General features: G+C 65.6%; 120 protein-coding genes, 2 tRNA genes and 5 pseudogenes (1 of these 127 only partly in view). 43 read left to right on the top strand and 84 right to left on the bottom strand.

What is annotated here, in order from left to right:
- Positions 1-730, bottom strand: partial view of a M24 family metallopeptidase gene (locus U5914_RS10485; RefSeq protein WP_336135817.1) — the 5' portion only. The gene continues 440 nt to the left of window position 1, outside the view; 730 of the gene's 1,170 nt are visible here — the first part of the coding sequence; the start codon lies at positions 728-730; its stop codon lies beyond the left edge, outside the window.
- Positions 731-811: 81 nt separating this feature from the next.
- Here U5914_RS10485 and aroA point away from each other — a divergent pair, with 81 nt between their 5' ends.
- Positions 812-2,125: a 3-phosphoshikimate 1-carboxyvinyltransferase gene (gene aroA, locus U5914_RS10480; RefSeq protein ID WP_336135713.1), complete on the top strand. Its 1,314-nt coding sequence runs from the start codon at positions 812-814 to the stop codon at positions 2,123-2,125.
- Between the two features lie 229 nt (positions 2,126-2,354).
- Here aroA and U5914_RS10475 read toward each other — a convergent pair whose 3' ends face one another.
- A complete protein-coding gene (locus U5914_RS10475) occupies positions 2,355-3,389 on the bottom strand; it encodes a guanosine monophosphate reductase (protein ID WP_336135712.1) in 1,035 nt (344 codons plus the stop codon).
- Positions 3,390-3,460: 71 nt separating this feature from the next.
- Positions 3,461-4,069: a zinc-ribbon domain-containing protein gene (locus U5914_RS10470; protein ID WP_336135711.1), complete on the bottom strand. Its 609-nt coding sequence runs from the start codon at positions 4,067-4,069 to the stop codon at positions 3,461-3,463.
- Between the two features lie 124 nt (positions 4,070-4,193).
- On the opposite strand from U5914_RS10470, the gene aroC reads away from it, so the two are divergent.
- On the top strand, positions 4,194-5,381 hold the full coding sequence (gene aroC, locus U5914_RS10465) for a chorismate synthase (RefSeq protein ID WP_336135710.1): 1,188 nt from the start codon (positions 4,194-4,196) through the stop codon (positions 5,379-5,381).
- Positions 5,382-5,400: 19 nt separating this feature from the next.
- On the opposite strand, the gene U5914_RS10460 is transcribed toward aroC, so the two are convergent.
- From U5914_RS10460 to U5914_RS10450, 3 genes are all read right to left on the bottom strand, one after another.
- Positions 5,401-6,897 carry a hypothetical protein gene (locus U5914_RS10460; protein ID WP_336135709.1) on the bottom strand — a complete coding sequence of 499 codons (1,497 nt, stop codon included), beginning with the start codon at positions 6,895-6,897 and terminating at the stop codon, positions 5,401-5,403.
- Between the two features lie 100 nt (positions 6,898-6,997).
- A tRNA-Ser gene (locus U5914_RS10455) sits at positions 6,998-7,079 on the bottom strand.
- Positions 7,080-7,119: 40 nt separating this feature from the next.
- Complete coding sequence (locus U5914_RS10450) at positions 7,120-7,860, bottom strand: hypothetical protein (RefSeq protein ID WP_336135708.1); 741 nt, start codon at positions 7,858-7,860, stop codon at positions 7,120-7,122.
- Positions 7,861-7,919: 59 nt separating this feature from the next.
- Here U5914_RS10450 and U5914_RS10445 point away from each other — a divergent pair, with 59 nt between their 5' ends.
- Positions 7,920-8,135, top strand: coding sequence for a hypothetical protein (locus U5914_RS10445; protein ID WP_336135707.1), 216 nt, complete (start codon positions 7,920-7,922; stop codon positions 8,133-8,135).
- A gap of 324 nt (positions 8,136-8,459) precedes the next feature.
- On the opposite strand, the gene U5914_RS10440 is transcribed toward U5914_RS10445, so the two are convergent.
- A complete protein-coding gene (locus U5914_RS10440; protein ID WP_336135706.1) occupies positions 8,460-9,476 on the bottom strand; it encodes an FKBP-type peptidyl-prolyl cis-trans isomerase in 1,017 nt (338 codons plus the stop codon).
- Positions 9,477-9,567: 91 nt separating this feature from the next.
- Between U5914_RS10440 and cyaB the strand changes: the two genes are divergently transcribed.
- Positions 9,568-10,104: a class IV adenylate cyclase gene (cyaB, locus tag U5914_RS10435; protein WP_336135705.1), complete on the top strand. Its 537-nt coding sequence runs from the start codon at positions 9,568-9,570 to the stop codon at positions 10,102-10,104.
- 77 nt (positions 10,105-10,181) lie between these two features.
- Complete coding sequence (locus tag U5914_RS10430; protein WP_336135704.1) at positions 10,182-11,387, top strand: methionine adenosyltransferase; 1,206 nt, start codon at positions 10,182-10,184, stop codon at positions 11,385-11,387.
- Positions 11,388-11,403: 16 nt separating this feature from the next.
- On the opposite strand, the gene U5914_RS10425 is transcribed toward U5914_RS10430, so the two are convergent.
- The 5 genes and pseudogenes from U5914_RS10425 to U5914_RS10405 form a co-directional block, all read right to left on the bottom strand.
- Positions 11,404-11,577 (bottom strand): DUF7836 family putative zinc-binding protein, encoded by a 174-nt coding sequence (locus U5914_RS10425; RefSeq protein WP_336135703.1) that lies wholly within the window; start codon positions 11,575-11,577, stop codon positions 11,404-11,406.
- 170 nt (positions 11,578-11,747) lie between these two features.
- Positions 11,748-12,737, bottom strand: coding sequence for a transcription initiation factor IIB (locus tag U5914_RS10420; protein ID WP_336135702.1), 990 nt, complete (start codon positions 12,735-12,737; stop codon positions 11,748-11,750).
- A gap of 309 nt (positions 12,738-13,046) precedes the next feature.
- Positions 13,047-13,205 (bottom strand): annotated as a pseudogene (locus U5914_RS10415) (ArsR family transcriptional regulator); the annotation flags it as partial.
- A gap of 54 nt (positions 13,206-13,259) precedes the next feature.
- Positions 13,260-13,544 carry a DUF357 domain-containing protein gene (locus U5914_RS10410; protein ID WP_336135701.1) on the bottom strand — a complete coding sequence of 95 codons (285 nt, stop codon included), beginning with the start codon at positions 13,542-13,544 and terminating at the stop codon, positions 13,260-13,262.
- 194 nt (positions 13,545-13,738) lie between these two features.
- Positions 13,739-14,143 carry a translation initiation factor IF-2 subunit beta gene (locus U5914_RS10405; RefSeq protein WP_336135700.1) on the bottom strand — a complete coding sequence of 135 codons (405 nt, stop codon included), beginning with the start codon at positions 14,141-14,143 and terminating at the stop codon, positions 13,739-13,741.
- 166 nt (positions 14,144-14,309) lie between these two features.
- Here U5914_RS10405 and U5914_RS10400 point away from each other — a divergent pair, with 166 nt between their 5' ends.
- The gene (locus U5914_RS10400) at positions 14,310-14,546 is read left to right on the top strand and encodes a UPF0058 family protein (RefSeq protein ID WP_336135699.1); all 237 of its coding nucleotides are present in this window, start codon (positions 14,310-14,312) and stop codon (positions 14,544-14,546) included.
- Between the two features lie 49 nt (positions 14,547-14,595).
- Here U5914_RS10400 and U5914_RS10395 read toward each other — a convergent pair whose 3' ends face one another.
- Positions 14,596-15,048 carry a DUF555 domain-containing protein gene (locus U5914_RS10395; protein WP_336135698.1) on the bottom strand — a complete coding sequence of 151 codons (453 nt, stop codon included), beginning with the start codon at positions 15,046-15,048 and terminating at the stop codon, positions 14,596-14,598.
- 115 nt (positions 15,049-15,163) lie between these two features.
- Here U5914_RS10395 and U5914_RS10390 point away from each other — a divergent pair, with 115 nt between their 5' ends.
- The 4 genes from U5914_RS10390 to moaC all read left to right on the top strand — a co-directional run bounded on the left by U5914_RS10390 (position 15,164) and on the right by moaC (position 18,463).
- Positions 15,164-16,081 carry a DNA-3-methyladenine glycosylase family protein gene (locus U5914_RS10390; protein ID WP_336135697.1) on the top strand — a complete coding sequence of 306 codons (918 nt, stop codon included), beginning with the start codon at positions 15,164-15,166 and terminating at the stop codon, positions 16,079-16,081.
- Positions 16,082-16,150: 69 nt separating this feature from the next.
- Positions 16,151-16,429: an acylphosphatase gene (locus U5914_RS10385; RefSeq protein ID WP_336135696.1), complete on the top strand. Its 279-nt coding sequence runs from the start codon at positions 16,151-16,153 to the stop codon at positions 16,427-16,429.
- A 42-nt stretch (positions 16,430-16,471) separates the two neighbouring features.
- Positions 16,472-17,911 carry an NAD(P)H-hydrate dehydratase gene (locus U5914_RS10380; protein WP_336135695.1) on the top strand — a complete coding sequence of 480 codons (1,440 nt, stop codon included), beginning with the start codon at positions 16,472-16,474 and terminating at the stop codon, positions 17,909-17,911.
- A gap of 60 nt (positions 17,912-17,971) precedes the next feature.
- A complete protein-coding gene (gene moaC / locus U5914_RS10375; protein ID WP_336135694.1) occupies positions 17,972-18,463 on the top strand; it encodes a cyclic pyranopterin monophosphate synthase MoaC in 492 nt (163 codons plus the stop codon).
- Between the two features lie 39 nt (positions 18,464-18,502).
- Here the strand turns inward: moaC and hflX are convergent, their stop codons facing one another.
- The 6 genes from hflX to U5914_RS10345 all read right to left on the bottom strand — a co-directional run bounded on the left by hflX (position 18,503) and on the right by U5914_RS10345 (position 23,295).
- Positions 18,503-19,810: a GTPase HflX gene (gene hflX, locus U5914_RS10370; protein WP_336135693.1), complete on the bottom strand. Its 1,308-nt coding sequence runs from the start codon at positions 19,808-19,810 to the stop codon at positions 18,503-18,505.
- Positions 19,811-19,877: 67 nt separating this feature from the next.
- The gene (locus U5914_RS10365; RefSeq protein ID WP_336135692.1) at positions 19,878-20,603 is read right to left on the bottom strand and encodes a ribosome assembly factor SBDS; all 726 of its coding nucleotides are present in this window, start codon (positions 20,601-20,603) and stop codon (positions 19,878-19,880) included.
- A 60-nt stretch (positions 20,604-20,663) separates the two neighbouring features.
- Positions 20,664-21,404 (bottom strand): archaeal proteasome endopeptidase complex subunit alpha, encoded by a 741-nt coding sequence (psmA, locus tag U5914_RS10360; protein ID WP_336135691.1) that lies wholly within the window; start codon positions 21,402-21,404, stop codon positions 20,664-20,666.
- 2 nt (positions 21,405-21,406) lie between these two features.
- Positions 21,407-21,892 carry an Rpp14/Pop5 family protein gene (locus tag U5914_RS10355; protein ID WP_336135690.1) on the bottom strand — a complete coding sequence of 162 codons (486 nt, stop codon included), beginning with the start codon at positions 21,890-21,892 and terminating at the stop codon, positions 21,407-21,409.
- A 118-nt stretch (positions 21,893-22,010) separates the two neighbouring features.
- Positions 22,011-22,616 (bottom strand): class I SAM-dependent methyltransferase, encoded by a 606-nt coding sequence (locus U5914_RS10350; RefSeq protein WP_336135689.1) that lies wholly within the window; start codon positions 22,614-22,616, stop codon positions 22,011-22,013.
- The gene (locus U5914_RS10345; RefSeq protein ID WP_336135688.1) at positions 22,600-23,295 is read right to left on the bottom strand and encodes an RNase P subunit p30 family protein; all 696 of its coding nucleotides are present in this window, start codon (positions 23,293-23,295) and stop codon (positions 22,600-22,602) included. Before U5914_RS10345 ends, U5914_RS10350 begins: the two co-directional genes overlap by 17 nt.
- Positions 23,296-23,524: 229 nt before the next feature.
- Between U5914_RS10345 and U5914_RS10340 the strand changes: the two genes are divergently transcribed.
- Positions 23,525-24,739 (top strand): FAD-dependent oxidoreductase, encoded by a 1,215-nt coding sequence (locus U5914_RS10340; RefSeq protein WP_336135687.1) that lies wholly within the window; start codon positions 23,525-23,527, stop codon positions 24,737-24,739.
- A 6-nt stretch (positions 24,740-24,745) separates the two neighbouring features.
- Here the strand turns inward: U5914_RS10340 and U5914_RS10335 are convergent, their stop codons facing one another.
- From U5914_RS10335 to U5914_RS10325, 3 genes are read right to left on the bottom strand one after another with little or no spacing between them, the layout of a single operon-like run.
- On the bottom strand, positions 24,746-25,348 hold the full coding sequence (locus U5914_RS10335) for a rhomboid family intramembrane serine protease (RefSeq protein WP_336135686.1): 603 nt from the start codon (positions 25,346-25,348) through the stop codon (positions 24,746-24,748).
- 43 nt (positions 25,349-25,391) lie between these two features.
- Positions 25,392-26,336 (bottom strand): DUF368 domain-containing protein, encoded by a 945-nt coding sequence (locus U5914_RS10330; protein ID WP_336135685.1) that lies wholly within the window; start codon positions 26,334-26,336, stop codon positions 25,392-25,394.
- A gap of 5 nt (positions 26,337-26,341) precedes the next feature.
- Positions 26,342-29,143, bottom strand: a complete 2,802-nt coding sequence (locus U5914_RS10325) for an oligosaccharyl transferase, archaeosortase A system-associated (protein WP_336135684.1) — start codon at positions 29,141-29,143, stop codon at positions 26,342-26,344.
- Between the two features lie 132 nt (positions 29,144-29,275).
- Between U5914_RS10325 and aglJ the strand changes: the two genes are divergently transcribed.
- Entirely contained in the window at positions 29,276-30,211 is a 936-nt protein-coding gene (gene aglJ / locus U5914_RS10320) for an S-layer glycoprotein N-glycosyltransferase AglJ (protein WP_336135683.1), read from the top strand.
- On the opposite strand, the gene U5914_RS10315 is transcribed toward aglJ, so the two are convergent.
- Positions 30,208-30,537, bottom strand: coding sequence for a DUF5789 family protein (locus U5914_RS10315; RefSeq protein ID WP_336135682.1), 330 nt, complete (start codon positions 30,535-30,537; stop codon positions 30,208-30,210). The genes aglJ and U5914_RS10315 overlap by 4 nt on opposite strands.
- Before the next feature lie 106 nt (positions 30,538-30,643).
- On the opposite strand from U5914_RS10315, the gene U5914_RS10310 reads away from it, so the two are divergent.
- Positions 30,644-30,853, top strand: a complete 210-nt coding sequence (locus U5914_RS10310) for a ribbon-helix-helix domain-containing protein (RefSeq protein ID WP_336135681.1) — start codon at positions 30,644-30,646, stop codon at positions 30,851-30,853.
- On the opposite strand, the gene U5914_RS10305 is transcribed toward U5914_RS10310, so the two are convergent.
- Positions 30,841-31,293, bottom strand: a complete 453-nt coding sequence (locus U5914_RS10305; RefSeq protein ID WP_336135680.1) for a JAB/MPN domain protein-containing protein — start codon at positions 31,291-31,293, stop codon at positions 30,841-30,843. The genes U5914_RS10310 and U5914_RS10305 overlap by 13 nt on opposite strands.
- A 173-nt stretch (positions 31,294-31,466) precedes the next feature.
- Between U5914_RS10305 and U5914_RS10300 the strand changes: the two genes are divergently transcribed.
- Complete coding sequence (locus U5914_RS10300) at positions 31,467-31,619, top strand: DUF7503 family protein (RefSeq protein WP_336135679.1); 153 nt, start codon at positions 31,467-31,469, stop codon at positions 31,617-31,619.
- Between the two features lie 12 nt (positions 31,620-31,631).
- Here U5914_RS10300 and U5914_RS10295 read toward each other — a convergent pair whose 3' ends face one another.
- Both U5914_RS10295 and U5914_RS10290 read right to left on the bottom strand, forming a co-directional pair.
- Complete coding sequence (locus U5914_RS10295; RefSeq protein ID WP_336135678.1) at positions 31,632-33,713, bottom strand: hypothetical protein; 2,082 nt, start codon at positions 33,711-33,713, stop codon at positions 31,632-31,634.
- Between the two features lie 47 nt (positions 33,714-33,760).
- The gene (locus U5914_RS10290) at positions 33,761-34,426 is read right to left on the bottom strand and encodes a hypothetical protein (protein ID WP_336135677.1); all 666 of its coding nucleotides are present in this window, start codon (positions 34,424-34,426) and stop codon (positions 33,761-33,763) included.
- Positions 34,427-34,534: 108 nt separating this feature from the next.
- Between U5914_RS10290 and U5914_RS10285 the strand changes: the two genes are divergently transcribed.
- Positions 34,535-35,236: a VOC family protein gene (locus tag U5914_RS10285; RefSeq protein ID WP_336135676.1), complete on the top strand. Its 702-nt coding sequence runs from the start codon at positions 34,535-34,537 to the stop codon at positions 35,234-35,236.
- 23 nt (positions 35,237-35,259) lie between these two features.
- Here U5914_RS10285 and U5914_RS10280 read toward each other — a convergent pair whose 3' ends face one another.
- On the bottom strand, positions 35,260-35,550 hold the full coding sequence (locus U5914_RS10280; protein ID WP_336135675.1) for a DUF5779 family protein: 291 nt from the start codon (positions 35,548-35,550) through the stop codon (positions 35,260-35,262).
- Positions 35,551-35,660: 110 nt separating this feature from the next.
- On the opposite strand from U5914_RS10280, the gene U5914_RS10275 reads away from it, so the two are divergent.
- From U5914_RS10275 to U5914_RS10265, 3 genes are read left to right on the top strand one after another with little or no spacing between them, the layout of a single operon-like run.
- Positions 35,661-35,906 carry an Rdx family protein gene (locus U5914_RS10275; protein ID WP_336135674.1) on the top strand — a complete coding sequence of 82 codons (246 nt, stop codon included), beginning with the start codon at positions 35,661-35,663 and terminating at the stop codon, positions 35,904-35,906.
- Between the two features lie 48 nt (positions 35,907-35,954).
- A complete protein-coding gene (locus tag U5914_RS10270; protein WP_418766759.1) occupies positions 35,955-37,937 on the top strand; it encodes a DEAD/DEAH box helicase in 1,983 nt (660 codons plus the stop codon).
- A gap of 31 nt (positions 37,938-37,968) precedes the next feature.
- Positions 37,969-38,520 carry an acyltransferase gene (locus U5914_RS10265; protein WP_336135673.1) on the top strand — a complete coding sequence of 184 codons (552 nt, stop codon included), beginning with the start codon at positions 37,969-37,971 and terminating at the stop codon, positions 38,518-38,520.
- 13 nt (positions 38,521-38,533) lie between these two features.
- On the opposite strand, the gene U5914_RS10260 is transcribed toward U5914_RS10265, so the two are convergent.
- The 3 genes from U5914_RS10260 to dacZ all read right to left on the bottom strand — a co-directional run bounded on the left by U5914_RS10260 (position 38,534) and on the right by dacZ (position 40,429).
- The gene (locus tag U5914_RS10260) at positions 38,534-38,758 is read right to left on the bottom strand and encodes a hypothetical protein (protein ID WP_336135672.1); all 225 of its coding nucleotides are present in this window, start codon (positions 38,756-38,758) and stop codon (positions 38,534-38,536) included.
- Between the two features lie 73 nt (positions 38,759-38,831).
- Positions 38,832-39,620: a mechanosensitive ion channel domain-containing protein gene (locus U5914_RS10255; RefSeq protein ID WP_336135671.1), complete on the bottom strand. Its 789-nt coding sequence runs from the start codon at positions 39,618-39,620 to the stop codon at positions 38,832-38,834.
- Entirely contained in the window at positions 39,620-40,429 is an 810-nt protein-coding gene (gene dacZ, locus U5914_RS10250) for a diadenylate cyclase DacZ (protein WP_336135670.1), read from the bottom strand. The genes U5914_RS10255 and dacZ overlap by 1 nt, the downstream gene beginning before the upstream one ends.
- Before the next feature lie 232 nt (positions 40,430-40,661).
- On the opposite strand from dacZ, the gene U5914_RS10245 reads away from it, so the two are divergent.
- The gene (locus U5914_RS10245; protein ID WP_336135669.1) at positions 40,662-42,089 is read left to right on the top strand and encodes an NAD(P)/FAD-dependent oxidoreductase; all 1,428 of its coding nucleotides are present in this window, start codon (positions 40,662-40,664) and stop codon (positions 42,087-42,089) included.
- Positions 42,090-42,193: 104 nt separating this feature from the next.
- Here the strand turns inward: U5914_RS10245 and U5914_RS10240 are convergent, their stop codons facing one another.
- From U5914_RS10240 to U5914_RS10230, 3 genes are all read right to left on the bottom strand, one after another.
- Positions 42,194-42,370 carry a hypothetical protein gene (locus tag U5914_RS10240; protein ID WP_336135668.1) on the bottom strand — a complete coding sequence of 59 codons (177 nt, stop codon included), beginning with the start codon at positions 42,368-42,370 and terminating at the stop codon, positions 42,194-42,196.
- A 437-nt stretch (positions 42,371-42,807) separates the two neighbouring features.
- Positions 42,808-42,892, bottom strand: a tRNA-Leu gene (locus U5914_RS10235).
- Positions 42,893-42,931: 39 nt separating this feature from the next.
- A complete protein-coding gene (locus U5914_RS10230) occupies positions 42,932-43,441 on the bottom strand; it encodes an MOSC domain-containing protein (RefSeq protein WP_336135667.1) in 510 nt (169 codons plus the stop codon).
- Between the two features lie 100 nt (positions 43,442-43,541).
- Between U5914_RS10230 and U5914_RS10225 the strand changes: the two genes are divergently transcribed.
- Positions 43,542-43,850, top strand: coding sequence for a transcription initiation factor IIB family protein (locus U5914_RS10225; protein WP_336135666.1), 309 nt, complete (start codon positions 43,542-43,544; stop codon positions 43,848-43,850).
- 36 nt (positions 43,851-43,886) lie between these two features.
- On the opposite strand, the gene U5914_RS10220 is transcribed toward U5914_RS10225, so the two are convergent.
- From U5914_RS10220 to U5914_RS10205, 4 genes are all read right to left on the bottom strand, one after another.
- The gene (locus tag U5914_RS10220) at positions 43,887-44,378 is read right to left on the bottom strand and encodes a phosphopantetheine adenylyltransferase (RefSeq protein WP_336135665.1); all 492 of its coding nucleotides are present in this window, start codon (positions 44,376-44,378) and stop codon (positions 43,887-43,889) included.
- 69 nt (positions 44,379-44,447) lie between these two features.
- Positions 44,448-45,041, bottom strand: a complete 594-nt coding sequence (locus tag U5914_RS10215; protein ID WP_336135664.1) for a winged helix-turn-helix domain-containing protein — start codon at positions 45,039-45,041, stop codon at positions 44,448-44,450.
- 82 nt (positions 45,042-45,123) lie between these two features.
- The gene (locus U5914_RS10210; protein ID WP_336135663.1) at positions 45,124-46,200 is read right to left on the bottom strand and encodes a glutamate--cysteine ligase; all 1,077 of its coding nucleotides are present in this window, start codon (positions 46,198-46,200) and stop codon (positions 45,124-45,126) included.
- A gap of 65 nt (positions 46,201-46,265) precedes the next feature.
- Positions 46,266-46,925, bottom strand: a complete 660-nt coding sequence (locus U5914_RS10205) for an RNA ligase partner protein (RefSeq protein WP_336135662.1) — start codon at positions 46,923-46,925, stop codon at positions 46,266-46,268.
- Positions 46,926-46,985: 60 nt separating this feature from the next.
- Here U5914_RS10205 and U5914_RS10200 point away from each other — a divergent pair, with 60 nt between their 5' ends.
- Positions 46,986-48,089, top strand: a complete 1,104-nt coding sequence (locus U5914_RS10200; RefSeq protein WP_336135661.1) for an RNA ligase — start codon at positions 46,986-46,988, stop codon at positions 48,087-48,089.
- On the opposite strand, the gene U5914_RS10195 is transcribed toward U5914_RS10200, so the two are convergent.
- From U5914_RS10195 to U5914_RS10170, 6 genes are all read right to left on the bottom strand, one after another.
- Entirely contained in the window at positions 48,083-48,724 is a 642-nt protein-coding gene (locus U5914_RS10195) for a fibrillarin-like rRNA/tRNA 2'-O-methyltransferase (RefSeq protein WP_336135660.1), read from the bottom strand. The two genes, U5914_RS10200 and U5914_RS10195, sit on opposite strands and share 7 nt — an antisense overlap.
- A complete protein-coding gene (locus U5914_RS10190; RefSeq protein ID WP_336135659.1) occupies positions 48,721-49,563 on the bottom strand; it encodes an NOP5/NOP56 family protein in 843 nt (280 codons plus the stop codon). Before U5914_RS10190 ends, U5914_RS10195 begins: the two co-directional genes overlap by 4 nt.
- A gap of 71 nt (positions 49,564-49,634) precedes the next feature.
- Entirely contained in the window at positions 49,635-50,558 is a 924-nt protein-coding gene (locus tag U5914_RS10185; RefSeq protein WP_336135658.1) for a ring-cleaving dioxygenase, read from the bottom strand.
- Between the two features lie 51 nt (positions 50,559-50,609).
- Positions 50,610-51,254 (bottom strand): alpha/beta hydrolase, encoded by a 645-nt coding sequence (locus U5914_RS10180; protein ID WP_336135657.1) that lies wholly within the window; start codon positions 51,252-51,254, stop codon positions 50,610-50,612.
- Positions 51,255-51,336: 82 nt separating this feature from the next.
- Complete coding sequence (locus tag U5914_RS10175) at positions 51,337-51,963, bottom strand: rubrerythrin family protein (RefSeq protein WP_336135656.1); 627 nt, start codon at positions 51,961-51,963, stop codon at positions 51,337-51,339.
- Positions 51,964-52,198: 235 nt separating this feature from the next.
- Entirely contained in the window at positions 52,199-53,059 is an 861-nt protein-coding gene (locus U5914_RS10170; protein WP_336135655.1) for a sulfurtransferase, read from the bottom strand.
- 278 nt (positions 53,060-53,337) lie between these two features.
- On the opposite strand from U5914_RS10170, the gene U5914_RS10165 reads away from it, so the two are divergent.
- A complete protein-coding gene (locus U5914_RS10165; protein WP_336135654.1) occupies positions 53,338-54,132 on the top strand; it encodes a sulfurtransferase in 795 nt (264 codons plus the stop codon).
- 6 nt (positions 54,133-54,138) lie between these two features.
- Here the strand turns inward: U5914_RS10165 and U5914_RS10160 are convergent, their stop codons facing one another.
- The 7 genes from U5914_RS10160 to paaA form a co-directional block, all read right to left on the bottom strand.
- Positions 54,139-54,411 (bottom strand): DUF7553 family protein, encoded by a 273-nt coding sequence (locus tag U5914_RS10160; protein WP_336135653.1) that lies wholly within the window; start codon positions 54,409-54,411, stop codon positions 54,139-54,141.
- Between the two features lie 52 nt (positions 54,412-54,463).
- Positions 54,464-54,979 (bottom strand): hypothetical protein, encoded by a 516-nt coding sequence (locus U5914_RS10155; protein ID WP_336135652.1) that lies wholly within the window; start codon positions 54,977-54,979, stop codon positions 54,464-54,466.
- 85 nt (positions 54,980-55,064) lie between these two features.
- On the bottom strand, positions 55,065-55,235 hold the full coding sequence (paaE, locus tag U5914_RS10150) for a 1,2-phenylacetyl-CoA epoxidase subunit PaaE (protein ID WP_336135651.1): 171 nt from the start codon (positions 55,233-55,235) through the stop codon (positions 55,065-55,067).
- Positions 55,232-55,663, bottom strand: coding sequence for a 1,2-phenylacetyl-CoA epoxidase subunit PaaD (gene paaD, locus U5914_RS10145; RefSeq protein ID WP_336135650.1), 432 nt, complete (start codon positions 55,661-55,663; stop codon positions 55,232-55,234). The genes paaE and paaD overlap by 4 nt, the downstream gene beginning before the upstream one ends.
- Positions 55,656-56,549, bottom strand: a complete 894-nt coding sequence (gene paaC, locus U5914_RS10140; RefSeq protein WP_336135649.1) for a 1,2-phenylacetyl-CoA epoxidase subunit PaaC — start codon at positions 56,547-56,549, stop codon at positions 55,656-55,658. The genes paaD and paaC overlap by 8 nt, the downstream gene beginning before the upstream one ends.
- Positions 56,546-56,875, bottom strand: a complete 330-nt coding sequence (locus U5914_RS10135) for a phenylacetic acid degradation protein PaaB (RefSeq protein ID WP_336135648.1) — start codon at positions 56,873-56,875, stop codon at positions 56,546-56,548. The genes paaC and U5914_RS10135 overlap by 4 nt, the downstream gene beginning before the upstream one ends.
- Before the next feature lie 2 nt (positions 56,876-56,877).
- Positions 56,878-57,819 (bottom strand): 1,2-phenylacetyl-CoA epoxidase subunit PaaA, encoded by a 942-nt coding sequence (gene paaA, locus U5914_RS10130; protein WP_336135647.1) that lies wholly within the window; start codon positions 57,817-57,819, stop codon positions 56,878-56,880.
- A gap of 86 nt (positions 57,820-57,905) precedes the next feature.
- Between paaA and U5914_RS10125 the strand changes: the two genes are divergently transcribed.
- Positions 57,906-58,541 (top strand): helix-turn-helix domain-containing protein, encoded by a 636-nt coding sequence (locus tag U5914_RS10125; RefSeq protein WP_336135646.1) that lies wholly within the window; start codon positions 57,906-57,908, stop codon positions 58,539-58,541.
- A 48-nt stretch (positions 58,542-58,589) separates the two neighbouring features.
- Positions 58,590-59,297 carry a DUF2270 domain-containing protein gene (locus U5914_RS10120; RefSeq protein WP_336135645.1) on the top strand — a complete coding sequence of 236 codons (708 nt, stop codon included), beginning with the start codon at positions 58,590-58,592 and terminating at the stop codon, positions 59,295-59,297.
- Between the two features lie 33 nt (positions 59,298-59,330).
- On the opposite strand, the gene U5914_RS10115 is transcribed toward U5914_RS10120, so the two are convergent.
- Positions 59,331-59,792: a MaoC/PaaZ C-terminal domain-containing protein gene (locus U5914_RS10115; RefSeq protein ID WP_336135644.1), complete on the bottom strand. Its 462-nt coding sequence runs from the start codon at positions 59,790-59,792 to the stop codon at positions 59,331-59,333.
- A 43-nt stretch (positions 59,793-59,835) separates the two neighbouring features.
- On the bottom strand, positions 59,836-60,168 hold the full coding sequence (locus tag U5914_RS10110) for a DUF2249 domain-containing protein (protein ID WP_336135643.1): 333 nt from the start codon (positions 60,166-60,168) through the stop codon (positions 59,836-59,838).
- Between the two features lie 111 nt (positions 60,169-60,279).
- On the opposite strand from U5914_RS10110, the gene U5914_RS10105 reads away from it, so the two are divergent.
- The gene (locus U5914_RS10105) at positions 60,280-60,810 is read left to right on the top strand and encodes a multiprotein bridging factor aMBF1 (protein ID WP_336135642.1); all 531 of its coding nucleotides are present in this window, start codon (positions 60,280-60,282) and stop codon (positions 60,808-60,810) included.
- A 15-nt stretch (positions 60,811-60,825) separates the two neighbouring features.
- On the opposite strand, the gene U5914_RS10100 is transcribed toward U5914_RS10105, so the two are convergent.
- A complete protein-coding gene (locus tag U5914_RS10100; protein WP_336135641.1) occupies positions 60,826-61,014 on the bottom strand; it encodes a hypothetical protein in 189 nt (62 codons plus the stop codon).
- Between the two features lie 122 nt (positions 61,015-61,136).
- Here U5914_RS10100 and tpiA point away from each other — a divergent pair, with 122 nt between their 5' ends.
- Complete coding sequence (gene tpiA / locus U5914_RS10095) at positions 61,137-61,781, top strand: triose-phosphate isomerase (protein WP_336135640.1); 645 nt, start codon at positions 61,137-61,139, stop codon at positions 61,779-61,781.
- A 13-nt stretch (positions 61,782-61,794) separates the two neighbouring features.
- Here the strand turns inward: tpiA and U5914_RS10090 are convergent, their stop codons facing one another.
- Positions 61,795-63,705 (bottom strand): helicase HerA domain-containing protein, encoded by a 1,911-nt coding sequence (locus tag U5914_RS10090; RefSeq protein WP_336135639.1) that lies wholly within the window; start codon positions 63,703-63,705, stop codon positions 61,795-61,797.
- Between the two features lie 118 nt (positions 63,706-63,823).
- On the opposite strand from U5914_RS10090, the gene U5914_RS10085 reads away from it, so the two are divergent.
- The gene (locus tag U5914_RS10085; RefSeq protein WP_336135638.1) at positions 63,824-64,828 is read left to right on the top strand and encodes a hypothetical protein; all 1,005 of its coding nucleotides are present in this window, start codon (positions 63,824-63,826) and stop codon (positions 64,826-64,828) included.
- Here the strand turns inward: U5914_RS10085 and U5914_RS10080 are convergent, their stop codons facing one another.
- From U5914_RS10080 to U5914_RS10065, 4 genes are all read right to left on the bottom strand, one after another.
- Positions 64,829-65,257: an acyltransferase gene (locus U5914_RS10080; RefSeq protein WP_336135637.1), complete on the bottom strand. Its 429-nt coding sequence runs from the start codon at positions 65,255-65,257 to the stop codon at positions 64,829-64,831.
- 141 nt (positions 65,258-65,398) lie between these two features.
- Complete coding sequence (locus tag U5914_RS10075) at positions 65,399-65,680, bottom strand: hypothetical protein (RefSeq protein WP_336135636.1); 282 nt, start codon at positions 65,678-65,680, stop codon at positions 65,399-65,401.
- A gap of 36 nt (positions 65,681-65,716) precedes the next feature.
- A complete protein-coding gene (dinB, locus tag U5914_RS10070) occupies positions 65,717-66,928 on the bottom strand; it encodes a DNA polymerase IV (protein WP_336135635.1) in 1,212 nt (403 codons plus the stop codon).
- A gap of 76 nt (positions 66,929-67,004) precedes the next feature.
- Positions 67,005-68,096, bottom strand: coding sequence for an SMP-30/gluconolactonase/LRE family protein (locus U5914_RS10065; protein WP_336135634.1), 1,092 nt, complete (start codon positions 68,094-68,096; stop codon positions 67,005-67,007).
- A gap of 92 nt (positions 68,097-68,188) precedes the next feature.
- Between U5914_RS10065 and lysX the strand changes: the two genes are divergently transcribed.
- Positions 68,189-69,046 carry a lysine biosynthesis protein LysX gene (lysX, locus tag U5914_RS10060; RefSeq protein WP_336135633.1) on the top strand — a complete coding sequence of 286 codons (858 nt, stop codon included), beginning with the start codon at positions 68,189-68,191 and terminating at the stop codon, positions 69,044-69,046.
- Here the strand turns inward: lysX and U5914_RS10055 are convergent, their stop codons facing one another.
- Together U5914_RS10055 and U5914_RS10050 are read right to left on the bottom strand one after the other, a co-directional pair.
- Positions 69,047-69,319: a hypothetical protein gene (locus U5914_RS10055; protein ID WP_336135632.1), complete on the bottom strand. Its 273-nt coding sequence runs from the start codon at positions 69,317-69,319 to the stop codon at positions 69,047-69,049.
- A gap of 63 nt (positions 69,320-69,382) precedes the next feature.
- Positions 69,383-70,144 (bottom strand): alpha/beta fold hydrolase, encoded by a 762-nt coding sequence (locus U5914_RS10050; protein WP_336135631.1) that lies wholly within the window; start codon positions 70,142-70,144, stop codon positions 69,383-69,385.
- A 120-nt stretch (positions 70,145-70,264) separates the two neighbouring features.
- Here U5914_RS10050 and U5914_RS10045 point away from each other — a divergent pair, with 120 nt between their 5' ends.
- The 3 genes from U5914_RS10045 to U5914_RS10035 all read left to right on the top strand — a co-directional run bounded on the left by U5914_RS10045 (position 70,265) and on the right by U5914_RS10035 (position 73,809).
- Complete coding sequence (locus U5914_RS10045) at positions 70,265-71,113, top strand: M48 family metalloprotease (RefSeq protein WP_336135630.1); 849 nt, start codon at positions 70,265-70,267, stop codon at positions 71,111-71,113.
- 180 nt (positions 71,114-71,293) lie between these two features.
- Entirely contained in the window at positions 71,294-71,530 is a 237-nt protein-coding gene (locus U5914_RS10040) for a DUF7127 family protein (protein ID WP_336135629.1), read from the top strand.
- Between the two features lie 2 nt (positions 71,531-71,532).
- Positions 71,533-73,809, top strand: coding sequence for a CDC48 family AAA ATPase (locus U5914_RS10035; protein WP_336135628.1), 2,277 nt, complete (start codon positions 71,533-71,535; stop codon positions 73,807-73,809).
- A gap of 50 nt (positions 73,810-73,859) precedes the next feature.
- On the opposite strand, the gene U5914_RS10030 is transcribed toward U5914_RS10035, so the two are convergent.
- Together U5914_RS10030 and U5914_RS10025 are read right to left on the bottom strand one after the other, a co-directional pair.
- Positions 73,860-74,111: a hypothetical protein gene (locus tag U5914_RS10030; protein ID WP_336135627.1), complete on the bottom strand. Its 252-nt coding sequence runs from the start codon at positions 74,109-74,111 to the stop codon at positions 73,860-73,862.
- A 23-nt stretch (positions 74,112-74,134) separates the two neighbouring features.
- Entirely contained in the window at positions 74,135-74,989 is an 855-nt protein-coding gene (locus U5914_RS10025; protein ID WP_336135626.1) for an eIF2B alpha/beta/delta subunit family protein, read from the bottom strand.
- 80 nt (positions 74,990-75,069) lie between these two features.
- On the opposite strand from U5914_RS10025, the gene U5914_RS10020 reads away from it, so the two are divergent.
- The gene (locus U5914_RS10020) at positions 75,070-75,363 is read left to right on the top strand and encodes a DUF7969 family protein (RefSeq protein WP_336135625.1); all 294 of its coding nucleotides are present in this window, start codon (positions 75,070-75,072) and stop codon (positions 75,361-75,363) included.
- Between the two features lie 55 nt (positions 75,364-75,418).
- Positions 75,419-75,499, top strand: a pseudogene (locus U5914_RS10015) (IS6 family transposase); the annotation flags it as partial.
- Positions 75,500-75,742: 243 nt separating this feature from the next.
- On the opposite strand, the gene U5914_RS10010 reads toward U5914_RS10015, so the two are convergent.
- Complete coding sequence (locus U5914_RS10010; RefSeq protein ID WP_336135624.1) at positions 75,743-77,443, bottom strand: acyl-CoA carboxylase subunit beta; 1,701 nt, start codon at positions 77,441-77,443, stop codon at positions 75,743-75,745.
- A 178-nt stretch (positions 77,444-77,621) separates the two neighbouring features.
- Between U5914_RS10010 and U5914_RS10005 the strand changes: the two genes are divergently transcribed.
- Together U5914_RS10005 and U5914_RS10000 are read left to right on the top strand one after the other, a co-directional pair.
- A complete protein-coding gene (locus tag U5914_RS10005; RefSeq protein WP_336135623.1) occupies positions 77,622-78,302 on the top strand; it encodes a type 1 glutamine amidotransferase domain-containing protein in 681 nt (226 codons plus the stop codon).
- Positions 78,303-78,390: 88 nt separating this feature from the next.
- Positions 78,391-79,560 (top strand): acyl-CoA dehydrogenase family protein, encoded by a 1,170-nt coding sequence (locus U5914_RS10000; RefSeq protein ID WP_336135622.1) that lies wholly within the window; start codon positions 78,391-78,393, stop codon positions 79,558-79,560.
- Between the two features lie 464 nt (positions 79,561-80,024).
- Here U5914_RS10000 and U5914_RS09995 read toward each other — a convergent pair whose 3' ends face one another.
- From U5914_RS09995 to U5914_RS09965, 7 genes are all read right to left on the bottom strand, one after another.
- Positions 80,025-80,678, bottom strand: a complete 654-nt coding sequence (locus tag U5914_RS09995; protein ID WP_336135621.1) for a helix-turn-helix domain-containing protein — start codon at positions 80,676-80,678, stop codon at positions 80,025-80,027.
- A 97-nt stretch (positions 80,679-80,775) separates the two neighbouring features.
- Positions 80,776-81,162 carry a secondary thiamine-phosphate synthase enzyme YjbQ gene (locus tag U5914_RS09990; RefSeq protein WP_336135620.1) on the bottom strand — a complete coding sequence of 129 codons (387 nt, stop codon included), beginning with the start codon at positions 81,160-81,162 and terminating at the stop codon, positions 80,776-80,778.
- A complete protein-coding gene (locus U5914_RS09985) occupies positions 81,159-81,710 on the bottom strand; it encodes a DUF7344 domain-containing protein (protein ID WP_336135619.1) in 552 nt (183 codons plus the stop codon). The genes U5914_RS09990 and U5914_RS09985 overlap by 4 nt, the downstream gene beginning before the upstream one ends.
- 47 nt (positions 81,711-81,757) lie before the next feature.
- Positions 81,758-83,743: a SpoVR family protein gene (locus tag U5914_RS09980; protein WP_336135618.1), complete on the bottom strand. Its 1,986-nt coding sequence runs from the start codon at positions 83,741-83,743 to the stop codon at positions 81,758-81,760.
- Positions 83,740-85,068 (bottom strand): YeaH/YhbH family protein, encoded by a 1,329-nt coding sequence (locus U5914_RS09975; protein WP_336135617.1) that lies wholly within the window; start codon positions 85,066-85,068, stop codon positions 83,740-83,742. The genes U5914_RS09980 and U5914_RS09975 overlap by 4 nt, the downstream gene beginning before the upstream one ends.
- The gene (locus tag U5914_RS09970; RefSeq protein WP_336135616.1) at positions 85,059-87,335 is read right to left on the bottom strand and encodes a PrkA family serine protein kinase; all 2,277 of its coding nucleotides are present in this window, start codon (positions 87,333-87,335) and stop codon (positions 85,059-85,061) included. The genes U5914_RS09975 and U5914_RS09970 overlap by 10 nt, the downstream gene beginning before the upstream one ends.
- 1 nt (position 87,336) lies before the next feature.
- Positions 87,337-89,409 (bottom strand): PrkA family serine protein kinase, encoded by a 2,073-nt coding sequence (locus U5914_RS09965; RefSeq protein WP_336135615.1) that lies wholly within the window; start codon positions 89,407-89,409, stop codon positions 87,337-87,339.
- A gap of 351 nt (positions 89,410-89,760) precedes the next feature.
- Between U5914_RS09965 and U5914_RS09960 the strand changes: the two genes are divergently transcribed.
- The 3 genes from U5914_RS09960 (at position 89,761) to U5914_RS09950 (ending at position 91,084) form a co-directional block, all read left to right on the top strand.
- Entirely contained in the window at positions 89,761-90,150 is a 390-nt protein-coding gene (locus U5914_RS09960; RefSeq protein WP_336135614.1) for a DUF5820 family protein, read from the top strand.
- 252 nt (positions 90,151-90,402) lie between these two features.
- A complete protein-coding gene (locus U5914_RS09955; protein WP_336135613.1) occupies positions 90,403-90,579 on the top strand; it encodes a hypothetical protein in 177 nt (58 codons plus the stop codon).
- Positions 90,580-90,631: 52 nt separating this feature from the next.
- Positions 90,632-91,084 carry a UPF0179 family protein gene (locus U5914_RS09950; protein WP_336135612.1) on the top strand — a complete coding sequence of 151 codons (453 nt, stop codon included), beginning with the start codon at positions 90,632-90,634 and terminating at the stop codon, positions 91,082-91,084.
- 41 nt (positions 91,085-91,125) lie between these two features.
- Here the strand turns inward: U5914_RS09950 and U5914_RS09945 are convergent, their stop codons facing one another.
- On the bottom strand, positions 91,126-92,397 hold the full coding sequence (locus U5914_RS09945) for an MFS transporter (protein WP_336135611.1): 1,272 nt from the start codon (positions 92,395-92,397) through the stop codon (positions 91,126-91,128).
- Positions 92,398-92,400: 3 nt separating this feature from the next.
- Entirely contained in the window at positions 92,401-93,510 is a 1,110-nt protein-coding gene (locus U5914_RS09940; RefSeq protein ID WP_336135610.1) for an MBL fold metallo-hydrolase, read from the bottom strand.
- Between the two features lie 89 nt (positions 93,511-93,599).
- On the opposite strand from U5914_RS09940, the gene U5914_RS09935 reads away from it, so the two are divergent.
- On the top strand, positions 93,600-94,334 hold the full coding sequence (locus U5914_RS09935) for a helix-turn-helix domain-containing protein (RefSeq protein ID WP_336135609.1): 735 nt from the start codon (positions 93,600-93,602) through the stop codon (positions 94,332-94,334).
- Between the two features lie 15 nt (positions 94,335-94,349).
- Here the strand turns inward: U5914_RS09935 and U5914_RS09930 are convergent, their stop codons facing one another.
- The 3 genes from U5914_RS09930 to U5914_RS09920 form a co-directional block, all read right to left on the bottom strand.
- Entirely contained in the window at positions 94,350-95,201 is an 852-nt protein-coding gene (locus U5914_RS09930) for a M14 family metallopeptidase (protein ID WP_336135608.1), read from the bottom strand.
- Positions 95,202-95,289: 88 nt separating this feature from the next.
- Complete coding sequence (locus tag U5914_RS09925; RefSeq protein WP_336135607.1) at positions 95,290-95,856, bottom strand: peroxidase-related enzyme; 567 nt, start codon at positions 95,854-95,856, stop codon at positions 95,290-95,292.
- A 44-nt stretch (positions 95,857-95,900) separates the two neighbouring features.
- The gene (locus U5914_RS09920; RefSeq protein WP_336135606.1) at positions 95,901-96,059 is read right to left on the bottom strand and encodes a hypothetical protein; all 159 of its coding nucleotides are present in this window, start codon (positions 96,057-96,059) and stop codon (positions 95,901-95,903) included.
- Between the two features lie 57 nt (positions 96,060-96,116).
- On the opposite strand from U5914_RS09920, the gene U5914_RS09915 reads away from it, so the two are divergent.
- Positions 96,117-96,599: a metal-dependent hydrolase gene (locus U5914_RS09915; protein WP_336135605.1), complete on the top strand. Its 483-nt coding sequence runs from the start codon at positions 96,117-96,119 to the stop codon at positions 96,597-96,599.
- A 103-nt stretch (positions 96,600-96,702) separates the two neighbouring features.
- Entirely contained in the window at positions 96,703-98,379 is a 1,677-nt protein-coding gene (locus U5914_RS09910) for a class I adenylate-forming enzyme family protein (protein WP_336135604.1), read from the top strand.
- A 76-nt stretch (positions 98,380-98,455) separates the two neighbouring features.
- Here U5914_RS09910 and U5914_RS09905 read toward each other — a convergent pair whose 3' ends face one another.
- The 5 genes from U5914_RS09905 to U5914_RS09885 all read right to left on the bottom strand — a co-directional run bounded on the left by U5914_RS09905 (position 98,456) and on the right by U5914_RS09885 (position 104,977).
- Positions 98,456-99,139 carry an MBL fold metallo-hydrolase gene (locus tag U5914_RS09905; protein ID WP_336135603.1) on the bottom strand — a complete coding sequence of 228 codons (684 nt, stop codon included), beginning with the start codon at positions 99,137-99,139 and terminating at the stop codon, positions 98,456-98,458.
- 276 nt (positions 99,140-99,415) lie between these two features.
- Complete coding sequence (locus U5914_RS09900) at positions 99,416-101,122, bottom strand: tRNA uridine(34) 5-carboxymethylaminomethyl modification radical SAM/GNAT enzyme Elp3 (protein ID WP_336135602.1); 1,707 nt, start codon at positions 101,120-101,122, stop codon at positions 99,416-99,418.
- A 42-nt stretch (positions 101,123-101,164) separates the two neighbouring features.
- Positions 101,165-102,064, bottom strand: coding sequence for a hypothetical protein (locus U5914_RS09895; RefSeq protein ID WP_336135601.1), 900 nt, complete (start codon positions 102,062-102,064; stop codon positions 101,165-101,167).
- Between the two features lie 57 nt (positions 102,065-102,121).
- Positions 102,122-104,299 carry an OB-fold nucleic acid binding domain-containing protein gene (locus U5914_RS09890; protein WP_336135600.1) on the bottom strand — a complete coding sequence of 726 codons (2,178 nt, stop codon included), beginning with the start codon at positions 104,297-104,299 and terminating at the stop codon, positions 102,122-102,124.
- Positions 104,300-104,341: 42 nt separating this feature from the next.
- Positions 104,342-104,977, bottom strand: coding sequence for a YIP1 family protein (locus tag U5914_RS09885; RefSeq protein ID WP_336135599.1), 636 nt, complete (start codon positions 104,975-104,977; stop codon positions 104,342-104,344).
- Positions 104,978-105,058: 81 nt separating this feature from the next.
- Here U5914_RS09885 and U5914_RS09880 point away from each other — a divergent pair, with 81 nt between their 5' ends.
- The gene (locus U5914_RS09880) at positions 105,059-105,961 is read left to right on the top strand and encodes a hypothetical protein (RefSeq protein ID WP_336135598.1); all 903 of its coding nucleotides are present in this window, start codon (positions 105,059-105,061) and stop codon (positions 105,959-105,961) included.
- Here U5914_RS09880 and U5914_RS09875 read toward each other — a convergent pair.
- The 4 genes and pseudogenes from U5914_RS09875 to U5914_RS09860 all read right to left on the bottom strand — a co-directional run bounded on the left by U5914_RS09875 (position 105,958) and on the right by U5914_RS09860 (position 107,502).
- Positions 105,958-106,536: an NADPH-dependent FMN reductase gene (locus U5914_RS09875; RefSeq protein ID WP_336135597.1), complete on the bottom strand. Its 579-nt coding sequence runs from the start codon at positions 106,534-106,536 to the stop codon at positions 105,958-105,960. The two genes, U5914_RS09880 and U5914_RS09875, sit on opposite strands and share 4 nt — an antisense overlap.
- Before the next feature lie 40 nt (positions 106,537-106,576).
- Positions 106,577-106,849 (bottom strand): annotated as a pseudogene (locus tag U5914_RS09870) (HhH-GPD family protein); the annotation flags it as partial.
- 19 nt (positions 106,850-106,868) lie between these two features.
- Positions 106,869-107,046 (bottom strand): annotated as a pseudogene (locus U5914_RS09865) (IS5/IS1182 family transposase); the annotation flags it as partial.
- Positions 107,047-107,121: 75 nt separating this feature from the next.
- Complete coding sequence (locus tag U5914_RS09860) at positions 107,122-107,502, bottom strand: DUF3267 domain-containing protein (RefSeq protein ID WP_336135596.1); 381 nt, start codon at positions 107,500-107,502, stop codon at positions 107,122-107,124.
- 148 nt (positions 107,503-107,650) lie between these two features.
- Here U5914_RS09860 and U5914_RS09855 point away from each other — a divergent pair.
- Positions 107,651-107,724, top strand: a pseudogene (locus tag U5914_RS09855) (IS6 family transposase); the annotation flags it as partial.

Here is a 107,724-nt window from a genome sequence, read left to right as displayed (position 1 = left end):
AGCGCGGGAAGATGTCGACGATGATGGCCTCGTCGGCCGCCAGCGGCCCCGAACCCCGGTCGTGGGGGTCGGCGGCGTCGGCGCCGCAGGCGACGATGGTCTCGTCGAGCGCACAGCCGTGCCGCAGGAGCTCGATTTCGATCTCCTGTTTGACCTTCTCGGAGGTCAGTGGTTCGCCTTCATAAACGAGCGTGCCGTCCCCGACGTCGGCGGCGTCGAGCAGTTCCTCGGCGCGGGCCATCGCGGCCTCGTTGGCCTTCTGGGCCTCGCGGATGTTCTCGACTTCCTCGTCGGTCTTGGTCGCACGAATCGACTCGATGACGTCGTCGGTGTCGGCCTCGACCTCGATACCGAGGTCGCGCAGGCCGTCGGCAGTCCCCAGCGGGAAGTCGTCGGGTGCGGCCACAGACGACGCGTCGTGAGCATCGAGGAACGATTCGAGGGTGTGGTAGAAGCCCTCCGGGATGCCGTACTCGTCGATGTTGGCGCGGTTGTCGTACTCGGAGTGGCGTTCGACGCTCTCGGCGCGGGCGTTGCGCTTCGCGCGGCCGTACTCCAGTGCCGAGACCAGCAGGTGCGTCTCGCCGGTATAGAGCGTGACGAACGGGTCCGGGGCGGTAAAGCCCGAGAGGTATCGCTGGTTGGAGTCTTCGCCGTCGGCTCGGATGAGGTAGCCGTCGATATCGGCGTCCTCCAGATACTCGTCGAGTTTCGAGAGGTCCGGGTCCATGTCGGTATCGCGGGGCGGCGTGCTAATAGGGGTTGTCGTCGCCATCGGTAGCCTCTTTTCGCCGCCCCCCGACCCACCGGTATGGACGTTCACATCTCCCCGTCGGCGGTTCGCGGCACGGCCCGAGCGCCGCCGTCGAAGAGTTACACGCACCGCGCCATCCTCGCGGCCGGCTACGCCGGCGGCGCCGTCGTCAGGAACCCGCTTTTCAGCGCCGACACGCGCGCGACCATGCGTGCGGTCGAGGCCTACGGCGGGTCCACGACGGAACTCGACGGCGGCGACCTCGAAGTCGTCGGCTTCGAGGGTGACCCGGAAACGCCGAGCGACGTCATCGACTGTGCCAACAGCGGAACGACGATTCGCCTGACGGCGGCGACCGGCGCCCTCGTCGACGAACTGACGGTCCTGACCGGCGATTCGTCGCTTCGCTCGCGACCGCAGGGCCCGCTGCTGGACGCGCTGAAGCAACTCGGCGCCCGCGCGGAATCGACCCGTTCGAACGGCGAAGCCCCACTCATCGTCGGCGAGGGCATCCTCGACAGCGGGGTCTCCATCCGCGGGGACGTCTCCTCGCAGTACATCACGGCCCTGCTGATGGCCGGCGCGGTCACCGACGAGGGCGTCGACATCGAACTGACGACCGACCTCAAGTCCGCCCCCTACGTCGATATCACGCTGGAGGTGCTGGAGGACTTCGACATCGACGCCGAGGTACTGGGCGGCGACGACTCCGACGTTCGGGCCGCCGGCGCCGACGGCTTCCGTGTGCCGGGCGACCAGAGTTACGAACCCGACGACGGCGAGTACCACGTCCCCGGCGACTTCTCGTCGATGTCCTATCTGTTTGCGGCGGGCGCGCTGGCGGCCGACGACGAACTCGTCGTCGAGGGTGCCTACCCGAGTGCGCAGGGGGATTCGGCCATCGTCGGCATCCTCGAAGACATGGGCGCCGATATCGACTGGGACCGCGACAACGGCGTCATCACCGTCGCACGGTCGGACCTGCGTGGCATCGAGGTCGGCGTCGCCGACACGCCGGACCTCCTGCCCACTATCGCGGCGCTGGGGGCGGCCGCCGAGGGGACGACCCGCATCACCGACTGCGAGCACGTCCGACTGAAGGAGACCGACCGGGTGGCCGCGATGGCCACCGAACTCGAAAAGATGGGCGTCGACGTCGAGGAGTACGAGGACGAACTCGTCGTCCACGGCGGCGGCCTCGACGGCGCGACCGTCGCCGGCTACGAGGACCACCGCATCATCATGGCGCTGGCGACGGCGGCGCTGGTTGCCGACGGCGAGACGACCATCGAGGGTGCCGACCACGTCGACGTCTCCTTCCCTGATTTCTTCGAGGTGCTCTACGACCTCGGCGCCGACGTGGAGCGGTAATCCCCGGATAACCGTCCCGAAACAGGCCAGTTCTCCGGAACACGTTCGGATGCAGGTTGAGGACGTGACGCTGACCTAATTTATGAGGCAAAACATTCAGAAGGGGAGGGGCGAAAGGGGGAGATGCGTTGGTTCGATACCCTCGACCGACGCGAGTACTGGTCCCTCGGGAACAACTGGTATCCCCGTTCCCACCTTTCGAAACCCCACGTAGCCGCTCGGTCGCGGTCTAAACGTCGTTCCCGAAGCCGTGGGCGCCGTTGCGACCCTTCGTCGTCGGGTTCACCTGCATGAACTCCGCGTTCTCGCGGGCAGTTGCGAGGTCGTGCGCACCGGCATAGGAGAGGCCCGACCGGATGCCGGCGGTGAACTCCTCCAGCCGTGGACCGACGGGACCGGCGTACTCGGTGAGCGACTCGACGCCCTCGTCGGCCTCGATGTCGGCGTCTTTGTCCTCGCGGTCCTCGGCGGCCGCCGCCGTGGACATCCCGCGGGAGCGTTTGTACTCCGTGCCGTCGACCTCGACAACCTCGCCGGGGGCTTCCTCACAGCCGGCGAAGAAGCCGCCCATCATGACCGCGTCGGCGCCGCCGAGTAGGGCCTTGATGGCGTCACCCGAGGTGCGGATGCCGCCGTCGGCGATGACCGTCACGTCGTGGTCCCGTGCCTCGGCGGCACAGCGCTCGACGGCCGTGAACTGCGGGACGCCGAAGCCGGTCACTTCACGCGTAGTGCAATGCGAACCGGGGCCGACACCGACCTTCACGCAGTCGGCGCCGGCGGCCGCGAGGTCCTCGACGCCCTCGCGGGTCACGACGTTGCCCGAACACAGCGGGGTCTCGGGGAACGCCTCGGCGAGTTCGGCGGTCGCCTCGATGGTTCGCTCCATGTGGCCGTGGGCGACGTCGAGGACGAGCATGTCGGCGCCGGCGTCGACGAGCGCGCTCGCTCGCTTCACATAGTCCTCGGCGACGCCGACCGCGGCCGCGACGTCGAGGCCGTCGGCGGCGACCGATTCGACCATGTCGGCTTGGCGGTCGACCGCGAGGAATCGGTGGACGACCCCGAGGCCGCCACGCTGGGCGACGGCACGGGCCATCTCCGCTTCCGTCACGCTGTCCATCGCGGCGGTCGTCACCGGGACGGCGAGTTCGAGGCCGTCCGCCAACTCCGTCGAGAGGTCGACGTCGTCGCGACTGTCGACCGGCGACCGCTGGGGCACGAGCAACACGTCGTCGTACGAGAGTCCCGTTTCGTAGGGCATACGCAAACCTTCCAAGCATAACTCATCATCACGTATAAGCGCGTCGGAACGGGAGACGTCGGGGCGACGGGTCAGTCGCCGGCGACGGCGGTCCCGCACTCCGGACAGTAGTTTTCGGTCCCCCTCAGTTCGTGCCCACAGTCCGGACAGCCCGAATCCAGATTCAGTCCACACGTCGGACAGTAGTTCTCCCCGCCGCTCAACTCGTGGTCGCAATCGGGACAGACGTGTTCGGCGGCCACTACCCCTCTCCCGTCCGTCATGCCCGCCCCCTCAGGGACCTCGTACTCGGACGGAACCGGCACGGTCTTCGGCGCCAACTCGAACTCCGCGGACGGCCCGACCCCCGCTTCGAGCAGGTCGAGTTCGAGGAGCCGGTTGCCGACGTCCTCGAGGATATCCTGCACGCTGACGGTCCCGGCACTGTCGGCGAACAACGTCCCGTCGCTGAAGACGACGATAACCGTCTCCTCGTAGTCATCGGGGTCGTAGACCACCCCGGGAAACCGTTCGCCGTGGTCGAGAACCTCCCCCAATTCGAGGCTGATAGCGACCGACGCGAGGTCGAGGTCGTGGTCGAAATCGACGTACGCCGAGGTCGTAATCCCATCGGGTAGCTCGACCCCGAGGGCCTCGATGTGGTTCAACAGCTCGTCCGCAGAAACGTCTGGTCCCCCCATAGCGTTCGGTACCACGATACGCAAGATAAATCTTGGCACGATTTCCGACGATACTTTCTCGACGGAGGTGAGCATCGTTGCAGCATTGAAAAGTCTAAACCCCCGGCGACCCGAGACTCCGTCAATGAACGGCAACCGCTTCGGTCGACTCTTTCAGGTGACCACGTTCGGCGAGAGCCACGGCGACGCGATGGGCGTCACCGTCTCCGGCTGTCCCGCCGGCGTCGAACTCGACGAGGAGGCCATCCAGTACGAACTCGACCGCCGGAAACCCGGCCAATCGAAGATAACCACGAGTCGCGGCGAACCCGACGAAGTGACCATCAACTCCGGCACGCTGGAGGGGTACACCACCGGCACCCCCATCGGCATGGTCATCCAGAACAAGGACGCCCGCTCGGGCAAGTACGAACCCTTCATCACCGCGCCGCGGCCCTCCCACGGCGACTTCACCTACTCGGCGAAGTTCGGCACGCGCAACTGGGGCGGCGGCGGCCGCTCGTCGGCCCGCGAAACCGTCAACTGGGTCGCCGCCGGCGCCATCGCAAAGCAGGTCCTCGAACAGTCCGACCACGACGTCCAGATAAAAGCCCACGTCAACCAGATCGGCGACATCGAGGCGCCCGACGTCTCCTTCGAGGAGATGCTCGAACACAGCGAGGAAAACGAGGTCCGATGTGCCCACCCCGAAACCGCCGAGGAGATGCGCGAGCGCATCGACGAGTATCAGGATGCCGGCGACTCCATCGGCGGCTCTATCGAGTTCGAGGTCCGCGGCGTCCCGCGCGGACTCGGCGCCCCGCGGTTCGACTCCTTCGAGGCACGCCTCGGGCAGGCCATGATGTCAGTTCCCGCGACGACGGCCTTCGAGTTCGGCCTCGGGAAGGAGGCTCGCACCTATACGGGCAAGAACCGCAACGACGAGTGGACCTTCTACGAGGGCGACCGCGACGACGTCGTCGCCGAGGAGGGCGACCCGGTTCCCGTGGAGAACGACCACGGCGGCCTGCAGGGCGGCATCACCACCGGCCTGCCCATCTACGGCGAGGTGACGCTGCACGCGCCGACCTCGATTCCGAAAGAACAGCAGACCGCCGACTGGGAGACGGGAGAAATCGTCGACGACGCGCAGGTCATCGGCCGACACGACCCTGTGCTGCCGCCGCGCGGCGTCCCCGTCGTCGAGGCGATGCTCTATCTCACGGTGCTGGACTTCATGCTGCTGGGCGGCCGCATCAACCCCGACCGACTCGACGGCCAGTCAGGCGAGTACGATACCGACTACCACCCGTCGAGCCCGCACAACGAGTAGACCGCGGTTCGGTCGGTTCTCACTCCCGCAGCGGGTCCTCGCCCGTTACGTGGAACGTCTCTCCTTCGTATTCGACGGTCGCTTCGAGTTCGTCGTAGCCAGTTGTCCGGCCGACGACGTGGCGGTCGGCCCGGAGCGTGATGCGCTCGGTTTCTTCCCCGAACAGCGGGAGCGCGTTTCGATAGCCGCGCATCGGCTGCCGAAAGAGCTGTTCGGGGATGAGCCGGCGGTCGACCTCGGCGTCCGCTCCCGCCCGCTCGAAGACGATTTCGGCGTTCGACGGGTGCTCGTCGTCGTTCCACTCCGACATCGTCACGACGAGTTCCTCGCCGCTTCGTTCGACCTCGACGTCGTCGTCGGCTGACGGCGCCACTTCGGGCGCATCGAGGTCGACGAGCGCGGCGTGGGTCTCTTTCTCGCGGCTGTATCCGACGCGGTAGGCGTACCGTCCGCCGCCGAGATAGCCGGCGCTGCGGCCCTCGTCGCAGGCGATGGCGTCGCCGTGATACAGCGCCAGCGACGACTCGTCGGTCTCGCCCGGTTCGACGTGCGACAACGGCGCCGGAACCGCCCACGGTTCGATGCGGAACCACTCGCCGTCGACCAGTTTGTAGAGCGCCCAGTCGTAGGGATTGCCACCCAGACGGTCGTGGCTCCGATTGCGGAGTTCGAACTCGATGCAGGCCGGCGCCTCGACGCGCTCGGCGGAGGGCTGGAGATAGACCGGCGTCGAGGCGTCGGCCTCGTGGTACCACGCCATCTCCTCGGCGTCCGGCAGGTTGGGCACGTCCGCGCCGGCGTGTGCGGATTTCCCGGTCGGCCCCGGTGATTCCGTCTCCCACACCGAGACAGTGAACCCCTCGCCCTGATAGCGGAAGTCGTAGTGGCCGACGCCGAGGGGTTCGTGGCTCGAATCGTCGCTGCCGACGAGGTGGTATTCGCCGAGAACCGCCTCGTCGGGCGCGAGCGTAACCGTCTCCGGGAGCCACTCGCGGCCCGAACTCGCCAGCCGCCAGTACCCCTCGTCGTCCTGTGTCACCTCGGGGACCGGTTCGACGAGGTCGTGGTTCGCCGTCGGGGCGAGATACACCGTACCCCCTCTGTCCCCGCGTTCGGTCTCTCGGTGCGTACTCGGCGGGTCCCAAAAGCCCGGAATCCGGCGCAGGTGGAACGTCTGCTCGAAGTTATTGTTGTTCCGCACGAGCGCGTGAACGACCGCGGGCGAATCGTCGGTCGCGGGGTCGGAGATGCCGTACGTCGTCCTGACGCGGTCGTTGATAGTCCGGGCGCCGAACACCGCGACCGTCAACGGGACGTTCTCGAAATCGACCACGCGGCGCTCACGGAGGTCCTCCGCGGAGATGTCCGGGTCTTCGGGTATGGGCGATTCCGTCGGCGTCTCGGTCGGGCCGCCGGTCGGCGTTTCGGTGTTCGACGCGTTTCCGGGACTGCTGTCGAACGTACAGCCGCTGAAGAGGGCGATTCCCGTCGTTGCGAGGAACCCACGGCGGTTCATGTCCGGATAACCGACACGGCTAGGGATAAGTCTCGTGGACGGTCAAACGGGCGTTTGATACATCTGTCGCGTCGCTAACGGGCTAACTCGCGAGAGAACACGGTGGGACTGGGATTTGAACCCAGGAGGCTTGCGCCACCTGCTTTCAAGGCAGGCGCAATGGGCCGCTCTGCCATCCCACCGCAATCGACTCTACCGTCGGCCGATTCTAAGACCTGTCGATTACCGAGCGAGCGATAGCCCCTCGTCGTCGGCCTCAACGACGAGGTCGGTCTCGGCGGCCCACTCGGCGAAATGTCGCGGCACGATACCGGTAGCCTTCCGCCGGGTTCGGACCTGTGTAAGCGCATCGGACAAATCCACGCCCGTCTCGACGTAGCTCTTCTGCTGTTCGAACTCCACGTCCAGCCCCGCGTCGAGACACCGGTCGACGACCGTCTCGAAGGCCGGCGGCGCGAAGCAGTCGGTGAAGTCGATGGACTCGCCGAAGGCCGCATAGTAGACGCGCCCGCCCGGCGACGGTGCGACGACGGCGTCCGTGCTCCGGAGTTTCATCGCTCCCTCGTCTATCTCCGTGCGGGCGAGAAAGGCGGCTTCGGGCCGGGTGATGCCGACCGAACTTACCTCCTCGGTCTCCAGCAGGTGGGTCGCCGTGTTACCGACCCGTCCCGCGAAGGTCTCGCCGACCTGCACCTCGAAGCGCGCCTCCTCTACGTCGACGACGTCCTCGATGACGGCCCGGATTTCGGCCTCGCTGTCCTCGCCCGAAACGTCGAGGTCCTCGTCGGCCCGATAGTTCACCAGCAATTCGCCGCCGCTTCTCTCGACGGCGGCGACGGTGTCCTTCAGAAGGGCCTCGTAGAGTTCGGCGGCCTCGGACTCAGAGAGCGGCGAGGTCTCGACGAGGTCGCCCAGTACTTGGCCGGGTCGCGGCGGGTCACAGAGAACGGCGACGGTGGTCATACCGACAGAACTCGCGGAAACCTCTTGAGTTTTATAATCCCGCCCGCGGACATCCGGGTATGGACTGGACGAAACCGCTCTCGTTCGTGTTGGCTCTGTTCATCGTCTCCCTCGTCATCAGGTCGGTCTTCCAACTGCTGCAAACGACGCTCACCGGCGAGTACGTTACTGCCTCCGTGGCGACGCTCGTGCTCGTCGGCATTATCGTACTGGCCGCTATCGGCCTCGGTGTCAAGAACCGGCAATGGCTGGCGAATCCGGAATCGTATTTTTAAAAGATCGTCTTTTTGCTCCGCTCACGCTCCCGGAATCCTTGTCCGGGGTCACTCCTTGGTTTCCGAAGGCTGCTCCGAAGTTGACATTTTCTACCGTTCAGTAGCTACCCGGCTTCGAGACGGGAGAAGCATCCGTCGAGTGGGGCGTTCGAAGAACGCCCCCGAGGCGGTTCCCGGCACCGAGCGAAGCGAGGTGCCGTAGCGCGCGACGACTAACGCGCCCGAAGGGCGCGGCTGGAGGAGCGCGCGCATATTTTCACCACGTTTTTGCCGAGAACCGGGGTCGCGGCTACGCCGCGACCCGCGTTCTCGTGTAAAAAGTGGCTATAGTTCGTCCGCGATTTCGTCGGCGTCGATGTCGGCTTCTTCGAGGGCTTCCTCGATGTCGACGTCGTCGGGGGCACCGCCGGCGCCGCCCATGCCGCCCATCATGCCGCCCATGCCCATCCCCATGCCGGAGCCGTCGAGGACTTCCTGGATGAGGATACGGTCGATGTCGGTGAGGTCGATGACCTGCTGTGCGATCTGCTGTTTCTGCATCATCCACTGCTGGTTCATCGCCAGCTGGGGCGTGGATTCGACGTAGAGGGTCTCCTTCTCGACCGTCTCGGTGATGGTCTCGGGTTCGGCCTCCTCGTCGTCCTCGTCGGGTTCCTCGACGCGGGTCTCCTCGACCTCGTCGGTTTCGACCCACATCTCGAGGTCGACGTCGAGGAACATGCCGAGCAGGCCCTTGGCCTTCTCGAGGTCGTCCTCGACCTGTTCGAGGATTTCGTAGTCGTACTCGATGTCCTCGCCAGCGATGGGGTGGTTGAAGTCGACGCGTGCACGGCCGCCGACGATGGTCTCGAGAACGCCCTGTTCGCCGTCGATCTGGACGCGGGCGCCGGGGTAGCGGTCGTCCTCGTCGATCTTGTCGGCGGTGACGGTGCGGACCTGCTCCTCGTCGTATTCGCCGAAGGCCGCCTCGGCGGGGACGACGACGGTGCCCTCGTCGCCGACGTCCTTGCCGCGGATGTCGTCTTCGACTTCGGGGAAGAGGTGGCCCTCGCCGAGAACGATGACGCGGGGCTCGAAGGTGCCCTGGTCGGCGACGCCTTCCTCTTCGGCGACCTCTTCGTCGGTGGTGTCGACGAGCTGGTCGCCCTCGACGGTTCGGGCGGTGTAGGCGAGGCGGATGAAGTCGCCGTCCTGCAGCCCTTCAGCCTCCTCTTCTTCGGCTTCGGCGGCTTCCGTTTCGGCCTCGGCGTCCTGCTCCTCGGTCTCGGTTTCGGTCACTTCTTCGGCGGCCTCCTCGGCCGCGTCGTCGGTCTCCTCGACCTCATCGGGTTCATCACTCATACTCGGAACGTCAGTCGTCGCACCCTTAACAATCACGTTTCCCGTTCGGCGAGTCACGGCGTTTTTACTCACCGCACGTGACGGCCCGCGTATGTACGAAGTCGAACTGAAGGTTCGGACCGACCACGAACCCGTCCGGGAGCGACTGGCGGAACTCGACGCCGACCCACAGGGACTGGTCGAACAGGTCGATACCTACTACGACCACCCGATTCGGGATTTCGCCGAAACCGACGAGGCACTCCGCATCCGTCGGGAGACCTACGAGGACGAGGAGAGCGCGCGCGTAACTTATAAAGGACCGCTCGTCGAGGAAGCCTCCAAGACCCGCGAAGAGTGGGAGACGGGCGTCGACGACGGCGAGACGATGGCCGATATCCTCGACGAACTCGGCTTTGCGCCAGCAGCGACCGTCGAGAAGATTCGCGAGCGGTTCGAGTGTGACGGCTACACGGTGACGCTGGACACCGTCGCCGGCCTCGGCGAGTACGTCGAAGTCGAGACGGAATCGGAGGCCATCGACCCCGCCCGCGAGGGCGCCATCGAGTTGCTCCACGAACTGGGACTCGACCCCGACGAACAGGTCCGAACCTCCTATCTCGGCCTGTTGCTCGACGCGGACGCATAGAATATGCTCTTTAGTAATTAGTGTTGTTCGTTTGGTTTCCGTAAGTTATAGAACCGGCCGAAAGGTATGGACACCTAATGAGCGAGCGAAACATTCGCGTCGAGCCGGTCGTCGGCCGCGCGGTCGAGGACCAGGAGGTCGAAATCGTCGAGCGGAAGGGTCTCGGACATCCCGATTCCATCTGTGACGGCATCGCCGAACACGTCTCACAGGCGCTGGCCCGCGAGTATCTGGACCGCGTCGGCAAGGTGCTTCACTACAACACCGACGAGACGCAACTGGTCGCCGGCTCCGCCGCGCCCGCCTTCGAGGGCGGCGAGGTCATCCAACCCGTCTATCTTCTCATCACCGGTCGGGCGACCAAGGAGTATCAGGGCCAGAAGATTCCGACCGAGACCATCGCGCTTCGGGCCGCCCGCGAGTACTTCGCCGAACACTTCCCGCTGATCGATTTCGGCACCGACATCATCGTCGACGTCAAGTTGGGCGAGGGCTCCGGCGACCTGCAGGAGGTTTTCAGCGAGGACGGCGCGCAGGTGCCGATGGCCAACGACACCTCCTTCGGCGTCGGCCACGCGCCGCTGACCGAAACCGAGAAGATCGTCCTCGAAGCCGAAAAACAGCTCAACGGCCACTACAGCGACGACAACCCCGCGGTCGGTCAGGACATCAAGGTCATGGGCAAGCGCGAGGGCGACGCCATCGACGTGACCATCGCCGCGGCGATGGTCGACCGGTACGTCGACGACATCGACGATTACGACGCCGCGGTCCGGAACGTCCGGGAGTTCGTCGAGGAACTCGCCGGGCGCTTCACCGACCGGTCGGTTAACGTCCACGTCAACACCGCCGACGACTACGAGGAGGGTTCCATCTACCTGACGACGACCGGCACCTCGGCCGAACAGGGCGACGACGGCTCGGTCGGCCGCGGCAACCGCGCCAACGGCCTCATCACGCCGAATCGGTCGATGTCGATGGAGGCGACGTCCGGAAAGAACCCCGTCAATCACATCGGAAAGATCTACAACCTCCTGTCGACGGACATCGCCGAGACCGTCGTGGACGAGGTCGACGGCATCCGGGAGATTCGCATCCGCTTGCTCTCCCAGATCGGCCAACCAATCGACCAACCGCACGTCGCCGACGCCAGCCTCGTCACCGAAGACGGCGTCGAGGTGAGCGACATCGAGGCCGAAGTATCCGCCATCATCGACCGTGAACTCGCCAACGTCACCTCGATTACCGAACGCATCATCAACGGCGAGCTAACGACGTTCTGAACCCCGGGCCTCGCTGCTAGAACTTCTTGAGGTTCTGGAGGTCGTGTTCGGTCCGGGCGAACTCCGAGAGCGGCCGGCTGGCGTGACAGTTCGGGCAGTTGAACGTCCGGGCTGGGTCGGGAAGGTCGCTTGGAGAATCCTGCCAGTTCTTACCACATTCGGGGCACAACAGTCGGACGTACGTTTCCATAACCGGCCCATCGTCGGGGAGGTATGAAAACCTTTGTCACGGTATCGAATGTGAGCGGGCCAGCGGCTACTGCGGAGGGGGACGGGCCGTCGAACCGCTATACCTGACGGTCGGCGTGTAAAATAACAGTAAGACCGCAAATCACATCCAGAAACTGCCGAGTCGCCGCGTCAGGCCGTGGCGACCTCGGCCGCTTCGAGGAGTTCCTTGTAGCGGTTCCGGATGGTGACCTCGGAGATGTCGGCGACCTCGCTGACCTCGCTCTGCGTTACCTTGTCGTTGCAGAGCAGCGCAGCGGCGTAGACGGCCGCGGCGGCGAGGCCGACGGGCGATTTGCCCGACAGCATACCCGACTCGCGAGCCGCCTCGATGAGTTCGCGGGCGCGGCGCTCGACCTCGTCTTCGAGTTCGAGGTCGGAGACGAACCGCGGGACGTAGCTCTCGGGGTCGGCGGGCTTGACCTCGAGGTTGAGTTCCCGGATGATGTAGCGGTACGTCCGGGTGAGTTCCATCTTGTCCACGCGGGAGACGCGGTTGACCTCGTCGAGGCTGCGGGGAACGCCGGCCTGTCGGGCCGCGGCGTACAGCGACGCGGTGGCGACGCCCTCGATGGACCGGCCCGGCAGGAGGTCGTCCTGCAGGGCACGGCGGTAGATGACGGAGGCAGTCTCTCGGACGTTGTCCGGAAGCCCGAGTGCACTGGCCATCCGGTCGATCTCGCCCAGCGCTTGCTTGAGGTTGCGCTCCTTGGAGTCGCGGGTGCGGAACCGCTCGTTCCACGTCCGGAGCCGCTGCATCTTCTGCCGCTGGCTCGAGGACAGTGAGTTGCCATAGGCGTCCTTGTCCTGCCAGCCGATGTTGGTCGACAGCCCCTTGTCGTGCATCATGTTCGTGGTCGGGGCGCCGACCCGTGACTTCTTGTCCTTCTCGGCGCTGTCGAAGGCGCGCCACTCGGGCCCGCGGTCGATGGTGTCCTCCTCTACGACGAGGCCACACTCGCTACAGACGGTCTCGCCGTGTTCGGTGTCCGTCTCGAGCCGGGCGCCACACTCGGGACACGTCAGCGTCTTCTCGCTGGTCTCCTCGGCTTCGCTTTCCGTCTGCTGGGTCGATTCGGTTCGATTCTCGTCCGTATAGGTTCGGATACTTGTATCGCTCATGATGGATGTGATGGATTACGGCCGGCACCGGAGGAGGAAAACCCAAGAATTCCGGGGCCGATCTTCCTAACATACTGTTAGTCCGAAAAGAACTTAAACCTTTCGGCGACCTTGAACTCCTAACGCCGGAATTGGGGCGTCTATCGGCAATATTCGTGTTAGCGCATCTCGTGTGAAATGGGTTCCCACACCAGCCTATGTATATAATCTTTACTAATATTTGAACGGCTGCGGGGGTGTCAGCCCGCCGAAAGAAACGCCGTCCGAAATCGACGTTTAATTTAGACGACGGGCCACGAAGGCGGCACCGAGGACCTCCAGATGGTGGCGGACGGTCTTGTAGTCGAGATCGAGGTCCTCGGCGAGTTGGTTGGCGTTTCGCGGCCGCTCGTCGAGTGCCCGGAGGATTCGGGCGCGGTTCGCCCCACCCCGCGTCCCGGAGAGCACGTACCAGAGGGCCGCCTCCATTGTCGACGAACACACGGGCAAGCGACGTAAAAGAGGGGGATTCCGGCGATTCGTCTACACGGTGAAGAGATGGCCCTCGGTCGGCACCTCGAAAATCCCCATCCGCGCGCCCGCGTCCATCCACCCGTGGCCGTACGAGAACGAGGCCAAGGCGTTCACGAGGTCGTCCTCGTCGCGGAAATGTCGGCCGTCCTCCAGATACGACTCGGCCATCTCCTCGTATTCCAGCGCCGCCTCGTACAGCGGCGTCCCTTCCTGCGGAGCGATTTCGGCGGCGTCCAGCGCTTCCGCGAGCAGTCGCTCGTAGCGGTCCGTTTTCTCTTCGAGGTCGGCAGCCATATCGGCGTATCGACCGCCTAACTAAAAGAGTGTCAGCATCGAGCAGTGGAACGGGTCCGGTGGCAGCATCCGCCAGGTGGGGTCTTCGGAGGTCTCGTGAGCGAAGCCCTCTCGACCCACGATGAAGCCGCAACGCGTGAGCCAGGTCGCGCGCCGTAGCGCGCGCGACCAGCGGAGTGTGCAAAAAGTGGGATTTAGTTACCAGCCGCCGACCGCGCGCCGCAGGCTTCACACCGAATCAGTTCGGCGCCGTTCTCCTTCTCGATGCGGGTGTCGGGCAGGCCGCATTCGGAGCAGATGACGTAGCCCTCCGCGTATTCTTCCATCGCTTCCTGCACGCGGTCGCGGCGGAACTCCCCCGTCAGTCGGAGGCGGCCCCGCTCGTCGATGTTCGCGGAGGTGCCGAGTTCGTTCTGGAGGTACTTCATGACGTGTTCGCCGCTGCGGTCTAGCGAATCGAGCGTGGCTTGGAAGTTCTCGTAGACGGTGACGTTGCCCTCCTGTCGGACGTCGGGGTCCGGAAGGTCGAACCGGCTCGCGGCCTCCTCGATATCGGGCGTCTCCTCGATGGCTCGGTCGAGTTGCTCGTCGTAATCCATGACTACTCCTACCCCCTCGTGAGGGAAAAATTTTCGCCGAAACCGACAGCCCTTGCCGGAACTCCGAAACTGTTGGTAACGATGCGCACGGAGCGTCTAACGCCGATATGTGTTAACCTGTGTCAGGATAGTTCTATATGTCCCGAGTCGCTACGCGCATATGACCATGAAGAAGCAGGAGCTCATTCATCTCCACGGCCTGCTTGCAGAAGTATGCAACCACTACGAGCAGGTAGCCGACTGTGAAGTTGAACACCAGAAGTACACCGAACTCGGCGTCCGGCCGACATCGATTCACAAATCGAAGACCGACCACAAAGCAGCTGTTTTCGCACTCGCCGACGGCATCACCGAAGAGATGAGCGCGGAGACCGAACAGCCGGTTTCCGCGACGGCCGACTGAACGCCAGCAACACGGCGGTTCTCTCGGAACGCAACACCGAACAGCGGCGCTACTCGTCGATTAGCTCCTCGAACTCCGGCAGGACGTCGTCCTCGTCGCCGCTGCCACCGTCCGGTTCCGTGTCGGTCGGTTCGTCGGCGGCTTCGGCTTCCTCTTCGTCCTCCTCTTCGAGAACCTCGATTTCGAGGACTTCGAGCGGGATGTTCTTGAGCCGTTTTCCGATCTCCTTGCGCGCGATACGGGCGGCGTGTTCGTCCCGTTCGACGTTGAAGACGGTCATCTCCAGTTCGAGGGCGACCAGTCCCTCGTCCGCCGCGATGAATGCGGGTTCGAGTTCGTCATCGCAATGCGGACAGTCCCGACTCCCCATGCTGATTTCGACGTAGTTGAGGTCGGGATTCAGCATCTCCCCCGTCTTCGAGATCGCGATTCGCACCGCCTCGTCGGCCGTGGAAACGTCGTACACCGGTACCGCGGCTTCGACGACGACTCGGCAGTCCATGTCAGTTATTACCTCCCGAACCGATATGAAGGTTCGCCCGCCCGCATTTCTGTTCTTTTAGGCACATTTCGAGCCAACTCGAAAGGCCGATACCGCCGGACTCCTACGCGGGAGTATGGACACGGGGAGCATCTCGATAGCGGACCTCGACGGCGGCCTCAACCTCCAATCGACCGTCGAGAGCGGCCAGTCGTACCTGTGGCGCCGGGAAGACGGCCGGATGTACGAGACCGACGCGGCCCACGGCGGCGACGCGTGGTACTACACCGTCCTGCCGGCGACCGAAACCGAGACGAACGAACCCGAGGTCATCCGTGCGCGCCAGACCGACGGCCGCCTCGACTGGGAGGCCTCGACGCCGAACGCTCCCGCTCACCTCGAAGGCCTGCTCCGACTCGACGACGACCTCGATGCCATCGTGGAATCGACGCCGGAGGACCCGCTCGTCGAGCGCACCTACGAGACCTATCGGGGACTGCGTCTCGTCCGGGACCCGCCGTTCGGCTGTCTGGTCTCCTTCATCTGCTCGGCGCAGATGCGCGTCTCGCGTATCTACGGGATGGTCACGACGCTGGCCGAGGAGTACGGCGATTCGGTCGCCTTCGACGGCGGGACGTATCACGCCTTCCCGACGCCCGCACAACTGGCCGAGGCGACCGAAAGCGAACTCCGGGACCTCTCCTTGGGCTACCGCGCGCCCTACGTCCAGCGGACCGCCGAGATGGTCGCCAGCGGCGAGGCGACCCCCGAGGAGGCCCGAGGATTGGCCTACGAGGACGCTCGCGACTCCCTGACCCGATTCGTCGGCGTCGGCGACAAGGTGGCCGACTGCGTCCTCCTGTTTTCACTCGGCTATCTGGAGGCCGTCCCGCTGGATACGTGGATTCGGACCGCCATCGAGGACTACTATCCCGACTGCGAACAGGGCTCCTACACCGACACCTCTCGGGAAATCCGCGAGCAGTTCGGCGGCGACTACGCCGGCTATGCCCAGACCTACGTCTTCCATTACCTCCGCAACGGCGGGGAGTAGGACGGACTGGGGTCGCTCATGACCCCTGCGGACCCGACGTTTTTGAGGAATCCCGCACCATGCACACCTATGAGCGACCGAACCCGTGCACACGTCTTCGTCTCCGGGACGGTACAGGGCGTCTACTACCGGGCGAACACCCGGGATACGGCCCGCGAACGCGGCGTCGACGGATGGGTCAAGAACCTCGCCGACGGCCGCGTCGAGGCGGTCTTCGAGGGCGAGGAGGCGACCGTCGAGGGGATGGTCGAGTGGTGTCACACCGGCAGCCCACAGGCCCGCGTCGAGGACGTCGAGGTCGAATACGAGTCACCCGAGGGACTGGACGGCTTCGAGATTCGATACTGAGACGCCGATAAAATTACCCACCGACCGAACGAAGCCGCAGGTATGATATCCAGCGAGGAGATGGCTGTCGTCGACGCCAACGCCGAGGCTCTCGGCGTGCCCCGCAAGCAGTTGATGGAGTCGTCGGGCAACGCCGTTGCCCGCGTCGTCCGCGAGCACGCCGACCCCGGCGATTCCGTGGCGCTGGTCTGCGGCCGGGGCAACAACGGCGGCGACGCCTTCGTGACCGCACGGTTCCTGACGGAGTTCGACGTGACCGTCTCCCTGCTCGGCCGGCCCGAGACCATCCGGACCGACATCGCCCGGGAGAACTGGGATGCCCTACAAGAGGCCGAAATCGACGCGCAGACGGTCACCGATTCGGCGGATATCGACCTCAACGAACCGGACGTCGTCGTCGATGCGATGCTCGGAACGGGCGTGACCGGCGCGCTCCGCGAACCGGAGGCGACGGCCGCCGAGGCCATCAACGAAAGCGACGCGACCGTCGTCGCCGTCGACGTGCCCTCGGGTGTCGACGCCGACACCGGCGAGGCAGCGGGTACGGCCGTCGATGCCGACCACGTCGTCACCTTCCACGATGAAAAACCGGGCCTCGCCGACCTCGATGCGGGGGTGACCGTCGCCGATATCGGGATTCCGGACGCTGCCGAACTGTTCGTCGAGCGGGGCGACCTGCAGCGCCTCTCTCGGGACCCAAAGGGCCACAAGGGCGATTTCGGCTCCGTCCTCGTCGTCGGGGGCGGGCCGTACACGGGCGCCCCGGCGCTGTCCGCACAGGCCGCGCTTCGGGCGGGCGCGGACCTCGCCTACGTCGCCTGTCCCGAAACAGTCGCACACGAGGTGCAGGGCTTCAGCGAGAACCTCATCGTCGAATCGCTTCCCGGGGACCACCTCGCGCCCCCACACGTCGCGGACCTGCTCCAGTTGGCCGAGGACGCGGACGCGGACTGTGTCGTCTTCGGTCCCGGTCTCGGTAACCAGGACGTGACGCTGGAGGCAGTCGCGGACTTTCTCGAGGAGTTTTCGGGCACCGTGGTCGTCGACGCCGACGCCCTGCAGGTCGTGCCCTCGGTCGAGACCGATGCGACGCTCGTCTGTACGCCCCACCAGGGCGAACTCCGGAAGATGGGTGGCGAAACGGCCGACGACTGGCGCGAGCGCGCGGACCTCGTGGCCGACTTCGCCGACGACCTCGGCCATACGCTGTTGGTCAAAGGCGCCTACGACGTGATTTCGGACGGGGAGACGACCCGGGTCAATCGGACCGGCAATCCCGGGATGACCGTCGGCGGCACCGGCGACGTTCTCGCGGGCGCGACGGGCGCGCTCGCCTGCGTTCTCGACTCCGACGACGCGGCCGCCCTCGCTGCCTACGCCAACGGTCGGGCCGGCGACATCGTCGTCGACGAGCAGGGCTACGGACTGACGGCGACGGACCTCTTCGAGGCGCTCCCGCGAGCGCTGTGGCCCGACGAGTGAGGGCCCACTGGCTTGCTCCGACCCCAGTAGTTTTTCGCGCCGTGACTCTCACGTTCGGGTATGAGCGACGAATCCGACCTCACGCACGTGACCGACGAGGGCGACGCCCAGATGGTCGACGTCGGCGACAAGCCCGATACGGCCCGGCGGACGGTCGCCCGCGGGGAAATCAGTCTCGAACCGTCAACGGTCGACGCGATTCGGGCCGACGGCATCGAGAAGGGCGATGTCCTCGCCGTCGCCCGCGTCGGCGCGATTCAGGCCGTCAAACACACCTGGGAGACGATTCCGATGTGCCACCAGATTCCGATTACGAACGTCAACACCGATTTCGAACTCGGTGAGGAACGCGTCACGCTGACCGTCGCCGTCGAGACGACGGGCAAGACCGGCTGTGAGATGGAAGCCCTCGAAGGCGTCACGACCGGCCTCAACACCGTCTGGGACATGGTCAAGGCCGCCGAGAAGGACGAGGCTGGCCAGTACCCGGGAACGCGCATCTCCGATGTCGAGGTGGTAACGAAGGAAAAGCGCCGACTGGACGGCGAGTAAGGTTTGGGAGTATCAGCCGGTTAGAATAACCGGAGCGCGCTATTCAGCCGTCGCGGGAACGAGGTCGCCCGCCTTCGCGCGGGCCTGCTCGACGATTGCGGGCCGGGCCTCGAAGTCGACGACGACCTGTTCGCCGTAATCGACGTCCTCGACGTGGGCGTGGTCGTGGAGCCACGAGACGAGGCTCATCGTGTCGTCGGCCATCGGGATGACGAGCCGTTCGTGGAGCCAGTCGGGGAGTTCGTCGTCGATACGGGCCTGCAGTTCGGCGATGTTCTCGCCGTCCTTGGCGCTCACCGCGACTGGGTCGGGCGCCAGCGCGTTCAGTGCTTCCTTCTTCCGTTCGAGTTCCTCGTCGTCGACCGCGTCGATCTTGTTGAGGACGGTGACGATGGGCGCCTCGTTGCGCTCGTAGAGGGTGTCGTGGGAGGTCACCAGTTTCTCACGGATCTCCTCGACGGAGTCGGAGACGTCGACCACGAGCAAGACGAGGTCGGCGCGGTAGACCTCCGAGAGCGTCGATTTGAACGATTCGACGAGCCAGTGCGGCAGGTCCGAGATGAAGCCGACGGTGTCGGTCACCAGCACGTCGCGGCGGTCGAACTCCGCGCGGCGGGTGGTGGTTCCGAGCGTCGTGAACAGCCGGTTTTCAGATTCGGCGGTCGCATCGAGGTCCGGATGCAGGCCCTCGTTTTCGTCGATATCGAGGTCCTCGGAGAGCCGTCGAAGGAGCGTCGATTTCCCGGCGTTGGTGTAGCCCGCCAGCGCCACGAGGTCGAAGCCGGATTCCCGGCGCTGTTCGCGGCGGTGTTCCTCGGTCTGCTCGATGCGTTCGAGTTCGTCCTTGATGCGGCTTATCTGGGCCTTGATGTCCTGTTCGCGGGACTCGTCGTACTCACCGAGGCCCATGAAGCCCGGCCGTTCGTCCCGCTTCGCGAGGGAGGCTTTCGCCTCCGCGCGCGGGAGTTCGTACCGCAGTTCCGCGAGTTCGACCTGCAGTTGCGCCTTCTTGGTCTGGGCGCGCTGGCCGAAGATGTCGAGGATGAGTTTGAAGCGGTCCAGCACCTCGACGCCCTCGGGGAGTTCGGTCCCGAGGTTGTACATCTGATACGGACCGATGCGGTTGTCGAAGACTACAGTCGTCGCGTCGTGGTCCTCGACGACTGCGGCGAGTTCCGCGACCTTCCCCTCGCCCATGTGGAGCGCGGGGTCCTCCTTGCGAGTCTGGGTCACCTCGCCGACGACCGCGTAGCCGGCCGCTCGCGCGAGGTCGCGTATCTCCTCCGTATCGGGGTCGCCGTCGTCGACGCGCTTGGCGACGACGGCCCTACCGTTGGTCCCTGTCACTTGCCTCCAGATAGACGGTCACGGTATATAAACGGCAGGCCAATGCGCTAGCCGTTGACAGCCGACGCTATCGCGTCGAAATCTCGTCCTCGTCTTTGACGACCCGCGTTTCGGCCTCGCCGCTGGTCTCCTCGTTGACGAGGTCGTAAAAGTCGTTCTGGAGGCCGGCCGGGAACTCCAACACCCCGACCCACGAACCGTCCGACTGCCATTCTTCGCTTTTGAGTTCGCCGAACTGCCGGATCTTCGCCTGCGCGCTACCAGCGTAGTCGGCGGGCACCTGTACCGCCATCACCACCTCGTCGAACCGGATGGGGATGACTGGCCGCAGGTCGTCGAGCGCCTCGTCGACCTGGTTCTCGATGGGCTCCATCGGGTCGACCTGAAAGCCCGCCTCCTCGAGGGCCCGCTCGATGCGTTCGGGCGGGTGCGGCGCGTCGTCCATCTGGGGATTGACCGCGTTGCGCGCGATCTTGTTGACCAGTTGCTTGTGCTTCTGTTCCTGCATCTCGCGGCGCTGTTCGGCCGTAATCTGGATTTCCCCCTGTTTGATGACCTCGGGGATTATTTCGAGAGAGTCGGTTGTTCCGAAGACCTCTTCGAGGGAGGATTCCGGCGGGCGGTCCCCCGAAGACGCGTCCTCGAAGACGTCCTCGGCGGCGATGACGTCCTCGAGGTCGCCGTCGAACTCGTCGCGTTTGATTGCGAGCGCCGCGTCGGGGTCGACGAGCACCTCGAACCGCTGTCCGTGGGATTCGAGACGTGCGGTTACCGCCTCGTCAAGGGATATCATACGTCTCGCTACGGGCGGCCGGGGCTAAAAGGTGTTTACAACGAAAGGAGGGACGGGCGCTTACTCCTCGTCGGCGAGCAGGCCGTGTTCGGTGAGGTGGGCCTCGATATCGTCGTCGGAGAGTTCGGTGAAGTTCTCGTCGTCGACGGAGATGGTCGCCAGGCCGATGCCCTCCGGGCGGAGTTGGTTGTCGTTGACCGACGCGAGGGCTTCCAGCGCGAGGCCGACGCCCTCATCGAGGGTGAGGTCCTCGCGGTAGTGTTCCTCGAGGTAATCCTCGATTTCGCCGCGGTCGGCGCCGACCGCAAGCGCCTGCCACTCGTAGGGCGTCCCCGAGGGGTCCGTCTCGTAGAGACGGGGTTCGCCGTTCTCGATGCCGCCGATGATGAGCGCGACACCGAAGGGGCGGGCGCCGCCGACCTGCGTGTACTGCTGGATGTGGTCGGTAACGGCCTTCGTCAGCGTCTCGACGCCGATGGGCTCGCCGTAGCGGAGTTCGTTTATCTGTGCCTGCCGCCGCGCGAAGTCGATGAGTTGGCGAGCGTCGGCCACGTGGCCGGCGCTGGCGATGCCGATGTGGTCGTCGGCCTTGTGAATCTTCTCGACGCTGGTCCGCTCCATCAGCGGCGAGCGGATGCGCTTGTCGACCGCCAGCACGACGCCTTCCTCGGTGCGAACACCGATGGACGCCGTCCCTCGTTTGACCGCCTCGCGCGCGTACTCGACCTGGTACAGGCGACCGTCCGGGGAGAAGATGGTGATTCCCCGGTCGTAGGCCTGCTGCTGCGATTGTCCCTGCATTGTTAGGTATCCTGAATATCGAATGCTGTCGCGCCCACGCGGTCGCCGGCCACCTCGACGTCGACCCGGTCGCCCCGGACGACGGCGGGCCGTTCGGACCCTGCGAACGCGACGGTTCTCTCTTTCGATTCTTCCCTCGGGCGTCCTATATACTTTTCCTCACAGGCACGCACTGTGCCGCTGACGCCCCGAACGAAGACGCCCAGCGGCTGGCCGTCGAGTTCCGAGATGGTCGCCACGACCGCCCGCAGACGCTCGACCTCGCCGCGTCGGGCGCGAATGACCGCCTCGCCCTCGCCGTCCTCGAAGCGGAAGTGGAGGACGCTGCCGTCGAGGTCGGCGCTTCCGGCGTCGCCGACGAGGTTCTGGGCGGCGAACCACAGCTCCCGCTGGAAGGACCGGCGGTCGATGGCGGCCTCCGGCCACGATTCGAGCCCGACGGCGAGATACCGCCACCGCGGGCGGAGGTGCTTCGGGAGGTGCTTCACGACTGTCCGTTCGGCCGCACCGCCCAAAGAGCCCGCGGTTCGCTAACGGGTCCGGTAATCGCCCTGCAAGCACCCCGGACGCCGCTTGCTCGGCATAGCGAGGGCGGACGCGTTCGGTCTACGTCGCCCGTTCGGCAACGAGGACGCCGACCTGTTCGTGGACCATCTCGACGGCCGTCAGCGCGAACCCCGCGTCGGTGAGCGCGTCGGCGAGCACCCCGACGGTGGCCGGGTCGTCGACCTCGGGGCTGTAGAACGGTTCCTCGGGGTCGGGTTCGCCGAAGAACATCACGTCCCCGAGGACGAACCGCTCGGGGTCGAGGGCGGCGATGACCTCGATGGCCTCGCGCTTCTCCTCGTCCGAGAGGTGATGCATCGCGAAGTTCGAAACGACCACGTCGACGTCGCCGTCGTAGTTCGGTTCCCGGAAGGTCCCCTTCCCGATGGAGACGTTCTCCAGGCCGCGGTCGTCGGCCTTCCGTCGGGCCTGCGCCATCATTCCCTCGCTGATGTCGCGCCCGACGACCGCATCGGCGTCGTCGGCCAGCGCCAGCCCGATGGCGCCGGTGCCACAGCCGAGGTCCAAAACTTCGTCGTCGGCGTCGGGCGCGGCGTAGTCGACGACCAGCGAGACGCAGGCGCGGTACTCCTCGCGGTCCTCCTCGTCGTACTCCGGCGCGATCTCGTCGAACCGGGCGGCGTGTTCCTCAAGCGTCTTCTTCATGCTCGTCGATACGCACGCCGGGTTCTATGAACGTCTCGGACTGCCGCTCCCGGTTCCGCTCGGCGATGTCGCCCCACGCCGCCAGCCCGGTCTCGATGGCCTCGTGGTCGAAGCCGACCGTCTCGCCCACGGCGAGCAACTCCCGGGGGCCGCGCAACTGGAGGTGGCTGTGGGGGTCGGCGGTCACGACGTAGGGCACGTCGTACTGCTCGACGAGTTCCCGGAGCTTTCGGAGGCCCTGAATCGCCTGCACGCGGGGGCCGCCGTCGGCCCGGAACACCCGACCGAAGTCGAACTCCACGTGGACGCCGTTCTCAGCGGCGGCCTTCGCCAGTACGTGGTTGACGTCACCCTCGCGCATCGGATGTGCGAGGACGTCGACTTTCGGCTGTTCGACGGCGAAGCGGTTGAGCGAACCGCCGTGGACACAGACCACCTCGCGCTTCGAGCGGTAGTTCCCGATGAGGCCGCTTGCCTGCCCGGCGTCGTCGGTCCGAATTTCGATGCCGGAGACCACATCGATGTCGTATTCCTCACCGACGGCCTCGGCATCGTAGTCGGTCTGAGCGTCACCGTGGTTGCGGACGACCACGCCGTCGTAGCCGTACTCGGCGGCCGTCTTGGCCAGTCGAGCGACGGTCGCCTGCCCGTCGGGATGCGCGTGGACGCCCTCGTACATGCCCGGGAATCGGGTCGGCCCGCTCTTTTGTGTTGTGTCTCAGCGCGGTCCATGCCCGGTCCGATTTAAATAACGTCCGCCCACAGGTCCCGGTCAGGATATCGGCCACTCCGGTCGGAAAGCGGGACGACGACCACGTCGTCAGAGGCAAGAACGAACCTACGGAAAAACCGGAGACGGACCACGGCGGACGGACAGCCTGAAGCGACCGGCGGCCCAAGCCGCCGATATGACGGACACGGACGTTATCGTCGTCGGCGGGGGCGCCACGGGCGTCGGGACCGCCCGCGACCTCGCGATGCGCGGCCTCGACGTGACGCTGTTCGAACGCGGCGGCCTCGGCTCCGGGACGACCGGCCGGTCGCACGGCCTCCTGCACAGCGGCGCGCGCTATGCGACCGCCGACCCCGAAGGGGCGGCCCACTGTATTCAGGAGAACCGCATCCTCCGAGACATCGCTGGCGCGGCAATCGAGGCGAGTAGCGGCCTGTTCGTCCAGTTGCCCGACGACGACCCCGACCACTTCGAGACCCGACTATCGGCCTGCCGTGACCTCGGTATTCCGGCGACCGAACTGTCCGCGAGCGAGGCCCGCGAGCGCGTGCCCGACCTCGCGGAGGACGTCCAGCGCGCCTTCGAGGTACCGGACGGCGTCGTCTATCCCTCGCGGCTCGTCGCCGCCAACGCCGAAAGCGCCCGACGGCACGGCGCGACGATTCGGACCGAGACGCCAATCGAGGACGTTCGGGTCGACGGCGGACAGGTCGTCGGCGTCGAGGCCGACGGCGAGTTCGTCGCCGCCGACCACGTCGTCAACGCCGCGGGCGCGTGGGCCGGCGAGGTTGCCGCACTCGCGGGACTCGATATCGAGATGGCACCGACCAAGGGCGTCATGGTCGCCGTCGACGGACCCACCGTCGCCCCCGTCATCAACCGCTGTCGGCCGCCCGCCGACGGCGATATCGCCGTCCCGCACGAGGAGGGCGTCGTTCTCGGGACGACCAGCACGCCCGTCGAGGCCCCCGACGCTCCGCCCAACGACGACGGCGACGAATCGGCCGAGGCCGTCGAGGCGATGCTTCAAGAGGGCGCCGCCATGCTGCCGGCGGTCGCCGAGGCCGACATCGACCGCGTCTACTGGGGCGTGCGGCCGCTGTACGGTGGCGGCGAGGGACGCGGCCGCGATGCCTCCCGCGGGTTTCAGGTATTCGAGGGCGCCGACGACGGGCGTCCCGGCATGACGACGGTTACCGGCGGCAAACTCACGACGTACCGACTGATGGCCGAGGCCGTCGCGGATGCGGTCTGTGGTCGCCTCGGTATCGACGAACCCTGTCGGACGGCCGAGGAGCCCCTTCCCGCCGGCGACCCCGACGCACTCGACGAACTGGTCGCCGAGTTCTGTACGGACTTCCCCGCCGACGAGGACGTCGTCCGCGCGTAATCGGGCCTATGCGGTGTCCGTACGGGACCGTTCTTTCGTAGCGTCGCTGGCGTGCAACAGCCGGTATCGTCCCGCGAGCGCGCCGACGAGAAAGCCCGTGAAGTGAGCGACGAGCGCCACGCCGGGCGAGGCGGTCGTGAGCGTGAGGAGGCCGCCCAGTGCCCCGAACACGACCAACGACCCGCGAAGCCCGAGCGAAACCCACGACAGCAGACGGGTCGTGGCGGGATTGCCGACCAGCAGGTAGCCGAACAGGCCGAAGATGGCGCCGCTGGCGCCGATGACCGACCCGCCGCCGAACGGCGCCATCGCGAGTACCTGTGCGATTCCCGCCACCATCCCCGAAAGGACGAAGAAGGCGTGATAGCGGAGCGGCGTCGAGAGGTACGAAACCGTGGGGCCGACGATGGCCAACGCGACGGTGTTCGCCGCCAGATGGCCGACGCTTCCGTGGGCGTAGACGCTGACGACGAGCGTCCACGGCTGGTGGTCGAGGGGGAGTGCGAGCGTGAAGGCTGCGGCACCGAGACCGACCGCGCTTCCGGAGACCTGCGCGAGGAAGACGACGGCGAAAAGCGCCAGCGTCGTCATCGTCGGATAGCCGTCCATACCCGTCGTTCGGCCGCAAGCGATTTCAACGCGGTGGCTCGCGTCAGTATTCGAGGTCGTCCGTGTAGGCATCCAGCGCGAAGACGGCGGCCGCGCCGACGACGAGGGGCACGCCGACCACAATCGCCGTGCTCGCTGACGGGCCGTCGGCGTTCGTGAGGACCTCCGTCGCGGGCAACCGGAGGGCGCCGACCATCAGGCTGACGAGGAACGTGAGCGTCGCTTCTCGATACCGGTCCAGCGCCGCCCGAACCGCGTAGGCCACCGAGAAGACGCCGACGAGCGCGCCGCCGAGAAACGCCGCGAGCGGCGCCAGCGTCGCCAGAAGTGGTCCGGGATTCCCGCCGACAGCGGCGACGACGCCTTCGAACGCGCTCCGGGGAAGCCCGCTGACGTACTCGTATTGGCCCAACACGAGCAGGAGGAAGGCCCCAGAGATACCCGGCAGGACCATCGCCGAGATGCCGACCGCACCGGCGACGAACAGCATCGGCAGCGACGACCCCATCGCGCCGTCGAGTGCTGGGTCCGTGACGACGAACGCGATCGCGAATCCGACGACGGCGACGAGGCCACGGCGCGGTGTGGCTGCTTCGACGTATCGATACAGAACGACCGCCGAGGCGGCGATAAGGCCGAAGAAGAACGCGTAGGTCGGTGCGGGATACTCGACGACCGCGGTGTGCATCGCCGTCGCGATGGTCGCGGCCGCCGAGAGGACGCCCGCGCCGAGAACGAGCAGGAACGGCACGTCCATCCGGACCAGTTCTTCGGAGAGGTCGGCCCGCCCGGAGGCGGTGTGGACCCGAGACAGGTCGCGGACGATACGCGGGTCGAACGACGTCAGCGCCGTGATGAGTCGCTCGTAGACGCCGACGATGACGGCGATGGTCCCACCGGAGACGCCGGGAACGGTGTCGGCGGCGCCCATACAGGCGCCCTTCAGATACACCGACAGCCACGCGCGAACGCCGGTGGGCCCGTCCATGGGGATTATGCCGTCGAGTTCTCGCTACCGCCGCTCTGCTGGGCGCTATCGGGGACTTGTCCCTCTTCGAGGTCGACCTGCACGGTGGCGTCGTTCTCGCCGAGGACCTGTCCCTCGGTCACCTCGGCGGATCCGCCCCACGGCGTCCCGACGATGCTTTCGTTCCCGCTCTGGACCGCGAGGAACTCGTAGGAGCTGTTGGCGCGGACGTTGACGTCCGTGTAGCCGGCCTCGGTGCCGTACTCGTCGTAGCCGGTCGTCGAGTAGGGGACCGTCATCTCCCAGTTGCCCTCGTCGTCGGTCTGGGCGAACTGCCGGTAGATGAACGTCTCGCCGGTCGAGTCGATCTCCATCTCGACTGTCGCTTGTACTTCGGTGTTTGCGGGGCCAGTCCCCTCGACCGTCGCGCCGTCGACGCGCTCGAAGGTCTTGACGTAGGAGTGCTGCCGTGCGGGCTGGCCGTAGGCACGGAAGAAGGGCGCTCTGGCGCCGTTCTCGCTGGCGTGGACCAGCCGGAAGTGCTCGAGCGCCTCGACCCGCTCGCTCGGCTGGCCGAGGATACCGCCGTGGATGGCGGTGGGGTCCTCCTGGGCGGCCTGACGGGCCGCTTCAGAGCTGTTGTACTGCTCGACGGGCTGTTGGCCCTGTTCGACCGGCGTGGCGACGCCGTTCTCGGGGTCGTACTGGTCGAAGTTCATGACGAACCGCGAGGGCTCCTGTGCGCTGCCGTGGTGCTGATAGAGCCGCACGCGCATGCTCTCGAAGCCGCGCTGGGTTTCGGCCCCGTACAGCGGTCGGCCGGTCTGCGGGTTGATGACCGTGACGCCGACATCGCCCGAACTGACGTTGTGCTCGGATTCGAAGGAGGTCGGCGCGTTGTACTTGGTCGTGCCCGCGAAGCCGAGCTGGTAGTCGACCATGACGTAGCGGACGCCTTCGCCCTCGCTGCTGTCTTCGTTGAGGATGTTGACGGCTTCCGTCTCGTTGTCGGCGAGCAGGAAGTCGGCGGATTCGGTCGCGTGCTGCTGGAACGGGTTGGCGACCGGAATCCGTTCGCCTCGGGTGGTTATGTAGTGGCCGTAGTCCCACCACGCGAGGACGCCGTATTCGCCGTCCTGATACTCGAAGTCGGAGGTCGGTTCGTAGGTGCCGTAGTAGTCGAGACGGGTGTCGTCATCGCCGCTGCCGTAGGCGCCGGGTTCGGGCGTGTTCCCGTCCATCCAATCGAGGCTGTCCGCCCACTGCTGCATTTCGCCGGGTTGGGAGGACCGGTCCGCCGCGCCGACCGTCGCGCCGGTCGCGACGAGCGGCCCGGCGACGACGAAGAGGATGGCGAGAACGATGAGTATCTGATACGGTTTGACGTTCGTGATGTCGCGTCGAACGTCGCCGAGGTCGACGAACTGGTAGATCCAGCCGACGAGGAAGGCGTTGCCGGCGCCGACCGCCGCCACGAAGTAGTAATCGAAGCGGTTCTGGGTCAGCGTGAAGACGAACATCATCACCGCGAACACGAGGATGAACAGCTGTTCTCCGCGAGGCCGCTCGGCGGCGAGTCCCTTGTAGGCCAGCAGGACGAAGCCGGCGAGGGCGGTGAAGAAGCCGAGGCCGTAGCTCCCGTAGAAGAACTGCGCGGGGTTGTCGACGGCCTGTGCCTCGCCGACGGTCGCGGCGGTGTCGGTCGACCCGAGGCCGGCGACGCGGGCGACCTGTCGGGTGAAGAAGTCGAAGACGTCCGGTAGTGCGACGGCGACGATGCCGACGACGAGGAGGCCGACTCCGAGGATGCCGGCGGGGTACGCGATTCGGGGCACATCGTCGAGGCGGTCCCAGAAGCGGGCGACGACGGCCATGAAGACGGTGCCGAGGGCGACGAGAACCGCGAGCAGCGGTTGGGCAAGCGAGATGCTGGTCGTGTTGAATCCGGAGACCTCGATGAAGGGGACCAACAGCACCGCCGAAACGAGCATGGCGACCGTCGCCGGGATGGCGACGTGGTCGGGGCTGTAGCCGCGGACGAACTCGACCGAGAGGTGGACGAACAGGAAGACGCCGAAGATGCCGAAGAGGAACATCGCGGGCGGCCAGACGAGAATCGTCAGGACAGTCGTGACGCCCAGTGCGACGCCCCACTTCAGCGGTTCCTTCAGGAGGTCGAACTCCCTGGTTTCGATGAACTCGTATATCGGCTGTTCGCGCTGGGCGACGGTCACCATGACCATGCCGACCCAGAGGACGACGAAGGCCGCGAGCGCCTCGGCGATGTGGTGGTCGAAGAAGCCGGCGACGCTCCGGGAGAGGAAACTCCCCGGCGTGAGCGCGAGGACGAGGACGCCGATGAGGCCGCCGAACCGACCGCCCAGTCGCTTGCCGATGAAGTAGACCGGGATGGCACAGAGGGTGCCGATGACCGGCGCCGCGAGGAGGGTGGTCGTGACGATAGTCGACTGGTCGGGCGAGCCGAGGCCGACGACGAGGGCGACCGTGGCGACGACCTGATCGAACAGCGTCCCGAACTGGCCGACCTGTTGGCCGGTATCGAAGCCGGTCCACGGGTCGAACGGCATGTTGAACGGGAAGTTCTCGATGACGTAGTTCGTCGTTCGATAGTGGTAGTAGGGGTCGTTGCCGCGATAGAGCGGCTGGCCGTCCGGGCCGATATGGCGGGTGTAGTGGCGCGCCCGGACCCACAGCATGAAGACCATGAGGGCTGCGAGAACGGGGAGGTGGTACAGTCGGTATACCGTATCGATTTGCGACTCGTAGTCGTCGAGTCGCTCCTCGAGTTGGTCCCACCGAGTACTCATTGACCTGACCCACTGCCAAAACGCGCATAAGCCTTTTCCATTGGGCATCGAAACCCCGAACGCCACGAGGCGGGCGACTGTCTCCGGGCGGAAACTGGGGCTTTTTAACGCTCGGTCCCGCACGCTCAGGCGATGCCCAACCGCGACGACGTCTGTGTCCTCCTCCCGACGCTGAACGAGGCCGAGACCATCGGCGACGTCGTCGACGGCTTCCGCGAGGTCGGGTTCGAACACGTCCTCGTCGTCGACGGCGACTCCGAGGACGACACCCGCTCTATCGCCCGCGACCACGGCGCCGAGGTCATCGTCCAGTCGGGCAGCGGCAAGGGACAGGCCGTCCGCGAGGGGGTCGACGCCATCGACCAACCGTACGTCCTGATGGCCGACGGCGACGGTACCTACCGGCCGGCGGACGCCGACCAGATGCTGGAACCACTCTTCGAGGGACGCGCCGACCACGTCATCGGCGACCGCTTCGCGGACATGGAAGAGGGCGCGATGACCCGACTCAATCAGGTCGGCAATCGCCTGATAAATCGGCTGTTCTCCGTGATTCACGGCCGGAACCTGCAGGACATCCTCTCGGGGTATCGCGCCTTCAGTCGGGAGTCCTTCCAGCGCTTCCAGCTAGACGCCGACGGCTTCGGTATCGAGACCGAACTGGCCGTCGAATGCGTCCGTCAGGGCGTCGATACCGAGGTCGTTCCGATCGAATATCTGGCTCGACCGGGCGGTTCGGAGACGAACCTCCATCCGCTGAAGGACGGCGGCCGCATCATCCTGACCCTCTATACGCTCGCACGGACGAACAACCCGATATTCTACTTCGGGAGCGTCGCCTTCGCCGGGATGCTCCTCGGGGTCGGCCTCGGCGGGTTCGTCGGCTACGCGTACTTCGTCAACGGGGTTACGCGACAGGTCATGGCGTTGCTGTCGGCGTTTACCATCCTGCTTTCGGTCCAGATACTGATGTTCGGCGTCCTCTCGGACGTCATCGTCACGGTCAACCGGGAACAGGCCCGCCGACTTGACGACATCTCCGAGCGACTGCGCGAACTCGACGACTAGAAGGGAAGCATCGACCGGAGTCGGCCGATGACCGTCTTGCTCGCGCGTTCGCGTTTGGCCTCGAAGACGGGGTGGAGGGCGTTCAGTAGTTCCTGACGGGTCTCGAAACGCTGGTGGTGTGTTTCATCGAGTGCGCGCTCCAGCGTGATGGTATCACCCGCCACATCGTAGGGAATCTCGGGGTTCCCGACCGCTTCCAGAAGCGCCTCCCGTGTGATCGGAAACGCCACGTCCGCCTCCTCGAGGTGTACGTCGAGCGCCGCGATACCGAACGCGACGGCTTCCGGCTCCGTGTCGTCGCTTTGCTGTGGTGGGCGAACTCCCATTAGGGTCCGATAGCACCTACACCACCGTAAATACCTGCGGACTCGAACGGAGCCAACCGGCCGGCGGTGGACAACGCCTATCCGCTCGGCAACCCTCCGGACGCATATGACCGACTACACGACGGTATCCATTCCGAAGGAGTTGGCCGACCGCGTCGAGGAGACCATCGAGGGAACGAGTTTCTCCTCGACCAGCGACCTCGTCCGGTTCCTGCTGCGGAGCATCGTCATCCAGCATCAACAGCACGACGAACTGACCGAGGCAGACTTCGAAGAGATCACCGAACAGCTACAGGAACTCGGCTATCTGGAATAATCCTCGGCGTCGGGGCCGTCTCGGTCGGCCTCGTTTCCGCCTTCGAGTTGTCCCTCGGGCGGTTCGGCATCGACGATATCCAGCGGTTGCTTCTCACCGGCACGATTGAAGGCGGCGACGCTATCCTCGTCGTAGGGCGGTACCGCGACGAGGACGACGCGATGGAGGTCGTCGGTCGTCGTCAGTTCGAGATGGCCCTCCGGGTGGGAGAGGAATCGCCCGTCCGCATCGGGCGTCGAGAGGTCCATCCCGAAGACGGCGGTGACCGACCCGCCAGTTCCGGGGAGGTACATGTCGGTGAGGACCGGCGTCCCCGACGGGAGGTCCGTCTCGAACGCCTCGGCGGGCGTCGCGGCGAGGGAGACGTTTACCGATTCGGGGTCGCGGTCCGCTGCGAGTTCCAGCAGGGCGGTCAACAGGCCGCGCGTGATGTAGACCACGACCCACGGTAGGGGCGCTGGCCCACAAATACCTTGAGTCCCGATAGCCGGCATCGACATGGGCCGGTCTCCCATCCCGTGGATAGAACAGCGACGAAAGCGCCTGTATGGTAATTTTTCGTATCGATATTGACAAAATTTTCATTAACATGGCCCGTCTTATATCGGCCGTCATGTCCGAAGACGCGACGGCGGACGAGACGAGTACCGTTTCCGAGTTCCTCGCCGACCACCCGAAGATGACCGGCGTGCTGTTCACGATGCTGCTGTTGCTCACACAGGCCGGCGCCGTCGCGGCCGGTGGCGGCGCGTACCACGGCCCCTAACGAACACTCCTTCTATTCCGCGTCCGGCACGGTCGCCCGGTCCGACCACGTGAACTCGCCGTCGAACAGCACCGGGAACACCGACGTCGAGAGGTATTCCCGGACGGTCTCCGCCGACACCTCGAAGGTCGGCAGGGTCCCGGGACAGAGGTATACCTCGTCGACGCCGGGGACCGCCGGTCGGAACTGCGTTCCCATCCCGCCCTCGCTGGTCGGATACGTCGAGACGGTCAAATCGTAGCCGTCGGGCGTCGAGTCGACTGCTGCGAGCAAAGCCACGCCGGGTTCGACCTGTGCGATGTCGGCGTTCCCGTCGCCGATGACGAGGTACTGTGAGCCGACGATGCTCCGGTCCCGGGCGATGTTGAGTCCCGACCGGAGCGGGAAGCCGTAGTTGAGCAGTTTCGCCAGCGTCTTTCCGATGCGAATCGCGCCGCTGTTGATGACGTCGTCGAGCGTGACGACGCCGCCGACGGCGCCGTTCTCGATGAGATGGCGGCCCTGCTGATAGGACCGGCAGGCGTTCAGAAAGAAGATGTCCAGCGACACGGCATCGAGCGTCGCGGCGTCGACCTTGCCGTCGGGACACTCCAGCCCCTCGTCGTCGACGTGGCCGATGTAGTGGAAGAAGTCCACGTCCGACTCCAAGAGCAGGCGAAGCCGCTGGGTGTCGAGTCCCTCGTAGACGGTCACGTCCATCGGCAACTCCTCCCGGGAGCCGTAGACCTGCTCGACGACGTTCCGCTCTTCGAGCATCTCGTCGTCGTTGCAGACCACGACGATTTCGATGGGGCCGTCCCGTCGGTCCCGGTCGAGGCGGTTGCGGAACGCCGCCGGAATGGCCTTGCTCGCACCGGAGGGCGCGCCCTCGCCGACCCACGCCCGTTCGAGGGAGTCGGCCCGTTCGGGCTGGAGTGGTACACCGTCGCTCGAACCGTCGGCATCGTCGGTCCCCGTCCCACTCGTCCCGTCTCCGAAGGGGGAGGCAGTCGACGTCCCACTCGGGTTCGACGGCGAGCGGATAACCGACAGGTCGTTCACGAGGGATGGGAGGGTTTCGAGGCTCTCGCATCTGGGTTCGACCCGGGCGCTGAGTTTCCACGTCGGGATGTACTCGGCGACGGCCTCGTAGGGGACATCCATGTAGGCGGCCAGTCGCTCGGCGTTGGACCGGCCGTAGAGGTCCGACGCCGAGATATCGAGGGCATCCTCGGTCACGCGACGCTCGTAGAGCGGGACCGTCCGGGGGCCTGCCGTCCGGACGATACAATCGAGGAAGAACGTCCGCTTGAGGGTGCGCTCGACGGCGGCCTCGAATCCATCGTCACCGTCCAGTCGGTACCCTCGACCGTCGACGACCAGCCGTGGCTCGGGACCGGCCCTGACGGGCGCGCCGAGGTAGTACGCCAGCGGTGCGACGACGAGGACGTCCTGAAGGCGCTCGGGCACCTCGACGTGGACATCCTCGGCTGGCGGTGTCAGCCCCGACGGCACCGATAGTTCGTCGCCGCGTTCGATGGCCGGCGGGTGGCCGCGGAGCGTCGGATAGGACCGTTCCGACCCCGTCGTTTTGAGCGCGCTCCCGAACGTCGAGACGGCGGCCATCACGTCGACGGGGTCGTCCGTCGCCGTCACCGTCGCCGCTGGTCGCTCGTGATAGGAGCGGGCGCCGATACGAACCGTCTGCGGCCGCTCGAAGCTAATCTCCAGTTCGGCCACCTGTGCGTCGACCTCCATCGGCCCCCGAACCGTCGCGTAGAGTTTCACCGGCCCCGAGAGTTCGAGGAGGTATTCGCCCGGGCCGAACGAGGTGGTCCGAAAGTACTCGATATCGGTGGGGCCGTCCGGCCCGTGGACGAAGCCCCGGGAGACCTCCTCGAACGTGAGGCCGTCGGTGGTGACGGCGACGGCGGTATCGACCGGCGACCGGAACGCCGCCACGTCGGCGGGGCCGGGGTCGACCGGCCCGTTCGTCAGAATCTCACAGCGGCGTCGCTCGATGCGGTCGTCGATACGGAGCCCACGGCCGTCGTCCATCGCCCGCACCGACACGCGGTCGGCCGTCGTCCGCCCGGCACTCACGTCGGAACCCATTCACCTTCGGTATTCCCCGTCGTCAAAAAAGGATGTCGGCAGCGGGGTCAGAACCCGAGGAACGATTTGGCGCTTTCCAGATACAGTTTCGGTGCCCGGGTCCGGGAGCCGGCAATCGCCGACGCGATGGCTTCGGCGACGTCCTCGTCGAGGCCCTCGCCGTGGCCGACCAGCAGTCTGTCGGGGTCGTACTGCTTCAGGGACCGGGGCGGAAGCAAGCGGAGCATCGGATGAACGCCGACACGCTCGCCGGAGGTGGTGAAGTAATCGACCGTTCCCAGCGCCTCGGGAACGACGAGCGTCTCGCCGTCGAAGAGAACCGCCTCCTGCCAGCCGGGGTTGTCGATGAGACGGTCGACCTCGAAGCCGGCGATTTCGTCGTCGAACCGCTCGACGGGGGCATCGAGGTCCTCGGCGACGCCGTTCATCCACGAAGGGATGTGGACGGCGACGCCGTGGCGCGTCGCGATGGCCGCGGCATCGCGTTTGTGGCGGTCCAGCAGGACGATGACGCCCGCCACGTCGCCGTACTCGGCGAGTAGGTCGTCGAGTCCCTCGGTGTCGACGGGGTCGATGAGCCAGACGTCGCCGTCCCGTTCGACCGCGTGTGAGGCCCGCTGCATCGTCTCGTCGGGATGGGCGAGCCATCCGACGCCGGCCCCGTGGCGGTCGATAACTGTCAGGTTCCCCGACCCGGACTGTTTCATCGGCATGCCCGTATCAAGGGCCGGAACGCGCTTAAAGCCCCGAGAGCCGGCAGGCCCCGCCATCCGCCCATCCCGTCCCGTGGCTTTATCGCCACGCGGCCCCCCGTGACGACCATGCTGGGAGCCTGCCGCTGGTTGGCGCTGGAGGTCAAGTATCCCGACCCCGTCGCCGATTTCTACCGAACACATCTCGACGCGCCGGTCGTCGCCGACTCCGACCGAGAGGTCACACTCGGCGTGGGCGGGAACTCGGAACTCAGACTCCGCCGACCCGACGGCGTTCCCCGAGGTGGCCTCCACACCCACTACGCGATGGCGTGTCCGGCCGACGCCTACGACGCATGGTGGGACCGCCTCGACGAGGCGTTCGACCTGCAGGAGGTGGATTTCGGCGGCATGTCCTCGCTGTACTTCTACGACCCGGAGGGAAACTGCGTCGAAATCGGGAGTCGCGCGGACCCCGCCGGAACGAGCGAACCGACGCTTTCGGGCATCTTCGAGGTGGTCTTCGAGGTCGAGGACCTGCCGACCGCCGAGACGTTCTACACCGACCTCGGCTTCGAAATCGTCGACCGAGGCGACGAACGCAAGCGGACGCGGCTGACGACCGGCCCCTTCGACATCGAACTGTGGGAGCCGCATCTCGGCCTCGCGGACGCCCGCGGCGGCGTCCACGTCGACGTCGGCGTCGTCTCGCAAAATCCGATGCAGGCCGCCGATTCGGTCGCGGCGCGGGTGACCCGACGCGAGTCCGTTGAGGAGGGGCTTCGCATCCGGGACCCCGACGGCCACTACCTGACGCTCGTCGACCAGTAGCGGTCGCGGCGGCCGCCGAAACGCTACTCCAGCCGGTCGGTGTCGATATCCCGCCCCGGTGGCGAGACCACGAGGAAGTCACGAAAATGCATGAGTTCGCCGCCGAGGTCGCGGATATCGCGAGCGAAGGGCGCGGCCAGTTCGTTCAGGTCGCCTTCGACGCTCAACACGAGAACGTCGCCGCTCTCGACGTGTTCGACCCACGTTATCGGGTCGGTCGTACCGTCGAGGACGCCGAGAACAACCCGGCCACCGCCCTCCGCTTCGTCGAGTTCGCCTTCCGCCGTCTGTAAATCGAGGTCGAAGTCGCCCATATCACCGAGTGTCCCGCCGAATCGGAAAAAGTCTACCCACTCTCCGGCCCCGCTCGCAAACTCTGCCAGTAGCTCCACGGCTTATTCCGACGGGAGCCGAGACCGTGGCTGTGGTACACATCAACGTCGAGTACTGTGCGCCCTGCCGCCTCGGCGGCGAGGCCGTCACGACCCAGCGCGTGCTCTCCGACCGGTTGCGGAAATACGACGATATCGAGGCCATCTCGCTGGACCCCTCCGGCGAACGCACCTTCCAGGTCACCGTCAACGGTGAATCCGTCTGGCGGACCGACCCTGACGGAGACATCGACCCGATGGAGGCCGTCGCGGCGGTCCGGGAACGCCTCTCGGCATAGCCGGCCCGACGCGGGCCGCTTTTGTCCGCCCGCCACGTAAGCCGGGTAGTGACTGACGACGCCGCCACCGACGCCGATAGCGAACCCACGGAGGACGAACGGGACTCGGGGGCCTCGGCCGACGAGTCGGACCCGCCGGTCGACATCGAGACCTTCTACGACGCGCTGGAGGACCGCGCCCGTCCGGTCGTGACCGCCAGCGAAGTCGCCCGCATCGCCGACTGTTCGCAGGCGGCGGCCGCCGAAGCCCTCCAGCGACTGGCCGACGACGGCCGACTCGACCGCCTCGACGTCGAGCGCGACCCCGTCGTCTGGTTTCCCAGCGACTACCGGGAGACGGCCGCCCGCGAACGCCTGACCGTCTTCCCGAAGCGCCGCGAAATCATCGCCGACCAGCCGACCCAGTTCACCCGCGCCCGACTCTCACAGTTCGCCCACCTCCGGGATACGAACCACGAGTCGGGTTACATCTACGAGGTGCGCGAACAGGACATCTGGAACGTCCCCCACGAGACCTACGAGGAACTGCGAACGACGATTCGGTCGGCGCTGGGCGGCCGCTACGAGGCCCTCGAAGAGTGGGTCGAAGGCCAGTGGGAGCGAGCCCACAAGTTCCGGCTTGCGACCCACGAGGACGGCTACGTCGTCCTCGAAGCCCAGAGCGCCGACCTGCTCGGCAACGTCGCCGAACAGCACCTCGCCGACGGCGTCCTCCGGGCGCGCATCGGCGATACCACGGCGTGGGTCGCCGACGACAAGACTGCGGAGGTCAAGCGCACGCTCTACGAGGCCGGCTATCCCGTACAGGACCACCGCGACCTCGAAACCGGCGACGACCTGCCGGTCGACCTCACACTCAAACTCCGGCCGTATCAGGCCGACTGGGTCCAGCGGTTCGCCGACGCCAAATCCGGCGTCCTCGTCGGCCCGCCGGGGTCGGGCAAGACCGTCGCCGCGCTCGGCATCATGGCCGACATCGGCGGCGAAACGCTGATTCTGGTTCCCTCGCGGGACCTTGCCAGTCAATGGCACGAGCGCATCCTCGAAGACACCACCCTCACGCCCGACCAGGTCGGCGAGTACCACGGCGGCTCCAAGGAGATTCGGCCGGTCACTATCGCCACCTACCAGACGGCGGGCATGGACCGCCACCGGATGCTGTTCGACTCCCGAAAGTGGGGCCTCATCGTCTACGACGAGTGCCAGCACATCCCCTCGCCGGTGAGCCGCCGGAGCGCGGACCTGCAGACCAAACATCGCCTCGGCCTCTCGGCGACGCCGATTCGGGAAGACGACAAGGAACAGCAGATTTACACCCTCATCGGGCCGCCCATCGGCACCGACTGGGAGGCGCTGTTCGAGGCCGGCTACGTCGCCGAACCCGAGGTCGAACTCCGATACCTGCCGTGGGCCTCCGAGATGCACCGCAACGAGTACGGCTCCAGCGAGGGCCACGAGAAACGACAACTCGCGGCGACCAACCCGGCGAAGATTCAGGAGATTCAGGCCATCCTCCGGGCCAATCGCGGCTCGAAGGCCATCGTCTTCGTCGAGTTCATCGACCAGGGCGACGCCATCGCGGAGGCGCTGAACGTTCCGTTTATAAGCGGCGAGACGCCGCACGCCCGCCGGAGCCGCCTGTTCGGCGAGTTCCGTTCGGGGTCGCTGGATACCATCGTCGTCTCCCGTGTCGGCGACGAGGGCATCGACCTGCCCGACACCGAGGTCGCCATCGCGGCCTCCGGGTTGGGCGGTTCGCGGCGACAGGGCGCCCAGCGGGCCGGTCGGACGATGCGCCCGGTCGGGAAGGCACGGATGTACGTCCTCGCGACGCGCGGCACGCGCGAGGAGGACTTCGCCCGCCAGCGGACCCAGCATCTCGCCGCTCGCGGCGTCCGCGTTCGGGAGGCCGAACCCGAAGCCTTCGGTGACGGCCGTGTCGCTGGCGGGGACGACGAGTCGGCGACGCTCAACGGACCGGTCGATGAAACCCCGGCCGCCGACGAAGACTCGGCCACCGACGAGGAGTAACTTCAAACCGGTCGGCCACCATGTCTCGGTCGTGACGAACGGCGACGACACCGGGGACGGTGACGAGGCGGACGACCAGCGCCGCCACGACCGACTGGCGCGCCATCCGACGCCGGGCCCCGGCAACTCGCTCATGTCGTGGCCCGACGCCAAGCACCCGCTCCGGGTGGCGTTCAACTACGCCTTCATCGTCGCGGCCCGCCACTCGCCGAGCCTCCGACTCAAGAACTGGTTGCTGGGTCGCATCGGCGTCGACATCGGTTCGGGCGTCTCGTGGGGGCTCGAATCGACGCCAGACGTGTTCTGGCCCGAACTCGTCACCGTCGAGGACGACGCCATCATCGGCTACGATGCGACGCTGCTGTGCCACGAGTTCCTGCAGGACGAGTACCGAACCGGCGAGGTACACATCGGCGAACGGGCGATGATCGGCGCCGGCGCGATTCTCCTTCCGGGCGTGACGGTCGGCGCCGAGGCACAGGTCGCGGCAAACTCGCTGGTGACCGAGGACGTACCACCCGGCGAGACGTGGGCGGGCGTGCCGGCCGAACCGGTCGACGAGAGTTTCGGCGACGACGTTTAACTGGGACCCCAGTTCAGTCGTCCGACGGCCCTTCGCCCTGTATCGTCCCCTTCAGTTCGGCGTAGGTGGATTCGGCGCTGGTCCGTGTTTCGCCGAGCGTCGCGCCGGCGAGGCCGCCGAGGGCACCGCCGGTACTCGCGGCGTTCCGACTCACCAATCCGCCGACCGCCGCGCCGATGGCGGCGCCGATGGCTGCGTATTTCGCACGGTTGACCGCCGCTTTGATTCGGGAGCGCATGCTTTAACTATCACCCGCAGACCCGAAAAGGATACCCCACCGCGGTGAACGTTGCGCGCCGCGTGGCCCGGTGTCAGCCTCGAACCCGCATCGCGCCGTCCCGGAGCACCTTCCGGTTCGGTATCATGTACTCCTCTCCCTCGCTTTCGACGTAGGTGACGAAGACATCGACCTCCTGGACGATGCCGCGGTTGCCGTCGATCTCGACCTCGTCGCCGATGCTGTAGGGTTCGGTCAACAGGAGATAGACGCCCGCCGCGGCCGACGAAAGGAGGTCCTTGAACGCGAGGCCGCTGAGGAAGACGATACCGAAGGCGTACGCCGCGAGCAACACGAGCAGCGCCCCGGTCGCGACGCCGAGTTGCGAGAGGGCGATGAGCGCCGCGATATACAAAATCGAGAACTTCACCAGCGTCGGCAGCAGCGTTACCTCGGGGAGCTTGATGCTCCGGAGCCGCTCGCCGACGAGGAGTTCGGCCTTGTCGGCCAGCAGGATGCCGACGATGACGACGAGGATGGCGACGAAGAGCTTCGGAAGGAAGGAACGGAGTTCGTTCAGGAACGCGGCGGAGGGAAGCAACTCCATCGTGCCTGCGGCGTACATCGCGGCGACGACGAAGACGAACAGGCCACAGAGCCACGCGAGGATGCGCACGGTCGAACTGCCGAGTCGCTGGGCCGTTCGCTCGAAGGGGGTCCCCTCGACGGCTTCGTCGACGTTGAAAGCCGTCAGGATGCGTCGGACCAGCCACGCCGTCACCGCCCCCAAAACGAGGCCGGCCAGCAGTACCCCGACGGCGACGGTGAAGTTCTGTTCGGGTATCGACAGGCCGGTGAACCACTCGCGGACCGCGGCCAACATTAGTAATCCTCCGGGTCGAGTTCGAGGACGATTTCGCCGCCCCTGAACGCTCGAACCAGCGCGTCGGACTCCGAGAGGACGATGGCGACGGCGTTCGTATCACGCGTAATCGCGCCGGCCGCCATGTGGCGGGCACCGAGGCCCTTCGGGATGTCGACGCCCTCCGCCGAAGGTTCCAGATACCGGTAGGCGGAGACGATTTTCCCGGAGTCGCTGATGACGAAGGCGCCGTCGAGGCGGGAGAACTCCTTGAGCATCACGTTCACGATGGGGTCGCCGACGTGGACGTGGCTCTTCTCGAAGGGGTTGTACGACAGCGGGCGGGACTTGTTCATCACCTTGCCGGCGTCGCCGACGACGAACAGCGCGCCAACCTGCTTACCTTTCTGGCCCTTCTTCCCCAGTTCGATAGCGACCTCCAGCACGTCCCGGATGACACCGGGTTCGGGCCGGGTGTTGACGAAGAGGTCGTAGACGCCGGAGTGTTCGAAATCGCCGACGCGGACGCGCGTGACGGTGTCGATGTCCTCGGCGAACATCTTGGCTGCGCAGGCGACGTAGTCGCCCTCTTCGACGAACTCGTTTTCGATGGCACCCTCGATGCCGAACCGGATGCGGTCCCGCATGTCCTCGAACTCAAGGGGCAACTCGACGTATCGGTCGGCGTCGACGGCGTTCTCCGGCGCCACGACGACGGTCGGCGTGTCCGTTTCGGCGAACCCCTCGTAAACCGACCCGCTCGGGGAAAACAGAAACACGCTGTCCACGTCCGCGACGATATCGTCCATCAGGGCCCCGAGTTCACTCATCGTTCGTTTATCGATTACGACGGGAAAAAGGCTTATGGGAATTCTGACAACTGACCGGCGTCCATAACGAATCTGAAATCAACATCGGTGGTACGAAACCGACCGCACTACGGCCGTCGCGCCCGACCGCTCGACCGTCGTTTCAACCCGGATATATGTGTGACGACCGCCGGAGAGCACCGCGAGGGCCCGGCACCACCGGGACTATGCGGCGTCGGACCGAAGGACGTGTATGCGAGTCGCCGTCTTCGGGGCCGGATACGCCGGACTGACCGTCACACGCCGTCTCGAACGTCGCCTGCCAGGGACCGTCGAAATCGTCGTCGTCGACGAGTCGGCGACACACCTCCTGCAACACGAACTCCATCGAGCCATTCGCCGACCCTCCCTGGCGGAGACGATAACCGTCCCGCTGGAGGAGGCCCTCGACCGGGCCGAAATCCGGCAGGCACGCGTTACGGACGTCGACCCCGACCGCGGGACAGCAACCCTCGATACCGATGCCGGCGAGGAGACGCTCGAATACGACGCCGCCGCGGTCTGTCTCGGGTCACAGACCGACTTTTACGGCATACCCGGCCTCCGAGAGCATGCGATTCCTCTGAAACGACTCGACGACGCCGAGCGCATCCACGACCGCGCCCTCGGCGAGGAAACGACCGACGTCATCGTCGGCGGCGCCGGACTCTCGGGGATTCAGGCCGCCGGCGAACTCGCGGCCCTCTCCGCGGAGGCGGACCTCGAGTTGGACGTGACGCTCGTCGAGATGGCCGACCACATCGCACCCGGCTTCGACACCACCTTCGCCGGCGCGCTCCGTCGGGAACTCGAAGCCCGCGACGTACGCATCGAGACGGGCGCCACCGTCGCGGAGGCCGGCACCGACACCGTCCACCTCGAAGACGGTCGCACGCTCCCGTACGACCTGCTCGTCTGGACCGGTGGCATCCGAGGCCCCGACGCGCTGGCCGGCGAGCGTGCCACCCCCGAAAGCGACCTCGCTGTCGGCGAGGCGACCTTCGTCGTCGGTGACGCCGCCGAAGTCGTCGACGAATCTGGGACCACCGCCCCCGCGAGCGCACAGACGGCCGTGCGGCAGGCCCGCGTCGCCGCGACGAACATCCAGCGCGTGGTCAACGCCCGCCGCGTCGACGACGAAGCCCCGCCCGAAGACGGCCCGCGGTTCGCGACGTATAAATACGACAGCCCCGGCTGGGTCGTCAGCGTCGGCGACGGTGCGGTCGCTACCATCGGCCCGCTGATTTTGAGCGGCGACCCCGCCCGCGCCGCCAAGGCCGCCATCGGTGCCAGCCACCTGAGTTCCGTCGGCGCGATCGCGGCCGCCGCGGAACTCGTCCGGAACGAACTCGGATGGCCCGACGCCGACGCCGTCGATTTCTCCCCCTACGTCGCCGCCCTCCTCGACGAGCGGGCGCTGGCCGATACCGCTGCCGTCGGCGAGGACTCCCTCGCCAGCCTCCTCGCCATCGCCGGCGAACTCAATCCCGACGGCCCCATCGACCTGACCGAACTCACGCGGGCGACCGACCGCGCGTTTCCCGGCAGTCCCGCCAACCAATTCGAGCGACTGGTCGTCGACCCGATGCTGGCGCTCGGCAAATCGACGCTTCCGACGGGGAAGTCCGACGAGGACGAATAGGTTTCAGGTTGGTGAGCCGGCGGCTCACGCTCGCGGCTACAACAGTACCCGGTTAGAACGTCGTTCGACCAGGTTCCGGCTGCTCGCCGGATTCGGAACGGGAACTAGAGAGCGTCGTCCAGGGAGCGAACCGTATCGGACATGAGCCATGCGTCCTCGTTGTCCGGGTCCTCGATGCTGAGCGCGTAGAACGTCTCCCGCCCCTCGTCGACGGAGATGCGGTACCCCTGACTCGTCAGCAGGTATTCTTCGGACGGTGGTTCGGGGGTCGAATCGGTCACACCACCTCTCAGGGATTCGGAGGGATAACCCCCACGTTTCGGCCGAACGTGGCGTAAATTTCCGGATTCCGGGCCGCTGCTGTGGGTTTCGAGGATTGGTCGAGAAGCCATGTAGATGGATGAAACAAGAGCACGTTCAAGTGACGTGAAATTCACTCTGCGAGTAGCATCCGCCGAGCGGGGCGTCCGAAGGTCGCCCCCGAGGCGGTTCCCGCTGGCGAGGGGCGAAGCCCCGAGCCAGCGTAGCGCGCACGGACTGGAGCGGCGCCGTTAGGCGCCGCGAAAGGAGTACGCGCGCATATTTTCCCCAAATTTTTGCCGTCATCAGACCGCTACGCGGTCTGATTGCCCATCAGATTCCGCAGGAATCTGATGACCGCGGAGCCGGGTCTGGCGCCGTAGCGCGACAGACCGGCGGAGCGTGCAAAAAGTGGTAGTGCGCGGGACCGGATTCGAACCGGCGGACCCCTACGGGACAGCGTCCTAAGCGCTGCGCCTTTGGCCTAGCTCGGCAACCCGCGCGCAGGCGTTCGTACCGCCCTGTGTCAAAAATACCTGTCGCTACCGACCCACCCGCTCGCGGATGTTGGCGACCAACCCCTCGAAGTTCCCCATTGCCTCGATACCGCCGACCTCGTCGCCGACGCTAACCGTTCCGGGTTCGGCGACGCGGGCACAGATGCCGCCGCGGCCCTCGGAGAGCGCGCGCATGAGGCCGTCCTCGCCGGCGACCTGCTCAACGTGCCGACAGGGCGGCCGTGGGCGGGTGCCCTCGAAGGTGGCGCCGCCGAGCGTAAAGCGTGCGTCGAGCAGGTCGTGAACGTCGCCGCCCCGAACGACGAAATTGCGGCGGTGGCCGCCGTCGCTGATGTCGATGGTCGTCTCCTCGTGAATCGCGTCGATGGCTTCGGCCTGTACGAACGTGACCTCGCAGACGTCGAAGGGGGTGTAGTAGCCACGGCCGGTGCAGTAGCGGTCGCCTTCGAGGCCGCCGTCAACGGCCTCGACTGAATCGCGTCGCTGCATCGGTTCGCCGGCCGCCTCGGCGATGAAGATATCCTCGACTCGCATACTCCCGATACGGACGGGACGCACATACGTGCGACGCCGGGGGCACGTCACGAGCGCCGCGCGCGGACCATTTATAAGAGTGCGCGCCGGAGTGGCGTGCGTGTACCGTGCAACCGACCACGTCGAAAACGAGGAGTGGCTGGCCGCCATCGACGACGCCGCCGAGCGACTGGAACTGGGCGGCGAGGCCAAGTCCCGCGCGGCGGACCTCTTCCTGTCGACGGTGCCGGAGGCCGACCGCTCCAAAGAGGCGACGGTGGCAGCGAGTCTCTATGCGGGCGCGCTCATCGCAGGGGAGCGCCGCTCGCAGTCCGAGGTGGCCGACGCCGTCGGCGTCTCCCGGCTGACCGTCCAGAAGCGATGGAAGGGCCTGATGGAGGAGGCGGGGCTGGAGCCGCCGAAGTGGTAGCGAAGCGAGCCGCTGTGTTCTACTAACCGCCGAAAATCAGTCGCGGCTTGCGTCCCGCCCCTCGCGGTCGGGCGTGACGTTGCCGTGTTCGTCGATTTCGCCGGCGACGATGCGCGTCGAGGAGATTATGTCGCCGTCTTCGGCGTTGACGTGGTCGACGACCTCGATTTCGAGCGGGTCGAGGCCCTTTGCCTCCCGTTCCTCGTTGACCATCCGACCGCCTTCCTTGGTCTCGGGGGAGACGATGAGCACGTCGAAGCCGGGTTCGGTGGCGATGCCGGTCGGTTCTTCGAGCGTTCGGATTTCGAAGTCGCGGTCGTACTCCTCGGCGAACGTTTCGAGTTCGGCTGCGAGGTCGGCCTTCCGCTCGTCGAAGGGGCGAACGTAGCGCTCCTCGCTGCGCGTCTTCGGGGCGAGTTCGTCGCTGGTCAATCCGACAGTCACGTCCCCGAGTTCGAAGGCGCGGTCGAAAAGCGCCCGGTGGCCGTCGTGCACCGGGTCGAACGTACCGCCCAGTACGACCCTCATGAGGGCGGAAAGGAACGGCCCTGATTTAGTGGCTTCGATAGAGGCGACAAGCAGCGGTGGGCCCTCGCGTCAGTTGCCTTCGTCCGTGTCGTCGGATTCGGTATCGGCGTCGCCTTCGGCCCCGGATTCAACGCCCGTATCGGCGTCGTCTTCGGGCCCAGCGTCGGCATCGTCATCGTCGTCCGCTTGCACCGTGATATCGACGGGTTCGACGTTCTCCTCGGAGCCGACGCCGAGGTGCGAATCGAGGTTGAAGACGGTGTTCAGTTCCTCCTGAACGTCGTCGACGACGGACCCGACGAGGTCGCTCGGGGCCATCGCGGTGTACTCGTAGGGGTTGTTGCCGGCGCCGCTGGATTCCCGCTTGCGGCGCTCGACTTTGTCCTCGTCGTTCAGTTCCGCGAGGGCCTCCCGGACCGTACTGGGGTAGAGCCCGGTCCCCTCGGCGATTTCCTCGCTCGTACTCCCCGGGTTCTGTCGGAGATAGACGTAGATGCGCGCCCGCGTTTCCGTGTCCAGCACCCACGACAGAAGGTCGACGATGCCCTCGTCGAACTGCTCTGCGGCCCGCTCGGCCTCCTGTTCGAGTTTGTCCCGTACACTCCCCTCCTCCGTATCGACGGGTTCTCCCTCCCCGTCTTCAGTAGTATCGTCAGTAGACATGCGTCGTATTCAGACGGACACAAGGAATACCCGTATATAAACCCCACGGCAGATTTCATGCGAGTCGGCACGACGAGCAGTCTCAGTCGACCAACAGAGCCTCACAGACCGCATCGAGGCCGCCGCGTTCCCGGAGGGTTCGCTGGCGCTGGGCGCCGCTTTCGGTATCGTAGATATCGCGGATACCGTCAACGCCGAGGCGACTGCACTCGCGGTCGACCAACTCGCCGAGCGGGATGGACTCGCTCCAGTCCTTGCCGAGCAACTCGGCGTCGTGGCCGTGTCGCATCGCGCGCCACTTGTTCTCGTCGAGGGGTTCGCGCCGATGCTGGTAGCCGGACTCGCCGTCCTCGTAGCGGGCCGCGAGGTCCTCGACGAGCGCCTCGGTGTATTCGACGAAGGCCATCACGCGTTCGGGGTCGGCCTGTCCGTCCGGCGTCCGGATTTCGACCGACCCGTGGGCCGAATGGGGGCGAACGTCGTACCAGAGTTCACCCCGGTCGTTGATGGAACCCGTCTCGACCATCATCCGCTCGAACTCCTGGAAGCCCTCGAAATCCTCGAAGGTCGTCGGCATTCCGGTGTTCGGCAGCCCCTCGAATATCTTCGCTCGCGCGGAGGCCAGCCCGGTATCGAAGCCGTTCCAGTACGGCGAGTTGGCCGACAGCGCGAGCATGATGGGGAGATACCATCGCAGTTCGTTGGCTATCCAGACGGCCTTGTCGGCATCGTCGACGCCGACGTGAACGTGGAGGCCGGCGGTCGTGTTGCGGTGCTGGGGATACTGAATCCGGTCGAGTTGGGCGCGATACCTCGGCTTCTCGGCGTGTTCGAGTTCACGCCACTTCGCGGCCGGGTGGAGTCCTGCGGCGGCAATATTGAAGCCGTGTGTCTCGGCGTGGTCGACGAGGGCCACCCGAACTGCATCCAGCGATTCGCGGGCCTCCCCGAGGGATTCGTTGGTCGGCGTCTGCGTCTCGATGACGCATTTGAACAGTTCGTGGTCGAGTCGGCCCTCCAGCAGTTCGGGCGGGTCGGCCTCGTAGACGAGTTCGTCGGTGCCGGCGGTGGGTCGCCCGTCCGCATCGACGACGTAGAACTCCTCTTCGATACCGAGCGTACCCATCCGGTCGAAGGCGTCACGCGACCCAAGTTCCATTGGCCGTTCCTTTGCCGCCGTCCATTAAATACCATGTGACCTACTGCGGTCGGGGTACACAGCCACTACTCGATGCGCTCGGAGGCGTTGAGGTACTCCTCCAGCAACGTCGGGAAGTCGCTCCCGCGGAGATAGCGGAGGCCGAACGACTCCGCCCAGCCGATGATACCCTGGTCCTCGGTGACGACGCCGGCCTCCAGTTCGGCCGCGAGGACGAGCAGGTCGAAGTCCTCGCGGGAGTCCAGTATCCCCTGTCTGAGCGCCCGCCGGTAGTCGTCGCGCAACTCGGAGACCACTTCGTCGACGTCGGTCATGTATTCGTTCTCGTCGAGCGGTTCGTCGTCGGTGGCCCCCGCTTCCCGGACGGCCTCCTCGGCCACCCGAAGACCCCGGTCGACGCGCGTGCTCATCTCGTCGACGAACTCGTAGACGACCTCCGCTGGCATCTGGACGCCGTACCGGTCGGGATGTTTCGCGATGACCCACGTGTTGAGTTTCGAATACACCTCCTCGTCGACCCCCCGGTCCTCCAGCATCGTTGTCAACTCCTTCCGAATCGACGGCGGCATGTAACAGGAGACGCCGAGACTGAGTTTGGCCTCCGCGATGAGGTCGAGCAACCGGAGGACCGCCGCCTCGAGGTCCTCGTCGTCCTCGCGGATCTCCTCGGTGATGAATAGCGACGTATCGAGGACGAACCGCTGTTTCAGGGGATAGCCGTCCATATCGGTCGTTGCGCCGCCGCCTTGATATATTCGTGGTGCGTTATTCCATGCCACAGACAGATGGGGAACAGCCAGCAGTTCGGTCTCGGGGACGAGGCGTTCGAGGCCGTCACCGAGCACTTCGAAACCCGATATTTCAGGGGAACGCGGTACCGCTACCTCCCGGACTATCGGGGGCCTCTCGACCGTGGCGCGGTGCTTTTCGGCCCCGAGGACCGCCCCGTCTGCGGCTATCCGAAGATTCCTCGCGCGCTACTGCTCGAACCGGGGGTCCCCGAGCAGTTCGACGGACCGCTCCTCGTCGAGGAGAAGTTGAACGGCTACAATGCGCGCGTCGCTCGCCTCGACGGCGACGTCGTCGCCTTCACGCGGAGCGGCATCGCCTGTCCGTTCACGACGTATCTCGTCAGAAGCCGTCTCGACCTCGATGCGCTGTTCGACGCCCGGCCGGACCTCGTCGCCTGTGGGGAGGTGATCGGGCCCGAGAACCCCTACACGCAATACGCCTACCCCGACGTCGAATCGGCGACCTTTCGTGCCTTCGACCTCCGGGAGCGGCCGACCGGCGACCCGCTCCACGTCGACCGACGGCGGGAGCTACTCGACCGATACGATGTCCCACAGACCCGGTCGTTCGGCACGTACGGACCGACCGAAACGGACGCAATAGCCGGCATCGTCGACGAACTCGACGCCGATGGTCGGGAAGGAATCGTCATGAAATCGCAGGACGGCCGGACACAGCTCAAATACACCACGAGCGCGTCGACCGAGGCCGACCTCGCCCACGCCTTCTCGCTGCCATTCGAGCACGGACGGTCGTTCGTCTTCCAGCGGTTGCTCCGGGAGGCCTTCCGGGCCGTCGAACACGACGTCGACACGACCGAACGCGCCAACGCCGTCGGCGAGGCAATCCTCGAACCGCTCGTCGAAACCATCGAAGCCGTCGACGACGGCCAGCCGGTCGGACAGGAACACACGGTCCGTGCGCCGCCGCGAATCGTCACGGAACTGCTCTCCCATCTCCGCGAGCAGGGGCTCACCGTCGACGTGCTGGACGACGAAACGAACGCTGGCGAGCGTGTCGTCACCTTCCGCAAGCGGATGCGGTCGACGGAGGACAAGACGAACGCGTACCTCGACGGCCACCCGGTCGACTACTGAGACGTGTCGGTCAGGGGGGTCGCAACCACGCCGAGGTGGTCCTCGTGGAACGGCTCCAGCGAGCGCGTCTCCAGTACCTCGTAACCGTCCCGGAGCGTCTCAAGCACTTCGTCGAACACCTCGTCCGGCTCTCTGGCTACGTCCTCGCTGCGGGCCTTGACCGCCAACAGGAGCCGGCCGTCGGCGGCGAGGAACTGCCGGTTCGCGAGCGCGACCTTCGCCTGCCCGCGCGTGGCGACGTCCTGAATTACGACGTCGACCGGCTCGACGACGTGGGCGTACGTCTCGGGCTTGCGGGCGTCCTTCAGGAGCGGAAAGAGGTTCCCCCGCGGTTCGGCGGCATCGAGCAGGTCACGCGCCGGCCGCGCCGCGAATTCCACGGCGTAGGTCGGGCCCGCGAAATCCGCGACGTGGCTGACCGTCGTCCCCGCGGCGGCGCCGAGATACAGCACCGTCTCGCCGCCGTCGATCCCGGTGTCCATCCCGGTTTCGAGCATCGCGCCGAGTTTCGACCGGCGGGCGTCCCACTTGCGCCAGCCGTCGGCGGCCGGTTCGCCGTAGACCGGTTGGCCCTCCGTCGAGAGGACATCCTCGCCGTCGAAGGGCCGTCGCTGGACGCCGTCGGGGAGGCTCATTTGGTATCACGCGCCTGAATGCGCTCGATGCGGTCGGCCAACTCCTCGTCGAGTTCCGGCTTCCGCTCGCCGGAGTAGTAGTCGACCCGCGCGGCGATGGCGAGTTTGCCCGACAGCGCACGGGCCGCGGACCCACGATTTTCGGGATGAGTGCCCTGGACCGCCTCGTGGGTGAAGATGATGCCGTGTTTCGGCGACGGCGCGTGTCCACGGAGATGGGCGAAAAGCGCCTCCTCGGCGCCCAGCACCTGAATCGTCCCGGCGGGCTTGCGTGCGAGTTCCTTCAGACCGCCCGCGAGGGCGATGAGGCGGGCCGCCAGCACCGGCCCCGCCAGCGCGGCGAGATTCGGCGCGACTTCGGGCGCCGTCTGCTGGACGTGGGTTCGGAGGGCTGCGGCCTCGTCGTCGAGGTCGCGAATCCGCTGGGCCAGCGAGACGAGTCGGTCGTCGCTGTCGGCATCCGATTCCTCTGCCAGTTCGCGGGCGTACTCGACGCCCGTGCCTGCGTCCTCGCGAACCGACCCGGCCCATTCGGCGACCCGCTCGGCGAGTTCGTTGGCCGTCCGCTCGCAGTCGTCCATCGCCCGAACGGCGTGGATGAGTTGCTTGTCGTCGGCGGATTCGGCCTCTTGGACGGCCGCACGCGTCGCCGCCATCGTCGCCTCGTGCAGCGTCTCGTAGTACGACTCGGTGCTTTCGGCAAAACCTGCCTCGACGGCACGTTGCGGCCACTCGCTGGGAGTGTCGGCCGACCCCTCGCGTATCGCGGTCGCCGCCGCTTCGGTGTCGCCGGGCGGCACGTCCGCGAACCACGCCGCATCGGCGGTATCGTCGCTCATGGGCGTCCCTTGATGCCGCCCCGGTAAAGGCGTTCGCGATACGGCTCGACGGGCCAGAAGAGCGGTCGGCGCTACAGCGACAGTTCCGGCAGCGCGTCCTCGATCTCGTCGCGGCGGTCCTCCAGCCACTCGGGCAGGACGAGTTCCTCGCCGAGCGATTCGAGCGGTTCGTCGACGGTATATCCCGGTTTCTCCGTCGCGAACTCAAAGAGGACGCCGCCCTGCGTGCGGGCGTAGACCGATTTGAACCACTTGCGGTCGATGATTTCGGTCGGGCGGAGGCCGGCCTGCTGGAGGACGTCTCGCCACTGTTCCTGTTCGTCCTCGGTCACCTGGAAGGCGACGTGGTGGACCGTCCCGCCGCCGGGTTGGCCCTGCGGGGCCTGTGGGTCCTCGAGCAGGTCGACGACGTAGCCCAACTCGCCGTCGGATTCGAAGCGCCGCCGGTGTTCCTCTTCGCCGGTCGGCCGAAAGCCCATCGTCTCCAGCAGGTTCGCGGTCGATTGCGCGGTCGACAGCGACAGCGAGACGCCGAAGAAGCCCCGAATCGCGTGTTCCTCGGGGACCGGTCCCTCGGGCGGGTCGCCGGCCGGCGCGTTCGCACGGGCGACCAGTTCGAGCGGCAGGCCGTCGGGGTCCTCGAAGCCGATGACGGTGTCGCCGAAGCGTTCGCTGGTGACGAAGCCGACGCCCTCCGAATCGAGGCGGTCGGTCCAGTAATCGACCGACGCCTCCGGGATGAGGAACTGGGTCGTCGTGACCTGTCCGGTCCCGACGCGACCCTGTCGGGCGTTCGTGTAGGGGAAGAAGGTCATGCTCGTGCCCGGCGAGCCGCCGTGGTCCCCGTAGAAGAGGTGATAGACGTGGACATCGTCCTGATTGACGCTCTTCTTGACGAGGCGCAGGCCGAGCGTCTCGGTGTAGAACGCGTAGTTTCGCTCGGGGTCGCCAGCGATGGCCGTAACGTGGTGGATACCGGGAATGTCGGTAGGCATACCGGAAGGGAGGCGCTCCGAGCGGAAAACGGCTTCCGTAGCGGCGGGCCGTTACGCTCCGTCGACCAGTCGCTCGACCATTCCGGAGACGTGCGCCAGTTCGTCCTCGTTGACGCCGTGACCCATCCCCTCGTAGATTCGGGTCGTCACGTCGGCGTCCATCCCCTCGAAGACGTCGGCCGTCTCGTGGACGCGCTCCTCGGGGATGTGCGGGTCGACGTCGCTACAGCCGAGGAAGACGGGCGTGCCGTCGAGGTCGCCCTCGTAGTCCATCGCCTTGCCCTCGGGGCCGATAACGCCGCCGCTGAGGACCGCGAGGCCGCCGTACCGACGCGGGGTCTGCGCGACGAACTCGCTGGCGAGACAGGCACCCTGCGAGAAGCCCAGCAGCATGACGCGCTCGGTCGGGATTCCGGCGTCGTTGGCCTCCTCGATGACATCCGAGATGGCCTGCAACCCCGAGGAACGGCCCGGCTCGTTCGATTCAACGGGTGCCAGAAACGAGTTCGGATACCACGTATTGCGGGCAGCCTGCGGGGCGAGAAAGGCGACGCCGTCGTGGTGGAACTCGTCGGCCATCCCGACGATGCTTTTGGCGGTCGCGCCGCGGCCGTGAACGAGGACGACCGCCGCCTCGGCGGCATCGAGCGGCGTGCCGGCCGTTACGAGCGGCTGGTCCTGATGTGGTCCGGACATATCAAGCGGTTGGTCCCGCTGACACTTGAGTGCCCGCTAACACCGACGTTATCGGCCGTCGAAACAGTAATCTGGGACGCCGTCAGCAGACCGGCTTCGGGTTGACGCCCATGCTTTCGAGGCTCTCGGTGTACTCGTCGTAGGCGGCCTGAATCGCGCCCGTGGCGGCCTCCTGGGCGCGCTCCCAGCACTCCTCGTCGTCGCCACAGTGAGTCTCCAGCAGCTCGGTCGCCCGCTCCAGTTGCGCGTCGAGGTCGTCGCCCATGCCACGGAAGAGACTCGCCGTCTGGGGGTCGGCCTGCCCGGTGAAGAAGCCGGTCATCTGCGCTTTGGATTTCTCGGCGGCCAGCGTCCGGCCGACGAACCCGCCGATGCGTTCGACCGTCCCGTCGAGGTCGCGGAGGTACGCCTGAATCGCGGGCACCTCGCCGGGGTCGTGGGCGTCGAGTTCGCCGACGACCGTCTCGTAGTGGTCCCGCTCCTCGGCGGCCGTCTCGGCGAACGCGTCGGCGACATCGCCGTCCTCGTCGTCGCTCCACGCCTCGTAGGTCTCGGCGGCGTGGTGTTCGGCCGTCGCTGCGGCGGTCAGGACTTCCTCGGGTTCCATCTCGCCCTCGGTGTCGGCATAGAGGGATTTCGAGGAACCGAGCCGCGAGAGAGCGGTTTCGTTCTCGGATGCGACCGCGTCGATGAATTCGTCTGGGTTCATGTGTGTTAGTTGGGAGAGCTATCGCTTGAAAGGGCGTGGTCCGCTGTGTAAAACGGGGATGTCATGTGACGATACGGCGGTCGGGGGGTCAGTACCGCTATTCAGCCTCGCCTGCTCTGCGGTTCGCCCTACGGGCTCTCCGCTTCGCTACGAGGCTTCGTTCGCTTCGCGGCTCGCGGGTCGCTTCGCTCCCCGCTCGCCCATGCGGAGATTCGAGCGGAGCGAGAATCTCCCGTCACTCAGCCTCGCCCTTCTCTATCGGCGCGCCGACGAGATTGCCCCACTCGGTCCAGGAGCCGTCGTAGTTGATGGTGTCGTCGTAGCCCAGCAATTCGTGCAGGGCGAACCACGCGACCGAGGAACGCTCGCCGATACGGCAGTAGGCGACGGTCGTCCCGTCGCCGTCGATGCCGTGTTCGGCGTAGAGCGTCTCCAGTTCATCGCGGTCCTTGAACGTGCCGTCGGCGTTCGTCACGGCCGCCCACGAGATGTTCCGGGCGCCGGGGATGTGGCCGCCGCGCTGGGCGGTCTCCTGCAGGCCCGAGGGGGCGAGAATCTCGCCCGTGAACTCCTCGGGGGAGCGAACGTCGACCAGCGGCAGGTCGCGCTCGATGGCGTTCTCGACGTCCTCTCGGTAGGCGCGGATGGACTCGCGCGGGCCGGCGGCCTCGTACTCGACCGGCGAGAACGCCGGTACCTCGTCGGTGGTCGGGTAGTCGTTCTCGAGCCAGTATTCGCGGCCGCCGTCCAGCAGCTTCACGTCGTCGTGGCCGTAGTACTTGAACTGCCAGTAGGTGTAGGCAGCGAACCAGTTGGAGTTGTCGCCGTAGAGGACGACCGTGCTGTCCTCGGTGATGCCGTGTTCGCCCAGCAGGCTCTCGAAGTCGTCCTTCGAGAGGATGTCGCGGGTGGTCTGGTCCTGCAGGTCCGTCTCCCAGTTGAAGCCGATGGCACCGGGGGCGTGGACCTCGTCGTAGGCCTCGGTGTCGACGTCGACTTCGACCAGTCGCTTGTCCGGGTCGTCGCTCTCGAATTCGTCGAGCTGCGCTTCGACCTCGTCGGCCGAAACGAGCACGTCGTTCGCGTAGTTGCTCATTACGCTCCGACATACGACCCACCACCATATATTACCGAACGTAACGGCACGTACGGCCGTTCCTCCCCGCTTACGGCAAGATACGTGCCTAAAGCCGTGACGCCGAGTGACGGGTGAACGCTTCGAATAGCGGTCCTTTCGACCTACGACCGCGTTCGACCCCCGTTATCGCCGGCATCCAACATACGGAATTACAGTAATATTTTCCGCTTTCTACGAGTCAGGGGGAAAACGGCAGCCACGCGTGGGTTAAACTGACCGGCGACCGACGAACCGATATGAACCAACGCGTCGTCACCGCCGACTGGGTCGCCGACCGACTCGACGAACTCGCCATCGTCGACGTTCGGGACGCGTGGGAGTACGACGGCATCGGCCACGTCCCGACCGCGGTCAACGTCCCCTTCGATTCGTTCCGCGCGGACGAACACGGCGAGGCCGAGGCCGGGATGCTCCCCGGCGCCGAGGCCTTCGCCGCCCTCGCGTCCGAAGCCCGCATCGACAACGACTCCGATATCGTCGCCTACGACGACACCCACGGCGTCTTCGCCGCCCGCTTTCTGGTGACCGCCGAACTCTACGGTCACGACCCCGAGAACCTCCACCTGCTGAACGGCGACTACTCCTCATGGAACCTCGCATTCGAGGTCAGCAGCGAGGAACCGACCCCGGAGCCGACATCCTACGATGCCGTCTTCGACGAGGACGGCCCGCTCGTCGGCATCGAGTTCGTCAGGGACTCGCTGGGGGACCCCGATGCCGTCATCGTCGACACGCGCGAGGAGTGGGAATACGAGGAGGGTCACATCCCCGGTGCCGTCCGCGTGGACTGGCGGGAACTCGTCGACGACGACACCCGCGGCCTTCGGCCGGAAGTCGAGATGCGGGAGTTGCTCGAAGACAGGGGCGTCACGCCCGACAAACACGTCTTGCTCTACTGTAACACCGCCCGCCGTATCAGCCACACCTACACCGTTCTGCGAGCCCTCGGCTACGAGAGGTTGGCCTTCTACGAGGGGAGCCTCACCGAATGGGAACGGGAGGGCGGCGAGTTGGAAACCGTCGAATCCTGACCGGCCTCAGACGCCTTCGACGGTCGACCGGTACTCGGTGATGGCGTCCATCGCCGCGTCGATGTGGTCGGCCGCGTCGTCGCCCACCTCATCGGCGAGTTCCCGCAGCCCGTGTTCGTGTCGCGCGAGCGTGCCGTGGTCGAGAGTCTTGCCCTCCGCGGCGGCGTCCGCGAACGTGTCCGCCTTCTCGGTCAGGTGCTCGGCCGCCTCGCCGTCCGCCGCATCGCTTGCTTGCCGGAGCGATTCCGCCGCGTCTTCGAGGTGGTCCTCTCGGGGCATCGTTCTAGCGGTACTTCTACGGACGTATGCAAAAATGGTCCGACGGCAGGAGTCACCAGCATTCCATCGTCTCGGCGTCGTCGAGGCTCGGGTCCCCGTCGACCTGTTCGTTCGCCGCCCGGAGCAGACGGTCCTCGGCGACCAGATAGACGACGGTGTAGTATGGGCTATCGGCGTGGACGTTCCCGTGATCGGTCTCCTCGTTCCAGTAGAAGTTCGTTCGCAGTTCGGCCCGCCAGCCACGCTCCGTCTCGCGGATGTCCTCGACGGCCTCGCTGTGACCGTAGGCGGTCATATCCGCCGAGTAGAGCTTGTGCTGTCGGTAGGCGGCCTCGTACTCACGGACGTACGTCTCGACCGACGATTCGGTCCACTCCTCCGGTCTCTCGGGCAGTTCGCGGAGGTCTACCTCGTCGTTTTCGTCGTCGACCGGTGTCTCTCGGTCGACCGTACACGGGGCCGGCGTCTCGGTTTCGGTCCCATCATCGGGGGTCCCACCGCCGAGACAGCCCGCCAGCGTGCCGGCCGACGCCACCCCGAGTGCGGCGAGTAGTCTGCGTCGTTGCATACGCGGCGCTACCGGTCGCCCTGATAAGTGCCTTCAGGAGGCTCAAAGGCGCCTTTGAGTTACTGCAGCAGACGACTCCTGTCGACTACCCGAACGCCTCGAACGGCTCGCCGCACTCGTTGCAGTAGTGCATCGACCGACACAGCGACGGCCCCTTCGGGTGTTCGCGCTCGGTGTTCGTCGACCCACAGTAGGGGCATTCGGCGGGGTCCGTGCCGTCGTCCGTCTCCGTCGATGGGTCCGGTCGCCCCCTCATATGCTCACCCCGAACTCCCGCAGGTCCGCCTTACCGGCCTCGGTTACCAGTTCGAGGTTCCACTCGGGGCTCCAGACCAGTTCGACGTCGGCGGAGTCGACCCCGTCGGCACGTTCGGCGGCCTGCCGGACGTCCTCTTTTAAATAGTCACGCGCGGGACACCCGGTATAGGTCAGCGTCATCGTCACCGTCGCGTGCCTCTCGTCGATGTCGACGCCGTAGACGAGACCCAGATCGACCACGGAGATGGGCATCTCGGGGTCCTCGACCGCGTGGAGTTCCTCGAAGACTTCGGCCTCGATTCCCTCGGCGTCCTCGCCGGTCGCCGGGAGGTCGTCGGGGTCGACGCCGTGTTCGTATTCCGTGTAGGTGCAGTATGTGGGACTCTCGGCGTCCTCGAACGTCTCGAAATCGGTGGGCTCAGACATCGCTTTCGGCCTCGTCGGGGTCGGGCATCAGCGCGGGCGATTCGTCCCGGTCCAGTTGCTCGTAGGTGAACGTGAACTCGTTGTAGAGGGACCGCCACGCGTCGGTGTGGGCGCCATCGCGGCCGACCGATTCCGGCCGGAGTTCGTCGCGGTCGGCGACCGGCACGTCGACTCCGAGGCCGGCGAGGAACGGCGAGACGATGGCGCGCCACTCCTCGCGAAGGTCCGACAGGCTGTCCGGCCGGATGCCGAGGTCGACGATGTCGTCCTCGCGGTCGGTCCGCGCGAAGAGCGTCAGCGCGTAGGGGAATAGGCGGTCGACGGCCTGCTGGACGCGCTCGCGGCCGTCGGCGGCTTCGCCGCCTTCCCGGGACCCCTTCGGCGTCCCGCCGTCCTCACACAGCCGTTCGAGCCAGTTCTGGGCGTGTTCGCGGTGGTAGTCCTCCTCGCCGACGACCTTGCCGACGCGGTCGGCGATGCGCGGGTAGGTCGTCTCCGTCAGCGATTCGAGCCGCAGGTGTTCGTAGGTGTCGTAGAAGTAGCCGCGGACGATGCAGTCGGCCCAATCGCCCGACTCGAAGGGCTGTTCGACCATCGTGGAGTGACGGAAGTCGGCGGGGTCGCGCTCCCAGATGAGGTCGACCTGGTCGTAGCCGAAGTCCTCCAGCAGGTCGTACCAGAGGCGCGCGTGGCCGAGTTCGTCCTGTGCGATGTTTGCGATGCCGATATCCGACTCCAGCGTCGGCCCGCGGACCTGCCACTCGGTGTAGCGTTCGGCGACGACGAACTCGTCGTCGGCGAGACACCGGAGTTCGGCCTCGACGGCCGCCTGCTCGCGGTCGTTCAGGTCCTCGGGGTCACCCAGAAGTTCGTCACTCGGCGTCATTTGTCGGCCTCCGCGAGGTCCTTTTCGGCCTGCTCCTGTTCGCGCTGGCTGTCCTCTATCTCCTCGGCGAACGTCTCGTCGGTGTTGTAGTTCGTCGCCCAGCGGTACTGCTTCTGGGTGGTGCCGCCCATCTCGATGCCCTGCTCGTCGGCGTGGACCTCCTCGATTTCGGCCTTCGGGACGACCCACAGGCTGTTGGCTGGCTTTCGCCGGGCGTGCATGACCTGCGCGTACTGCTTTGCCAGTTCGGCGTTCGGCGCGTGGACGTTGCCGACGTGGGTGTGGTAGTCCTTCGCCTTCTCTTGGCGGAACACTTCCCACTTCATGGTCAGTCGTCCGCTGCCGCAGGACTGACCCCGCCCTGCTGGGGTGATTCGATCGCATCACGGACCCACTCGACGGCCTCTTGGGCCCGCTTGCGCTTGTCGATCTGGCCAGCGCCCGTCGGCAGTTCGTTCTTGGCGACGGTAAAGAACTCCTCCCAGTCGAGGTCCTCCTCGTAGACCTCGTAGTAATCGTCGTCCTCGTGGTACTCGACGCGGGGGTATTCGGGCAGTTCGAGGCCGTACTTCTCGGCCTTGGGAACGTAGGCGTTCAGGAAGGCGTTCCGGAGGTCGTCGTTGCTCATCGTCTTGAGGCCGACCTCCATCGCGAACTCCCCGTGGGTCGACTGGTCGTCCGTGGGCCCGAAGAACTGCAGGATGCGCGGCCACCACTTGTCGAAGGCCTCCTGTAGACGCTGTTGGTCCTTCCGACTGCCCGTCGCAATCGTCCGCAGGATGTCCTCGCCGTGTTTGATGTGGAAGCCCTCCTCGAAGCATATCTTGTCGATGGCGTGGGCGTACGGCTCCCACGAGGTCCGCTTGAGGGTCGCCTGCCGGCGCATCGCCGCGCCGTCGACGAAGAACATTATCATCGGCAGTTCGTACCAGTCGTCCAGCGGGTAGTGGAAGCAGTTGAGGAACTTCCCCTCGCCGTTTTCGAGTTCGTCCAGCATCTCCTCGCGAGTCTTGACCCCCAGTTCCTCGGCGGCCCGGTAGAGCAACTGACCGTGACCGACCTCGTCCTGTACCTGCGCGCTGACGGCGAGTTTGCGGTCCAGACTCGGCGCCTGTCTTATAAATGGGCGCTCGATGTAGGCACCCATAATCTCGCTGTTAGCGTGGAACTGTATCATCCGGGTCGCCGCCTCCCTGTACTCCCGGGGCATGTCGTCGCCGGGGCCGAACTCCCGCGGCCCCGCGCGCTCTTTGACGGTCTGGATATCCATCACTACGAGAACTAGTGTGATGGAGTACCATACTGATTGACCCGCCTATGGACTGGTTTTAAATATTGAGCGTGCTAATCGAACACATGATTTCGGAGTGCCTCGTCGTCGAATTCCGCGTCACCGGCGACGAGTGCCCGCTTGCGGAGGCCACGCGGGCGACCGGCGGGGACGTCGAGGCGGCGGCGCCGCTGTTGCGCGATGACGGCTACACGCTCCTGCGGTTTTCGACCGACGAGGCCGACATCGGCAAGCGCCTCGACGCGGACGACCGCATCCGGTACCTCCACCGCGCGGCCGGCGACGAGCGCCACACGTATCGGTGTCTCTCCAAGGAGCGGTGTGTCGTCCACCGACTCATCGACGAGGGCTTTCTCGTCGAGACGGTCCGATACGTCGACGGCGTCGAGCGACACGTCGGCGCCGTCGTCGGTCAGGAGGTCCTTCACGGCGTCCTCGAAGCCGCCGGCGAGGCCGTCGGCGTGCAACTCGAACGCATCTCACCGCTCGGCGAGGAGGCGGATGACGGGATTTCGACCCGCTGGAACCTCACACCCACGCAGGCTGAGGCCCTGCAGACGGCCCACGAGATGGGGTACTTCGACGTGCCCAAACGCGCCACCGCCGAGGAGGTCGCCGACGCCATCGACATCTCGAAGACAGCCTTTCTGGAGCGCCTTCGCCGGGGACAGTCGGAACTGTTCGACCGGATGCTGGACTGAAACCGGTCAGGGGAGTGGTTTTACCCATCGGCCCCTGCAATGGAGGCTATGACAGGCAAGCCGGACGATTTCGATCCGGAATCGCCGGAGGAACGGGAGATAGCAGGGGAGGCGGCGGGCGACCGGTCGGATTTCCTGTCGCTCATGGGCCACGCCTATCGTGGCGAACTCGGCCGGACCGCTTCGTGGCGGACCAGAGTCGACCGGACGACGAACTGGGCGGTGGTCCTGACGGCGACGCTGCTGACGTGGGCCTTCTCCGCGGAGACACGCCCGCACTACGTCATCCTCGTCGGCATCGTGATGGTGACCGTCTTTCTGGGCATCGAGGGCCGTCGCTACCGCATCTACGATATCTGGCGGTCACGGGTGCGACTCCTGGAGGAGAACGTGTTCGCCAACGCTCTCGACCCGGAGGGCGTCGTCCAGACCAACTGGCGTGAACTCCTGAGCAAGGACCTCCGCGAACGGACCATCAAGACGCCGATGATGGAGGCCGTATCGCGCCGTCTCCGCCGGGTCTACGCGCCCCTCCTCTCGGTGCTGGTCGGCGCGTGGGTCGTCCGACTGACGGTGTTTGCGGGGTCGGAAACCGACGTCCTCGGAACCGCCGCTGTCGGTGGGATTCCGGGTCGGGTCGTCGTCGGTATCGTCGGCTGTTACTATCTCGGGATTCTGACGGTCACGCTGTGGCCGCGACAGCGGAAGGCGAAAGGCGCGTTACAGTCGACGGACGAAACGGGCAATTGGAAGTGACCGCCGACACCGCGGTCGACCCGCCAGTCCGACCTACTCCCGCCGCTTGAAGAGGAACTTCATGTCGCCCTCGAAGACCGACTCGCCGTCCTGATTCGTCATCAGCGTGTCTATCTCGATATACCCGGCGTCGTCCCTGCTGTCGAGTTCCCGCTTTGCGGTGCACTCGTATTCGGCGCTGATGGTGTCGTCGATGAAAAGCGGGTTCGGCACGTCCATGTAGTTCATCCCGAGGAAGGCGACGACGGTGCGTTCGACGATGCCGGTCCGCTGGAAGAGCCCCGTGGCGATGATGAACGTCATCGGCCCGTGTCCGATGCGGGCGCCGAAGGGGCCCTCTTCGGAGTACTCCTTGTTGGTGTGCAGTTCCGTCCAGTCGCCGGTGAACATGGAGTGGAAGACGAAATCCGTCTCCGTAATCGTTCGTCCGGCGCTCTCGAAGGTCTTGCCGACCTCCATGTCCTCGAAGTGATGTGGCTCGTAACTGTACGGCATACCATGTCACTCGAACCCAGAGTTGATAATATTTGCCTGAAGTTCACCGGAGTCGCTGTCGGCGGAGTCGCTCGCCGGAATCGCCGCCGCAGTCGGCAGCCGTGATGCGGATGTGCCACTCGTTCGGCGAGATTCGTTCGGTCTCGTAGCCCCAACCGCGGTCGTCGAGGTGGTCGTACAGCGGCACCGGCGAGATGGGCGTTATGACGACCACTGTCTCCCCGTCGTCGACGTCGTCCAGCGCGTCGATGACGGGACCGAGCCGGGGCTGTCGCATCCGCTGGGTATCGAGTAGCCAGTCCGGCGCCTCCTCGCCCGGCGCCTCGATGTCCTCAGCCCCCCGTTTCGGAACCGCTGGGTCGAGTTCGGCGTTCATACCGCACCCGTCGTCTCCGATATATAAAGCACCGGACGCTGTGTCTCGGCGGCTGGGACGCCTGCCGGGGCGGGCGGAAAACCCTTTTGCGCCGGAGTGTTAGACTCCGATATGGTTCAATGTGAGATGTGTGGCGCCCAGACCAGCGACCCGAAGACGGTGAAGGTCGAAGGCGCGGAACTCGACGTCTGTGACAACTGCGCCGACTTCGGCACGGAGGTGAAAACGCAGGAGACCTCCTCCTCGTCGACGAAGTACTCCACGTCCTCCTCGGGCAGTTCTTCCTCCTCGTCGACGAGTTCGTCGAGCAGTTCCTCCGGCGGCGGTGGGGGCGGCAGTCGCCGCGACATGTTCGACGAGATGGACGAGGTCGTCCAGGACTACGACGAGCGCATCCGCAACGCTCGCGAGTCCGAGGGCCTCACACAGGAGGAACTCGCCGACCAGCTCAACGAGAAGGCGAGTCTCATCCGCAAACTCGAACGCGGTGACGTCCTCCCGAGCGACAAGGTCCAGTCCAAACTCGAAAAGGCCCTCGGCATCTCGCTTTCGACCGGCGGCTCCGGCGACGACAGCGAGTGGTCCGGTGGGTCCTCGGCGGGGAAGACGACCCTCGGCGACGTGGTCAAGCGGAAGGACTGAACCTCCAGAACGACCCTAGAGTTCGTGTTCGTAGAGGACCTCGTCGACGTTCGGGTTCACGACGACGCGCTCGGTGTCCCCGACCGGTTCGTCCAACTCGACTGCCAGTAGCTTCGCGCCGGTTTTCGGCGCGTAGGTGTGCCGTTCGACCGTCCCCAGCCGTGGCTCCCCGTCGACGGTGACCCACACACGGCGTGCATCCATACCGAGCCGTTACGGCTCGGTTCCCCTGTATCCGTCGGTTCCCGCGAAGTCGGGCGACCCCCCACCGCGCCCGCGCCGGCCGCCATAGACAGTTATTTTTCGGTGGCAACCACCCTTCCGCTATGTTCGTTCTCGTCAACCTGAAGGCGTATCCCTGCGACCCCGTCGAAGTCGCCGAGGCGGCCGCCGAAGTCGCCAAAGAGACGGGCGTCCGCATCGCCGTCGCCCCGCAGGCGGCCCACCTCGACCGCGTCGCCGCCACCGGCGTCGAAACGTGGGCCCAGCACGTCTCGCCCGTCGCCCACGGCTCGCATACCGGCTCCACGCTCGCAGAAGCCGCCGCCGAGGCCGGCGCCGTCGGGACGCTGTTGAACCACTCCGAGAACCGACTCAAACTCGCCGATATCGACGGCAGCGTCCGCGCCGCCGAACGCGCCGACCTCGAAACCGTCGTCTGTGCGAATAACCCCCGACAGATCGCGGCCGCGGCGGCGCTGGAACCCGACGCCGTCGCCGTCGAACCGCCGGAACTCATCGGCACCGGCACGCCTGTCTCGCAGGCCGACCCCGACATCGTCACCGACTCCGTCGAGGCCGCCGCGAGCGTCGGGGACGTGCCCGTCCTCTGTGGGGCCGGCATCTCGACCGGCGAGGACCTCGAAGCCGCCGGCGACCTCGGCGCCGAGGGTGTCCTGCTCGCCTCGGGCGTCGCCAAGGCCGACGACCCGAAGGCGGCGCTGGAGGACCTCGTTTCGCCGCTCGTTTGAAAAAGCCGCGTTCTCAGTTACTCGAGTCGGTGCCGCCGTCGGCCGCGACTTCGGCGGTCGCGTCGACCGTCTCCGGCGCGTCGACACCCTCGACGAACGCCGATTCGACGGCCTGCACCAATAGCGCGTGTTCGGTCCCGTCGACGGGCTGGTCCGGATTGAACGGGTCGACCGTCTCCTCGGCGACCAGCGAGGGGAGGGCGTACTCGTGGCGGCCCCGACTCGCGTGGGCGACGAAGCCCCGCTCTCGGAGCTGTCGGTTCATCGAATAGGCGCCCGTTCGGTCGCCCGACCCGCCCGCAGCCTCGTGGGCCTCCTGCGGTGTCATCGGTCCGTGGTCCCGGTAGGCCCGGAGCATCTCGACAGCCGTGTCGTCGAGCGCGGCGATTTCAGACCGAAGCCGGTCGACGAGCCGTTCGCCGCCCGAGAGGGCGGGCGAGGCGGTCGGTTCGCGGGCGCTCCCGTTCGCCACGTCGCTGACGGTCGGCGAGTCGTCGCCGTCGGTTTCGCCGGTATCGGTGCCAGCCACGCGGTCGATGCCGCCGAAGCCGAACGACTGGGCGTCCGTCTCTGCGGGCCAGTCGCTCGTCTCGAAAGCGTCGTCCTCGCTGGTCGACGATTCGGAGTCAGCCCGCGACTTTGTGTCGGATGCCGGCTCCGTCGGCGAGTCGCTGTCGGCTCTGTCCGAGACTGTCGTGGGCTCGCCGTCTTCCGTCGGTTCGGCTTCGTTGCCGTCGTCGCTACCGGCGACCGGAACGGGACTCGATTCGCGTTCCTTCTCGCCGTTGCGGATGGCCTCCAGTTCGGCTTCGAGTTCGGGGTCGCGGCGGACGGGACCGGCGACCTCGTCGAGTTCGCTCTGTCTGCCGGGCGCCGCCGAGAGAGGTCGCCCCGTCACCTGCTCCATCATCGCTCGCGAGAAGCGGTCGGCCATCTTCTTGAGGTCCTGGGCCTCCTTGAGTTGGCGTTCGAGGTCGCGGATGCGTTCGTCCTTCTGCTTCAGTTCGCGCTCCAGTTCCTCGATGCGGTTCTCGCGGCGCTCCTGTGTCTCGGAAATCTCCTCGAGTTCCTGTACGAGGTCGCCTGAGACGCTTTTGAGTTCGGGTCGCTCGAAGTCGTCGAGACCGGGTGTCGCGCCCGCGTCGAACGTCTTCTTGCGCTCGAACTGGACGACGCGGATGTTCTCGGCCCAGTCGGTCATGAGGAAACACTCGCCGTCGTCCATCTCCTCGATGTGGTCGGCGTACTCGTTGCCGAGGATGCGCCCGACGACTTTCGTGTCGTTGTTCCACGTCAGGCGATGCCAGACGAGCCAGTCACACTGGGTGATGAAGTCCTTCTTGACGTCGGCGGGCCGCTGGCTGATGCCGACGATGCCGAGGCCGTGTTTGCGGCCCCGCTTGGAGACCTTGATGAGCATCCGACCGCATTCGTCGACGCCGCCGCCCTCGGGGATGTACTCGTGAATCTCCTCGACGAGCATCAGGAACGGCTGTTTGACCTTCTTCTCCTTCGCGAAGAGGTGTTTGGTCACCTCGGTCAGCAGCGCCCGCGCTTCCGATTCGTCGAGGAAACTGGAGACGTCGAGGATTATCGGGACGTTCTGTTCGAGGGCGAGTTCGGCAATCTTGCCCGCGTGTTCCTCGGTGACCTGCAGGTCGCACTCCTCGTCGCCGCCGACGTGGAGGATTTCGTATTCCTCCTTGAGTCCGTAGTACTCGCCGTCGATGTCGACGATGAGGATGCCGAACCCCTTGTCAAGCAGTTTCTCGCAGATGACGCTCGCGGTGTTGGATTTGCCGGACCCGGATTTGCCGGTCACGAACGAACGGCCCGTCAGCACGTCCACCACGGGGAGTTCGACGGGAGTCCCCTCGGCGTCGCCACGACTGATCTCTCCGACGGTAATCGTTTCCTCGCCCATCGGCAGTCACCTCTCGCCCGTCCCACATAGTTGTCCGTCAGACGGGCGTCTTGCAGGGCTTTTCGAGCGTCGACCGGAGCCGGCGATTTATAAAGGCCCGTGCGGTCGGTTCCGCCGAATGGCGCTTTCGACTGTCGACGTCTTCACCTACGGTATCGCCCTCCTCATCGTCGGTGGCGCCGTCTGGTGGGTGCTCGGCCGATGGGTCCCCGACGGCGGCCTTCGGGCGACGTATAAATACGCCGTCTACCAGAGCGGCCTCACGCGACGTGAGAGCGCTCCCGCCGTGGTTCTGTCGTCGCTCGTCGTGGTGCCGCCACTCGTAAGCGACGTGTCGGCGCTCGGCGTTGGCATCCTCGGCGGCCTCTACGTCGGCGGCATCTACATCGCCGCCATCGCCGTCGCGAACCGACCCCGTGCCGCCTACATCGAGGCGGCCGGCGGCGACCCGGACGAACTCACGCCGGAGGGGTCGAACGTCATCGCGGGGCAGGCACGCGTCCCCGACGATGAGGCCCCGATAGAAGCGCCCGTCTCCGGCGACCCGGCGGTCGCCTGCGTCGCCTCCGTCGCCCAATTTAAATCCCAGCCGACGCGCTCGTCGGGTACCTACTTCCCCACGTCCTTCGAGGTCGAAACCCGGCGGTTCGAGGTCGACGGAGCGTTCGGCACCGCCGACGTCGACCCCGAGGGCGCGTGGGTGAGCCTCCTGTCCGGGTCGCCGACCGACGTCGAACCGAACGTCGAGGGCGCCTTTACCGGCGGCGCCGCCGAGACCGAATTCGTCGTCGAGGCTGGCGAGTCGGCCCCCCAAGCGTTCCGCGAGGTCGACGTGTTCGAGCCGTTGCCGCTCACCAGCGACGGCCGCGCCGAGCGGGAGTTGCGGTTCAAGGAGACGACCATCGCCCCCGGCGAAGCCGTCGTCGTCGCCGGGGAGGCCGAACAGGGCGAGGCTTTCGGCTCGACGGTTCTTCGCTGTACTGCGCCCGGGACCTTCATCGCGAAGGGGGATTTCGAGAGCGTCTCCGACTCGCTGTCGAAGGCGACCGGCCGCAACCTCGTGGTCGGTGCCGGCCTCGCGCTGTTCGGTGGAATCAGTCTGCTGTGGATGGCGATTCCGTAGCTACTCGCGGACTACCTCGCCGGAAGGGACGTCTTCGGTCACCGTCACGCCGGCGCCGACGACCGCGTTCTCGCCCACGGTGACGCCCGGCAGAACGGTCGCGCCCGCGCCGAGAAAGGCGCCGTCTTCGAGGCTCACGCGCTCGAAGGTATCCTCGCGGAACGTCATCCCATCGGTATCGAGGTCGTGGGTGACGCCGACGACCGAACAGTTCGGGCCGATCTGGACGCGCTCTCCAATCGTGGCGTTCTCGACGTAGCTGTTGGCGTTGATGTCGGTCGGCCCCTCGATTTCGGATTTCTTGACGGACGCTCGTTCGTAGACCCGAACCCCGTCGGCTATCTCGGCGTCGTGAACCGTCACGTACTCGCGAATCTCCGCGTCCCCGACAGTCGAGTTCTCGATGCGGGCGGTCTCGTCGATGGTCATACCGACGCCTCAGACGGCCGGCTATTTATAAACGAAGGGGAGAGCAGACTCCCCGTGACGTGACGAGGTACCGGTAGTCGGCCGAGGCGATAGCGCGGGGGACCGCTACCGAGAATCCGACCGCTCCGCCTGTTTGCCCTTTCACTCGCCGCTGGCCCGGATGACCCAGTGGTTCTCGTCCTGTCGGATGAGAACCGCCGGCTCCCGCAACTTGGCGATGTAGCCGGTCGGCTGGTCGAGCAGTTCGTGGTCGGCGTCGACCCGAACGAGGTTCCCGATGAGCTGTGCCGACGGGGGCTTCTGGGCCGCGCCACAGTCGTATATCGTGATGAACTCGTTGCCGTCGCTGGTTTCGTGGACGATGACGTGTGCGTGGCGGGCCAGTCGCCACGTCTCCTCGTCGACGACGGCGAGGTGATTCATACGCCTGCCTTCGGCGGCGGGCGACAAAAGGCTACGCTACTCGAAATCGGTGAGGCTGGCCTGCCCGCCCGTCGAGCGCTCCCGGTGACGTTCGCGGATGTCGTGGTCGCGGGCGTCCTCGGCTTCGTCCTCCCACGTATCGAGGCTGGTCTGGTCCCGCTCGTCGAAGGAGAGGTTCGACACCCGGACGCCGAGTTTCCGCACGGCCGCCTCTTCGAACTCGTCCAGCAGGTCGAGGACGATCGCCTCCACGAGGTCCGGCGCGTCGACCGGCCCGGACAGCGACCGGGCCCGGGTGTTGACCTCGAAGGGCGGTTCGACGACCTTGATGCCGATGGTCTTGTAGAGGGCACCCTTGGCAGTCGCTCGTTCGGCGACCTCGTCGGCCAGCGCCCGCACCTTCTCGCGTTTCTCGGTCTCGTCGGCGGTCGCCTCGACGAACGCCGACTCGCTGGAGAGGCTCTTGGGTCGGCCCTTGGGTTCGACCTCGCGGTCGTCCTCGCCGCGGGCCTGCGCGTAGATGTCGCGGCCGCGCTCGCCGAAGGCTTCGACTAGCGTCGCCTCGTCAGCGGCGGCGATGTCGCCCGCGGTCTCGAAGCCCATCTCGCGCAACTCACGGGCGGTGACGGGGCCGACGCCGTGAAGGTCGGCCACCGCCATCGGCGCGAGGAACTCCCGCACTTCGTCGGGTTCTACCACGACGAGGCCGTCCGGTTTGTCGGCGTCGGAAGCCAACTTCGCGGTGGTCATGCTCGGGGCGATACCGACCGAAGCGACGACCCCTGCCGCCTCCTCGATGTCCGCTTTGAGTCGTCGGCCGATGGCCTCGACCTCGTCCCACGAGGGGTCGCCCAGATCGAGGTACGCCTCGTCGATGGAGACGTTCCGGACGGTGTCGGCAAAGTCGTCGAGAACCGACTTGACGTCGGCGCTGACCTCCTCGTAGAAGGCCATGTCGACGGGCCGGTAGACGCCCGTGTCCTCGGGGGCGTCCGCTGTCGCTCGCCGGGGAAGCTTTTCGAGGGCTTCGGAGATGGCCATCGCGGATTCGACGCCGTACTTGCGGGCCTCGTAACTCGCGGTGGCGACGGCGCCATGTTCCTCGCCGTCCTCGTAGCCCATCCCGACGACGAGGGGCTCGTCTTCCAGTTTCGGCTCCTTGAGGCGCTCACAGGCGGCATAGAAGCAGTCCATGTCGACATGACAGACCACCTGCTCGGGGGTTTCGACACCCGGAAGCCGTGCCATACTCGTCGATAGCGGGACGGCCGTCTATAAGGTTGCGAGAGCGCGGCGGAAGTAAAGCCGGGCGGGTCCGTCGCGACTACTCCAGCGAATAGCGGGTGACCGATTCGCCGAACAGCGACCCGAGATAGAGCGCGTCGTGGTCCGGTTTCGGCGTCGCCGAGGTGACGCCGTAGACGCCTCCTTCGGGGTCGTGGAGGCTCTCGACGACAGTGCCCATCTCGTCGAGACGCAAAACGAGGCCGTAGGGGTCGCCGCTGACCTGCTCTAGGACCGCGGTCGGGAGTTTACCGAGTTGGCGTTTGACCCACGGGTGTTCGTGGAGGCCGTCGAGGAACTCGTCGCGGAGGCTCGGAATCGCGACCCAGTAGGTCCCGTCGCCCGCGACTTCGATGTTGTCGGGATAGCCGACGAGGTTCTCGGTGAAGGTCCGCTCGTCGCCCTCGGAGTCGCCGTCGAACCAGTAACGGGTCACCCGGTAGCGGGAGGTCTCGGTCACCAGCACCGACTCGCCGTCGGCGTGGGGACAGACGCCGTTGGCGAATCCGAGGCCGGTTAACTCGACGGTCGTCTCGCCGGAGTCGGGATGGTAGGCCAGCAAGCGGCCGGTGTCCTCCAACTCGAAGAGTTCGTCCTGAAAGATCACGTGTTCGGTGGCGTCGGTAAAGTAGACGGTGCCGTCGTCGGCGACGTAGAGGTCGTCGGCGAAGGCGATTTTGCGACCACCCGCGGAATCCGACAGGATGGTCACTTCACCGTCGGGGTCCACCGAGATGAGGCCGGCGTCTTCCGCACAGACCAGCAGGTCCTCGCCGTCGAAGGTCATTCCGAGCGGCCGGCCCCGCGTCAGGGCGAACGTCTCGGTATCGGCGTCGGTAGTCTCGGGCGTTACGGGGTCGACGGTACGGATGATGCGGCCGTCCTCGGTGCCCGTATAAACGCAGTCCTCGGCGTCGAAGGCGACGTCCTCGGGTCCCTCGCAGGTGAGAACGGTGTCGGCGCCGACCAGTTCATCGCCGGATGCGAGCAATCCCTCCATCGCCGGCGGCTCCGGGGGATACCATTCGGCGGGGTCCAACCGCGATTCGGCGACCCAACCAGCAGTGGCGATACCTCCCAACAACACGAGCCCGGCCGCGACCGGGTGACGCTTCGCGGTACCAAGCGGCATACCCGTTGTGAGACGCGGGGCTCCAAAGTAACTGTGTGTCAGTGGCATTCGGTAGCACACAACGCTAAGTGGGTCGCCGGCCTATCTTCGGCATGCGCCTCGGCTTCGTCTACACCCGAATCCGCGAGGACGAGAAGATGCTACTGGAAGCCCTCCGAGGTCGGGGCCACGATGTGGTGAAGGTCGACGCGGCTGACGTGGCGTTCGGCCTCGACGGGCCCTACCCATCCGATACCTTCGACGGCCTCGATCTGGCCTACAACCGCTGTCTGGAATCCAGTCGCGTCCGGTACGTCTCCCGATTCCTCGACCACTACGGCGTTCCGGTCGTCAACAGTCCCAAGACAGCGTGGGTCTGCGCGGATAAAGTCAGAGGGAGTCTCGCCCTGCAGAAGGCTGGCGTCCCGACGCCGCGAACGGAGGTGGCGTTCACCGTCGAAAGCGCCGTCGAGATGGCCGACCGGTTCGGCTATCCGTGCGTTCTCAAGCCGGTCACCGGGTCGTGGGGGCGGCTCATGGCCCGCCTCGATACCCGTGCGGCCGCCGAAGCCGTCCTCGAACACAAGGACACTCTCGGTGGCTTCGAGCACAAGGTGTTCTACATCCAGGAGTTCGTCGACAAGCCGGGCCGAGACATCCGCGTCCTCGCGGCAGAGGGCGAACCCATCGCGGCGATGACCCGGTCGTCCGACCACTGGATCACGAACGCCGCCCGTGGCGGCAGCGTCGACGCTTTCGAGATCCCCGACGAGGTTCGATACATCGTCCGAGAGGCCTCCGACGCGGTCGGCGGTGGTCTACTGGGCGTCGATCTGATGGAGACGAAAACCGGCTATACCGTCCACGAGGTCAACGCCACCTGCGAGTTCAAGGCGCTCAACGCGGCCGTCCCGGAGGTGGATGTACCGGAGCGCATCGCCGACTGGCTGGAGGCCCGCGCCGCCGAATAATCACTCGAAGCCGGCGCTGGGCTGACGGTCGTCCTCGTCGCTCGGCTGTGGTGTATGACCGAGCGGGATGCCACCTAAAAGGGCCGCAACAACGAGCAGGGCCGCCGAGAGGACGACGAAATCGCCGCTGACGTTCTCGTAGCCCGCAAGTCCCGCACCCGTCGAGACCACGAAGACAGTGACGTAGAAGGCGAGCGTGCCGAGGATTATCAGTACCGCGAACGTGATGACGGTCTGTACGAGGCCGCTCAGGGCGCGTATCACACGACTCATGGTGTGGCTTTCAGCGGCCCGTTGTAAGAATCTGCTTGCCGATTTATAACTCCGGCCGCCGATTCAGGCGAGGAACTCCCGGACGGCGTCGTTGAACACCTCGGGACGTTCGAGCATCGGCATGTGGGCGGCGTCGGCGATCTCTCGGAACTCGCAGTCGGGGAGTTCGGCTTCGAGGAACTCGTGGAACGCCGGCGGCGTCATCGGGTCGTGTTCGCCGCACAGCGCGAGCGCGGGAACCGTAATCTCGCCGACGCGGTCGCGCACGTCGTAGCGGTCGCACGTCTCGAAGTCACGGACGGTGACGGCCTGTCCGGTGCGGAGCAGTCCCTCCTTGGAGACCTCGACGAGGTCGTCGTCGGGGTCGTGAAACAGGGTGTCCGGAACGTGCAGGGAGGCGACGGCACTCTCGTAGTTGCGGGCGAGCGATTCGAGGAACCCCTCGTCGACGCCGAGTTTGGCGCCGGTGTCGGCGAGGATGAGCGCGTCGATGTCGAGGTCCCGTTCGAGGGCGACCCACAGCGCGACGGCGCCGCCCATCGAGTTGCCACAGAGGACCGTCGCATCGGTCTCCTCGCAGACGGCGACCACGTCGTCGGCGTAGGCGTCGAGGGTTTTAGTGCCGGCCGCCGTATCGATATCGTCGCTGTCGCCGTGGCCGGAGAGGTCGACCGCGACGGCGGGCGGCCCCTCACGGTCGCCGTACTGTTCGACCCAGACCTCGTGGCTGCCGCCCGCCCCGTGAATGTAGCAGACGCGGGGGCCGTCGCCGAAATCCGTCCGTCGATACGCGGTCGTCCGGCCGTCGTGTGAGACGGTGTCCATACCGGCCTCTCGGCCGGTCGGCCGATAAACACGGCGACTGCAGTGAAGGGCGGCGCCCCATGCCGTTTCGATGCGACAAATCGAGCCAAAATTTAATATTGAACCTGTGGATTCTGGTTCATGGCACACCGTGGCCTGCAAGCGCGGATGGTCGTCGCGATGAGCATTTTGTTCGGCTTTTACGTGCTCGTCGCGGCGCTTTTCGCGCCCATCGTTGGTATCCCCGTCGTCATCGCCGGTAGCGTCCTCTTCGTCGGCGTGCAGTACGTCGTCGGCAAGAAACTCGCCCTCCGAAGCGTCGACGCGACCGAACTGGACCCGGACGTCCACCCGGAGATTCACGAACGCGTCGAGACGCTGGCCGAGTCGATGGAGATCGACAAGCCCCGGCTGATGGCCGGCCGGATGGGCGTTCCGAACGCCTTCGCTATCGGGCGGAAAGGCGCCGGAACGGTCGTCGTCTCCGAGTCGATGCTCCGGATGGTCAAGGAGGGCCACATGTCGATGGACGAGTTCGAGGGCGTCCTCGCGCACGAGTTGGCCCACATCAAGAACCGCGACGTCGTCGTGATGTTGCTGGGCCAGTCGGTCGCCTCCATCATCGGCCTGACGGTGTTTTTCCTCGTCCGACTGGTCACCGACGAGATCCCCATCGTCGGGTTCATCGTCGCCTACCTGCTGAGCATGGTCACCCAGATGCTCGTGATGGTGTTCGTGCTGGCCATCTCCCGGTACCGGGAGTACGTCGCCGACGAGGAGGCCGCCGAACACACCGGCAACCCCGACGCGCTCGCGCGGGCGCTGGCGGTGATTCAGGAGGTCGGCACCCACGAGGACGCCCCGGAGGTCGACGGGGCGACGGCGTCGATGTGTATCTTCGGCGGCGAGCGCGGACTGCTCGCGGCCGTCTTCTCGACGCACCCACCGACCGAAAAGCGCATCGAGCGCCTCACCGAGATGGCCAACTGAACGGACAGCTCCATCAGCCATTCCTTCCGGTTTTCCCTCCTTTCGTAGCCGCTCGTTTCGTCGCCACCTGTCGCCCATTTCGGGTGTGAACCGCAAAACAACCGTTCGTATGCAACCCCCACACGTAAGAGGGGTATCGGAGAAAGGTTTATATAGTTTGACGGCTAACTCTGAGTTAGTATGAGAGAATTTACGAAGGCGATTCGCGGCGATACGGACGGCATGGCACGTACCTACGAGTACGAGGATGAGACCGTCCTCGTCGCGGACTTCGGTGCCACCGACGGCCACGTCGACGTGGTCGACGGCACGGCTATCGTCATCGTCGACGACGAACAACACGAGTTCGAGGTCCCCGAGGGTTCGTCCCGTGCTATTATGAACAACGGAATCGTCACTATCGAGGTGGAGCGATAACGATGAAACTGACGGTCAAACCCCTCAAGCAGAAGGACGCCGGCCGCGGCCTCGCCGCCATCGACCGCGCCGCGATGGACGAACTGGACCTCGAGAACGGTGATTACATCGTTATCGAAGGTGACGCCCGTGCCGTCGCGCGCGTCTGGCCCGGATACCCCGAAGACGAGGCCAACGGCGTCATCCGCATCGACGGCCGCCTCCGGCAGGAGGCCGACGTCGGCATCGACGACAAGGTCACCGTCGAGGCGGCGGACGTCAACCCCGCAAAGCAGGTGACGGTCGCCCTCCCGCAGAACCTCCGCATCCGCGGGAACATCGGCCCGCACATCCGCGACAAACTCAGCGGACAGGCCGTCACGACGGGCCAGAACGTGCCCTTCTCGCTCGGCCTCGGCCCGCTGTCCTCACAGAGCGGCCAGCGCATCCCGCTGAAGATCGCCGACACGGACCCCGACGGAACGGTCGTCGTGACCGATTCCACGGAGATCGAGGTCAGCGAAAAGCCCGCCGAACAGATCACCCAGCGCGGCGGCGGTGCGGGCGGCGCCGCAGCCGGCGAGGGCGGCACGCCCTCGGTCACCTACGAGGACATCGGCGGCCTCGACGAGGAACTCGAGCAGGTCCGGGAGATGATCGAACTCCCGATGCGGCACCCCGAACTGTTCCAGCAGCTCGGCATCGAGCCGCCGAAGGGCGTCCTCCTGCACGGCCCGCCCGGCACTGGGAAGACCCTCATGGCCAAGGCCGTCGCCAGCGAGATCGACGCCTACTTCACGAACATCTCGGGCCCCGAAATCATGTCGAAGTACTACGGGGAGTCCGAGGAGCAACTCCGTGAGGTCTTCGAGGAGGCCGAGGAGAACGCCCCGGCCATCATCTTCATCGACGAACTGGACTCCATCGCGCCCAAGCGCGGCGAGACCAGCGGCGACGTCGAACGCCGTGTCGTCGCCCAACTGCTGAGCCTGATGGACGGCCTCGAAGAGCGTGGCGACGTCATCGTCATCGGCGCGACCAACCGCGTCGACGCACTCGACCCCGCGCTCCGTCGTGGGGGCCGCTTCGACCGCGAAATCGAAATCGGCGCGCCCGACAAGGAGGGCCGCAAGGAGATCCTGCAGGTCCACACCCGCGGCATGCCGCTGGCCGAGGGCATCGACCTCGACCAGTACGCCGAGAACACCCACGGCTTCGTGGGCGCGGACCTCGCGTCGCTGACCAAGGAGTCAGCGATGAACGCGCTTCGCCGCATCCGGCCCGAACTCGACCTCGAACAGGAGGAACTCGACGCCGAGGTGCTGGAATCGATGACGGTCACGGAGAAGGACTTCAAGGAGGCCCTCAAGGACGTCACGCCCTCGGCGATGCGGGAGGTCTTCGTCGAGGTGCCCGACACGACGTGGGACAGCGTCGGCGGCCTCGAAGACACCAAGGAGCGCCTGCGTGAGACCATCCAGTGGCCGCTCGAATACCCCGAGGTCTTCGAGCAGATGGACATGCAGGCCGCCAAGGGCGTCCTCCTGTACGGCCCGCCCGGCACCGGGAAGACCCTGATGGCCAAGGCCGTCGCCAACGAGGCGGAGTCGAACTTCATCTCCATCAAGGGCCCCGAACTGCTCAACAAGTACGTCGGCGAGTCCGAGAAGGGCGTCCGCGAGGTCTTCGAGAAGGCGCGGTCGAACGCACCGACCGTCGTCTTCTTCGACGAAATCGACTCCATCGCGGGCGAACGCGGCCAGCGCATGGGTGACTCCGGCGTCGGCGAACGCGTCGTCTCCCAACTGCTGACCGAACTCGACGGGCTGGAGGAACTCGAAGACGTCGTCGTCATCGCCACCACGAACCGGCCGGACCTCATCGACTCGGCGCTTTTGCGCCCCGGTCGACTGGACCGCCACGTCCACGTCCCCGTTCCCGACGAGGACGCCCGGAAGGCCATCTTCGAGGTCCACACCCGGAACAAGCCGCTGGCCGACGACGTCGACATCGACGACCTGGCCGCGAAGACCGACGGCTACGTCGGGGCCGACATCGAGGCGGTCTGCCGGGAAGCCTCGATGGCCGCGACGCGGGAGTTCATCAACAGCGTCTCCCCCGAGGAGGCCGCCCAGAGCGTCGAGAACGTCCGCATCACCGCCGAGCACTTCGAGGACGCCCTCGACGAAGTCGGCGCCAGCGTCGACGACGAGACCCGCGAGCAGTACGAGGACATCGAGGAGGAGTTCACCCCCGGCAGCGAGCCGGACGAACGCGAGGTCAGCCGGACCTTCCAGTAACGTCCCCGCTGACTGACTCGATTTCTATTCCTTTATCAAACAGCAGTAGCCTATCGGCCGTCGCTCGTGCCCTCGTGATACTTCTCCATGTTCCCGACCCTGACGCCGATGACGAGGCCGCAGGCCATCACCACGATTCCGCCGAGGATGCCGGCGACTTTGACGAGGAGGGAGTAATCACCCAAAAGGAGGCCTGCGACGGGGTCGCCGGTTCGACTGCTGAGAAACGCCGTCGAGAGAGCGATACCGCCGATGAACAGCACGCTTCCGACGACTGTCGCCGCGGTTTCGGTGTAACTCATAGCGCCCGTTCTCCCGGTCGATTCTACTGCAGGTTCCGGATGCCCTCGTCGGTGACGATGCTGTCAAGCAGGTGCTGTGGCGTCGCGTCGTAGGCGGGGTTGGCCACCTCGAAGCCCTCCGCGGGTTCGCGCATGACCTCGCTGGGCGAGCGGAACTCGTTTTCGAAGGCGAAGCCCTCGTCGATAATCTTCGCGTTCGCGCCGAAGACCGAGACGGGAACGGCCAGTTCCGTCGCCGTCGCGGCGATGGGGAAGGTACCGACGCGGTTGTAGAGGGTGTCGTCGACGATACAGGACATGCCGAGTGCGACCCGGTCGCACTCGTCAAGGTAGTGGCCGGCGGCGCTGTCGACGATGAGCGTGGCGTTCACGCGGTCGACGCTGGCGAGGGTGCGTGCCGTTTTCCGACCGAGGAATCGGGGACGAGCCTCCGTGACGTAGACGTCGAGATGGTGGCCCTCCTGTGCGGCGAGTTCGATGGCCTCCAGCACCGTCGAGGAGTAGTCGTGGGTGAGAATCGTCGAGCCGTCCGGCAGGAGGTCGATGGCGTTCTGGGCGGCCTCGTGTTTCGCGCGCTGGACCTCGTCGACGACGTCGTCGATGGCCGCCTCGGTCACCTCCTTCGCGGTGTCGACGCTGTCGGCGTCGGCCTCTTCGACCCGGTTGACGATTTCCCGCTGGGTGTTGAAAAGCGAGGCATGCGAGGGCTGGGCGCGCCGGAGGGCGCTGCTGTTGCGGTCCAGCGAGCGGACGTACTCCTCGACGGTGGCGAAGTCGCGGTCGAGCAACTCCCGCAACGCTTCGGCGGCCTTGATGGCGACGGTCGACGACGAGTGGGTCTGCATCTCCTGAATCTCTTCGACGGTCTCGTCTATCATGCGCGGAACATCGCAGGGCCAGCCCATATGCCTTCGGGAGCGTCCGACGGCCCTATGGCGGTTGCCCGCCTACACGAGGTATGGTCACCGTCTCCTATCACTGCCCGCGCTGCGGTGCCATCGCCGAACTCGAACGGAACGCCTATTTAAACGATAAATGCGTCACCCCGGACCCGCTCGATGGCTGGGAGTACGCCGACGCTTTCGACGATTTCGAGGACGAGGACGGCGTGGTAATCGTCTGCGGCGCCGCCGAAACGGAGGGTGAGGGCTGTGGCGAACCCTATTATCTGAGTTTCGTGAAATTCGAGGAGGGCCGCGAGGTCGAGACGAACATCAATAGCGCCGACCCGAATTTCGATTTCCTCCGATAGGGTGCAACCGGGTGAATTTTATATACGCTCGCGTGCCATTTATTACCACGATGTGGATAGTTTCAGCCACGTGCAGCCGACGACGGCAGAATCATGGCTGCAAGCCTTCGCTGTCTGGTGGAATTCGCTTAACTAAACGCGATGGAATCAGCTGATTAAACGTTCTTTTATAATAGCATCCGCCGAGCGGGGGCGTCCGAAGGTCGCCCCCGAGGCGGTTCCCGGCACCGAGCGAAGCGAGGTGCCGTAGCGCCGACTGACTAACGCCGAGCGAAGCGAGGCGGCTGGAAGGAGGCGCGCATATTTTCCCCATGTTTTTGCCGCGGAGGCGGGTTCGGCGCCGTAGCGCGCCGAACCGCCGGAGCGTGCAAAAAGTGGATTAAAAGAAAACAGTCCCGTGATGCCGCGGCCTGTCGTCCCGCTGTTTCGTCCGGTAGGTGTCGAGGCGGGCCTCCAGTTGCTCGCGGAGGTCGCCAGCAGGAATGAGTTCGTCCACCTGCATCTTGCTGGCCTGTTTTTGAATGTCGATGTACTTGTCGAACTCCTGTTTGGCGGATTCGATGAAGGCGTCCTTGGTCTCGCCGTCCATGTCCTCGATTTGGCCGCCGAACAGCGCGTGGACGGCGGCGTCGGGGCCCATCACGGAGATTTCGGCGGAGGGGAGCGCGAGGGTGGCGTCGGGACCGAAGGAGGGGCCGGCCATCGCGTAGATGCCGGCGCCGTAGGCCTTGCGGGTGATGACACAGAACTTGGGCACCTGCGCGTTGGAGGTGGCGTAGATGAACTTCCGACCCTTGCGGAGGACGCCCTCCTTTTCGACCTGCGAGCCGATCATGAACCCGGGGGTGTCACAGAGGTAGACGAGCGGGATGTTGTAGGCGTCGCAGGTCCAGACGAAGCCGGCGCCCTTGTCGGCCGAATCGGGGAAGATGGCACCTGAAACGTGTTCGGGGTTGTTGGCGACGATGCCGACGACCTGCCCGTCGATGCGCCCGAGGCCGGTGACGAGTTCGGGCGCGAAGTCGGGTTTCATCTCGATGAAGGAGTCCCGGTCGACGACGCGGTCGATGACCTCGGTCACGTCGTAGGCCTTGTTGGGTTCCTCGGGGATGATGTCGTCGAGGCTGTAGGGGTTCTTCTTCGGCGGCTTGGCGGCCTTTTCCGGCGGGTCCTCGGCGTAGTTCTGCGGGAGGAGTTTGAGGATTTCCTGTGCCTTCTCGGCGGCGGTTTCCTCGTCGGGGGCGACGAGGTCGGCGCTGCCGGAGTGTTGGGCGTGGACCTGCGGGCCGCCGAGTTGCTGCATGTCGGTCTGCTCGCCGGTCATCGCCTCGACGATGCGCGGCGAGGCGATGGCCATGCCCGAAATCTCCTCGACCATGATGAGGTAGTCACAGAAGACGGGCGTGTAGGCGGAGCCGGCGACGTCGGGGCCGTAGAGGACGCCTATCTGCGGAATCTCGCCGGACATTCGACACTGGTTGTAGAACATCTTGCCGCCCCGGTAGCGGTCCATGTGGGTGTCACCGGGTTCCCGTTCCTCGGCGTTCAGACGGGCACCCGTCGAGTCCACGAGACGGAGCATGGGGATGCCGAGGTCCATTGCGCGCTCCTGGATGCGGATGACCTTCTCGACGCCCATCTGACCGAGCGAGCCGGCTTTGACCGTGTAGTCGTTGGCGGTGAAGGCGACCTTTCGACCGTCGATGGTCCCGATGCCGGTGATGAGGCCGTCAGCGGGGAGTTCGCCGTCGTCGCCGTGGCGGGCGAAGGTGCCGTCCTCGTATTCGATCTCGTCGAATATCATGTCGAGACGGTCGCGGGCGAACACCTTCCCGAGTTCGCCGATCTTCTCGAAGCCCCGCTCGGGCCCGCCGGAGGTGATGGCCTCGATGTCCTCGCGGAGGGCCTCCTCGCGTTCGGTGACGACAGCGCCCTCCTCGCTCCAGTTCTCGCCGGCTTCGGCGAGTGTGCCGCCGCCCTTGTCGACCAGTTCCACGCCCCGGCCCAGATGCTCCGAAACGGCTGTTGCGATGGCCTGTGCGATCTCCTCGTCGGTTTCGTCGTCGATTTTGATTTCCATGGTGGCTCGTGGAAACTCACCTGATGTTTAGAGTTTCCAGCTCCTTCGTATGCCGTGATATACCAACGCAGGTAAAAAACATTGTGGGTGCCCGAACACGCACGGATAAATGGCCCACCAACGGCAGCGGCTGCCGGTCATCGGCCCCTTTTGAATGCCCTGCCCCAAAGGGAAGTGCATGACTTCTGCACTATTCGTCGTAAGCGAGGAGGGCTACTGGGGCGAGGAATGCGTCGAGCCACTGACCACGCTGGAGGACGCCGGCGTCGACGTGACCGTTGCGACGCCGACCGGCGGCGAACCCGTCATCGACGAGGGCTCCGCGGACCCCGAAGAGGTCGGCGAGGAGACGGCCGCCAAGGTCCGCGAGGTCGACGAGAACCACCCGGAACTGAACAACCCGATTCCGCTGGCGCAGGCGACACCCGGCGAACATGACGCGGTCGTCTTCCCCGGCGGCCACGGCACCGAGTGGGACGTCACGCAGGACCGCCACGCTCGACAACTCCTGCTCGATGCGGTCGCCGGCGACGAGGGCGTCGCGCTCGTCGTCTGTCACGCCGTCGGCATCCTCGGCTTTACTCGCGAAGCAGACGGCTCGTTCCTCGTCGAGGGCCGTGAGGTCACCGGCTTCCCGAACGCGTGGGAGGAGGACATCGTCGACGAGTTCGACCGACTGCCCGACGGCCGCAAACTCCCCTACTGGGTCGAAGACGAGGTCAAGGCCGTCGGCGGCGAGTGGAACGCCGAACTCGACGCCGAGACGAGCGTGAAGGTCGACGGCGACCTGATTACGGGCCGAGGGCCGGCTTCCTCGGCCGCCGCCGCGCGGACGCTGCTCGACGAACTCGACGAATAATCCCCGCGCTTTCTTTCGTTCGTTCCGTTTTCACGCCGCCCGTCCAGTCCTGCGCAAACTCTAATAGTGTGAACAGTTTACAGAGCACATGGCACGCGGCGAATCCGAACTGCACGACCTCATCCGGGAATCGATACAGGGCATCGCTGACGACTTCGACCGCGAGTACTGGCGCGAGCACATCGAGAACAAGGAGTTCCCCGAGGAGTACTGGCAGGCCCTCGCGGATGACGGCTGGCTCGGCGTCACCATCCCCGAAGAATACGGCGGTGAGGGCCTCGGCATGCTGGAGATGAGTATCATCATCGAGGAACTGTCCCGCGGCGGCGGGCAGGGGGGCATCATCTTCGTTCTCACGCCCGTTTTCGGTGGCATCGGCATCCAGCGACACGGCAGCGAGGCCCAGAAGGAGGAGTACCTCCCGAAGATCGCCGACGGCGAGATGAAGTTCTGCATGGCGCTGACCGAACCGGAGGCCGGGACGAACACGCTCAACATCGACACCTACGCCGAGGAGGCCGGCGACGGCACCTTCCACGTCAACGGACAGAAGACCTTCATCAGCGGCGTCGAGAACGCCGACTCGATGCTCCTTGTCGCCCGAACCTCGGAGTTCGACAAGTCGAACCCGACTCACGGCGTCACGCTCTTCGTCGTCGACGACCCCGCCGAGCGCGAGGGTATCAAACTCTCGGAACTCGACACGGCCGTCCCGTGGTTCGAACGCCAGTATCAGGTCACCTACGACGACCTCGAAGTCACCGAAGAGGACATCCTCGGGACGAAGGACGGCGGCCTCTATCTCCTGTGGGACACCCTCAACACCGAACGCCTCGCCGGGGCCGCCTCCGCGCTCGGCGGCGGCCTCCGTGCAATCGACCTCGCGGTCGACTACGCGGGCGACCGGAACGTCTTCGGCCAGCCCATCGGCGCCCATCAGGCCATCCAGCATCCCATCGCCGAATCCTACGCCAAACTCATGGCGGCCCGCGAGATTCTTTATAAGGGGGCGAACAAGTGGGACGACGACGAGGACTGCGGCCTCGAAGCCAACGTCGCCAAACTGCTGGCCTCACAGGCCGGCACAGAGGCCGCCGACCGGGCCATCCAGACCCACGGCGGCAACGGCTTCACCCACGAGTACGAGGTCTACGACATCTGGCAGAACCTCCGACTGACCCAGACCGCGCCCGTCTCCAACGAGATGGTGCTGAACTACATCGGCGAACACGAGTTGGGGCTGCCCCGTAGTTACTAACAGCCACTTTTGTACCCACTTTTTGCACGCTCCGCCGGTCTGGCGCGCTACGGCGCCAGACCCGGCTCCGCGGCAAAAACGTGGGGAAAATATGCGCACCCTCCTTCCAGCCGCTCAGTCTCCCTGCGGTCGACTGAGCGTTAGTCAGTCGGCGCTACGGCACCTCACTTCGTTCGGTGCCGCGAACCGCTTCGGGGGCGTCCGAAGGTCGCCCCCGAAGCGGACACTATCCACCATTCTGTTGCTAATTAGGCTTAAGTCGAGGGGAATATCCGCCGAGCGGGGCCTTCGGAGAAGGCCCCCGAGGCGGTTCCCGGCGGCGCTTCGCGCCGCCGTAGCGCCCGACGACTACCGCGCCCACGAGCGAAGCGAGTGGGCGCGACTGGAGGAGGGTGCGCATATTTTCCCCACGTTTTTGCCCGACTGAGCGCGCCGTAGGCGCGCGAAGGAGGTGCAAAAAGTGGCTAGCCGACAAGCGTCTGCAGCACCCGCGATTCGGCCTTTCGGAGGTGCTCGTCGACCGTCGAGGGGGCACAGTCGAGACGGTTGGAAATCTCCTCGTGGGTCGTCCGCCGTGGAATCTCGTAGTAGCCCAACTCGACGGCGGTGCGGAAGACCTCGAGTTGGCGGTCGGTGAGCATCGAGAGGGTGTCGGTGCGGTCCGGCGAGTAGGTGCCGACCTCGTCGACGTTGATCGTCAGGTCGTCGGGCAGTTCCTCGAGGGCCTGCTGGAGCATCTCGTGGCTGCCGATGATGGTCATCCGAAGCGCGCCACGACCCGTGTACTCGATGGGCGTATCGAGCATCAGGGCGTACTTCTCGGCGAGATGCATCAGCGTCTTCGCCGGGTCGCCGGGTTGGAGGTGGAGATAGAGGTGGAAGTCATCGTCGTCGGCGTCGAGCAAGTCCAGCGCGATGACGTCGTCGTCGTCCTTCAGGTCCGACACGACGGTCTCGGCGTCGCCGTCGAGTCGGTAAAGTAACACGCTGGTCCCGTCCCCGAGCGTGTCGATGTGCATGATGGCCTGCCGGGAGGCCGAGGAATCGGCCGCAATGACGCGGTCTACCGGGTGGAACCCGCCCTCGTCCGGCGTGAGTGTGAGATCGAAGTATCGCATGTCGGAAGCCAGTCAGGAGCCGTCTGTCATCATAATAGACCTAGTTTACGACTTTAGGCCTTTCGACTGGCACGGCCGTCGATACACGTGGGACCGTTTAGTCGGATACCCTGATTTCGACAGTTCGGGACCGAGGGCCGTCGCATTCGACGAGCAGCACGGACTGCCACGTTCCGGTTTCGAGCCGGCCGTCGGTGACGGGAATCGTCTCCGAGGGGCCGACGAGCAACGCCCGGAGGTGCGAATCCGCGTTGTCGTCGAGGCGGTCGTGGTCCCACCCGGAATCGTCAACGGTGGCTTCGAGAAACGCGGCCATGTCGCCGAGCAGCGCCGATTCGGCCTCGTTGACGGTGATTCCGGCGGTCGTATGGCGGACGAAGACCGTCGCCGTTCCGGTCGCGTCGTCGGGGAGTGCCGCCTCGACGCGGTCGGTGATGTCGACGAGTTCGGTCTTCGCGTCGGTGGAAACGGTTATCGTCGTCATTCGAAGAGGCGCTGGAAGATGACTCGGTCCTGTTGGCTGTAGACGTGATACGCCGAGGCGGCAATCTGGAGCGTGAAATAGGCGAGCACCAGATAGCCGAGGCTGAGCGTGGAGATGCCGGGAACGCCGACGAGGGCGGCGACGGTCGTCAGCAGGCCGAGCAGGCCGAGCGAGAAGTAGACCTCGCCCCACGAGAGGCCGTATTGCGGGACGACCTCCATGTACACCTCGACTTCCTCGATGCGGTCGGCCAGCGTGACGGTCTTGTCCTCGCCGTCGTAATCGAGGATACCGAGTTCGTCCAGTTTCGGTAGATGCGTCTGGTGCAGCGAGACGTAGACTGATTGCCGTTTGTTCCGTGGCGGCGGGTCCTCCCCCGTCTCGCGGGCCGCGACCTCCTCGGAGAGGTCACGGACGCTCGCCCGCCCGTCCCGGTCACGAAGTGCCTTTATCGCCAACCGGCGGCGGTCGTTCCGCAAGACGTCGTGGATTTCCCCTTCCCCCAACGCGCCGTTCGTTTCGGCGTCGCCCCCTACGCTATCGAGCACAGCGAGGGCTACTGTATCCGATGACAAGAATGTATCTCCTGACTCACTTACAGCCAGTCGTCGGGCTTGGTGTCGTAGTCGACCTCCGTCGCCATGATGTCGGCGACGTCCTCGTCGTCGAGGTCCTCTTCCTCAAAGGACTCGCCGTCGAAGCGGATGAGTTTGCCCCGCTCGGTCGGTTCGGGCTCGCGGTCTCGGCGCCGAGCGACCTCGATATCGTGTTCGTCGATCTCCTTGACGATGGTCTTCAGCGCGACGGGACGGCCCCACAGCTCGAAGACGCGTTCGAGGGTCTGTTTGGCCTCTCGAAGGTCCAGTTGGACGCCGTTGTAGTGGTGCGCCAAGAGGAGTTCGTTCCGATTCCGGAAGTTACCGTCATGGACCGCGATGGTAGGTTTGCCGAAGTTGGTGAACTGCAACATCAGTTTCTTCTTGACGTCCTCGGCCTCGGTCGAGGTCGCGCGGAAATCGCCCGTCGTGTGGGTGTACTCGTAGGTGAAGTAGTCGTTGTCGTCGACGAACTCGTCGGTGAGGAACTCGTCGATGAAGGTGACGTCGTTGTGGCTCTCCCGGATCTCCAGCATGCGGTCCCAGCCGGTCGTTCGGTCGACGTCCGCGATGGCCTCCTCGACGCTGTCGTATCGCTCGGTATCGAACAGATACCGGGAGATACGCTCCAGTTCCGACTGGGTGACACGCTTGAGGAATCCGCGATTTTCCGCCGCCACGAGCGAGTAATGCCGTTCGGCCAACCCCTCGTAGGTGAGGGGTTTCCACGGGTATTTTTCGAGGTCGAGTTCGTCCGCACGAGCGCGTTCGAGATTTTCGGCGTCGATACGCGGGTCGTCTGGGTCGAGGCCGTCGAGGTGGGACGCGGGGTCATCAACCACGGGGTCCGGTTCCAGCAATTCGAGGACCTCGTCGAGATCGACGGTATCAGCGAAGTTCCGCCACGTGACACCGTCGACCCGGAGCAGGTGTTCGACGACCTCGCGACGGTTCCGGCGGTTCTCGACGTACTGCCACAACTCGAAGCCGAGTTTGTAGGGGTTCAGCCCCGGTGAGCCGAGCACCTGCGCCATGTGGTCGGCGTACGAGATGAACTCGTCCGCCGCGGCGAAGCCCTCGTCGGCCATCATCTTCGACTCCCAGTAGGCGGCCCACCCCTCGTTCATCACCTTCGTCATCTTCTGGGGCGCGAAGTAGTAGGCCTCCTTCCGCAGGATTTCGAGGATTTCCCGCTGCCACTCCTCGTAATCGGCGGCCTTCTCGCTGTCCTCGTCGTAGGCCTTGCCGTGCGACCGGAGGAAGCCGAGGAGGTCCGTCTCGGGCGTCTTCGGGAAGGTGGCGCCGTCCTCGTCGTCGGCCATGCCTTCGACCCACTCCTCGTCGAAGACCTGTTTGCGGACCTCATCGGAGAGGTCGAGTTCGTCGAGTTGCTCGGCGACGTCCTCGGGAATCGTCTCCTCGTCGTCCCACTCCTCGGCGGTCGAAAAGGCGCGGTGCTGGTCGATGTTGTCCTCCAGACAGAGCACGTGGTCGATCCACGCCTCGACGGCCTCCCGGGAGACGTCCGGGTCCTCCATGTACTCGGCGATGGTCTCGGAGTGGCGTTCCAGCATGGCCGCCGCATCGGGTGAGGTGCCGAACAGTCGGAACCACTCGTTGTTCTTGAAGAAGTCCGCGTGGGCCTCGACGTGGGTGATGACGGCCTTCTGGTCGGCCATCTCGTTCGACTCCTGCAGGAAGGCGTTCGAGGGGTCGTCGTTGTTGACGATTTCGAAGGCCTTGCCGCCGAGGTACTGGCCCTGCTTGCGCTGTTTGTCGTACTGCATCCCCCACCGCCAGTGCGGGTAGCGCTGCTGGAAGCCGCCGTAGGCGATGAGTTCGTTCATCTCGTCGTAGTCAACGACCCAGTAGTTGACCGGAAAGGGGTCCAACCCGAGTTTCTCGGCGAGGTTGTTCGCCTCGCGGGCGGGTTCTTCGAGGTCCTCGGCGATGCGCTGTTTGTGGATGCGGTCGTCGGTGCTCATGATTCGTCCTCCGTGCTCAGGATGGTGTAGATGGCGTCGACGACGTCCTCCGGGCTCTGGACGTAGGCGACGGCAACGTTGCTCGAATCGCCGAAGTGGCTCTCGACTTCGTCGGCGTGGGTCGCGTTGATGGCGTTGCCCGACGGCTGGGTCTCCACGTACGCGTGGAGGTTCGCCGGAATCTCCTCCATCATCGGGATGACCTTCTCCTCGGTATCGTTCGAGGAGTTCTCGGAGTCACCGGCCGCGAAGACGTAGCGGTTCCAGTCGCTCCACGGGTATTCCGCTTCGAGGATTTCCGCGGCCAACTCGTAGGCGCTGGAGATTCTGGTGCCGCCGCCCGACCGAATGCCGAAGAACTCCTCGCGTTCGACCTGCCAGGCGTCGGCGTCGTGGGCGATGTAGACGAACTCGGCGTTGTCGTATTTGCCCGTCAGGTACCAGTCCAGCGGCGTGAACGTCCGCTCGACGAGTTCGCGCTTGGACTGGCGCATCGACCCCGAAACGTCGCGGATGTTGACCACGACGACGTTCTTCTCGCGTTCCTCGATGATTTCGGGATAGCGGTAGCGTTCGTCCTCCCGTCGGAACGGGATTTCGTCGATACCTTCCCGGCGGATGCGGGTCGCGGTCGCCTCCTGATCGACTTCCTTCTCCATCTCCTCGATGGAATTCCAGCGGTCCGTCTCCTCGGCAGGGATGTCCTCGTAGGCGTCCTCGATCCACGCCCGGGAGACGGGGATGTGGTTGTCGCGCGCCCACTCGAAGACCGTCGATGGCCCCCAGCCCTCGACGCGGAGCGCTTCGCGGACGTACTCCTCGTCGAAGTCCATCGCGAGTTTGCGCTTGAGGCCTTCCTTAAATAGGCGCTCGAAATCGAGGGTGCTGGCGGGGCCGCTTCGGGTGATGTCCGTGAAGTCGCCCTCCTTTTCCTCGATGACCTTCTTGCCCTTTGGGTCGAGGTCCAGACCAAGTTCCTCGTCGAGTTCCTGAGCGAACTCCTCGGGGTCCATCTCGTAGTACTCGTGCTCGCCGCCCTCCTCGCCGGGTTCGTCGCCGTCCTCGTCGCCATCGCCGTCGCCGGGCTGTGGCTCCGGTTGGCCGACGGGGTCACCGACGTCGGGGGTGCCGCCTTGGCCCTGCCCGACGCCGCCCTTGTCGCGGGGGTCGTAGACGAACGACGGCAGGTCGACTATCTTGATGGGGATCTTCACCTCGTCGGGCCGGGACTGGCCGAGGTCGCCGTACTGGATGAACTCCGAGAGGTCCTGTCGTTTCTCCTCGCCGACCTCACGGAAGCGGTCGAGGTCGTCTCTCAGTCCCATCGGTAACTCACCTGGCTCATGACGTGTCTACTGGTCAGTTCCGCGGAGGCCGCCGAGTAGCCGAACTGTTCCTGCATGTTGCGGAGCGTCTTCTCCTTGATGGCCTCCGTCTGAGTGCCCGAGGGCGGGTCCGCCCACTGGCTCGGGTCGAGGTCCTCGTAGGTTCGGCCCACGTCGTCCCAGTCGTGGCTCCCGAGGACGGTCTCGATGACCGGAATCTCGCGGGGGTCGACGTCGGTGACCGAGAAGTCCTCGTCGCGGTTCCGCCACGCGTGGCGGTTCAGCGCGGTGATGACCTTCTCCTCGCGGAACTCGGCGACGCCCTCGTCGGGGTCGGAGCCGTCGTAGTCGTCCTCGTCGAACCGGCCGAGGTGCTCGATTTCGAAGACCTTCATCTTCAGCGGGTCCGGCTCCTCGTACTCGCCGCGGTCGTTCTCGATGCGTTCGTCCTCGACCCACGCGTAGACGTGCTCGATGTACTCCTCGACGGTCTCCTCGTCGACCTTCTTGTCGCGCATGATGGCGTCGACGACGTCGGCTTCCTGCTGGCCGAAGACGTGGTTCTTGATGGGCACGAGACGGTTCTCGTATTCGGTCCGCTCGCTGCCCGAAAAGACCGGCGCGTCGTCGAGGCCGTCGGCCATCGCGTTCAGCACGTCACGCGGCATGATGACGTCCTCGACGGCCAACTCGGCGTGGTGGCGGTCGGTCTTCTCGTGGAGCAGGTCGGCGATGATGTCGCGGGTGTAGGTGACGGGGATGCCGCTCGCTCCCTCCTCGACGTCGGCGAAGTCGAAGTCCTCCTTGTAGCGGCGTTCGTCGCCGTCCTGTAGGTAGCCGCGGTCGTAGATGAGCGCCTTGTCGACCAGATCCAGTCCCGGCGGCAGCGACTCGTTGTCGAGCCGCGTCCCGACAGCGTACAGCGCCGCCGCTTCGACGGCGTGCGGGGAGAGTTCGCGTTCGCGGACCTCGGCCCCGTCGCCGCGAACGGAGACGGTAATCGGCTCCTGAATCATCTCTTCCAACTCCTCGTAGTTGTCGGCCTCCCAGATTTCCGTCTCGTTGGTCAACTCACGGCGGACCAGTTCGGCCTCCAGCGAGAGGTTCGTCAGGTAGTGGAACTCCCGCTTGTCGAGGCGGCGCTTCAGCGCCTTCAGCGGGTCCGACCCCTGCCGTTCGGCGTGCTGGTTGAGTTGGGCTTCGAGGTCCGGATTCGAGATGATTATCATCTGGGTGTCGACGTCCATCCCGACGGCCTTGTCCAGTTTCACCGTTCCCTCGTCGGGCACGTTCAGGAGTTTCTGCAGCAGGTCGGCGTGCTGGGCGGCGTCCTCGACGATGGTCAGCAGGCCGTTGCCCTGCGAGAGGACGCCGTCGTAGGAGAACGCCTGCGGGTTCTTCCGACCCCGGGAGTCCAGCGCCTGCAACATCCCGGCCATCCACGACCCGACGAGACGCTCCTTGGGCGTGCCGTCGTCCTCGCTGTGGAGGACGCCGATGCCCTGCCCGACGTCGACGACGTAGTTCTTCACCCGGAGGTGGTCGGCGTCGGCCACCGCCGAGAACAGGTCCTCGGTGCCCTGTCGGCGGTACCGCTCTTCGAGGTGGTCGTAGGCTTCGCGACTGAAGGGGTCCAGCCGCGTTTCGAGGTGGATGGGAATGTGGTCCTCGGCCGATTCGTTGAGGTCGGCGAGCAGTTCCTCGCGGACCGACTCCGGGAACACCGAAAGCGGGTGGGCCTGCACGGGCGAGGGGTACCAGTCGTCCTCGCTGGCCGCGGGTTTGCCGCCGTACGTCATCCCCGGCGAGTCGTCGGTGCCGGCGATGTTCCACTCGACGGTGTAGCGGCGCCCCTCGTCGGTCTTCGAGAACTCCCGGAGGCCGTTGATGAGACACCGCTTGAGTTCGGATTTACCCGTGGCTGTCGGCCCGTCGAGCCAGAGTATTTTCTCCTCCTTGCCGCGGCGGGCCGCGATAGAACGCAGGTCGTCGACGAAGGCGTTCAGCACCTCGGTGTTGCCGAGGATGGCGTGTTCGCCGTCGTTGTGCGGGTCGTCGAAGAAGCGATAGCGCTCCTTGCGCTCGCCCTCCTCGACGACGGTCCGGGTGCCGGCGGCCTCGATGGCCTCCAGCAGGTACTTCGAGGCGTGAGCGGCCGAGGTGGGGTTCTCGAAGATGGTTTCGACGTACTCGCCGAGGCTCATCGGCGGTTCGTACGTCTCCCGGAGCGCCTCGTCGGCGCGGCCGATGTAGTCGTTGGCCGTCATCTCATTCCTCTTCCATCTCGGCTTTGGCGACTTCGGCGCCGGCGAACTCCAGCACCTCCTTTGCGCCCTCGGTGCTGTAGCCCTGCTCTTCGAGCGCGTCGACCCAGGCGTTGCGCTCGTCGTCGTCCAACTCGCCGCTGGAGACCAGCGCCGAGAAGTTGATGTTGTGTTTCTTGTCCTCCCAGAGCTTCCGTTCGAGCGCGCGGCGCAGACGGTCGTTGTCCTGCGGTTCGAACGTCTCTCCTTCACGGGCACGGCGGGAGACCCAGTTGGCGACTTCCTGCCGGAAGTCGTCCTTGCGGTCCTCGGGGACGTTGAGTTTCTCCTCGACCGCGCGGAGGAACTTCTCGTCGGGGTCCTGTTCGCGGCCCGTAATCTCGTCTTCGACGGTGTCGTCGTCGATGTAGGCCATGACGTGGTCCATGTACTTCTCGCCCTGCCGCTGGATTTCGTCGAGGTCGTAGGCCAGCGCGTGGCGAACGTCCTCGATGGCGCGTTCCTTGTACTCCTCGCGCACGAGTTCGAGATACCGGTAGTACTGCTCGAAGTGCTCCTCGGAGATGGAGCCGTGGTTCTCGAGGTTCTCTTCGAGGTGGTTGAACGTCGTCAGCGGCGAGAGGAACCCGCGGCCGCGGTGCATCGAATCCATGATGGCCTCGGCGATTTCGTCGCCGATGAACCGCGGTGAGACGCCGTCCATGCCCTCCCCGATGTCGGCGACGGCCTCGGCCTCGTCCTGCAGTTTCTTGATGTCGATGTCCTCGCCCTCGTCGATTTCGCCGTTGTAGGCCTTGGCCTTCTGGACGACGGAGATGTTGCCGCCGTCGGGTTCCTCGATGCGGGTGAGGACGCCGAACAGGCCGGCCATCTGGAGGGTGTGTGGCTCGACGTGCATGTCGGGCACGTCGGCGTTGCCCAGCATCTTCTCGTAGATGCGGGCTTCCTCCTCGTACTGGAGGACGTAGGGGAAGTCGATGCGCTTGGTCCGGTCGTTGAACGCCTCCATCTTCTCGTCGCCCTTTTTATCCCGATACTCGGGCATGTTCGTCCGACCGACGATGACCTGGTCGATGTCGATTCGGGGGTTGTTCTTCGGCTTGATGGTCTGTTCCTGGGAGGCGTGCAGGAAGTCGTAGAGGAACTCCCGCTGGAGTTTGAGCAGTTCCTCGCCGGAGAAGATACCCCGGTTGGCGTTACAGAACGCCCCCGAGTAGTCGAACGCACGGGGGTCTGACTCACCATAGACGGCGATCTTCGAGTAGTTGACGTCGCCGGTCAACTCCGTCTCGTCCTGGTTCTTCTTGTCCTTGGGTTCGAACGTCTCGATGGCCTGCCGCTTGTTCTCGTCTGCAAGGAGGCGGACCACCTCGACGTGGTTCTCCAGTACCTGCTGGAGGTCGTCGTCGTAGTGTTCCAGCAGTTTGTCCATGTAGAACTCGCTTGCGGGGTCCAGCGCCTGCTCGTTGCGGATGGTGTAGGGCGCATCCAGTCGCTCGTTCAGGTCGTCGATGACCTGCTGGCGCTGTTCGAGCGGCAACAGGACGATGGGGTCCTGATTCATCGGCGACCGGACCACGTCGTCGGCGGGGTCCTGGTCGTGGAGGATGTCACACAGGCCGGTCCACCGGAAGGTGTACATCCGTCCCGCCTCGCGGGTGGTGTAATCCTCGTAGTAGCGCCGGACCTGCCGGTCGAAGTCGGACTTCCCGGAGCCGACCGGCCCGAGAAGGAGTTTGATGCGTTTCTCGGGGCCGAGACCACGGGCACCCGACTTCACCTTGTTGACGAACTCGTGGATGGCTTCGTGGATGACCCGGCCGTAGAAGGTGTTCTCGCCATCGCCGAGCGGGTCCTCGGCGGCCAGTTCGTACTCGACGACCCCTTCGTCCTCGTCGTAGGTCGTCCCGTAGTAATCGAACATGTCGGCCACCCGCTGGTGGGCGTTGCGGGCGATTCTCGGGTCGTCGTACAGCTCTTCGAGATACCAGTCGAACGACCGGGTTCGTCGGAGGTCCGACGGAATCGAGTTCCTGTACTCCTTGCTGAGTTCCTCGAGGGATTCCATGTCACTCATTCTATCACGTGGATGGTCACCCATCCGGCCCGGCGAACCGGGCTAGCCGTCACACCGTTCGATGCCATGGCATGTCGACACTTACCAAGGACCTGTGCCGGATTCGACCTTGGTCGGGCAACGACACGTCGTCGGGCGGCACGCGGCGGCCACGACACCGATAGTATCTTATATATGAGTGCTACGTTACCATAAGTATTGTTGCCATAGGGCACAATCCTCGCCGGTAACGAGCCGCCGAAACCAGCAACGGAAGCCGGTATCTCTCCCGATTGCCGACCCGCCGTCAGCCACCCGTCAGACGCCATTTATAAACCGAAGGCTGATACGGACCCCGGACGAACCCCGAGTATGCTCGACGAATCGGCCCTCGGCGACGGCTGGGAGGTCTGGAACGCCGAGGAGTCCCGCGTCATCCTCGCCTATCGCCCGGACGTGTTCAACGGCTCGGACTTCCCGTCGGCTTGCCTTCCCACTATCTACGTCACGCGCGGCCGTCGGACTCGCCGCCCGGAGGGCAACCGGAACCTCCCGCCGGATGCCCCGTGGATGGTCACCCTCTATCTGGAACCGGAGGTCAACCGCGCCCCCGACGCCTACGATTCCATCGGCGAGGCCATCGAAGGCGCCGAAGCCCTCTCCCGGCGCTTCGCCGCCGGCGAAATCGATTACCGCGACCTCTATCAAGTCCCCCGCGAGGCGTACTTCGAAAAACTCGACGATCTGACCGGCCACGAGTAAGGGAGTGGTCCGCAGATAAGCAGGGCCGTCCGGCGACGAGTACAGCGGTAGCGAGACAAAAACTCCAGACGATTCGTTCGGCCCGGACGGTCCGGCGGGGGTCGACCCGCACGACATATTTATAATGAATTAGAATTAAGATTAAAAATAGTGGTATGGATGAACACACCAAACAGCGCGGGAGGGCGTCCGCGACGAGTTCCCGGTGAGACCCCCCGGTTCGACGCCGTTTGGCGGAGCCTCGAGTGCGTCGTGGGGGGCGTCATCGCGGTGTTCATCGGCTTCCTCTCCTACCCGGCATTGTTCGACCTGACCGAGCCACTGGGCCTGCTGTCCTCGTCGATGGTGACGTTCACTATCATCTTCACGTGGCTCTTCGTTTGGGGATTCGTCGCTATCGCTCGGGGCCACATTACGGGAGACATCTGACGAGTCGGTTCGCGGCGACGCGCTTAACAGGGGGCCGACGAAACTTCCTTTCATGTCGAAGGTCACGCTCATCGGCGAACGGCTCGCGTCGGTGGGGACGGAGTTCGTCTACGGCGGCGAAGCGCCCGCCTGTGAGGGCTGTCCGTACCGAGGGCAATGTCTCAATCTCGTCGAGGGCCGCCGCTATCGCGTGACCGGCATCCGCGATTCCGGCACCCTCGAGTGCGGCGTTCACGACACCGGCGTCACCGCCGTCGAGGTCGAACCCGCGCCCGTGCTGGCGAACGTCCCCTCCAACGCCGCCTACGCCGGCAGCAAGGCCGAACTCGCCGGGCCCTGTCCCTACACCGAGTGTCCGAGCCACGAGTTCTGCGAACCCGCCGGCGCCGAGTTCGACGAGGAATACCAGATAACCGAGGTGGTCGGGGAGCCGCCCCACGACTACTGTATGCTGGAGCGTGACCTCACGCTCGTTGAGTTCGCACCGGAAAACGGAGAAGAGTAAGCGTCACCGTTTTTCGCCCGTTTCCGGGCGGGCAGAGTCAGTTAATCCGCCGCTTCAGTCGCCGGTTTGGGCGGTTCGTGCGTCCCGAAGTCGGGATGGGTCTCCTCCATCCAGACGTAGACGACGGCCCCGGAGATGAACATCAATATCGCGGTCATGTAGAAGGCGGCCTCGACGTTGACGAACTGCATCGACAGCCCGATGAGGACCGCGCCGACGGCGTAGCCGGAGTCGCGCCACATCCGGTAGACACCCATGCCGGCCGACCGCCACGACGGATGGGCCGCGTCGCTCGGCACGGTCATCAGGTTCGGGTACAGCAACGCCATCCCCAGACCGGATGCGGCGGCCAGCACGGCCCACGGGAGGTAGCTATCGACGAGCGCCATCCCGAGGACGCCGCCCCCGGCGAGGAACATTCCCCAGATTACGGGCGGACGGCGACCGATGCGGTCGGCGAGTCCGCCGGTCCCGATCTGGAGGAAGTACATCGCGCTGTGGACGCCGACCACGACGCCGACGGCCGCGATGCCGAGTCCCTGACTGGTGAGATACAGCGGGACGGCGATCCAGAACAGCGTGTCCACGAAGTTCTCGATGTGGCCGGCCTGTGCGGCGGCGAACAGCGTCTTGTCGCCGTAGGTCGCCCGCTTCAGGACCTCGTTGAACGGCAGGTTCGCGTCGTGGTGGTCGTCGTCGCCCTCCGCCTGGGCGTACTGGACGGTCTCCTTGATGAGGAAAATCGAGATGAGGAACGCCAGCACGACGACGACGGCGAGGAAGTAGAACGGTTCGGGCCGGAGGTTCCACTGGCCGGCGATGAGGCCGGTGATCCACGCGCCGACGGCGACGCCCGAGTAGCCGAACGCCTCGTCGATGCCGACCGCGAGGCCACGCTCGTCCGGACTCGCCAAGTCGATTTTGGCGTTGATGGCCATACTCCACGTCAGTGCCTGATTGATGCCGAGCAGGACGTTCCCGACCGAAATCCACGCCCAACTGGGAGCATAGATCAGGATGAGCGGGAGCGGAAGCGCCGTCGCCCACCCGAGGACGAGGACCGGCTTGCGGCCATACTCCTCGCCCCATTTGCCCGCATAGAGGTTGAGAATCGACTTCACGACCCCGAACGAGACGACGAACGAGCCGATGACGAACAGGGACTCGACGCCGAGGACGTCCCGACCGAGGACCGGAACGACCGCGCGCTCCGAACCGATGGTCAACCCCGTCGCGAAGACCAGCAGGACGTGCAGCGAGAACTGTCCCTTGTGCTCGCGGATCCCCTGTTTGATTTCGGTTGCCTTACTCATCGGTTACTCCGCAGCGCAGTTGTTCGGCCCCAGTTCCAGTTCGGCCAGTTGGTCGGCGGGGACCGACTCCTGTCCGACGTTCGTCCGCTTGACGCGCTCGAAGTTCGGCGGGTGGTCCGGAATATCCGAGGCGAGCGTCTCGACGAAGTCCTCGCGGTCACGCTGGAGGTCCTCGTTTCGTTCCTTCACCTCGGCGAGCGTCGCCGTCACCGGCGGTTCGGGCGACCCGGGGTCGTGAGAGGGAAGGACGAGCGCGTCATCCGGCCGCTCCAGCAGTCGCTGGAGGCTCTCGTAGAGGGTCGCAGCGTTGCCTTCGACGTCGGAGTCCTCGATGCCGGCTTCGACGCCGAGTTCGACGCGGCCCACACTCTCGTGGAAGAGCGTATCGCCCGTAATCAGCGCCGCGCCTTCGATATCGAACGAGACGCCCCCTTCGCTGTGTCCGGGCGTGTGAATGACCTCGATATCGAGTCCCCCGACTTCTACCGTCTGGCCGTCCTCGATGGGAGTGGCCTCGATGGCGAGGGCGTCCTTCGGATGGAGGTAGTACGGGACGCCGTGCCGGTCGGCGAGTTCGGCCCCGCCGGAGACGTGGTCCGCGTGTGCGTGGGTGTCGAAGACGCCGACGAGGTCGGCGTCGTACTCGTCCAGAATCGCATCGTACTCTTCGAGATAGTGGGACGGGTCGAAGACGGCCGCTTCCCCGTCCGAGACGAGCACGTGAGAGAGACAGCCTTTGCCGGGGCGTGCGACCTGCACGAGCGTCCCGTCGATGTCGGCATCGACGGGCGCGTGTCGGTGAACGCGGCTCCAGCCGTTCATCCCGTCGGCGAGGGTCTCGGCGTCGTACCCGAGGTCATCGAGCACGCCCGTCGCCGTGTCGGCGACGATGCCCGCGGCACAGACGGTGACGATATCCTTGTCTTCGGGGAGTTCGGCGAGGGTCTCCTTCGCCGCCTCGGGGTCGTCGGCCAGTTCGTCGTAGACATCGACGTTGACGCTATCCGGGATATGCCACTCCTCGAAGTCCCCCTCGTGGCGGACGTCGACGACGAGAACGTCGTCGGTAGTTCGTAATCGGTCACTCAACTCTTCGGGACGCATCTCTGACATCGGTGTTTCCCCGTACGAGCAGTATTAGTATATAAGTAGTGCGGGACATGGCCGGCACTGTTAATTTCTTTCATGCCATACCGGCGACCATGAGCCTCTACGAGGCCTCGTTTCGGGTCAGACACGAGTGTCCCTACCGGGAGATATCGGAGCGGTATCCGGACCTCACGATACGGGAGTGGTATCTAAGCGACTGTCAGGTAATCGAGGTCACCTCCTCGGAAGCCCCCACCGAGGAGTTGCTCGACGAAATCGACGACCTCGGGACGGTCCTCCACGAATCGGTGGACGAATCCGGCCTCCACGTCGTCACCCAGTCCTGTCTCTGCTCGCTGGAGGATTCCATCATCGACCGGTTCGAGGAGTACAACGCCCTGTATCAGCCGCCGACGATTCATCGGCAGGGTTGGGAACACTACACGGTCATCGCCTTCGACGAGAGCGACGTTCGGGACCTGCTTCAGGACCTCGAAACCGACCGGGACATCGAGGTGCTGTCGAAGACCGCCATCACCGAACAGGCGGTCCCACACAGCATGCTGGCGCCCGTCGACCGGCTCTTCGAAAGCGTGACCGACCGGCAGTTGGCGGCGCTCCGACTGGCCCTCGAAAGCGGCTACTACGAACAGCCCCGGAAGACGTCGCTCCGAGAGTTGGCCGACCGGACCGACGTTGCCCGGTCGACCTACGAGGAGCACCTCCGAAAGGCCGAGAACAAACTCCTCACGAACGCGGGGCAGTTCCTGCGACTGGTGACGGCGGGGTCGACGGCGGACCCGCTGGGCGTGGCGGATGCAGGACGTAGCGAGCAGCCAGCGGACTGACGGCGACGGCCTCGGTCAGCGGCTCCGCCCGTCGGCGCGGGCCGAGGCGCTCTCCCGGGCCGGCACCGCCGGTTCCTCGCCGTCGAGTCGCCCCACGAGGTCGCCCGCGTAGCCGAACTCGTTCTCGTAGCCGTAGGGCGAAAGCAGGATGGGATAGAAGGGGAACTCCGCGTGGAGGTCCTCGCCGTCGGCGGCCGCGAAGCGCTCGCCCTCGGCGACGCGTTCGAAGTTGTCGACGAACACCTCGTATTCGGTGGCGTCGGGTTTCGGAATCTGTCGTTCCATCCGGAAGACGGGCAGGCGGTGGTCCCGGCGCGGCTCCTCGGAGCCGGCCAGCACGCCCCTCGCGACGAGGAACTCCCGGGCCAATCGCTTGGCGTTCTCGGTGGCGGCCGCGGACCGCTGGATGCCACACTCCAGTTCGACGACGTCGGGATAGGCGATGAGCCGCCCGGTGCTGTAGCCGGCCGTCTCGACGACGGCCTCGACCGAGAGGTACGGACACACCGAGCGGGCGTGGCCGTCCATCTCGTCGACCAGTGCGAAGGGCGCGGCGTAGGATTGGGTCGAGTGCAACGAGAGAATCTCACAGCCGCGAATCTCCGTCAGGAGGTCGTGGGCAAGTCGTCCCTCGTGGGTGTCGGCGTCGGGGTCGCCCGGAAAGGCGCGGTTGAGGTCCTCCTCGACGTAGCGGACGCCCTCATCGAGGGCCCGCTCGTTGGCGACGATGAGCTTTACCGGGCGCTCGACGTCGAGGTCGGCATCGAGCAGCGCCTCGACGGCTCTCGGGCCGCACGGCTCGTCGCCGTGGATTCCGCCGACGATTGCGACCTCGGGTTCGCCCTCTCCCAGCGTCTCGACGCGCATCTAGTCCGTCATAGCGGAGCGGGGTGTATGAACCCCGCGCTTCGGTGCGCGTGTGAACATCCACCGCCCGCGTCGCCGCCCCGCGCGGCTATCGCCCCAAGTCGTAGAACTCGTCGTTCGGGCGGATATCGGCCACCGTGGCCATCCGGTTCGAGAGGTTGAACACGGAGACGACGCTCGTGATGTCCCAGATTTCCTCGGTCGAGAAACCGGCCTCCCGGAGGACTTCGAGGTCCGAATCGCCGATTTTGCCCGGCGATTCGGTGAGTTTCTCGGCGTACTCCAGCATCTCGCGGTGCTGGTCGGAGAGGTCGGCGCTCCGGTGGTTCGTCGCCAGTTGGTCGGCGAGTTTCGGCGCGTCGGCGAAGATTCGGAGGAGCGCGCCGTGGGCGACCACACAGTAGAGGCAGTCATTGACGCCGGAGACGGTGACGATGAGCATCTCTATCTCCTCGCGGGCCAGCGCCGAATCGTCCACTAAGGCGTCGTGATAGGCGAAGAAGGCGCGGAAGTGACTCGGCTTGTACGCGAACGCCGGGAAGACGTTCGGTGTGAAGCCGGCGTCCTCGGTCTCCTCGTCGATACGCTCGCGGATGTCTTCGGGAATCTCCTCGCGGTCGGGAACCGGAAATCGGCCCATCGCATCGTCGTTCATGGCTGGGTCGTGGGCCGGTACCGACAAAAATCCCTACGTAGCGGCTATTCGCGGGCCCAGTAGTCCTCGTCGCCCCGCAGTCGATGGAAGACGACGACGCCCGCATAGAAGGCGACGCCGAGGAAGAACAGGACGACGGGGACCGCGAAGGGGCCGAACGTCTCGAATATCAGTCCGGCGAAGTCGCCGAGTGCTCCGACCATGGGGGTGGTAGGAACCCGACATATACAGGTGTGTCCCTCCCGAAGCGGGTGACGTCAATGTACAAGACGGGCCATTACGGGGCCGCGCTGTTGCTGTATGCCCCCGTGGGCTATCTCCTGTTGTCGGTCGACCCCGGCCTCGCGGTGCTCGGCGGCGTCGGGGCCGTCGCCTTCTCGCGGGTCCCCGACTACGACCTCAAAGTGCCGGGCATCAGCCACCGCGGCGTCACCCACACCCTGCTGTTCTTGGTCGTCGCCACCGCCGCCCTCGCGGGTGTGAGTGTGGCCGGCGCCGAACAGTTCGGCACCGACCCCCTGCTGACAGGGGGTCTCGGCGCCGTCGTCGGCGTCGTCGCCATCGGCTCGCACCTGCTGGCGGATGCACTGACACCCTCCGGCGTGCCGCTGCTGTGGCCGGCGTCGAGTCGCCGCTTTTCTGTCAGTCTTGCGACGGCCTCGAACCCCATCGCCAACTACGGCCTGCTCGCGCTGGGGGTCGGTCTCACCGTCGCGCTCGGCTATTTCGCTGGGCAGGCCTGACCCGAACGCCACCAGCGGAATAAACGGCGAGAAACCCCCTCGACGTGCCGGATTTCACCGGGAGAATCTTTAATATGGCTCCTACGGAGTATTGTATGCTACCATGGAACATTATAACGGCGAACCCTTGCAACATATGGGCGACCTGCCGTCGATGGCGGCCCACCGATACGGCGACAAGACCGCACTCTCGTTCATGGGCCAGGAGACGTCGTTCAACGAACTGGAGGCGAGAGCCAACAGCGTCGCGAACGTCCTCGTCGACAACGGCGTCGGCTCCGGCGACCGGGTCGGCCTCTACATCCCGAACTCCGACCAGTTCCCCGAAGCCTACTTCGGTGCGCTGAAGACGGGCGCCATCCCGGTACCGCTGAACCTCCGGATGGACCCCAACACGCTGGAGTTCGTCCTGCAGGACGGCGACGTCGACCACATGGTCGGGTCGCCGCTTCTGGCGGGCGGGATGGATACCGAGGAGGGCCGCATCATCGGTCCGACGGAACTCGCTGAACGGGCCGGCGTCTCGAACGTCTACGTCTCCGGCGTCAGCGACGACGGCGTCGTCAACTACTCGCAGGCGACCGCCGAGGCCTCCGAGGAGTTCGATACCGTCGACCGCGACTTCGAGGACGTGGCGGTCCAGCCCTACACCTCCGGGACGACGGGCAAGCCGAAGGGCGTCCTCCTGACCCACAAGAACCTGCTTTCGACCATCGAGGCCTACGCGAAGGGCGGCCTCCCCATCGACCCCGACGACAGCATCGTCCTCGTTTTGCCACTGTTCCACATCTACGCGCTCAACGCCATTCAGGGCACCTACCTCTACAACGGCGCGAAGATGCACATGATTCCGCGGCCGGACCCCGATATGATTCTCCAGACCATCTCGAACAACGACGTCACCAACTTCGCCGGCGTCCCTGCCATCTACAACATGATGTGGCAGGTCTACCGAGAGGACCCGGAGGCCTACGACATGGAGTCGCTGACCGACGTCATCTGCGCCGCGGCCCCACTTGCCGACGACACCCGTCGCACCATCGAGGAGGCATGGGGCGTCCCGATGACCGAGGGCTGGGGGATGACCGAAACCGGACCGGCCGGCACCGTCGAACCGTCCCGCGGCGTCCGCAAATCGGCTGGCTGTATCGGCCCGGCGCTTCGCGGTATCGACCTCAAACTCGTCGACCCCGCGACCCGCGAGACGCGCATCTCGGTCGACGACCTCGAACCCAACCCCAGCGACGACATCGATTTCACCGACGAGGAACAGGTCACCGGCGAGATAGCCATCAACGGCCCGACCGTCTTCGATGGCTACTACAACCGCCCGGAGAAGACCGACGCCGTTGTCGACGACGACGGCTGGTTCTACACCGAGGACATCGCCCGCGTCGACGAGGACGGCTACTTCTGGATGGTCGACCGCGCCGACGACATGATCATCGCCGGCGGCGAGAACATCTACCCCGCGGAAGTCGAGGACGCTCTCTACGAGCATCCCGACGTCGCCGAGGCCGCCGTCGTCGCCGCACCCCACGAAATCAAGGGCGAAGCGCCGGTCGCCTTCGTCGTCCTCGAAGAGGGGGCCGACGTCGCCGAGGACGAGCTCCGGGATTTCACCCTCGACCACGTCGCCACCTACGCCCATCCGCGTCGAATCTGGTTCATCGACGAACTCCCGCGCAGTGCGACCCAGAAGGTCCAGCGCTACAAACTCGAAGAGGAAGTCGAAGAGCGCCTCGACGGCGGCGCGCTCGGGTCCAGCGAAGAACTCTAAGTTTCAGTCGCTGTTTTCTGCGAGTCTCTCACCGACCTGCCTCACTAGACGCTCGTCCATCAAAAAGACGGCCGAGTCAGAGGTCCGCAGCCAACTCCCGAAGGACCGCGTCGGCGTCGGGCGTGACGGGCCGACCATGGCCGACGCAGGCGTGGTCGAAGGACTCCTCGGCGACGCGGGCGATGCTGTCGGCGATGGTGTCGGTGTCGTAGGAATCCAGCCACGGCGGGGCGACGAACGCCCCATCGGACTCCCAGACGAGGTCACCGAGGAAGGCCGCCCCGCTCTCCTCGTGAATATAGACCGTGTGTCCGGGGTTGTGGCCCGGTGCGTGAATCGCCCGGAAGCCGCCGACGCTGTCGCCGTCCTCGACGGGGTGGAGGTCGACGCTCGAAAGCGAGTAGATTCGCCGAGTGAGTCGGTGGAACGCCCCCTTGTGGTGGGTCCACGGCGGCGACCACTCGCGGCGCACGAGGGCGGCGTCCTCGCTGCCGAGGTAGACCGGGAGGTTCGAACCGAGTCCGAGCCGTCCCAGCCCGCCGACGTGGTCGATGTCGTAGTGGGTGAGCAGCACGCGGTCCAAGTCGGCGGGCGAATAGCCGACTTCGGTGAGTTCCTTCGAAATCGGGCGCCGGGGGACTGGCAGGCCGGCGTCGACCAAGGTCACGTCACCGTCGTCGACGAGGTAGGCGTTCGAGCCGATGGGCTCCGGCCAGCTGATATCGAGTACGTACACCCCATCCGACACCGCGCGTGCCATTACCGGCCGTTCGGCCCGCACCCATTTCAACGCCCCGTGTGGAGCGAAATCGGTCAGCCGCGAGGTGGTATCGAGTCGTCGAATTCAGCTCAGTAGCCCACCGAGTTCGAACAGTGCCTCCAGAACGTAGTCGAGTTTGCTCCGCTCGTCGTCTTCTTCATCGGTATCGGCGTGCTCGCTTCGCTCCGGCATGGTGTGACGAAACTACCAGTATCGGGCTGAAAAACCTATGGAGCGATTCATCGCGACCGTGAATCGGGCGACGTGCGTCGGCCGTCAGTCAAGCCGCGTCGAGACGTACGGTCCGTCCTGATAGTAGCCCAGTTTCTCGCGGTAGTACTCCCGGACGCCGATGCCCGAGATGACCGACAGTTTCTCGAAGCCGGCGTCGGCGGCCATGTGTTCGGCCTTCTCCAGCAGTTTCCGGCCGTAGCCCTTATGTTGGTATTCGCTCGCGGCGTCGCCGCTCGCGTTCGAGGCGCGTAGCGCCTCGCCGTCGTCGCCACCCTGTTGCCCCACGCCGACCTCGTTGCCGTAGACGTGGAGTTCCCGGATGAGGGCGGCGTTGTCGAGTTCGCGGCGAACGGGGTCGTTCGGGAAGCGCAGGCGGCAGAAACCGACCAGCAGGTCCTTCTCGAAGTCCTCGAAGGAGATGAAGTGTTCCGTCCCGCCGGCGGCCTCGTAGGTCATGACGTCCATCTCGACGTTCTCCGGTTCCTCGTCGTTCATGCCGACCTCGCGACAGCGGATACAGTCGCAACTCCAGCCGTGTTCGTCCATCCGCTTTCGGGCCAACTGCCGGAGATTGGACTTCCAGACGCCGGCGTCGATGAAGTCCGCCGGGATGTCACGCTGGACGCGCTGGAGGCGCGTGTAGCGCGGAATCATCGATTTGATTTCCGCGATGAGTTCGGCGGCCTCCTCGTTCTGGAGCGGCTCGTACTCGTCGCGACGCCACATGTCGTAGGTGATGGTATCCCGGACGACGAGCGTCGGATAGATTTTCAGGTAGTCGGGCCGCCAATCGGAGTTCTCGAATATCTCTCGGAAGTCCTGCAGGCACATCTCCTTGGACATGCCGGGCTGGCCGGGCATCATGTGGAAGCCGACCTTGAAAGCCGAATCCCGCAGGCGGCGGTTGGCATCGAGGCTGGCTTGGACGCCGTGGCCCCGATGCATCTCGCGGTTGATTCGCTCGTAGGTCGTCTGGACGCCGACCTCGACTTTCGTGCCGCCCAAATCGAGCATCCGGTCTATCTGCTCGGGGTCACACCAGTCGGGCTTGGTCTCGAAGGTGGTCCCGATGTTCCGAATCTCGTTGGTCTCGTTTTCGGCGATGACGTCCTCCAGATACCGGAACTCGGTCTCCTCGGGGGCGGGCTTGAACGACTCCGACTCGCTGGGGTTCGGCTCCGAATCGAGGTCGTAGTCGTTCATCGCTTCGAGGGCGCGCTTGACGAACCACTCCTGATAATCGTGGGAGCGGGCCGTCATCGTCCCGCCCATCAGAATGAGTTCGACCTTGTCGACGGGGTGGCCGATTTCCCGCAGTTGGTGGAGTCGGAGGGTGACCTGTCCGTAGGGGTCGTAGTCGTTCTGGACGCCCCGGGCCGCGGCGGGTTCTTCACCCGTGTAGGACTGCGAGGAGTCGAACTCGGAGGCGGGGCCGCCCGGACAGTAGAGACACTTGCCGTGCGGGCACATGTGCGGCGAGGTCATGATGGCGACGGGCGAGACGCCCGAGGCCGTCCGCACGGGTTTCCGCTGGAGGACCGACTGCAGTTCCTCGCGCTTGTCGTCGGGTGCGAAATCCAACAGTTCGGTGTTCTTCGGCACCTTCGGCGAGGAGTGTTCCCGGCAGGCCTCCATCTTCGCGGATTCGAGGTCGTCGCGCTCGATGTCGCCCGCGAGGATGTCCTCGACCAGCGACTCACAGACCTGCTGGAAGGCCTCGGTCTCGACCGGGTCGGTGTCGGTACTCATTCGCTATCGGGACAAGGAGACCCGACGGTAAGTGGCTAGCGGTTACGACTCCGCGACCCGGTGTGTAAACGTCATCGAGCCGACCTGCAGGGGGTCGCCCGGTTCGACGTCGACGTCTCGGACCGTCGTCAACGCGATGTCCTCGGCCGCCAGCGCTGGCGAAGCGGTGCGCAGTCGGACCTCCGGAACCTCGCGGAGGTAGGGAATCGAATCGCGGAGTGTCGGGTTGGCGCCGACCGCCTCGGGGACGAGTTCGACCGGGTCATCGGCGTCGACGCGCTCGAAGACGAGTTCCGACGGCGCGTCGCTGAGCGACACGCTGGCGACGCCGTCCTCGATATTCGCCGGGCGGACCGGGTCGAACTCGAAGTCGGTGCCTGCCACTTCGAAGAGCGCGCCGACCGGAGGCAGGTCCTCGCTGGCATCCTGAAATCGCGCCGTCTCCACGCGGGCGTACAGTCCCGGTCCGAGCGTCACGAGGTCGAACACGGCCTCGATGCGGTGCGAGCGGGGCCACGTCTCGCCGGGGTTGACCGGATAGATGCCGGAACGGTCCAGTTGCGAGGACCGTATCTCGACCCATCGGTGGCCGGTGTGTTTCAGGAGGTGCCAATCGAAGTCGACGAACAGCGGGTCTGCCCCGTAGTTTTGGACGATCATCTCGGCCGTCGGCGCGTCAGGCGTGTACCGCTCCCGAGACGGCGACAGGACGACGAGCGCCCCCGCCGTCTCCTCTAGGTGGTGGAACATGACGACGCCTTCGGGGACGGGGGTCGACGGGCCGAACCGCGAGTCCCCGACCGGGATACCCACGGAATCCTCTCCGGTATCGGGAACCGGCACGGGCGTCACCGTCGGCGTCCCTACCTCTCGACGGGCACGGCCGCTACAGCCGCCCAGTGCCGCTGCGAACCCGGCGAGGAATCCACGGCGGGAGACCACGTCTGAGGGTACCGACGCTGGCGGCTTCAAGCTATCGCGGAAAAGCAGGCGGGGCGGTTACGCGGAGGTCGTGACGACCTGTTCGGCGACCGCATCGACGACCGCGTCGAGAACGGCGTCGCGTTCGCCCGCGAGGAACTCGATTTTGGGGCGGCGTGCGCCGGGGTCCGAGACGCCGGCGTCCGGCGCTTCCAGTTGGAGCGCGGCGACGACCGCATCGAGGTCGAGGGCGGTGTCGGTGCGGACGTGGAGTTCGTCCTTGCCGACGCCGATGACGACGTCCGCATCGAGGCGGCGGTCGAGTTCGTCAAGCAGGAGCCGCGTCGGCGGGAAGTCGTAGGTGTGGGTGTAGGCTTCCGTATCGAGGACGGCGACCGAAACGCCGTCGACCTCGCGTTCGTCGAGGTTCGGCGTCGCGGTGTCGAGTTCGGCCTCGAGTTTCGTGCGGAACTGTTCGGAGACCTGCTCTGCGAGGCCGGTCCGCTTCTCGAACAGCAGGTCGATGATGAGTTCGCGCTTGTCCTCGTAGGACTGGTAGAACGCCTTCAGCGCGATGGCCTCGCGGAGTTTCTGGGCGGCCTCGGCGTCGACGCCGGCCTCGGAAGCGAGGTCAACGTAGGTCTCGGGGGTGTCCTCCCAGAAGCTGATCGCGGGCAGGTGCCGGAGGTCATCGCGAACGTCGTCGTTCGTCGCGGCGGCGACGTTGGCGGCGACGGTCGCGGCGGTGCGGTCTTCGGCGGTGACGAGCGTGTCGATTTCGTCGACGACGGCGTCGTCGGCCGACTGGCCGTCGAGGACGACCCGCGGGGCACCGTAGATGTCCAGCAGTTCGAGGCCGTCCAGCGAGGCCTCCGTCGAACCGCCGGCGGCGAAGACGAAAAGCGGGAGTTTCTCGTCGTGCTGTTCGCGGTCGCCCAGCATGCGAGTGGCGTCCTTCGTCGCGTCGTTCATGTCGTAGACGCCGTCCTCCAGCGGTCGGCGGTCGAAGTAGTGGTAGACCGCGTCGGCGGAGGCGTGCTGGTCTTCGACCAGCGGCAGGACGGCCCGCTCGATTGCGGCGCCGGCGACGTAGCCGTCCGTCGTCGCGTCGTGACGGACGACGACCGGTCGGGATTCGAGGACGGCGCGACGAATCGCGGTCGCGGCCTCGCTCACGTCGTCGGCGAGCGCGTCGAACGCGTCGTCGTCGCCGAGGAGGTCGGTCGACTCGGGGCTGGCAGCGTCGTCCAGCGCCTCGTCCATCCGCGTCTCGACGGCCTCGCGAGCGTCGTCGGTGAGTTCGACGAGGGATTCGGTCTCGACCTGAATCTCGTCGCGGCGGAGACGAACCTCGCCGTCGAGTCGGACGACGTCGTCGGCCTCGATGTCGGGGTAAGCGCGAACGCCGGCCTCCTCGAAGGCCGCACAGTCGACGACGCCCGTCTCGTCGCGGACCTCGAAGACCGTCGGACCGGAGGTCTGTCGCGCGGAGACGATTTCGCCCTCCAGTCGGACGACGTCGCCGACGTGGTCGCGAAGCGAGTCGACCTCGACGCGGTCGATATCCTGTTCGGCTTCCTCGGCCGGTTCGGGTTCGGCTTCTTCAGTCTCGGCCTCTGCTTCGGCCCCTGTTTCGGCGACTTCCGTTTCTTCTGCCGCTTCGGGTTCGACTTCCGGCTCCTCGGTCACGACGGCGTCGGCGAGTTCCTCGTCGTCCGGCGCGCCACCGGACTGCTCGTCGGCGGCCGGTTCGGCTTCGGCTTCTTCGGGTTCTTCGCTTACGGGTTCGGGTTCGACTTCCTCGGGAACGTTGCCGCCGGTTTGCTCGTCAGCTGTCGGCTCCGGCTCAGTTTCGTTTCCCGCTTCGTCCTCCTCGGCTTCGTCGAGGAGGCGGTCGCCGTCCGGCGCGTCGACGAGGACGCCGCGGAACTCGCGTTCGGACTGGCGAATCGACCAGCCGAGGTCGATGTCGCCGTTGTCCCGAACGTTGTTGACCTGCACGAAGACCTCGTCGCCGGATTCCCAGTCGAGGCTCTCCAGCCGTCGGTCGAGCTTGCTCCGGTGGAGCAGGCCGGTCACGTTGCCGATGTTGACGAAGACGCCGAAGTCGGCGTAGCCGTCAACCGTTCCTCGGTAGAAGCGGCCGGCGGTCAGTTGTGAGGGTTCGTCTCCTTCGAAATCGAAAACGACGTCCTCCTGATGGACATCACAGACGGGGCCATCCGTGGAGGTGCCGCAGATGATACAGTTACCCATTACTGAGAACCTACAGTCCGGGCTTAAAACGGTTGTCGGAATCTATCCGGTGGCCGAAGCCGGCGTGACGACGACGCCCGTCACCGACTCGAAGGCCGCGATGCCGCCGAAAGCGAAGCCGAACACGAAGACGGCCGGAACGAGTCCGGCCGCCAGCGCCCGCGGAATCGACGTTTCGTGGACGACCGAAAAGCCGACCACCAACAGTACACACCCGTACAGCGCGGCGGCGAGTTGGACGGCCGGATGCGGGTAGGCGACGAAGACGCCGGGTGCCGTGGCGTAGGCGATGACCTGTACCGTCTCGCTGACGCCCGCACGGTTCGAGACGGTCGGTATCAGCGTCAGCGTTCCCACCGCCGCCGCGAGATGCAACGCCAGCGGGGCCACCAGAAAGCAGGCGACGCCCAGCAGGACGAGGCCGCTCAGATAGACGCTACCGGTATTCTCGACCATGCGCGCGTACCCCGACACGCTCGCGGGCGCGAACGCGAGCCGGCTGCCGACGTAGACGAACGTGACCGCGATGGCGAAGGCCAACCCCGGCGCCTGGTCACCCGGCGCGACCCCGTTTCGGAAGAACCGCCGCGGCCGAACGAGGACCTCCGCCCACGCTCGGAGTAGCCCCCGCGGCCCGCGCTCGCGGCCCCCTCGCGGGTTCTCGACCCATTGTGTCACGCCCGCGGCTTCGGGCGGCGGCGGTATGAGCGTTCCGAGGTTCTCCGGGATTTTATAACGGAGTCCACGGACAGATACGGTATGGCCCTCCATCGACGCCGCCTGCTCGAACTGTGTGGTACGACTGTCGCCGCCGGAATCGCCGGCTGTCTCGGCGACTCGACAGCACCGGGCGACGACGGCAGTGGGAACGGTACGAACGACGACTCCGGCCCGCTCCGCGGCGACGCCGTCGTCGATTATCCCGGCATCGTGGACGGCGAAGCTACCGTCTCCGCGGACGAACGGGAGATAACCTACGAGGACCCGGAGGCGGTTTTCACCGCTCAGTACGCCTACGAGGGCGATACCGACTCCCCCTCGCAGTTGCGCGTGAATCGGGACCTCTCGGGAGAGACGATGGCGGCCTTCGTCGCGCCCGTCTACGACGAGGACGCCGGGGCCTTCGCCTACCACGTCTTCGCCAACGAGGCGTTCGTCTCCTTCAGCGATTGGTACTACGTCGCCGGCCCCGCGAACGACCCGGTCGAAACCGGGGCGGCGGCCTTCGAATCGCTTGGCTCCGGCGTCTCGCGGCTCGTCATCGGCCCACTCGAAGCGAGAACTGCCGGCGTCCTCGACGTGTCGCCGGAAGAGGCCCGCGACGGCAGCAGCGAGATAACTGGCGTCATCCTCTCGGGAGGCTCCGGTGGCGGTGGCGGCAGCCCCCCGGACGTTCCGCAGGTGGCGTGGGGCTTCGAGTACGACCCCGAATCCGACCGGCTTACGGTCCAACACGAGGGCGGGGACAACGTCGAGGCCTCGCAACTCGACATCCGAAGCGACGCCGACCTCACCGTCGAATCCGGCTTCGAAGGAACGGTCGCGGCCGGCGACACGGCGACGGTGTCGGTATCCGCCGACGCCGTCGTTCGGGTAATCTGGACTGCCGAAGGCGGGGATAGCTCCGCAGTCCTCGGCGAGTGGCAGGGCCCCGAGGCCTAATCTTCGGCACCGACGTTCTGCTGAGCCTCTATCGTCCGGGGGTCGGGCTCGATGTTCGCGTACTCGACCATCCGCCGGCCGAGCGTGTCGACCCGCTCGCGGACGTCGTCGACCAACTCGCCGTCCTCGAAGACCGTTCGGACGCGGGGTATCGCGACCTGATGAGGCACGACCCACGCGTTCAGCGCCCGGCATACGCTTCGCAGTTGGTCCAGCGTCGTCGTCGGGAACGACCCGCCGGCGACACAGAGCAACCCGACCGTCGTGTTCTCGAACTCGTCGAAGCCGCAGTAATCGAGGGCGTTTTTCAGCGCCGAGGAGAAGGACGCGTGATAGACCGGCGTGGCGAGGACGACCGAATCGGCCGCCACGACGCGCTCACGGAGCATCTCCGCGTCGCCCCCGTCGCTTTCGTCGGCATCGAAGACCGGCAAGTCGAACTCTCGAAGGTCGATGAGGTCGGTTTCGACGCCATCGAAATCGCCCGCCGCATCGAGGGCGTCCTCGCAGGCGAGGCGGGTGTAACTCCCCTCGCGGAGGCTCCCGACGATGGCGGCGACCCGGATATCGTTCATGCGCTCGATACGAACTCGGTTTATAAACAAAACCCGGTCGTCATTCCCGAAGCGACGCGAGGAGACCGTTCTCCGTCTGTTCGATGGCCACGAGACCGTCCGATTCGAGGTCCTCGACCAACCCGCGGAGCCACTCCCGGCCGTATTCGCCGTCCGGCGCGTAGTCCACGCGAACACGCGGGCCGAGTTCGTCCAGAGCCAACTCGTCGAACTCCCGATGCGTCGAAACGACGCGCCCCCGCATCTGGCGTCTGCTCCCCTCGAATCCCGGTTGCGTCGGCACGTCGGGCGCCGTGAAATCGTTCGTCTCGTACGTCAGCGTACGGGGAGTCGTCCGCATTATGGATTTCGTCAAACGCCTTGTGAAGTGATGTAAAGTCACGATGCTTGATCAGTGGGCGAACATCGTGTTGACGGGAAGTCGTCTGACTTTCTGGTCGTCGTAACCTTGTCACTAAGCGGGATGTCAATATTCTCAAAGTTGCGTTTGATTGGCTCTGTTGAAATTCTTAGGCCTGATAGGAATGGGTGCTGAATACAGAGGTAAAACGAGTACCGCCAACACGATCATACGGAATTGGGCCTTTATTTCGGTTCAAACACGTACATATTGTCCATATTGATATCGTAAAAGACCGTCCCCTGTGGCATCCGATAGAACCGCCAGAGAGCGTAAATATCCCCGACCGAGCCGGCGGTATTCAACACGAGGACAAAAAACGCCACCGTGGCAACGACTGGGTGAGGCACCGCGAGCAAGGGTAGAAAGATGGCGGTAATAATCGTTAACGGTGCGATGCCGACCCGAAGGTTATGCTCGCGAGAGTGAAACTGGTGAAAAACCGCTGCATACACCGCCCCAAACCGCCAGTAGACGCCGTAGTTCACGTCGTAGTCGTATCGCTGGAAGACCAATCCGTGGAGTAGTTCGTGGAAGACAGCGACGGTCAGAAACGCGAACAGCATTGGTATCGCTACCTGAGTAAATTGCAACAAAACTGTGATTTCACCCTCTGCGCCGGTTTCGAATACGACGGGTAAAACATTTGGACCCTGTATCTGGTCGTGTTTAGTTAAGGATGAAGAGTGAGGCGTGGTGATTTTGTGCTGGTCTATGGCAGAAATCACACGCCTCAGCGGTCGTAGCGACTGGATCGAGTTAGATTTTGTGGAGCGAGAGCGGACACC

Source organism: Natronomonas amylolytica (genome assembly GCF_037031205.1).
In the GTDB taxonomy this organism is placed as follows: Archaea; Halobacteriota; Halobacteria; order Halobacteriales; family Haloarculaceae; genus Natronomonas; species Natronomonas amylolytica.
Note: the sequence above shows the minus strand (reverse complement) of the source record. Positions and strands in the feature narration are given on the sequence as shown.

Excerpts from the sequence above, each read along its gene's own strand:
- U5914_RS10005 (WP_336135623.1), top strand. The coding sequence starts at position 77,622 with ATGACTTCTGCACTATTCGTCGTAAGCGAGGAGGGCTACTGGGGCGAG.
- U5914_RS09925 (WP_336135607.1), bottom strand. The coding sequence starts at position 95,856 with ATGAACGACGATGCGATGGGCCGATTTCCGGTTCCCGACCGCGAGGAG.
- U5914_RS10325 (WP_336135684.1), bottom strand. The coding sequence starts at position 29,143 with ATGAGTACTCGGTGGGACCAACTCGAGGAGCGACTCGACGACTACGAG.
- U5914_RS10175 (WP_336135656.1), bottom strand. The coding sequence starts at position 51,963 with ATGAACCCAGACGAATTCATCGACGCGGTCGCATCCGAGAACGAAACC.
- U5914_RS10395 (WP_336135698.1), bottom strand. The coding sequence starts at position 15,048 with ATGGACTGCCGAGTCGTCGTCGAAGCCGCGGTACCGGTGTACGACGTT.
- U5914_RS10220 (WP_336135665.1), bottom strand. The coding sequence starts at position 44,378 with ATGAGGGTCGTACTGGGCGGTACGTTCGACCCGGTGCACGACGGCCAC.
- U5914_RS09970 (WP_336135616.1), bottom strand. The coding sequence starts at position 87,335 with ATGACGGCCAACGACTACATCGGCCGCGCCGACGAGGCGCTCCGGGAG.
- paaA (WP_336135647.1), bottom strand. The coding sequence starts at position 57,819 with ATGGATATCCAGACCGTCAAAGAGCGCGCGGGGCCGCGGGAGTTCGGC.
- moaC (WP_336135694.1), top strand. The coding sequence starts at position 17,972 with ATGAGCGACGAATCCGACCTCACGCACGTGACCGACGAGGGCGACGCC.
- U5914_RS10460 (WP_336135709.1), bottom strand. The coding sequence starts at position 6,897 with ATGAACCGCCGTGGGTTCCTCGCAACGACGGGAATCGCCCTCTTCAGC.
- U5914_RS10045 (WP_336135630.1), top strand. The coding sequence starts at position 70,265 with ATGGCACACCGTGGCCTGCAAGCGCGGATGGTCGTCGCGATGAGCATT.
- U5914_RS10165 (WP_336135654.1), top strand. The coding sequence starts at position 53,338 with ATGAACCAACGCGTCGTCACCGCCGACTGGGTCGCCGACCGACTCGAC.
- U5914_RS10210 (WP_336135663.1), bottom strand. The coding sequence starts at position 46,200 with ATGGAACTTGGGTCGCGTGACGCCTTCGACCGGATGGGTACGCTCGGT.
- U5914_RS10020 (WP_336135625.1), top strand. The coding sequence starts at position 75,070 with ATGGTCACCGTCTCCTATCACTGCCCGCGCTGCGGTGCCATCGCCGAA.
- paaD (WP_336135650.1), bottom strand. The coding sequence starts at position 55,663 with ATGTCTGAGCCCACCGATTTCGAGACGTTCGAGGACGCCGAGAGTCCC.
- U5914_RS10280 (WP_336135675.1), bottom strand. The coding sequence starts at position 35,550 with ATGGGCGACTTCGACCTCGATTTACAGACGGCGGAAGGCGAACTCGAC.
- U5914_RS10190 (WP_336135659.1), bottom strand. The coding sequence starts at position 49,563 with ATGAGCGACGATACCGCCGATGCGGCGTGGTTCGCGGACGTGCCGCCC.
- tpiA (WP_336135640.1), top strand. The coding sequence starts at position 61,137 with ATGTTCGTTCTCGTCAACCTGAAGGCGTATCCCTGCGACCCCGTCGAA.
- aroA (WP_336135713.1), top strand. The coding sequence starts at position 812 with ATGGACGTTCACATCTCCCCGTCGGCGGTTCGCGGCACGGCCCGAGCG.
- U5914_RS10310 (WP_336135681.1), top strand. The coding sequence starts at position 30,644 with ATGACCGACTACACGACGGTATCCATTCCGAAGGAGTTGGCCGACCGC.
- U5914_RS09920 (WP_336135606.1), bottom strand. The coding sequence starts at position 96,059 with ATGGTCGGAGCACTCGGCGACTTCGCCGGACTGATATTCGAGACGTTC.
- U5914_RS10350 (WP_336135689.1), bottom strand. The coding sequence starts at position 22,616 with ATGAAGAAGACGCTTGAGGAACACGCCGCCCGGTTCGACGAGATCGCG.
- U5914_RS09945 (WP_336135611.1), bottom strand. The coding sequence starts at position 92,397 with ATGAGTAAGGCAACCGAAATCAAACAGGGGATCCGCGAGCACAAGGGA.
- U5914_RS09910 (WP_336135604.1), top strand. The coding sequence starts at position 96,703 with ATGGAACATTATAACGGCGAACCCTTGCAACATATGGGCGACCTGCCG.
- U5914_RS10155 (WP_336135652.1), bottom strand. The coding sequence starts at position 54,979 with ATGCAACGACGCAGACTACTCGCCGCACTCGGGGTGGCGTCGGCCGGC.
- U5914_RS10295 (WP_336135678.1), bottom strand. The coding sequence starts at position 33,713 with ATGGGTTCCGACGTGAGTGCCGGGCGGACGACGGCCGACCGCGTGTCG.
- U5914_RS09915 (WP_336135605.1), top strand. The coding sequence starts at position 96,117 with ATGTACAAGACGGGCCATTACGGGGCCGCGCTGTTGCTGTATGCCCCC.
- U5914_RS10200 (WP_336135661.1), top strand. The coding sequence starts at position 46,986 with ATGGGGAACAGCCAGCAGTTCGGTCTCGGGGACGAGGCGTTCGAGGCC.
- U5914_RS10080 (WP_336135637.1), bottom strand. The coding sequence starts at position 65,257 with ATGACCATCGACGAGACCGCCCGCATCGAGAACTCGACTGTCGGGGAC.
- U5914_RS09940 (WP_336135610.1), bottom strand. The coding sequence starts at position 93,510 with ATGTCAGAGATGCGTCCCGAAGAGTTGAGTGACCGATTACGAACTACC.
- U5914_RS10420 (WP_336135702.1), bottom strand. The coding sequence starts at position 12,737 with ATGAGCGATACAAGTATCCGAACCTATACGGACGAGAATCGAACCGAA.
- U5914_RS10400 (WP_336135699.1), top strand. The coding sequence starts at position 14,310 with ATGAAGAAGCAGGAGCTCATTCATCTCCACGGCCTGCTTGCAGAAGTA.
- U5914_RS10345 (WP_336135688.1), bottom strand. The coding sequence starts at position 23,295 with ATGTACGAGGGCGTCCACGCGCATCCCGACGGGCAGGCGACCGTCGCT.
- U5914_RS10380 (WP_336135695.1), top strand. The coding sequence starts at position 16,472 with ATGATATCCAGCGAGGAGATGGCTGTCGTCGACGCCAACGCCGAGGCT.
- U5914_RS09930 (WP_336135608.1), bottom strand. The coding sequence starts at position 95,201 with ATGCGCGTCGAGACGCTGGGAGAGGGCGAACCCGAGGTCGCAATCGTC.
- U5914_RS10230 (WP_336135667.1), bottom strand. The coding sequence starts at position 43,441 with ATGCGAGTCGAGGATATCTTCATCGCCGAGGCGGCCGGCGAACCGATG.
- paaE (WP_336135651.1), bottom strand. The coding sequence starts at position 55,235 with ATGAGGGGGCGACCGGACCCATCGACGGAGACGGACGACGGCACGGAC.
- U5914_RS09860 (WP_336135596.1), bottom strand. The coding sequence starts at position 107,502 with ATGCTGTTCGCGTTTCTGACCGTCGCTGTCTTCCACGAACTACTCCAC.
- U5914_RS10430 (WP_336135704.1), top strand. The coding sequence starts at position 10,182 with ATGAGCGAGCGAAACATTCGCGTCGAGCCGGTCGTCGGCCGCGCGGTC.
- U5914_RS10290 (WP_336135677.1), bottom strand. The coding sequence starts at position 34,426 with ATGCCGATGAAACAGTCCGGGTCGGGGAACCTGACAGTTATCGACCGC.
- U5914_RS10405 (WP_336135700.1), bottom strand. The coding sequence starts at position 14,143 with ATGGATTACGACGAGCAACTCGACCGAGCCATCGAGGAGACGCCCGAT.
- U5914_RS09990 (WP_336135620.1), bottom strand. The coding sequence starts at position 81,162 with ATGACGACGATAACCGTTTCCACCGACGCGAAGACCGAACTCGTCGAC.
- U5914_RS09975 (WP_336135617.1), bottom strand. The coding sequence starts at position 85,068 with ATGGGACTGAGAGACGACCTCGACCGCTTCCGTGAGGTCGGCGAGGAG.
- U5914_RS10185 (WP_336135658.1), bottom strand. The coding sequence starts at position 50,558 with ATGCCTACCGACATTCCCGGTATCCACCACGTTACGGCCATCGCTGGC.
- U5914_RS10285 (WP_336135676.1), top strand. The coding sequence starts at position 34,535 with ATGCTGGGAGCCTGCCGCTGGTTGGCGCTGGAGGTCAAGTATCCCGAC.
- U5914_RS09900 (WP_336135602.1), bottom strand. The coding sequence starts at position 101,122 with ATGAGTACCGACACCGACCCGGTCGAGACCGAGGCCTTCCAGCAGGTC.
- U5914_RS10135 (WP_336135648.1), bottom strand. The coding sequence starts at position 56,875 with ATGAAGTGGGAAGTGTTCCGCCAAGAGAAGGCGAAGGACTACCACACC.
- U5914_RS10180 (WP_336135657.1), bottom strand. The coding sequence starts at position 51,254 with ATGTCCGGACCACATCAGGACCAGCCGCTCGTAACGGCCGGCACGCCG.
- U5914_RS10030 (WP_336135627.1), bottom strand. The coding sequence starts at position 74,111 with ATGAGTTACACCGAAACCGCGGCGACAGTCGTCGGAAGCGTGCTGTTC.
- U5914_RS10450 (WP_336135708.1), bottom strand. The coding sequence starts at position 7,860 with ATGACCACCGTCGCCGTTCTCTGTGACCCGCCGCGACCCGGCCAAGTA.
- U5914_RS10055 (WP_336135632.1), bottom strand. The coding sequence starts at position 69,319 with ATGAGTCGTGTGATACGCGCCCTGAGCGGCCTCGTACAGACCGTCATC.
- U5914_RS10075 (WP_336135636.1), bottom strand. The coding sequence starts at position 65,680 with ATGAATCACCTCGCCGTCGTCGACGAGGAGACGTGGCGACTGGCCCGC.
- U5914_RS10085 (WP_336135638.1), top strand. The coding sequence starts at position 63,824 with ATGGCGCTTTCGACTGTCGACGTCTTCACCTACGGTATCGCCCTCCTC.
- U5914_RS10445 (WP_336135707.1), top strand. The coding sequence starts at position 7,920 with ATGGACTGGACGAAACCGCTCTCGTTCGTGTTGGCTCTGTTCATCGTC.
- U5914_RS10475 (WP_336135712.1), bottom strand. The coding sequence starts at position 3,389 with ATGCCCTACGAAACGGGACTCTCGTACGACGACGTGTTGCTCGTGCCC.
- U5914_RS09905 (WP_336135603.1), bottom strand. The coding sequence starts at position 99,139 with ATGGCACGCGCGGTGTCGGATGGGGTGTACGTACTCGATATCAGCTGG.
- lysX (WP_336135633.1), top strand. The coding sequence starts at position 68,189 with ATGCGCCTCGGCTTCGTCTACACCCGAATCCGCGAGGACGAGAAGATG.
- U5914_RS10125 (WP_336135646.1), top strand. The coding sequence starts at position 57,906 with ATGATTTCGGAGTGCCTCGTCGTCGAATTCCGCGTCACCGGCGACGAG.
- U5914_RS09980 (WP_336135618.1), bottom strand. The coding sequence starts at position 83,743 with ATGAGCACCGACGACCGCATCCACAAACAGCGCATCGCCGAGGACCTC.
- U5914_RS10315 (WP_336135682.1), bottom strand. The coding sequence starts at position 30,537 with ATGGGAGTTCGCCCACCACAGCAAAGCGACGACACGGAGCCGGAAGCC.
- U5914_RS10390 (WP_336135697.1), top strand. The coding sequence starts at position 15,164 with ATGGACACGGGGAGCATCTCGATAGCGGACCTCGACGGCGGCCTCAAC.
- U5914_RS10365 (WP_336135692.1), bottom strand. The coding sequence starts at position 20,603 with ATGATATCCCTTGACGAGGCGGTAACCGCACGTCTCGAATCCCACGGA.
- U5914_RS10120 (WP_336135645.1), top strand. The coding sequence starts at position 58,590 with ATGACAGGCAAGCCGGACGATTTCGATCCGGAATCGCCGGAGGAACGG.
- U5914_RS10170 (WP_336135655.1), bottom strand. The coding sequence starts at position 53,059 with ATGAGCAACTACGCGAACGACGTGCTCGTTTCGGCCGACGAGGTCGAA.
- aroC (WP_336135710.1), top strand. The coding sequence starts at position 4,194 with ATGAACGGCAACCGCTTCGGTCGACTCTTTCAGGTGACCACGTTCGGC.
- U5914_RS10470 (WP_336135711.1), bottom strand. The coding sequence starts at position 4,069 with ATGGGGGGACCAGACGTTTCTGCGGACGAGCTGTTGAACCACATCGAG.
- U5914_RS09960 (WP_336135614.1), top strand. The coding sequence starts at position 89,761 with ATGCTCGACGAATCGGCCCTCGGCGACGGCTGGGAGGTCTGGAACGCC.
- U5914_RS10010 (WP_336135624.1), bottom strand. The coding sequence starts at position 77,443 with ATGGAAATCAAAATCGACGACGAAACCGACGAGGAGATCGCACAGGCC.
- U5914_RS09950 (WP_336135612.1), top strand. The coding sequence starts at position 90,632 with ATGTCGAAGGTCACGCTCATCGGCGAACGGCTCGCGTCGGTGGGGACG.
- U5914_RS10245 (WP_336135669.1), top strand. The coding sequence starts at position 40,662 with ATGCGAGTCGCCGTCTTCGGGGCCGGATACGCCGGACTGACCGTCACA.
- U5914_RS10215 (WP_336135664.1), bottom strand. The coding sequence starts at position 45,041 with ATGTCTACTGACGATACTACTGAAGACGGGGAGGGAGAACCCGTCGAT.
- U5914_RS10040 (WP_336135629.1), top strand. The coding sequence starts at position 71,294 with ATGAGAGAATTTACGAAGGCGATTCGCGGCGATACGGACGGCATGGCA.
- U5914_RS10110 (WP_336135643.1), bottom strand. The coding sequence starts at position 60,168 with ATGAACGCCGAACTCGACCCAGCGGTTCCGAAACGGGGGGCTGAGGAC.
- U5914_RS10115 (WP_336135644.1), bottom strand. The coding sequence starts at position 59,792 with ATGCCGTACAGTTACGAGCCACATCACTTCGAGGACATGGAGGTCGGC.
- U5914_RS10255 (WP_336135671.1), bottom strand. The coding sequence starts at position 39,620 with ATGTTGGCCGCGGTCCGCGAGTGGTTCACCGGCCTGTCGATACCCGAA.
- U5914_RS09965 (WP_336135615.1), bottom strand. The coding sequence starts at position 89,409 with ATGAGTGACATGGAATCCCTCGAGGAACTCAGCAAGGAGTACAGGAAC.
- U5914_RS10050 (WP_336135631.1), bottom strand. The coding sequence starts at position 70,144 with ATGGACACCGTCTCACACGACGGCCGGACGACCGCGTATCGACGGACG.
- U5914_RS09995 (WP_336135621.1), bottom strand. The coding sequence starts at position 80,678 with ATGCGATACTTCGATCTCACACTCACGCCGGACGAGGGCGGGTTCCAC.
- dinB (WP_336135635.1), bottom strand. The coding sequence starts at position 66,928 with ATGGCACGGCTTCCGGGTGTCGAAACCCCCGAGCAGGTGGTCTGTCAT.
- U5914_RS09890 (WP_336135600.1), bottom strand. The coding sequence starts at position 104,299 with ATGGGTAACTGTATCATCTGCGGCACCTCCACGGATGGCCCCGTCTGT.
- U5914_RS10025 (WP_336135626.1), bottom strand. The coding sequence starts at position 74,989 with ATGATAGACGAGACCGTCGAAGAGATTCAGGAGATGCAGACCCACTCG.
- U5914_RS10160 (WP_336135653.1), bottom strand. The coding sequence starts at position 54,411 with ATGCCCCGAGAGGACCACCTCGAAGACGCGGCGGAATCGCTCCGGCAA.
- U5914_RS10090 (WP_336135639.1), bottom strand. The coding sequence starts at position 63,705 with ATGGGCGAGGAAACGATTACCGTCGGAGAGATCAGTCGTGGCGACGCC.
- psmA (WP_336135691.1), bottom strand. The coding sequence starts at position 21,404 with ATGCAGGGACAATCGCAGCAGCAGGCCTACGACCGGGGAATCACCATC.
- U5914_RS10260 (WP_336135672.1), bottom strand. The coding sequence starts at position 38,758 with ATGCGCTCCCGAATCAAAGCGGCGGTCAACCGTGCGAAATACGCAGCC.
- U5914_RS10100 (WP_336135641.1), bottom strand. The coding sequence starts at position 61,014 with ATGGATGCACGCCGTGTGTGGGTCACCGTCGACGGGGAGCCACGGCTG.
- dacZ (WP_336135670.1), bottom strand. The coding sequence starts at position 40,429 with ATGAGTGAACTCGGGGCCCTGATGGACGATATCGTCGCGGACGTGGAC.
- U5914_RS10105 (WP_336135642.1), top strand. The coding sequence starts at position 60,280 with ATGGTTCAATGTGAGATGTGTGGCGCCCAGACCAGCGACCCGAAGACG.
- U5914_RS09935 (WP_336135609.1), top strand. The coding sequence starts at position 93,600 with ATGAGCCTCTACGAGGCCTCGTTTCGGGTCAGACACGAGTGTCCCTAC.
- U5914_RS10065 (WP_336135634.1), bottom strand. The coding sequence starts at position 68,096 with ATGCCGCTTGGTACCGCGAAGCGTCACCCGGTCGCGGCCGGGCTCGTG.
- U5914_RS10035 (WP_336135628.1), top strand. The coding sequence starts at position 71,533 with ATGAAACTGACGGTCAAACCCCTCAAGCAGAAGGACGCCGGCCGCGGC.
- cyaB (WP_336135705.1), top strand. The coding sequence starts at position 9,568 with ATGTACGAAGTCGAACTGAAGGTTCGGACCGACCACGAACCCGTCCGG.
- U5914_RS10440 (WP_336135706.1), bottom strand. The coding sequence starts at position 9,476 with ATGAGTGATGAACCCGATGAGGTCGAGGAGACCGACGACGCGGCCGAG.
- aglJ (WP_336135683.1), top strand. The coding sequence starts at position 29,276 with ATGCCCAACCGCGACGACGTCTGTGTCCTCCTCCCGACGCTGAACGAG.
- U5914_RS10330 (WP_336135685.1), bottom strand. The coding sequence starts at position 26,336 with ATGGACGGGCCCACCGGCGTTCGCGCGTGGCTGTCGGTGTATCTGAAG.
- U5914_RS10385 (WP_336135696.1), top strand. The coding sequence starts at position 16,151 with ATGAGCGACCGAACCCGTGCACACGTCTTCGTCTCCGGGACGGTACAG.
- U5914_RS09880 (WP_336135598.1), top strand. The coding sequence starts at position 105,059 with ATGGCCCTCCATCGACGCCGCCTGCTCGAACTGTGTGGTACGACTGTC.
- U5914_RS10205 (WP_336135662.1), bottom strand. The coding sequence starts at position 46,925 with ATGGACGGCTATCCCCTGAAACAGCGGTTCGTCCTCGATACGTCGCTA.
- U5914_RS10335 (WP_336135686.1), bottom strand. The coding sequence starts at position 25,348 with ATGGACGGCTATCCGACGATGACGACGCTGGCGCTTTTCGCCGTCGTC.
- U5914_RS10410 (WP_336135701.1), bottom strand. The coding sequence starts at position 13,544 with ATGGCTGCCGACCTCGAAGAGAAAACGGACCGCTACGAGCGACTGCTC.
- U5914_RS10195 (WP_336135660.1), bottom strand. The coding sequence starts at position 48,724 with ATGAGCCTCCCCGACGGCGTCCAGCGACGGCCCTTCGACGGCGAGGAT.
- U5914_RS10340 (WP_336135687.1), top strand. The coding sequence starts at position 23,525 with ATGACGGACACGGACGTTATCGTCGTCGGCGGGGGCGCCACGGGCGTC.
- U5914_RS09875 (WP_336135597.1), bottom strand. The coding sequence starts at position 106,536 with ATGAACGATATCCGGGTCGCCGCCATCGTCGGGAGCCTCCGCGAGGGG.
- U5914_RS10300 (WP_336135679.1), top strand. The coding sequence starts at position 31,467 with ATGTCCGAAGACGCGACGGCGGACGAGACGAGTACCGTTTCCGAGTTC.
- U5914_RS10425 (WP_336135703.1), bottom strand. The coding sequence starts at position 11,577 with ATGGAAACGTACGTCCGACTGTTGTGCCCCGAATGTGGTAAGAACTGG.
- paaC (WP_336135649.1), bottom strand. The coding sequence starts at position 56,549 with ATGACGCCGAGTGACGAACTTCTGGGTGACCCCGAGGACCTGAACGAC.
- U5914_RS10000 (WP_336135622.1), top strand. The coding sequence starts at position 78,391 with ATGGCACGCGGCGAATCCGAACTGCACGACCTCATCCGGGAATCGATA.